Raw genomic sequence first — 101,199 nt, forward strand, 5'->3', positions numbered from 1 at the left:
TGAAACGCCTCAAAGATCCTGGACCGTCGCGCCTTCCACCTTGCCATCGATGATGTCCGCGCCATACTGACTCGCGCTGCGTTTGGCCACGCCGAAATCCGCGATCGTGGCGGGCAGCACGAGGCGAAACACGCGACTCGCTTTCGATCCGCTGATCGCGCCCGGACGACATACGCGCACCGCGACGTCGTAGCCCTCGGCGTGCCGCTTGTGGCCGTCGAATTTGTCGAACGCCCGCGAAAACACCAGCGGATGCACTTCGAAGTCCTTATAAAGGGCGGGGTAAAGTTCGGCCATGATGACTCTCCGACTCGCAATCGTGCGAAAGTGTGTGGTCCCACTATACGCCGCGACATCCGGGCATCGCGCTTTTATTTTTGCGGCGCCGCGCGAGCAATTTTCGCCGGCCCCGCTCTCGCGCGATAAGATGCGGGACAACTGCAATCGCCTGCGCCAATCAAGCGCGTCGTCAGCCGCGCGATGAGTCGAATGGCCGTCGTCCCCGCGACAGGCAGCAAACCTGAGCGCTCGAGCAAAACGAGGGGTCGAGGCCCCCACGAAACCTTGCCCGGCAAGAATGTGAGAATGTCATGAAAATCGCCACCTGGAACGTCAACTCTCTTAAAGTCCGCCAGCAGCACGTGATCGACTGGCTCGAAACCAGCGGCACCGACGTGCTGTGTCTCCAGGAACTGAAGCTGCCAGACGAGAAGTTTCCGCGCGCCGAACTCACGGAGAAAGGCTACCGCAGCTGGTATGCCGGCCAGAAAACCTATAACGGTGTCGGCATTCTGGTGCGCGACGGGCTCGACGTCGACGAAAGCAGTATCGTGCGCAACATCCCGGGCTTCGAAGATCCGCAGCAACGCGTGATCGCGGCCACCATCGATGGCGTGCGCATCATCTCTGCCTACTTCCCGAACGGCCAGGCGCCGGGCACCGACAAGTTCGCGTACAAGCTGCGCTGGCTCGCGGCGCTGCACGACTGGATCGCGAGCGAAATGGCGCTGCATCCGAAGCTCGCGCTGCTCGGCGATTACAACATCGCGCCGGACGATCGCGACGTGCACGATCCGAAAGCATGGGAAGGCCAGAACCTCGTTTCGCCGGAAGAACGCGCCGCGTTCGTGCGGCTGATCGGACTCGGCCTGCTCGATGCGTTCCGCCAATTCGAACAGCCGGAGAAGATCTACTCGTGGTGGGACTACCGGATGATGGCGTTCCGCCGCAATGCGGGGCTGCGCATCGACCACATCTTGCTGTCGAAGCCGCTGGCCGACGTATGCTCGGCGTGCGATATCGACAAGGTGCCGCGCAAATGGGAACAGCCGTCCGATCACGCGCCGGTCTTCGCGCAGCTCGGCTGATCCGCCGATTCGATGCTGCTGCGGGCGCGTAGCTAACGCCTCGCACCACGCGCAACGCGCGCTGCCCTACACCGCCGCGTCGGCCTGCGCAAAACCGCCCAGCACGCTCCACAGAAATTCGAAGACCATCGCGTCATGCTCGGCCTGCTCCAGCTCATCTGAGCCTCCGTGCCCGCCTTCCGTGTTCTCCCGATACCAGACCCTGTCTGCGCCAGGCTCGCCGAGCGCCTGCATGCGCGCGGCCATCTTGCGCGCGTGGCCGGGATGCACGCGATCGTCGGCAGTCGAGGTGGTGAACAGCACGGGCGGATACGCGACACCCGCCGACACGCGGTGATACGGCGAGTAAGCGGCCAGCACGCGCGCTTCGTCGGGCTCGTCCGGGTCGCCGTATTCGTCGATCCATGACGCGCCCGCGTGCAGCAGGTGATAGCGGCTCATATCGAGCAAAGGCACTTCGCACACCACCGCGCCGAACAACTGGGGGCGCTGCACCATGCACGCCGCCACCAGCAAACCGCCGTTGCTGCCGCCCTGAATGCCGAGCTGCGCCGCACTGGTCACGCCGGTGCCGATGAGCGCCTCGGCGACCGCGATGAAGTCGTCGAATGCGCGCTGGCGCTGCTCGCCCTGTGCCGCCGTGTGCCAGCGCGTGCCGAACTCGCCGCCGCCGCGAATATGCGCGACCACGTACACGCCGCCGCGCTCCAGCCAGCCGATGCCCTGCCCGGTCAGATAGCTCGGCAGGAGCGGAATCGCGAAGCCGCCGTAGCCGCTCAAGAGGCAGGGGCGCGGACCATGCGACGGTTCGAACGATTGCGCAGCGCGCGGCCCGATCACCGTATACGGCACCCGCGTGCCATCCGCCGACACCGCATGCCCGCGCGTGACGCAGAAGCGCGTCGCATCGAACTGGGTCGGCCACCGGTCGATCAACTCCCACTCGCTCAGGTCGTCCCTCGCGAGGTCGGCCAGCCAGTACGCCGGCGGTTGCAGATAGTCATCGGTATCGACGAACACTTCGTCGTTGAGCGTCGGCTCGACAGGCGACACGTCGGACTGTGCGTCGGCATGCGCTGGAAAGAGGCGCTGCTGCCAATGCCATGCGTGATCCGCGTCTTGCGACGGTGTCCACAGCAAGGTCTTGTTCTGCACGTCGTCGAGGTACGACACGATCAGGTGATTGCGCGTATGCGTCCACTCGCAGGCCGAGGTCAGCGGCGTCGGCATGAACAGCGGCAGCACGTCGCGCTCGCCGCGCAGGAACGCGTCCTCGCGGATCGCCAGCAACGCGCCGCCCGGATAATGCGCACCGTCGCTATCCCAGTCGAGACGCGGTTCGAGCAGCAGCCAGCCTTGCCAGCCGCCCACCGCGACGTGCGCGGGCACGTCGTACTGACGCCACGCGTCGATCGCGCCATCAGCACCCTCGGCGCCATCGAGGTAATACGTATGCGAGCCGAAAAAATCGACGCTGCTCACCACCGTATGCCGCCGCTCCACCGGATCGTAGTTCGCCTCCACGCCGATATCGCCGAACGCGCCCCTGAACACCACCGGCGCGTCGGTGAGCGCGGTGCCGCGCGTCCAGCGCCGCACGTCGCGCGGATAACCGGAGCGCGTCAGCGTCTTGCGGCCGTTGTCCCAGCCGACGTACAGCGTGTCGCGATCGATCCACGACGCCGTGTGCTTGCCGGCCTTCGCGATCACGAAGCCGTCGTCGACGAAACGCTGCGCGTCGATGTCGAACTCGCGCACCACTTGCGCGTCCGATCCGCCCGGCGACATCGTGATCAGCGCGCGATCGCCGTCCGGATAAAGAATGTCGAGTTCGACGCACACCCATGGTGTACCTTCAGCGGCGCCGAGCGCGTCGAAGTCGAGCAGGTTCTGCCAGACCGGCGCACCGCTGCGCCATTCCGCCCACGTCGTGCGCCGCCAGATGCCCTTCGGATTGCGCTCGTCCTGCCACAGATCGTAAGCCCAGTCTTTCCACCGATCGGGAATCACCGGACGCTCGCGCGGCAGATACGCGTCGGCGAGCCGCTGCCTGAGCGACTCGAACTGCGCGCCGCTGCACCACGCGGCGCGCGTGCGGATGTTCTGCTGTTCGACCCACGCGAGCGCGGCGGGGTCGTCGAGTGCTTCGAGCGACAGGAACGGATCGGGGGAAAGCGGCCAGGAGAAAGGAGCGGGAGAGTTCAGAGGAGCGGGCATCGTCGGCTGTCGAATGAAAACAGCGTTGATTATGCCTTGTGGGAACCGCGGCCCGGATAACGGGCGATATCGGCTAGCGCCGCAACGGCAAGCCGAGGCGACTCGCGCCCCGCCCCGCCGCTGCAACGACACTTTGCTCAGGGCTCGAGATTGAGTTCCTGGATCTTGCGCGTAATCGTATTGCGGCCGATGCCCAGGCGCTCTGCCGCCTCGACCTTGCGTCCGCGCGTGAAGTCGAGCGCCTCGCGAATCACCGCCGCTTCGAAACGGCGAGCGAGTTCGTCCATCACGTCCGCCGAGTTTTCGCGCAACAGCCGCGCGACTTCGGTGCGCAAGCCGCCTTCCCACGCGCTCACCGCGGTCGCGACCGGCGAACCCGCCGCGCCGGACGGATGCGCCGCGGCGCTCGCGCCGTTGACCGGCGCGCTGCCGGCGAAGCCCTCGTCGCCTGCCCCTGCCCCGGCCGCCACGCCGCCGGTGAGATCGCTGACGCCGGCTTGCGCGGGACCGAGGTCAGGCGGCAAGTCCTTGATCTCGATGGTCTGCGCTGGCGCCATCACCGTGAGCCAGTTGGCGAGATTCTCCAACTGTCGCACGTTGCCTGGAAACGGCAGCGACGCGAGATAGGCGAGCGCGTCTTCCGACACGCGCTTCGATTCGACGCCGAGATCGCGCGCGCTCTTCTGCAGGAAGTGCCGCGTGAGGAGCGGAATATCCTCGCTGCGCTCGCGCAACGCGGGCAAGCGCAGGCGGATCACGTTGAGCCGGTGGTACAAGTCCTCGCGGAACAGCCCTTGGCGTACGCGCGACTCGAGATTCTGGTGAGTCGCCGCGATCACGCGCACATTCGCGCGCAGCGGGTTGTGACCGCCGACGCGATAGAACTGCCCGTCCGACAGCACCCGCAACAGACGCGTCTGCAGATCGAACGGCATGTCACCGATTTCGTCGAGAAACAGCGTGCCGTTCTCGGCCTGCTCGAAACGTCCCTGGCGCATCGCCTGCGCGCCGGTGAACGCGCCGCGCTCATGGCCGAACAGTTCGGATTCCAGCAGATCCTTCGGAATCGCGGCGGTGTTCAACGCGATGAACGGACCATTCGCGCGTGGGCTATGTCGGTGCAACGCACGCGCGACCAGTTCCTTCCCGGTGCCTGATTCGCCGGTAATGAGCACGGTGGCCGCGGAATGCGACAGGCGGCCGATCGCGCGAAACATGTCCTGCATCGCCGGCGCCTGGCCGAGCATTTCGGGCGCTTCGGCGACGCGCTCGTCCCACGGCTGTTCGCCGCGCATGCTTTCGTCGACGGCGCGGCGGATCAGTTCGACCGCCTTGTCGACGTCGAACGGTTTGGCGAGATACTCGAATGCCCCGCCCTGGAATGCGGCGACCGCGCTATCCAGATCCGAGAACGCCGTCATGATGATGACGGGCAGGCCCGGCACCTTGTCGCGTACGGTTTGCAGCAATTCGAGGCCTGAGCCGCCCGGCATCCTGATGTCGGACACCAGCACCTGCGGGCTGTCGTGATCGAGCGCGGCCGAGGCCTCACGGACGTTCGCGAAGCTGCGAGTCGCGAAGTTTTCGCGGGCGAGCGCTTTTTCGAGCACCCAGCGAATCGATTGATCGTCGTCTACTATCCAGATCGGCTTCATATGGGTCGGTCAGAAGTCTTGAAATGCGTGTGGGGTTAGCAGTCGAGCGGCAGCAAAATCTGAAACTCGGTGTGGCCCGGCCGGCTGTCCACTTCGATCAGACCGTCGTGTTGTTGCACGAACGTCTGCGCGAGCGTCAGACCGAGACCACTGCCGTCCTCGCGCCCCGACACGAGCGGATAGAAAATGCGGTCACGGATTTCTTCGGGAATGCCCGGGCCGTTGTCGATGATATGCAAGTCCAGTGCCAGCTTACATAAGCGTTTCGAGATCGTGATCTTGCGCGCGATGCGGGTGCGCAATTCGATCCGCGCATCGCCTTGCGAGATACGTTCGCGCAGAGCTTCGGCCGCATTGCGCACGATGTTCAGGAGCGCCTGGATCAGTTGCTCCTTGTCGCCGCGCAGGTCGGGCACGCTCACGTCGTAATCGCGCTCGATGGTGAGGCCGCGCGGAAACTCCGCGAGAATCACCTGGCGCACGCGCTCGCACACTTCGTGAATGTTCACGTCGCCGACGATGTGCGGATGACGGTGCGGTTCGAGCAGGCGATCGACCAGCGTTTGCAGCCGGTCCGACTCCTTGATGATCACCTGCGTGTACTCGCGCAATTCGTCGCGCTGACGCTCGCCGAGTTCGAACTCGAGCAGTTGCGCCGCGCCGCGAATCCCGCCGAGCGGATTCTTGATCTCGTGCGCGAGATTGCGGATCAGTTGCTTGTTGACCGCAGTGAGGTCGTTGATGCGTTCTTCGCGGTCCGTACGCAGATGCCGCTCGTTCTCGAACAGCTCGAGCAGCACGTAGTCCTGCGCGCTCTCCAGAAAGCCGACGATCGCATGCACGTGCAGCGGTTCGTGGCCGGGACGCTCGAGCACGGCGTCCAGATGCGTCGCGTGAAAACGGTGCGCGGCGATCGCGGTGATGGTCGCGACCAGTTCATCCGCATTCGAGAAGATGTCCGGCCACGTCATCTGCGTCAGTTGCCTGCGCGACATTTCCAGCATCGACTCCGCCGACGGGTTCGCGAACGCGACGCGCAGCGTTCGCTTGTCGAGCACCAGCACGACGGTCGGCAACGTCTCGAAGCCCGGCAGCAAACCGGAACTCACGAGTTGCGCATCGTCCGAGAGCGACTGCTCGTGCCCTTTCCTTGCCTTGATCAGATTCTTGAGAACCATCTTGCAGTCTGGCCGGTAGGAGATGGTGAAAAATCAGGTATGCCGCTTTTGTGTTGCTCACTACCCGGGCAACGCAAAAGCGACTCGCGAAAATGATGCGCGGTCTAACGAAAAAGGGACGGCGCCGCCGTCCCTTCGTGACCGATCGCGAGCGTCGGGCAAAGCGCTTCGCCGGGTAAAGGGCGAAGCGCCATGGCCGCTTACAGCGAGTAGTACATTTCGAATTCGATCGGGTGCACCGACTGACGATAGCGTTGCAGCTCGCCCGTCTTCAGTTCGATGTACGCGTCGAGCATCGAGTCCGTGAACACGCCACCGCGCGTCAGGAATTCGCGGTCCGCGTCGAGCGAGTCGAGAGCCTGATCGAGGCCGGCGCACACGGTCGGGATCTTTGCATCCTCTTCCGGCGGCAGGTCGTACAGGTTCTTGTCGGCGGCTTCGCCCGGGTGAATCTTGTTCTGCACGCCGTCCAGACCCGCCATCATCAGCGCGGAGAAGCACAGGTACGGATTCGCCAGCGGATCCGGGAAACGCGTTTCGATACGACGGCCCTTCGGGTTCGACACGTGCGGAATACGGATCGATGCCGAACGGTTGCGTGCCGAGTAGGCCAGCTTGACCGGTGCTTCGAAGTGCGGCACGAGACGCTTGTACGAGTTCGTACCCGGGTTCGTGATTGCGTTCAGCGCGCGAGCATGCTTGATGATGCCGCCGATGTAGAACAGCGCGAATTCCGACAGACCTGCGTAGCCGTTACCTGCGAACAGGTTCTGGCCGTCCTTCCAGATCGACTGGTGAACGTGCATGCCCGAACCGTTGTCGCCGACGACCGGCTTCGGCATGAACGTCGCCGTCTTGCCATACGTGTGCGCGACGTTGTGGATGATGTACTTCATCTGCTGCAGCCAGTCGGCGCGTTGCACCAGCGTCGAGAACTTCGTGCCGATTTCGTTCTGGCCCTGGCCTGCGACTTCGTGGTGATGCACTTCGACCGGAATGCCGATCTGTTCGAGCAACAGGCACATTTCCGAACGGATGTCCTGGAACGTGTCGACCGGGGCGACCGGGAAGTAGCCGCCCTTCGTGCCCGGACGGTGGCCGGTGTTGCCGCCTTCGAATTCCTTCGCCGACGACCACGGTGCTTCTTCCGAACCGATCTTGATGAAGCAGCCCGACTGGTCCGTGTTCCACTGGACCGAATCGAAAATGAAGAATTCCGGTTCCGGACCGAAGAAGGCGGTGTCGCCGAGGCCGGTGCTCTTCAGGTATGCTTCAGCGCGCTTCGCGAGCGAGCGCGGGTCGCGCTCATAGCCCTTGCCGTCAGCCGGTTCGACGACGTCGCAGGTCAGCACGAGGGTCGATTCTTCATAGAACGGGTCGATGAACGCCGTGTTCGCGTCCGGGACCAGCAACATGTCCGATGCTTCGATGCCCTTCCAGCCGGCAATCGACGAACCGTCAAACGCATGGCCGCTTTCGAACTTGTCTTCATCGAATGCCGACACCGGCACCGAAACGTGTTGCTCTTTGCCGCGCGTGTCGGTGAAACGGAAGTCGACAAACTTGACGTCCTCGTCTTTGACGAGTTGAACGACGTCGGCCACGGATTTACTCATAACCTATCTCCTGATTAACGAATTCGGCGGATTCAGCCGCCGCCCAATCTAGCTGACCCGTCCCGGCGCGTCCACCCTCAAACGTCGCGAATGAACAGAAACTGGCCCGGACAAATCGATCGGCACCAATAAAGCAGCTTCTGTGCCATGTATGGGCCAAGGCGGCGCAAAGGCATACCGCGCGCGCGTCGACGGGGAATGGACGCACCGAACGCCATGCAGCCCTCATATTGGCGCGATGGCTGTCGCACCACATTAGTGCACCCAGTACCGTGCGGGCGGCGGTTAATTATATTTTGGTGCATCCATGCAAAAATGCACCACAATTGCGCGCGCAGTTTCTGGAAACCAGCGCGCCCGGTCGCCCGGCAGGCGGCGCGCGCGGCGTGCACGCCGCGCGCTAGAATATTCATTTGGTCCGAAGGAGATTGGCGCTCATGAGCACGCTCGAACAGCTGTACGCCCAGGCGGAGACCCGCCGCACCGAGAACCAACTGCCCTACGCAGGCGCGGTATCGCCCGCCGAGGCGTTCGAACTGCTGCAACTCGATCCGCGCACACGTCTCGTCGACGTGCGCACCCGTGCCGAACTCGATTGGGTCGGCCGCCCGCTCATCGGCGACGGGCAGTACGCGCACGTGGAATGGACGCGCTACCCGGGCGCGGTGCCGAATCAGGAATTCATTGCGCAAGTGAATCAGGTCGCGTCGCACGATACGCCGGTACTGTTTCTGTGCCGCAGCGCCGCGCGCTCGAAGCTCGCCGCGATTGCCGCCACTCAGGCCGGCTTCACGAAAGCGTACGACCTGCTGGAAGGCTTCGAAGGCGACAAGGACGGCCAGGGGCATCGGAAGACGGTCTCGGGCTGGTGCTTTCGTGGATTGCCGTGGATCGGCGCGTAATGATGGAGCGGGTCGGCGGCTAAGCGGGCGGCGCGAGCTTGCGGCTTGACCGGGCTGCACGTCGGCGGCCGCTTCCGTTGCGTGTCAGGACCGCGGCGTTTTCACGTGATAAACCGTCAGGTCGGCGGCCGCGTCATCATGGACACATCGTCGGCGCTTAGTGTGTCAGGCCGATGATGTCAGCAGGCCTCGATCGGCATCGGCCGGCCGGCCGTGCACGCGCCGAGCCGATGCCGCATAACCGCTGCGGTGCGGGAAGCCTCGAACCGCCCCCCGCCCGCCACATGCCGCGCCTCAGCTGCGCGGCTTCGCCGCCGGAATCGACTCGGGCTCGACGATATCGCCGCCCAACAGGTGCACGCCCTCGCGCAGCTTCACGAACGCAGCCGCCACGGCTTCCGGCTCGCCCTTCACGCCCAGGTCGATGTGATGGCGCGCATATACCCCACCGCGTTCCGCATCGCCGACGCTCGGCAGACTGAACACTCGCACGCCCGGAAAATCGCTTTCGATTTTTTCCATTAGCGGCGTAATGCGCGATTCCGGCAGCTCGAACACCAGCAACGACTTTTCCGCATGCGGCATCGCGTGATGCAGATGCGCGTACTGCGTATCCAGCACCCATTCGATCATCGGCCACGCCATCACTGGGAAGCCCGGCACGAAATGATGATGCCTGATCGAGAAGCCGGGAATCTTGTTGTAGCCGTTCGGAATGATCGATGCGCCTTGGGGATACGTGCCCATATTCAGCCGATGCCGGTTTTCCGGTGAGTCCAGGTCGAGCGGCGCCGCCGCGTTCGCCGGATACATGTCGCGGATGCGCTCCTGAATCAGCTTCGCGGCCTCCCGATGCAGTTCCAGCGGCACGCCGAGCGCGGCCGCCGCGCATTGGCGCGTGTGGTCGTCCGGCGTGGCGCCGATGCCACCCGTGGAGAACACGATGTCGCCGGTGGCGAACGTGCGCCGCAGCGTCGCCGTGATGCGCTCGGGGTCGTCGCCGATGTATTCCGCCCAGCCGAGCGACAGACCGCGCGCGCCCAGCAACTCGATGACCTTCGGCAGATGCTTGTCGACGCGCCTGCCCGACAGGATTTCATCGCCGATGATGATGACGCCAAATGCCATTACCGCCTCTTTTTGCTTGATCAATACCAGTCAATAAGGAACGGGCGCCGTCTGACGCACGCCGCCATGCTCTTCCGTGCGCATGCGTTGCAGCGCGCGCAAACAGTAGTAGCCGAACCACAGCGCCGAAAACACGAGGATGAACGCATAGATCCAGATCGTCATCGCGGTGATCACCGGGAACAGCACGATCAGCCAGACCGACGACGCCCACAGCAGCGTCGGCAGTGAACCGAGCAAGCCGCTCGCGATGCCGATCAACAGCAGCGGCAGCCGGAACCGGCGCACCAGCGCGCGCCGCTCGTCGCGCGTTGCGTGCAATGCGAGCGCATCGTAGCTCATCACGCGATAGGTCAGCCAGCCCCACAGCAGCGGTGGAATCAGCGCGAAGAACGGCGGCACGAGCCACAGCGGCAACGTGACGATCAGCAGTACCAGACACACCACGGTGGTCCACAACGCCTGAGCGAGGCTACCGTACCACGTTCCGCCGCGCCGCATTTCCAGAGCCGGAAACTGGCGCGCGGACAGGAACCGGATCACCGCGGGCATCGACAGCGTGGCGATCAGCAGCAACACCGTGACGACGATCAGCGGAATCACCATCGCAATCACGATGAACGGTGCGATCGCCGCATGCAGCGCCGAAAAACCGAGCCAGTCGAACAGACGATAAAGCGTGACCGTAAACGACCAGTTATCGAGCCAGAGCCGGGTGCCGCCGACCAGCGTCTGCCAGGAAAACCAGAGGATCACGCCCCACCCGACCGTCGCGGCGAGAAACGGTTTGAAGGTCAGCCAGAGCATGCGCGGGTGGAGCGCGCTGGCAAGCGCGCGCCCGAACGAGCGCAACAGATCATTCATGCGAGCCTGTGTCGGTGAACGAAACGAAGGAATCAGGCGAAGCGCGCAGCGCACCGGCCGGCAGGCCTTGAGCGCGTGCGCAAACGTGCACAGGATAAACCACGGGAAGCGCCGCCAGGGAAACCGGCGGCGTGCGGCGAAGGCGGCTCAGACGGCGGCTGCGTCGTTGCGTTCGCCCGGGCGACGTTTCGACGTCAGTCTTGCAGCGATGCGCACGAATGCAAGCCAGTGCTGCGCCCAGAAACCATCGCCATAGCGGCGGCCTTCGAGCTGGTCGCTGATGCCGGTCGGCTCCATCTCGCGGCTCCAGGAGACGCTGCGAAACAGCATGTCCCACCACGGAAACAGCACACCGAAGTTGCAGCCGTACTTCAGCCCCGCGTGACCGTAGCCGATGGCGTGGTGACGGCGATGGAACGTCGGGCTAACGAGCAGCCGCTCGCCGAGCCAGCCGAAGTACAGACGGATGTTCGCGTGCTGCACGCTTTGCGCGAGGTTTGTGATCGCGACCAGCACGACGAACTGCGACGGCGGCACGCCGATCACCAGCGCGATCACCGCGAAGAACGACGCCTGCAGCAGATCGTCGAGCAGATGGTTGCGGTCGTCGGACCACAGCGACATCTGCTGCTGGCTGTGATGCACCGCGTGCAGTTCCCACCACACGCCGATCCGGTGTTCCCAGCGGTGATACCAGTAGCCCGCGAAATCGAGCACCAGCAGGTACATCACGAACGTGACGAGGGGCTGCGTGGTGACGCCGGGCCACAGATTGTCGAACTCGATATTCGAAATGTTGTGCAGGCGCAGCCACCCCTGCACGTTGTCGAAGAACGGCTGCAGCGCGAAGAAAAAGAACAGGTTGAGAATGCCGAGCTTGGCGATCCACGTGTACAGCACATCGATGCGCACCGCCTTGCGGCTCTCCCACTGCTCCACCGGACGCAGCGCTTCGAGCGGGCGCAGGATCGCGTACATCGCGAGCACTTCGAGCACGCCCACGATCACCCAGTACAGGCTGTCGTAGGTGTCCTCGTCGTAGTCCATCAGGTCGAAGCGGTATAGCAGCGGCTGCACCACGTCGACATACAGCAGTGTCTGCAGGGCTGAAACGAAGCTGTCGAGCGAAGAAAAAATCAGATGGAACATGATGCTGGCCTGGTTACCTCATCCGTCGTGACTCGCGTTGCGTGCGGCATGGCTATGGCTCTAAGCGCCGTTCGGCGCCGTCACCGGCGCGCGATTGAAGAAATAGATGCCGTGCGGCGAACGGCCCACCGCGATCGTCTGGATCAGCTTGCGCGTGCTCAGGTCGATGATGCCGACATGCTTCGCGAAGCGGAACGTCACCCATAGATAGCGTTTGTCGGCGGAGAGTTCCATGTCGTCCGGTCCCGGCATCAGGCCGGTGATGTCGCCGACGTTGGTGAGCGTGTCCTCGTCGATGATGCTGATCGTGCTCGCCACGCGGTTCGACACCGCGACGTGCTTGCCGTCGTCCAGCGAACGGAAATTGTGCGCGCCCTTGCCCGTCGGGATGGTCTTGACGACCTTCTGGTTGCGCCAGTCGACCACCGCGACGTAATCCGCGCCGGTCATGCCGACCAGCAAATACTTCTCGCCCGGCGTCATCCACAGGCCCGCCGGCACCTTGCCCACCTTCATCTTCCACTTCACGGTTTGCGTAGGCAAGTCGATCGCGGCCAGCTCGCCCGACACCTGCAGCGTGACGAATACCGTCTTGCTGTCCTTCGTGAACGCCATGTGGCTCGGCATGACCGCGAGCGGCAGGCGCGAGGCCAGCGTCATCTGGTTCTTCTGGTCGTAGTGATAGATGTCGAGCCGGTCCAGGCGCAGACCGGTGGTGACGAGCCACTTGCGGTCAGGCGAAAAACCGATCTGGTACGGATCTTCGATGTTCTCGACCCAGCGCTGCACCTGACCCGACTTCGGATCGACGAACATCAGATTGTTCGACACCGAGTTGGCAACGATCAGCGATGAATTGTCCGGCGTGACCATCAGGTGATGCGGCTCCTTGCCCGTCGGCACCGTGCCGATGACCTGGCGGGTGGTCTCGTCGATCAGGCTCAGCGTGGCTTCGCCGGAATTGAGCACGATCACGTTGTTGGCGTGCGCCGCGGGAGAAAAAAAGCCTGCGGCGGCGACCAGCGCCGCGCTTGCGGCGAACGTGGCAGTCAAGCCGGGAAGAAAAAATTTACGCATGAAAACTCACTTCGGAGAACAACGGTCATTGTAGAACGTTTGCCGGCGTCAGCGGTTGACGTAGGTCGATGCGCGGCGTGCTGGAAATAAAGGGCGTGAGGAAGCGCGGCGGCGTTCGGGACAAACGGGCGCAGCGCATCGGGAAGCGGTTTTCGAACGCAGGGATAGTAAATACCCGGCTTGAGATGTTTCGCGACCTATCCAATTCGGCCAGATATTCAAAAAGTCGCAAAGCCGGATAATCAGCTATGAGAAAGAATCAGACCGCTCCTTGTTTTATCCATCGGTAGATAAAAATAATCCCGCCTGATTTACACCGATTATTCGCTTCGTCCATTTAAGAGTTTGCTGATACCCCAATCTCGGCTACGGAACGGATAATTCAACGCTCCTCGCCGCGACGCGCATTACCTTGGCTATCAGCGTGGCGCGGAGTTTCGGGCGTGAACAGGCATAAAAGCACGAGCGCAAAACGAGCCGCTATTTTCCTCGTATTTTTAGCGATTGATCAGGGCGATCAACCCTCATCAATCATCGTCAGTCACGCGCCGCCGTCCACTTCGCACAATAACGTGGAGGTTGTCACACGATGAATAGAAGTATTTTAATGACCTGGTGCACAGCGGCGCCCGCGGCGCCGGCTGTCTGCGGGCCCGCAAACTTCGGAAAAAATCGCGCGGCGGCGCGAAAGAAAGCGATCGTGCACGCTGTACTCAGCGCGGCGGCTTTGGCGAGCGGAGCGTCGGCGGTCGCTGCCGGCACGGATGCGATAGAGTCAGGTTCGGCAGCCGATGCCTCGGGCGACTTAGCCATTGCGGTAGGCAAGCAGGCGAGCGCGCCGGACCCCAGCTCGATTGCGCTAGGCGCGCAAGCCCGCGCGCAGGGCAACGCGGCGATGGCCGCCGGTTCGAATGCCAATGCGCAAGGAGACGGCGCCAATGCAGTCGGCCTGAACGCCAATGCACAAGGCAGCGGTGCCACTTCGGTGGGGGCGGATACGAGAGCGCTCGGCGCCGGCGCGACGGCAGCGGGCCTGAACGCCAGCGCGCTGAACGACCGGGCCACCGCGATTGGCTTGAATGCGGTCGCAATGGGCCTCGATTCCATCTCTTCTGGCTCGGGGGCCATCGCAACAGACGCGGCCGCATCCGCATTCGGCGCACTGTCGACAGCTTCCGGCTCCGCCTCCACCGCAGTGGGCTACGGCGCGCAAACGCAGGGCAGCGCAGCCTTCGCCGGCGGCAGTTTGGCATCGGCGGCAGCTGACGGCAGCGTGGCGCTCGGCAACCGCGCGACCGTCAGCGGCGTCGACGGGGTCGCGCTTGGCAACCACGCCACTGCCAGCGCCGCGAATAGCGTCGCGTTGGGTGCGAACTCCGCCACCAGTTCCGACCTGACACGCCCCGCTTATGCTCCGGTCGGCCTCGGCGCCAGCTTGATCGCGGCCCCCGATCCGGCGGGCGAAGTCTCGCTTGGCTCGACGGGCAACGAACGTCGCCTGACGAACGTCGCGGCGGGCGCGCTGCCGAGCGACGCGGTCAACGTCAGTCAGTTGAGCGCGATCGACGGCAAGGTCGATGCGATTGCGCGAAGCGGTACGCAGCGTTACTTCAAAGCCGAAGGCGGCGTCGACGGCTCCGATGACGCCGTCGCGACGGGCGCCAATGCGCTCGCGGCGGGGCCTGGCGCAAGCAGCCCCGGCGCCGATGCGGCAGCGGTCGGCGCCAGGGCGCGCGCCGGCGGGACGGGCTCGGTGGCGTTCGGCGCGAGTGCCGTGGCAGACGCGGCGCACGCCACGTCGGTCGGGGCAGGCGCGGTTGCCGGCGAGGCAGAAGCTACGGCGATTGGCGCGTCGGCCGTTGCTGGTGCCTCGAACGCGACTGTCATTGGTGCGCACTCGGCCGTCGTCGGCGACGGAGGTGTCGCGCTCGGCTACGGCGCATCTGCCACCGCGGACAACGCCGTCGCGATTGGCCGCGATTCGGTGGCCGAGCGTGCAAACACGGTGTCGATGGGATCAACTGGACAGGAGCGCCAGATTACGAACGTCGCTGCCGGTACCGCCGATACCGATGCCGTTAATGTCACTCAGTTGAAAGCGGTCAGCGACCTAGGCGAGGCAACCGCAACGAAACTCGACGGCGCGCTGATGTACGACCGGAATGCCGACGGCAGCGTCAGCCGGGACAGCGTCACGCTCGGTGGCGATTCAGCGGGCAACGGCACCATCATTCACAATGTCGCCGCTGGCACTGTTGACACGGATGCGGTCAACGTTGCCCAATTGAACACGGTCAGCGATCAGGGCAAGGCCAATGCCGCGAAACTCGACGGCGCAGTGATGTACGACCAGAATGCCGACGGCAGCCTCGACCGGGACAGCGTGACGCTCGGTGGCAGCGCGGCAACCGGCGGCACTGTGATTCACAACGTTGCGGCGGGTGTCGCCAACACTGATGCGGTCAACGTCGCCCAGTTGAACACGGTCAGCGAACAGGGCGATGCCAATGCCGCGAAACTCGACGGCGCACTGATGTACGACCGGAACGCCGACGGCAGCGTCAACCTGGAGAGCGTGACACTCGGCGCCGGCGCGGCAAGCGGCGGCACCGTCATTCACAATGTCGCCCCCGGCACCGCCGACACGGACGCGGTCAACGTCGCCCAGTTGAACACGGTTAGCGATCAGAGCAACGCCAACACCGCGAAACTCGACGGCGCGCTCATGTATGACCAGAACGTCGACGGCAGCCTCAACCGCAACAGCATCACTCTCGCGGGCGACGCGGCAAGCGGTGGCACCGTCATCCACAACGTCGCCGCCGGCACCGCTGACACCGACGCTGTCAATGTCGCTCAATTGAAAACAGTCAGCGATCAGGGCGAGGCGACAGCCACAAAGCTCGACGGCGCGCTCATGTACGACAGGAACGCCGACGGAAGCTACAACCGCAACAGCGTCACACTGGGCAACGACGCATCGGGCGGCGGCACTGTCATCCACAACGTCGCCGACGGCGTGGACGTATCCGACGCGGTCAACCTCGGGCAGTTGAACGCGGTCGTGAACGGGGCGGTCAACAACGCCGTGGTCAACGCGGCGAACCCGTTCATCAGCGCGCAAGGTAGTCGAGATACCGAAGGCGCAGTGACGTCGGGCGTGCATTCGATCGCGGCGGGCGCGAACGCGCGGGCCACAGGCGCAAGTTCGACCGCCATCGGTGCGAGTGCCAATGCCAGCGGCAATAACGCAGCCGCGCTTGGCGCGGCAGCGAATGCGAGCGCGGACAATTCGGTCGCGTTGGGTCACGGCTCGGTCGCGGACCGTGCGAACGCGGTGTCGGTGGGCACGGCGGGTCAGGAACGCCAGATCATCAATGTCGCAGCCGGGGTGCAAGGCACCGACGCGGTCAACGTCAATCAGTTACAGCAGACCGCAGGCGGCGCACTCAGCCAGGCGAACCGCTACACCGATGATCAGATCCGCTCGGCCCGTCGTGACGGCTACGGCGGCACGGCGGCCGCGTTGGCGATAGCAGGCTTACCTCAGGCGGTAATCCCGGGTCGTGGCATGTTCGCGATGGCCGGCGGCACGTACGGCGGCCAGTCGGCGTTGGCCATCGGCATGTCGCAGTTATCGGAAAAGGGAACGTGGGCCTATAAGCTGCAAGCGAGCACGGACTCGCGCGGCGAGTTCGGCGCGTCGATCGGTGCAGGCGTGCACTGGTAGGCCGAGCTCGTGGAGCCGGTCCGCTTCAAGGACCAGCCGCTGTGATGGTTTCAGCATGGTTGCGTGGCCATGGCGAGAGCGGGTCTAAAAGGCCCGCGCCGTTTGTGACGGGACGTCATTCTCACAAGGCATGACCTCACGCATTGCCTGAGCGAGTTGAGGCCACGGCCTCACACAAGCACAACAGCGTTCGCCTCGACGATGAAAGCCGAAGCCGAAGCCGAAGCCGAAGCCGAAGCCGAAGCCGAAGCCGAAGCCGAAGCCGAAGCCGAAGCCGAAGCCGAAGCCGAAGCCGAAGCCGAAGCCGAAGCCGACAGGAGTGTTGTGCGCATCAGCGGCACGCAACGGACGCATATGCAGCGCCCCGCCCCCACGCCTACTCAGCAACCACCGCCCAACACGCCCGCTTCACCGCTGCATCGATTCCCAGACCTTATACAAGCGCTTCACCGAAACCGGCATGGGGGTACGCAACTCCTGAGCGAAAAGCGATATCCGCAACTCTTCCAACAACCAGCGAAACTCCGATAACCGCGGGTCCAGCACACCACCCCGCTGCGCCACCGCGCGCTGATAGTTCTGCAACAGCGGGGCAAACTCGGCGAACTGCCGGGCGTCGCGCGGCGGGTCCGCCTTCAGCTTGTCGATGCGCAACGCCATCCCTTTCAGATAGCGCGGAAAGTGCGCCAACTGGGTGTACGGCGTATCGACCACGAAGCGCTTGCCTATCAGTCCATCCAGCTGGTTCTGCATGTCGGCATGCGCGGCCGCGAACGACTTCGCCTGCACCAGCTTCTTCGTCACACTCGCGTATTCGCCGAGAATCTGTCCGACCAGCCGCGCGATTTCCTGGGCCAGCAGCGTCAGGCGGCTACGACCCTCGTCGCGTCGCGTGTGGAAACTGACCTCGTCGTCCGGCAGCGGGTTCTGAAGACAGGCGCGATCGAGCGCGGTGTCGATCAGTTGATCGCGCAGTTCTTCCTGCGTGCCACGCGGCATGAACTGCATCGCCATTTCACGCAGGCCCGGCAGATTCTTCTCCAGATACTTGATCGGCTCCTTCAACTGCAACGCGAAAAGCCGGCGCAATCCCGCGCGATGAATCCGCGCGGCTTCATCCGGCGAATCGAACACTTCGACATCGCAGTGGGTGCCGCGATCCACCAGCGCCGGGTAGCCGAACAGTGTCTGGCCGCCCCGGCGAATCTCGAGCAATTCGGGGAGCTTGCCGAAATTCCAGGTGGTCAGTTTTTCATACAGCGCCGTGCCGGCCGCGCCATCTTGCGACGTGGTTTGCGGACCCGCCGCGCTCTTGCCGCGCTGCGCCGCGCGAGCCGCCCCGGCTCCTTGTAAAGGCGTCGCCACACCACCGCCCCCTGCATCCGCCAACGCCGCACCTGCCGCGCTCGACGCGATCTTCTGGAAATGCTGCTGCGCCTGCCCGCCGAGTTCGGCGCGCAGTTGCGACAGATTGCGGCCCATCGCAAGCTGCCGCCCGTGCTCATCCACAACCTTGAAGTTCATGAACAGATGCGGCGGCAAGGTTTCGAGCTTGAAGTCCGCCTGCTTCATCGCAACCTGGGTCTGCTCGCGAATATCGGCGATCAGCGACTCCAGCAACGTACCCGCACCGAAACGCGGCCCACTATGCCGGTCGACGAAACCCGCCGCGAATTCCGGCAGCGGCACGCAATGCCGCCGCAACTTCTGCGGCAACGATTTCAGCAGCAGTTGCGTCTTCTCTTTCAACATGCCGGGCACGAGCCACTCGCAGCGCCGCGCGTCGACCTGATTCAGCGCGTACAGCGGCACAGCGAGCGTCACGCCGTCGCGGGGCGTACCCGGCTCGAAGTGATAGGTAAGCGCCATCTCGACGCCCGACATCGTCATCCGCTTCGGGAACAGATCGGTCGTCACGCCGGCGGCCTCGTGCCGCATCAGATCGTCGCGCGACAGATACAGCAGGCGCAGTTTGTCTTCCGGCTGGCCGCTCTTTTTCACTTCGTCGCGATACCAGCGCTCGAATGACGCGCCCGTGTAAATGCCGTCCGGCAACGCCTGATCGTAGAACGCAAAAATCAGTTCGTCGTCGACCAGCACATCCTGGCGCCGCGACTTGTGTTCCAACTGTTCGATATCGGCGAGCAGCTTGCGGTTGTGCGCGAAGAATGCGAGCTTCGTATCGAACTCGCCCTCGACCAGCGCGCCGCGAATGAACAACTCACGCGCGCGCGCCGGGTCCTGTTTGCCGAAGCTCACGCGCCGCCGGTGATAGATCGGCAGACCATACAGCATCGCGCGCTCGAACGCCGACACCTGCGCCGCGCGCTTCTCCCAATGCGGCTCGGAGAGCGACTTCTTCAGCAGATGCGCGCCGATCTTCTCGACCCACTCCGGCTCGATTTTCGCGATACAGCGTGCGTACAGACGGCTCGTCTCGACGAGTTCGGCGGCCATCGCCCACTTGCCTGCTTTCTTCACCAGTGCCGAGCCCGGCCACAAATAAAACTTGATGCCGCGCGCACCGAGGTAATACGGCTCGTCGTCGGCTTTCAGGCCGATATTGCCGAGCAGCCCCGTCAACAGCGCGAGATGGATCTGCTCGAAGGTTGCTTCCGCCTCGTTCAGACGCCAGCCGTGTTCGCGCACCACTGTCAACAGTTGCGAGTGCACGTCGCGCCATTCACGCAGCCGCAGTTGCGAGAGGAAGTTCTTGCGGCATTCCTCGTGCAACTGCTTGTTCGACTTCTTGTGTGCGATCGCTTCTTCGAACCAGTTCCAGATTTTCAGCCACTGCAAAAACTCCGAGCGCTCGTCGGCGAAACGGCGATGCGCCTGGTCGGCCTGCTCCTGCGCTTCGATCGGCCGGTCGCGCGGGTCCTGCACTGACAACGCGCTCGCGATGATCAGCACTTCCTTCAGCGCCTGCTGATCGCGCGCGGCCAGAATCATCCGGCCGACGCGCGGATCGAGCGGCAGTCGCGCGAGTTCGCGACCGAGCGGCGTGAGCTGATTGTCGTCGTCGACGGCGCCGAGTTCGTTGAGCAGCTGATAGCCGTCGGCGATTGCGCGGCCCGGCGGCGGCTCGATAAACGGGAAGGTCTCGATTGCCGTCAGATGCAGCGACTTCATCCGCAGAATCACCGACGCCAGCGACGAGCGCAGAATCTCCGGATCGGTGAAGCGCACACGGCTCTGGAAATCGCTTTCTTCGTAGAGGCGAATGCACACACCATCGGCGACCCGGCCGCAGCGCCCCGCCCGCTGGTTAGCTGCGGACTGCGCAATCGACTCGACCTGCAACTGCTCGACCTTGTTGCGATACGAGTAGCGCTTCACGCGGGCGAGCCCCGTGTCGACCACGTAGCGGATACCCGGCACCGTCAGCGAGGTTTCCGCGACGTTGGTCGCCAGCACGATGCGGCGCGCGTTCGAAGTGCGGAACACGCGCTCCTGCTCGGCCGCGGACAGCCGTGCAAACAGCGGCAGAATTTCCGTATGCGGAGGGTGATGCTTGCGCAGCGCCTCGGCGGCGTCGCGGATCTCGCGCTCGCCGGGCAGGAATACCAGCACGTCGCCGGGGCCTTCGCGGCACAGTTCGTCGACGGCGTCGACGATCGCGTCCATCAGATCGCGGTCGGTTTCGCGCTGCGTCTTCGGCCTGTCGCCGCGCGCGGACGATGAGCCCGACGACGTGCCCTGAGCGGCCTTCACCGCCGGACTGTCCTCGACGACCGGCCGGTAACGCACCTCGACCGGATAGAGCCGCCCGCTCACCTCGATCACCGGCGCGGGCTTCTCTTCACTGCCGAAGTGGCGCGCGAAGCGATCGGCGTCGATGGTCGCCGAAGTCACGATCAACTTCAGATCAGGGCGTCTGGCAAGAATTTCCTTCAGATAGCCGAGCAGAAAATCGATGTTCAGGCTGCGCTCGTGCGCTTCGTCGACGATGAGCGTGTCGTAAGCCTTGAGCAGCGGATCAGTCTGCGTTTCGGCGAGCAGAATGCCGTCGGTCATCAGCTTGACCGACGCGCCCGGCGACAGGTTGTCGGTAAAGCGGACCTTGTAGCCGACCACTTCCCCGAACGGCGTGCCGAGTTCTTCGGCAATACGGCGCCCGGTTGCCGACGCGGCGATCCGGCGCGGCTGCGTGTGGCCGATCAGCCCCGAGCCGCCCGCTCCGAGACCACGCCCCAGCGCGAGGCAGATTTTCGGCAACTGGGTGGTTTTGCCGGAGCCGGTTTCCCCCGACACGATCACCACCTGGTTCTCCGCAATCGCCTTGGCAATCTCGTCGCGGCGGCCGGAGACCGGCAGCGCTTCGGGGAAGGTGATCGGCGGAATCGGATTCGGCTCGACGACGCGCCGCGCGCGCGGCGGGCGTGATTCCCGTGGTTCGTTCGCTGCGCGTGGCTCACGGCTGGCAGCGTTGCGGTCGCTACCACCCGCTTGCGGTGACTTTTGCGCGAGCGCACCGGATTCGCGACGCGGCGCACCGCCTTGTGGCGGCCCGCGGCGCTGCTGGGTCGCGCGGCTGTCGCCGTGCGGCTGCTGATCTGGATCTGCCGCATGAGAGGGCTGTCCGCGCTGCTCGTCGCGGCGCCGCGGTTGATCCGAACCCGGCGCATGTGCCGATGGCGAGCGCTGTTCGCCGCCGCGCCGCGCCTCGTTCGCTCCCGCGGCGCGTGGCGGCTGCCCATGCTGCCCGTCACTACGCCCGGGCCGTTCGCCTTGCGGCGCATTCTCCGCGCGGTCCGCGTGTTCCTGCCGGTGTGCTCGACCATGGCCCGGACTCCGGCCTTCGCCAGCCCGCGCGGCTTGCGACGTACCACTGCGGCCATCATCCTGCGCACGCGCGCCACCCTGGCCACCTGGGCCACTCTCACGCAGCGGATTTTTTTTCTGCGCCGACGGCTGCGCGTCCTGCGCGGCACGACGCGATTCGCGCGCCGCGTGCGGCGTGTTGGGCTCGGTGTCCTGCGCTGGACGGCGCTGCGCGTCGCCGGAGTTCATCGGATCGGCGGCCGGCGCCGGATTCTCGTTCGCCGCAGCGGGACTTTTGGGTACATTCGACATGGGGGCGCATTATAATCCCCGGCATGAATTCCCAAACCGACCTCGTCCCCGCGCCCGCGAGCGTTCCGGCCCCCGCCGGAACAACGGAAGACCTCGCACAGCATGCGCAATTCGTCGACTGGATGCGTTCAGTCGCCCCGTACATCCATGCGTTCCGAAACAAGACGTTTGTCGTCGGTTTCGGCGGCGAGGTGGTGCATCAGGGGCTCCTGAATGCGCTGGTGTCCGACATCGCGCTGCTGCAGGCCATGGGCATCCAGATCGTGCTGGTGCATGGCTCGCGGCCGCAGGTCGAGGAGCAGATGAGCCTGCATGGCGTGGAGTCGGAGTTCTCGCACGGCATGCGCATCACCGACGCGCGCGCTTTGGAGTCCGCGAAAGAAGCGGCCGGCGAAGTGCGTCTGGACATCGAGGCGGCGATCAGCCAGGGCTTGCCGAACACGCCGATGGCGCACGCGCACATCAGCGTGGTGTCGGGCAACTTCGTGACGGCGCGCCCGGTCGGCATTCTGGACGGCGTCGACTTCGCGCACACCGGCGTGGTGCGCAAGATCGACGCGGATTCGATCCGCCATTCGCTCGCGAGCCGCAAGCTGGTGCTGCTCTCGCCGCTCGGCTTCTCGCCCACCGGCGAGGCGTTCAACCTCGCGATGGAAGACGTGGCCTCGGCCGCGGCCATCGCGCTGCGCGCCGACAAGATCGTGTTCCTGACCGAAACGCCGGGCCTGATGGAAGCCGGTGAAGACGGTCCCGAACTGGTCCGCGAACTGTCGCTCGACGACGCGTACAAGCTGCACGAAAGCGGCGAAGTCACCGGCGACGCGGGCTTCTACCTCAAGCATTCGATCCGCGCATGCCGTGGCGGCGTCGCGCGGGCGCACATCATCCCCTACGCGCTCGACGGCAGCCTGCTGCTCGAACTGTTCCTGCACGACGGTGTCGGCACGATGATCTCGTACGAGAACCTCGAAAGCCTGCGCGAAGCCACGCCGGACGACGTCGGCGGCATTCTCTCGCTGATCGAGCCGCTCGAATCGGACGGCACGCTGGTGCGGCGCGGCCGTCACCAGATCGAGCGCGACATCGACCATTTCTCGGTGATCGAGCACGATGGCGTGCTGTTCGGCTGCGCGGCACTGTATCCGTATCCGCAGGAGCGCATCGGCGAAATGGCGTGCCTGACGGTCGCGCCCGAAGCGCAAGGCACCGGCGACGGCGAGCGTCTACTCAAGCGCATCGAGCAGCGCGCGCGGGCCCGCGGCCTCACGCGCATTTTCGTGCTCACCACGCGCACCGAACACTGGTTCCTCAAACGCGGCTTCGTCAAGGTGACGGTCGACGACCTGCCTGAAGACCGCCGCAGACTCTATAACTGGCAGCGCAAGTCGCTCGTGCTGATGAAGCAGCTCTGAGCGGCGCCCCAGCCCCATATATCGATTACAGGAGAAGCACAGCATGACTCGTATGGTTCAATGCGCCAAGCTCGGCAAGGAAGCCGAAGGCCTCGATTTCCCGCCGCTGCCCGGCGAACTCGGCAAGCGGATCTACGAAAGCATTTCGAAGGAAGCCTGGCAAGCGTGGTTGAAGCAGCAGACCATGCTGATCAACGAAAACCGCCTGAACATGGCCGATCCGCGCGCACGCCAATATCTGATGAAGCAGACAGAAAAGTTCTTCTTCGGCGAAGGCGCGGATACCGCGCAGGGTTACGTGCCGCCGTCGGCTTAAGACGCTGTGGTAGCGGCGTCGGCCGCATGCATTGATGAAAAAATCCGCGCCGCGAGCGCGGATTTTTTTCGCCCTTTGTGGCGGCTTGCGGGGCTCCGCTTGCTGCCTTTGGCGACGCTTCGCGAACTTCACGGCTTCATTGCAGCGTGCTGCCACTTCTTTGGGGCAGGATTCGCGCCGTGGTCGCCTGCCGCCGTGACACTTCCGGCCGCCCATTTTTCGCGTGGACGCCAACCGGAAAATGATCCAAACGGTTCATTTCCTGCCGTTTTCAGGGTGTGCTCACGAAACACCCGCATCCGCTGCAATCGCCCGCCCGCCAAGGGATCGAGCGCCCCCGCCAAGCACCCTTCGGCCAGCAGGTTTGCGCGATCGTCCGGCATCGTGCTATCATGTGCATCGTTCCAACTGCAATTCACCTTCATTAACGTTTCGTTTTCATTGTGGCGCGCTGCGCGTTCCATACTGGGTCGAACAGTTTTTATACAAGAAGGCTCGTCGGTCGTTTCTCCGTCTCGGCTCTTTCCATGAGCGGCGAATAAAGCAACCGGCCTTTTTCGTTTCAAGCGTTCCAGCGGCGCGCGGGCCAGCTTCCAGCCACCCGGCGTCCTCATGCACCTGCCCCCCTTCCACGGCCACGCAGGCGCAACAGTCAGCACAATCTAGACGAGTGTTTTTTCGCGACATGTCTCGCGAGGCACGGGCGTTCTGTTTTTCTTTTGCGCCCTCTACTGCGTTGCCGGTCACGGCGGCGCAGCAGTCATCGCCTTGCTCGCGAAACGACACTTCCCAGCAACCGTGGCGGAACGTTCATGCGCATCATGAGTTTCGTCGCAGTCATTGGAGTTTTTACCTTGACGGCTTCCAGCAACGGCTTCTGGCGACATCACAAAGAAGAACAACGCCTCTCTCTCGACGACATCACCGTCGTCGACAAATCCCTCCTCAAGCGAGCCGTCGGCGCGATGGCGCTCGGCAACGCAATGGAATGGTTCGATTTCGGCGTGTACAGCTACATCGCTGTCACGCTCGGCAAAGTGTTCTTCCCGTCAGCAAGTCCGGCTGCGCAGCTGATCGCCACGTTCGGCACGTTCGCCGCCGCGTTCCTCGTGCGGCCGGTCGGCGGCATGGTGTTCGGCCCGCTGGGCGACCGCATCGGCCGTCAGCGCGTGCTGGCGATGACCATGATCATGATGGCGCTCGGCACCTTCGCGATCGGCCTGATCCCGAGCTACGCGACGATCGGCATTTTCGCGCCGGTGCTGCTGTTGGTCGCGCGTCTGGTGCAAGGCTTCTCGACCGGCGGCGAGTACGGCGGCGCCGCGACCTTCATCGCCGAATTCTCGACCGACAAGCGCCGCGGCTTCATGGGCAGTTTCCTCGAGTTCGGCACGCTGATCGGCTACGTGCTCGGCGCGGGCACGGTGGCCGTGCTGAGCGCGACGCTGTCGAACGACGCGCTGCTGTCGTGGGGTTGGCGTGTGCCGTTCCTGATCGCCGGCCCGCTGGGCCTGGTCGGTCTGTACATCCGGATGAAGCTCGAAGAAACGCCCGCGTTCAAGAAGCAGGCCGAAGAACGCGAAGCCGAAGACAAGGCGCTGCCGAAGCAATCGTTGCGGCAACTGCTCGCGCAGCAATGGCAGCCGCTGCTGCTGTGCGTCGGCCTCGTGCTGATCTTCAACGTCACCGACTACATGGCGCTGTCGTATCTGCCGAGCTATCTGTCGGCCACGCTGCACTTCAACGAAACGCACGGCCTGTTCCTCGTGCTGCTCGTGATGATCCTGATGATGCCGATGACGCTCGCCGCCGGCCGTCTGTCCGACACGATCGGCCGCAAGCCGGTGATGCTGTTCGGTTGCGTGGGGCTGTTCGCGCTGTCGGTGCCCGCGCTGCTGCTGATCCGCATGGGCACGGTGCTGCCGGTGTTCGGCGGGCTGATGATTCTCGGCGTGCTGCTGTCGTGCTTTACCGGTGTGATGCCGTCGGCGCTGCCGGCGCTGTTCCCGACGAAGATCCGCTACGGTGCGCTCGCGATCGGCTTCAATATTTCGGTGTCGCTGTTCGGCGGTACGACGCCGCTCGTGACGGCCTGGCTGGTCGACCATACCGGTAATCTGATGATGCCCGCGTACTACCTGATGGGTGCGTCGCTGATCGGCATCGTGTCGGTGCTCGCGCTGCGGGAAACCGCGCGCAAGCCGCTGCTCGGTTCGGGCCCGTGCGTGGCCACGCGTGCCGAAGCGCATGCGGTGCTGCGCGGCGAGCGTGAAGCCGAGGAGATGGACGAACGTTACGCGGCGGCCGCGACGGCGCGTGCGTGAGTGTGGGTGCGCAGGAGCACTGCGTTGAGCGTGTCGCCTTGAACGCGCCACCTTGAGTGCGAGTCTCTCGGAAACGGGCCAGCGAATTTTTGCCGGCCCGTTTTTTTATGTCAGCAGCGAATCGAACGACGCACTCGCGTGCGCGCCCTCAATAGTCAAGATGCCCGCGCAAATCGGCAGCTTGAAACGCCGCGGTCCCGCGCTGCCGGGATTGACGAACAGCACGCCGTCGCGCTCGCTGATCGACGGCTTGTGCGAATGGCCGCTCACCACCACGCCGACGCCTTCGCGGCGCGGATCGGCGCCCAGATCGGCAATATCGTGGACGACGCGGATCGTCACCTGCTGCACGCTCAGCGTCGCATGCGTGGGTAGCGAAGCAGCCCAATCGCCGGTGTCGTTGTTGCCGCGCACCGCCGTGACCGGCGCGATCTGCCTGAGCGCATCGAGCACCGCCTGATTGCAGATATCGCCCGCATGAATGATGGCGTCGCAGCCCGCGAGATGGCGCAGCGCTTCGGGACGCATGAGGTTATGCGTGTCGGAGATGAGCCCGATGCGAGTGGCCGGGGAATGTGAGCTGCGCGAAGTCATGCCGTCAAGTATCGGCCAAACGGCCTCACTCCGTCTGCTGACCGGCGAGCTCGCGCGAGACCGCTGCAGCTTGCGCAGGCCGCCGCGCGCCGAGCATGCGCCGCGTCGCGCCCTGCACGGCAATGGAGGCCAGCGCCGCGCAGGCGAAGCTCCACCACACACCGTATCGCGGCAGCAGGATGGCGGTCACCGCGAAGAACGCCGCGAACGAGCCGCGTCCGATCACCATGCCGCGCGTCAGCAAGGCGACGAAGTCCGCGCCGTGCGCACGTTGCGCGGCCACCGCGAGCACGATGGCGAGCAGCGGAAACACCGACAGCACCCCGCTCCACTTCGCCCCCATCGACGCGGACAAGCTCGTCACCGCGACCGTGAGCAGCGCGCCGGCGAGCATGCGCACGACGAGATCGGCGAGCCCGAGGCGCGCCGCCGGCACCGGGCCCGTCACGCGCGGCAAGCCGCTTTGCGACACCACCACCGCGACGCAGCCCACCGCAAGCGCCCCCACGAGCGAGCCGGGCAACTGCACCAGCAGTAGGGCGACGCCCAGCCATCCCGCCATGCCGGCGGTCAGCGCGAGCGGCCACGCAAAGCGCCGGCAGGTCCACGCATAAGCAAGATTGAACGCTTCCGATGCGGCAATCGCCGCAATCGACGCCGCCGACGCCTGCGCCGCGAACGATGGCCCGCGCTCCAACGCGAGCAGCAGCACGATCGGCCCGGCGACGACCGGCAGCCCCGCGAGCCACCCCGCCACCGACGGCCCCCAAACGCGCCCCGCCACCGTCAGCGCGGCGAGAAAAGCCGGCACCAGCAGGAGCTTGAGTGTCAGCAGCAATTACGCCCCCAGCACATGTTCGATGCGTTGATCCGGGATCAGCCACCATGCCGCAACGAGCGTGTAGAGTGCAGCCGATCCCCACGGCAGGACGAACGCGAGCCCGATGCCGAGCAGGTAAAGCACGACCGACACCTTGCCCTTGAAGTCGCTGCCGACCGCCTTGGAGATGGTCGAGTCCTTGCCGTGTTCGCGGATCAGCACGCGCGTCAGAATGAAATACGCGATCGCCGACATGAACAGCACGACGCCGTACATCGCGGTCGGCCAGGCGGCCAGATGGTTTTCACCGAGCCAATGCGTGACGGCCGGCAGCAGCGACAGCCAGAACAGCAGATGAAGATTGGCCCACAACACTGTGCCGTTGACCTTCTGCACGGCATGGAACATGTGGTGATGATTGTTCCAGTAGATGCCGACGTAGATGAAGCTCAGCACGTACGCGCAGAACACCGGGACCACCGGCCGCAGCGAGGCGAGATCGAAACCCTCCGGCACCTTCAGTTCGAGCACCATGATCGTGATGATGATGGCGATCACGCCATCGCTGAAGGCCTCGACTCGTCCCTTGCCCATCGGTGGATTTCCCTGATGAAGATTGTGGTTGGACGCACCGCTCGCCCGCATCCCGCAGACGACCCGCGCCGCCGCCGATTATCCGCGATGCCGTGATGCTTTGTCGATGCGCGCGCCCGACGAGTGTGAACGCCTGCGGTGCGTGCGCGCGTGTGCTGCCTGCTGCGCCGACAGCCCAAGGGAAACGGCGCGATGCTGTGGCGCGAGTCCGTGCCCAGGCGACCCGCGCCCGCTCAACTCGACGCACCATCCGTTACATCGGGGCAATACACGGCGAGCCACACGCTCGGCTCCGTGTCGCTCGTCCATGCGACCCGGTGCCGGCGATGTGCTTCGATCAGCACGTGATCGCCGCGCTTCATCGGATGCGGCTCGGCGCTGCCTTCGAATTCCAGCGTCGCCGCGCCGCTCAGCAGCACGACCCATTCGGCGCGCGGGCTGTCGTACCAGAAGCCGGGCGGGCTCGCCTGCCCCGTCGACACGATCCGCTCGATCGACACGCCCGCCTGCTCGACGAGCGCGTCGACCTGCTCTTCGGAGTTCGCATCGGCGCCGACCAGCGTTCCGACATCGAACAGATTGCCCGTGAGCAGCGCGCGTTTCATCGTTCGTGCCCGGCCCGTCATGCCATCGGCTTGAGCCCGTCGAGCAGGGTCGGCACCAACTCGCTGATCGTCGGATGGATGTGCATCGCATACTGCAAGGTCGGATACGGCGCCCCCGCCGTCATGATGTCGATGAACGTGTGAATCGCCTCGTCGCCTTCGACGCCGTGAATCGCCGCGCCGAGTATCTGCTTGCTCTGCGCGTCGGCCATCACCTTCATGAAGCCGTCGGTCTCGCCACGTTCACGCGCACGGCCCACGCGTGACATCGGCATGGTGGCGATCAGTGCGTCGCGGCCGCTCTTGCGCACCTCGCCCTCCGACAGCCCGACGCGCGCGAGCGGCGGATCGACGAACACCGCATAGGCCATGATCCGCGTATCGACGCTGCGCGCGCCGCCATCGAGCAGATTGGCCGCCACGATCTGGAAATCGTCATAGGACGTATGCGTGAACGCGCCGCGTCCGTTGACGTCGCCGATCGCCCACACGCCCGGTACGTTGGTGCGCAACTGGCCGTCGACGGGAATCGTGCCGTGTTTGTCCACCGCGATGCCTGCGTCGGCGAGACCGAGATCGTCGGTATTCGGCTCGCGGCCAGTGGCGAACAGCACGTGCGACGCCTCCAGTGCGGGAATGTTCTGCTCGAAGCCGATGCATACTTCATTCGCGCGATGCGGATGCGGCTCGACCCGCGACGGCTGCACGCCAAAGCGGAACTCGACGCCCTCGCGCGCGAGCACCTGGCGCACCGACTCGGCGAAGTCGGCATCCTCGCGGCTCAACACGCGCTCGCCGCGCACGAGCACGGTCACCTGGCTGCCGAAGCGTCGAAAGATCTGCGCGAATTCGAGCGCGATATAACTGCTGCCGACGATCACCAGATGGCTCGGCAATTCGGTCAGCTCAAGCAGGGTGGAGTTGGTGTAGTAGCGAATCCGCTCCAGACCTTCGAGCGGGGGCACGACGGCGCGCGTGCCGGTGTTGATGAATATCTCGTCGGCGCTGATTTCGTTCAGCACCAGGCCGCCCGGCCCGCTGATCGAGAGCGTATGCGCGCCGGTGAAGCGCGCGTGGCCGTTCAATACGGTGACGTTGTCCGTGCCGCGCAGCCATTTCTCGACGCCGTCGCGCGACTGGCCGATGATGCCGTCTTTACGTGCCTTGACCGCGGCGAGATCGACATTGACCGCGCCGCTCACCTGCACGCCAAGTTCAGCCGCATGGCGCGCGACATGCGCCGCACGGGCACTGGCCACATACGATTTGGTCGGCGTGCAGCCGACGTTCACACAGGTCCCGCCAAAGGCCGCTCGTTCGATCACCGCGGTTTGACGGCCGCTTTGAGCAAGCCGTACCGCGAGCGGCGAGCCGCCCTGTCCCGTACCGATCACGACTGCGTCGAAGTGCTGTGGCATGGCGACTCTCCCGAGGCTGGGTGCAGGTTCGTAGCATCTTACCCTCAGTACCTCGCGTCGCGCTGCGGTGTTGCCGATTGCCGCGGCGTTAGCTCGCGGTGGCTGCGTGATTGCCGTGAATCACCGAAACTTTTCTCCCGCTGCGGCTCAGGCGTGGCAATGCACCGCGCAGATCAATTCGCGGGAGCGTTGCAGTGCGGCCTGCGCGCCACGCGCCGCGACCACCCAGCCCACCTGACCGAGATTGAAGTCCTGCGACACCATCACCTGCATGAGGGCAACCATCGGCAGGACCACCGATGGCCGATAAAGCTGATTCCTGATCAAGGCCGGCATGACGACTCCCATCGCCCGGCGCCGCTTCGACGCCGAGCTCGATTTACGTTCCAATGGGAGAATTTTAGGGAGTACGCACGCGCGGATAAATACCGGGAACGCGAAGGCACTTGTTTGGCAATCTAAACAATCGAGCTGCGGCGGCGCGTCCTGAAACCGCTGGCGGCGCTGCCGCCTGCGTCCAGCGTCCAGCGTCCAGCGTCCAGCGTCCAGCGTGCGAAAGTATGCGTGTGCACCTGAGCGCGCGGGGCCGGGCGTTTCGGCTGCACCGGAATTGGCATATGCATATGCCAATTCGTGTCTCTGTGCACTGAAGAACAGCGGCCCTCACCCGAGCGAGCGCCTCACCGCCCGCTCAAGACTCCCCGGCGAGACTCAACTGCGCGTCGCACAGGCGGCGCGCGTACGCACTCGCGCCGACCGGACGGCTGTACAGATACCCCTGCTGCTTGTCGCAATCGATCGCGCGCAGAAAGGCCGCCTGCTCGACGGTCTCCACGCCTTCCGCGGTCACGTTCATGCCGAGCGAATGCGCCATCGCCACCACCGCCTGCGTGATCGCGATCGAATCGCGATGATCGGGCAAGCCCGCGACGAACGAGCGGTCGATCTTCAGGTTGTGCAGCGGGAAGCGCTTCAAATATGACAGCGAGGAATAGCCGGTGCCGAAGTCGTCGACCGACATCCGCACGCCCATCGCGCTCAGCGCGCTCAGGATCGGCAGCACCGTTTCGCTGTCGCTCATCAGCAGCCGTTCGGTGATCTCGAGTTCGAGCGCCGCGGGTTCGAGCCCGGACTCCTCCAGACAGCCCGCGATGCGCTCGAGCAGCCCGTCGTTGAATTGCCGCGGCGACAGATTCACCGCGACGATCAGATCCGGCGCCAGCGTGCGCCGCCACTGCGCGACCTGCGCGCAGGCCCGCGCCAGCACCCAGCCGCCGATCTCGACGATCAACCCCGCGTCTTCGGCGACCGGAATGAATTCGCCCGGCGACACGTTGCCGAGTTCGGTGTTGTACCAGCGCAGCAGCGCTTCCGCGCCGATCGTGCGGCCATCCTGGCTATCGACGATCGGCTGGTACACGAGGCTCAGCTCGTCGGCGGCGAGTGCGCGCCGCAATGACTGCTCGATCGTGAAGCGCCGTTGCAGATGCCGGTTCAGCTCGGCGGTGAAGAACTGGAAGTTGTTGCGGCCGCGCTGCTTCGCGTGATACATCGCCGAGTCGGCGTTGCGCATCAGCGTGGCGACGTCCTGGCCGTCCTCGGGAAACAGGCTGATGCCGATCGACGCCCCCAGGTAGTACTCGTTGCCCGCCACCGCGAACGGCACCGCGATCATGTCGAGGATGCGGCGCGCGAGCCCGATCAGATGCCCGCTGTTCTCATACGCGCTGATCACGATCACGAACTCGTCGCCGCCCACGCGCGCGAGCGTGTCGCGACGTTCAACGCAGGCCGAGAGCCGCTCCGCGACGCTGCACAGCAACGCGTCGCCGGCCTCGTGACCGGCGGTGTCGTTGACCTTCTTGAAGCCGTCCAGATCGACGAATAACACGGCCACGCTCGCCAGTTCGCCGCCGGCCGCCACGCCCGGCTCGAACAGGTCACGCATCCGTTCGGTGAGATAGGCGCGGTTGTACAGACCGGTGAGCGAGTCGCGAGTCGCGAGGAACTTGAGCTGCTGTTGGGCTTCGCGCACGGGGCCGATGTCGGTGAACGAGATCAGCACCGAGCTGGGTTCGCTGTCGCCCGGCCGGATGATCGGCACGACGTTCTCGGTAATCCACACGACGTCGCCGCCGACGAGCTCCACGCCGATCGTGACGCCGAGGATCGGCTTGCCGGTCGCCAGTACCTGCGCGGTCGGACGGTCGGGCTCGCTGACGAGCGTGCCGTCCTCGTGATAGCTGCGCGTCATCACGCTCCGGATGCTGCGGCCGATGATCTGCGAGTTCGTCCGCAGCATGCGCTGCGCGCTCGGATTGCAGGCCAGCACCACACCCGCGCGCGATTGCACGACGATGCCTTCGCTCAGATGATCGACCACTAGCCGGTGATGCTCTTCGCTATGCGCAAGGCGCTGCGCCATCACGTCCTGATGCACCGCGAGGCCGACGCTGCTGCCGATGTCGCGCAGAATCGCCTCCTCTTCGGCGCTCGGCCGCCGCGAGAAGGGGTAATACACCGCGAACGCGCCGAGCACCGTGCCGGCGTCGTTCTCGAACGGCACGGACCAGCAGGCGCGCAAGCCGTGCGGCAGCGCGAGGTGCCGATAGTCCGCCCACAGCGGATCGGTTTCGATGTCTTCGACGATGACGAGACCCCGCTCGTACATCGCGGTACCGCAGGACCCGGCGCGCGGACCGATCGCGACGCCGTCGATCTGCGCGCTGAACTGCGGCGGCAACGACGGCGCGCCGCCGACTCTGGCGTGCACGCCGTCGGGGTCGAGCAGAAGGATCGAACAGGACGCACCTTCGCCAAGCAGCGCTTCCGCGCGGCGGCATACTTCATCGAGTAATTCCGGCAACGGCGTGTTGCGGGTGATCAGCCGCAACACGCTACGCTCCGACGCCAACACCTCTTCGGCCAGATCCGGCCGGTAGTGGGTGCCCTCTGGCGCTGCTCCCATCGTGCCACCTGATGTCGCTTCGCTAGTCATTTATGCGCCCCCCAACCCAACATCGGCAATCTAGTGTACGCGGCACACCGGGGTTTACGCGAAGCCGGTGCGGAATATTCTTCATGCATGGCGGGGCGCACGGGGGATGAGTTGAAGGCAGCGACAGATAGGGACGGCGCAGAGGCACGCGGTTGCGCGATTCCAGGCTGATGAAGTGCATACGCGTATGCCGCTGATTTTGTTGGCGTCAAGGTCGTCGTAGCCGGTGTGGACTTTGGGCGGGGAGGCCGCCCAGGCCGCGCCGACGTATCGAGGCCTGGGCGGCGGGCTTCGGCGCTTCAGCCTCCTCACCCGTTCCCGCCGCCGGACGGACGGCCTCCGCCGCCCTGTGAGGGGCCGCCATGGGGATGAGTGCCGCCGCCGTGCGATTCGCCACCTGAGGGGCGACCACCTGTGCCGCCTTGCTGACCACCCGGCGGCCGGCTACCTGGGTTCCCCGGTTGCTGACCACCCGGTGGCCGACCGCCCGCATGCCCCAGTTGCTGACCGTCCGGTGGCCGACCGCCCGCATGCCCTGGCTGCTGAGCGCCCGGTGGCCGACCGCCTGCATTCCCCGGTTGTTGACCGCCCGGTGGCCGACCGCCTGCATTCCCCGGTTGCTGACCACCCGGTGGCCGACCGCCCGCATGCCCCGGTTGCTGACCGCCCGGTGGCCGGCCGCCCGCATGTCCCGGCGGGCGTCCCGCCCCGGGTCGCGGCGGCGGCGCATGATGCGCCCAGCGCGACTGCTGGTTGTACCAGGGCCGGCCGCGATAATAGTTGCCCCAGTAATCGCCGATCGAAAAACCGAGGATCGGCAGGCCGAGCACGGTGCCATAGTTCATCAGCGGCACGTTGCCACCCTGGTATGGCGAACTGAGCAGCGACGCAAACACCCAGCCGCGCAGATTCGGCGCCGCGACATCGCACCATTGGTAATTGGCGATACAGCCCATCACCGTCACCGGTACGCCGGGCGGCAACTGCGCGACGATCGGGTAATCGCCAGCAGGGCCCGCGCGCACGTTGACGCTGCTCGCCGTGAAGGCTTGCGACTGCGCGTCGGCCACGACGGGCAGCGCCAACAGGCCGGCTGCTACATAAAGACATCGAACCAGGTGCTGTTTCATTCCTTCTCCCGTTCAAAGGCCGCTTTCGACTTGCCGGCCAACGTGTGTGCTTATGAGCGCCCGAGATTCCCCGACGCAACGCAGTTCACATCGCGGCGCTATGCGTCTGCCAATCGCGCATTTGCACAACGCACGCCTGAACGCGTTCGGCCGACGTGCCGCGCGACACATCCGTCCGCTCTGCGTCACGCATGCGAAGCAAGATCTGGTAACGACCTGCCCGAAGTCATGCGTTTTTCGGGCATCTGGGTTCGGGTCGCCTGGCCGATCATCCGTTGCATGAGAAATCCACGCAACGCCAGGAACGCCATGAAAGTTTTCGTCCGCTTCTGATCGCCAGTCTGATGCTCGCGCATCTGCCCGCTCATGCCACCAGCTTCGACTGTCGCAGGGGACACTCGCTCACCGAACGCATGATCTGCAACGATCCCGCGCTCTCGAAGCTCGACGACACGCTGGGGCAACTGTACTGGAAAGCGCGCCGGCGAGTCGTCGACCGTCGCGCGTTTCTCGACGACAGCGACAGTAAGTGGGCATGGCGCGAAGCGAATTGTCGCGACGCGGCGTGTCTGGGGACGTGGTACGCGACGCGTATCGAGGAGTTGCAGCGGCTGATCGACAGCATGCGAATCGGGACGCCGTTTGCGCCGTCGAGCGCGGTGGCTGTTGCAACGGGGCCGGGTGCGCCGGATGCAGCCCGTGTTCAGCGCAAACCGTCGATGACGACGGCTCAGGCAGCGGCGAGAACGCTGCTTCAATGCACGGCGGCGAACCCCGGCCCAGTGGTGAACGAGCAGTGTTCCACCGTGATCAGAGAGACCGGCAATCCGTGGAAATACACGGTGCACGGCAGCGACTGGTTCTGCGGGGTCGCGATGGTGGGCTCATCGCAAATGCAGGCGAGCGCCTCGCAGTAGCGCGGCGTGCTTCATAAACAGACGACAAACCCGCAAGTCAACGAGCACCACGGGCACGCGCATGCATGCGTATGCCCGTGGTGCTCCGTGAAGTCTTCCTCCACGGCTCGTGCCGACAAACACTCCCGGCAGCCGCAAACAGAAAAACCTTAGCTACCGTCCGCTCCAGAACCGCCGCTGCACCTCCATCACCTCGGCTTCGACCTCGGCGACCGGCCCGATCACCTCCACCCGCTTCTGGCAATGATCGAACACATAGCGGCAATCGACGCTCATCGTCGGGTTCTCCGCGTGATCGCCGGTGGCCTCCAGCAGACGCTTCTCGGTCATGCCGAACACGACCCGCCCGATGTTGGCCCAGTACATCGTGCCGGCGCACATGCAGCAAGGCTCGACCGACGTGTACAGCGTGCAGCTCCACAGATACTCCGGCGTGAAGTTCAACGCCGCCACGCGTGCCAGCACCGATTCGGCGTGGTTCACCGTATCGACGTTTCCCTGCTCCATCAGCACGGTTTCCTGGTCCGGCCCGACCAGCACCGCGCCGAACGGATGATGGCCCAGCAGCGTCGCGCGCTCGGCGATCCGGCTCGAATGCCGCAGATGCCGCACGATCTGCTCGTGCGTCGGTGTCAATCCTTGTGGCGGCGTGTTCGCCGCTTGCGCGGCGGCCTCATTCGAAACGCTCAGACTCAACGACGCTCTCCCTCGACAATAGTTAGTCAGCCGAACTAATCGCTTATTTCGGCAACGTACCGTCCACGCCCTGCACGAACCAGTTCAGGCGCAGCAGTTCCGCGTCGCTCAAGGACTTGCCGGCGGCGACCTTCACCGCGCCGGACTGGTCCACGATCGGCCCGGCAAACGGATTGAATTTGCCCGAGATGATGTCGTCGCGCTTCTGGCTCAGCGCCTTTTGCGCAACCGGCGACACAGCGCTGGTGTTGATGTCCGCGAGATCGATCGCGTTCTCTTTCAGCCCCCACCACACCGGCGCGTTGGTCCACGTATTCGACATCACCTGCTCGACCAGATGCGTGTAATACACGCCCCAGTTGCTTACGCACGCGCCGAGTTGCGCATTCGGCCCGAACTTCTTCATGTCGGAATCCCAGCCGAACGCATGTACCTTCTTCTGCTCGGCGGTCTGCATCGTCGCGGTCGAATCGGTGTTCTGGATCAGCACGTCGGCGCCCTGGCCGATCAGCGTTTCGGCGGCCTGCTTTTCGCGGCCCGGATCGAACCAGCTATTGATCCACACCACCTTCACGCGCGCGTTCGGGTTGACCGAGCGCGCGCCCATCGTGAACGCGTTGATGTTGCGAACCACTTCCGGCACCGGCACCGAGCCGACAAAGCCCAACGTGTTCGACCTGGTCGTATAGCCCGCGACGAGACCCGCCAGATACGCGCTCTGGTAAGTGCGCACGTCATAGGTCGCAAAGTTGCCCGCTTTCTTGAAACCCGTCGCGTGTTCGAACACGGTGTCCGGAAAGTCCTTCGCGACTTTCAGCTCGAAATCCTGGAAACCGAAGCTCGACCCCACCACGATCTTGTTGCCCTTCGCTGCGAGATCGCGAAACACGCGCTCCGAGTCCGCCGACTCCGGCACGTTCTCGACTCGCGTCACCTTGATCTTGTCGCCGAACTTCGCCTCGACCTCTTTCACGCCCTGCTCGTGCGCATAGGTCCAGCCGGCGTCGCCCGGATTGCCGAGATAGACGAACGCGATGCCGACCGGCTGCGTGGTCGCCGCAACCGCGGGCCCGGCGCCGAGCGCGAGGACCGCCGCGGCAGTGACCCCCACGCAGGCGCTGCATGCGGTGTGCAGCACGGAACGGACGGCATTGATGCGCAATGAATGGGTCAGCGCTCGCGCCAGCTTTGTTTTCATAGATTCTCCGAAGATGGTTGACCGTGCCTGCCACGGTGCCGGACTGTCCGGGCAAGGCCTCAGCATACGGGGCCATATTCGAAGGCCAATTTCAGCGGAAAAATTTTTATCCGTTATCCCGCCCATAAGGAAACCCGTATTGTGGGGTCCGGCGCAGCGTCGGGCAGACATATTCGATATCTTCGAACGAGTGCATCACGAAAATGGTACGGCACGCCTCCTGGTCAGGCGCAATATCCCTCTCACCAACCCGCAACACTCTTTCGGAGAAACAAAATGACTCGCTTCCAAGGTAGCTCGGTTCTCGTCACCGGCGGCAGCAGCGGCATCGGCTTCGCGGCCGCCCGGGCCTTTGCGGATGAAGGCGCGCGTGTCGTCATCACCGGCCGTGACGCCGACGCGCTCGACACCGCTCGCACCCAGCTCGGCGCCAATGCGCTCGCGGTGCGCAACGACGCCGGCTCGATCGCCTCGGCCCGCGAACTCGCCGCCGCGATCGACGCCGCGGGCATCCGGCTCGACGCCGTGTTCGTGAACGCGGGCACCGCGAAGTTCGCGCCCTTCCACGAGGTCGACGAAGGCTTCTGGGACGCCACTTTCAACACCAACGTCAAAGGCGCGTATTTTCAGATCCAGGCCTTGCTGCCGCTCCTGAACAAGGGCGCGTCGATCGTGATCAATGGATCGATCAATGCGCATATCGGCATGCCGGCATCGTCGGTGTACGCGGCGAGCAAGGCGGCGCTGATCTCGCTCGCGAAGACGCTGTCGGCGGAATTGCTGCCGCAAGGCGTGCGCGTGAACGTCGTAAGCCCTGGCCCCGTGCAAACGCCGCTCTACGGCAAGCTCGGCCTCGACGCCGCTGCGCTCGAAGCCACCGCCGCGCAAATCCTCGCCCAGGTGCCGGTCGGCCGCTTCGGCAAGCCGGAGGAAATCGCCTCGACCGTGCTGCATCTCGCCGCGCCGGAATCGGCGTTCATCGTCGGCACGGAAATCATCGTCGATGGCGGCATGAGCCAGCTTTAAGGACAGCCAGGACAGCGTCACGGCCGCGCTCGCGGTGCCGCGCGGCCAGGCCGTGTCAAGCACGCGGCGCCCGTCATCGCGGCGGTTCACGTCGCCCTCGAGCCGGTTCGTGCGTCGGCGTGCGCTGCGCGACGGCTAACTGAATCCCCTCTGCTCCCGACGGCCGCCCATGCCCCGTCATCCCGCGCCCGCTTCACGTTCCTCACGTGCCTCACGTGCCTCGCTTCACCGCACACATCAGTGAAGTTTCGGCGGCGGCTCATCCGCCTCCTGGACATCCGGCGCCTCGTCCTCGCCGCCGAACAATTGCGCGCACACACCCTCGCCCAGTTCGCTCAAACGCGCCGTGCCGGTGCCCTCCTCGTCGAAGGTGGTGTCCACCAGACCGCCGTCGGCGAGCGCCGTCAACTGGCGCCGCAAGCCGCTCATCGGCACGCCCGCCTGCTTCGACAGCTTCGCGAGCGACCACGCGCCGCCCGGCGTTTCCCGATGCGCCCGCCACAGTTGCGCGAGCACGGCGGCCAGCACCGGATCGATTTCATCGTCGTCCATTCGTGTCTCCTCCTTGTTACGTCATCCGTCTGGCGAGTTCACCCAGCGTCTTCAACGCCGCTTCGGTCTGCGCCGTCCACGGATAGCTGTAGTTGAGCCGGATGAAATGGCGAAAATCGTTGCGCGTCGAAAACATCATCCCGGGTCCGACCGTGATGCTGCGCGCAAGCGCCGCCTGATAGAGCCGCATCGAATCGACCCTGCCGGGCAATTCCACCCACAGCACGTAGCCGCCTTGCGGCGCCGACATGCGCGTGCCGACCGGGAAAAAGCGCTGCACCAGCGCCGTCATGATGCTCGCCTGCTGCCGGTACACCTTGCGCACGTGACGCAGATGACGATCGTAGCCGTCCTGCCGCAAGTAATCCGCGACGGCGACCTGCGGCACCGAAGGCGTGGTCAGCGTATTGAGAAACTTCAGCTTCTCGAGCTGCGCGCGGTAGCGTCCCGGCAGCGCCCAGCCGATCCGGTACGACGCCGTCAAACTCTTCGAGAACGACGCGCAGTGCAGTACCAATCCCTTCGTGTCGTAGGTCTTCAGCGTCGACGGCCGCGCGTCGCCGAAATACAGCTCCTGGTAGACGTCGTTCTCGATCGCGGGAATCTCGTGCGCGGCGAGCAGCTCGACCAGTTGCCGCTTGCGCGCGTCGGGCATCTGGAAGCCGAGCGGATTCTGGAAGTTCGGCATCACCATGCAGGCGGCGATCTTCTGCCGCGCGATCACCTGCGCGAGCGCCTCGATGTCGATGCCGTGCTGCGGATGCGTCGCCACTTCGATGGCGCGCATGCCCAAGCGCTCGATCGCGTGCAGCATCGCGTAGTAAGTCGGCGATTCGACGGCCACGGTGTCGCCCGGTTTGGCGACCGCCTGCAGGCTCAGGTTGATCGCTTCGGTCGCGCCCAGCGTGATGACGATCTCGCCGGGATCGACCGGCATGCCGTTTTCGGCGTAGCGCCGCGCGATCTGCCGGATCAGCTCGGGGTTGCCGGGCGGCAGGTCGTCGATCAGATTCCAGCTCGCCTGACGGCGCGCGATCGCGTTCGCGTACTGGTTGATGCGCCGCCACGGGAACAGCGACGGATCGGGATACGGTGAACCGAACGGCACGGCGTCGTGCGCGCGGATGCTGCGCAGCGTCGACAGCACGAGCCGGCTCACGTCCACCTCCGCGGCCACCGGCGCGGCTTGCGGGGCGCGGTTGCGGCCCGGCTGCGGCGCGGCGGGCGCGAGCGCGCGAGCGGCGGCGTCACGCACGAAATAGCCGGCCTGCGGCCGGCTCTCGACAATGCCCCGGCTTTCCAGCAACGCATACGCATGCAGCACCGTCTTGATGCTCACGCCGTGCTGCTGGCTCGCCTGGCGCACCGACAAAATCCGCTCGCCCGCCGCGAACACGCCGCGGCGCACGGCTTCGGTCATTTCCTCGGCGAGCTTTTCGTACAGTTTCAAGGGCTTGGGTCAAACGCAAACGTGGTGGAAGCGTCAGTCTATGACAGAAATCAGGCAACTGTATCCCTCTGCTTTTCGATTTTCTGTATGCAGCGCACGTTTTGGAACACAGTAGTCTTGCAGGTATCGGCTTAAAAGGCGCCGTCCACACGCGCCAGGCCTTATCCAGGCAAGATCATGAAGAAATCCGAAGCTAGCAGCGAAGCCCGTATCGAACCGTACAAGCACCCCGCCGCCGGCTGGGGCGCACTGAAGTACGTCGCCATCAACCTGATCAAGGAAAAGGTGACGGGCGGCAACTACCGCACGCTGCTCAAACAGAATCAGCCGGACGGCTTCGACTGCCCCGGCTGCGCGTGGCCGGATCGCGAGCACGCGTCCACCTTCGAGTTCTGCGAGAACGGCGTCAAGGCGGTGGCCGCCGAGGCGACCAGCAAGCGCGTGACGCCCGCCTTCTTCGCGCAGCACACGGTCGAAGAACTGATGGCGCAGTCGGACTTCGAACTCGAACAGCACGGCCGCCTGACCGACCCGCTCGTCTACGACGCGCTCTGCGACCGTTACGTGCCGATCGGTTGGGACGAAGCGTTCGATCTGATCGCGCGCCACCTGAAGCAACTCGACGATCCGGACCGCGCCGCGTTCTATACGTCGGGCCGCGCGAGCAACGAGGCCGCGTTTCTGTATCAGCTGTTCGTGCGCATGTATGGCACCAACAACTTCCCCGACTGCTCGAACATGTGCCACGAAGCGACCAGCCGCGGCTTGCCGCATACGGTCGGCATCGGCAAGGGCACGGTCACGCTCGACGACTTCGAACACGCCGACACGCTGCTGATCTTCGGCCAGAATCCGGCCACCAACCATCCGCGCATGCTCGGCGAACTGCGCGAGTGCGCGAAGCGCGGCGCGACCATCGTGTCGATCAATCCGCTGAAGGAGCGCGGCCTCGAGCGCTTCGCGAGCCCGCAGCATCCGGTGGAAATGCTGACCATGGGCAGCACGAAAATCAGCTCCGTGTTCATCCGCCCTAAAGTGGGCGGCGACTTCGCGCTGATCAAGGGCGTCGCCAAGCGCGTGATCGAACTCGACGACGAAGCGCTTGCCTGCGGTCTCGAACGCGTGCTGGATGTCGGCTTCATCGCCGAACACACGGTGGGCTTCGATGCGTTCGCCGATGATCTGCGCGCCGAGCGCTGGGACACCATCGTCGCTGAAGCGGGCGTGCCGTTCGACGACGTGCTGAAGCTCGCCGACATCTACGTGAAGGGACGCGCGGTGATTTCGACGTGGGGCATGGGCCTCACGCAGCACAAGAATTCGGTGCCGACGGTGCAACTGCTGTCGAACCTGATGATGATGCGCGGCAATATCGGCCGGCGCGGCGCGGGGCTGTGCCCGGTTCGCGGCCATTCGAACGTGCAGGGCGACCGCACGGTCGGTATCGAAGAGAAACCGACCCAGGCGTTTCTCGACCGGCTCGGCGAGGTCTACGATTTCGAGCCGCCGCGCGAGCACGGGCTCGACGTGGTCAACACGATCCAGGCGATGCTCGACGGCAAGGTGAAGGTGTTCATCGGTCTCGGCGGCAACTTCTCGATTGCGACGCCGGATACGCCGCGCACGTGGGAAGCCATGCGCTCGTGCGATCTGACCGTGCACATCACGACCAAGCTGAACCGCAGCCACCTCGTGCATGGCCGCGACGCGCTGATCCTGCCGACGCTCGGGCGCACCGAGATCGATCTGCAGAACGGTGTCGCGCAGGGCGTGAGCGTCGAGGATTCGATGAGCATGGTGCACATCTCGTATGGGATGAACAAGCCGGCGTCGGAGAATCTGCTGTCGGAGATCGCGATCGTCGCACGGATGGCGCATGCGACGCTCGGCAGCGGCAAGGTGGACTGGCTCGCGCAGGCGGCGGATTACGCGCTGATTCGCGACGGCATCGCGAAGGTGATCGAGGGCTTCCACGATTACAACGAGCGCCTGAAGAACCCGGGCGGTTTTCACCTGGGCGTGGCGTCGCGCGAGCGGATCTGGAAGACGCCCAGCGGCAAGGCGCAGTTCCTCGTGCATGCGATCGACGTCGCGACGCCGATTCATCAGGCGCGCAAGGAGCATGGCGAGAAGCTGATGACGCTGATGACCACGCGTTCGCACGATCAGTACAACACGACGATTTACGGCCTCGATGACCGCTATCGCGGCGTCTATGGACAACGGCGCGTGCTGTTCGCGAACAAGGACGATCTGGCGATGCTCGGTTTCGTCGCGGGACAGCGGGTGGATATCACGAGCGTGTGGGCCGATGGCATCGAGCGGCATGCCGACGGTTTTCTGCTCGTGGAGTACGACATTCCGCGCGGGTGCCTCGGCGCTTATTACCCGGAGACGAATCCGCTCGTGCCGCTGTCGTCGGTGGCCGATGGCGCGGGCACGCCGACTTCGAAGTCGATTCCCGTGTTGCTGAAGGCCTCGGCGGCGCTCGAGGCAGTGGCGGCCTGAAGGGCCGTCAGCCCTGCTTTTTAGCCAGATCGCGATGCGTCAGGTAAAGACGCAAATCGAATTCGATCTGATGGTAGCCGGGTTGCATGAACTCGCAGAGACGATAGAACGCCTTGTTGTGATCGCTCTCCTTCAGATGAGCGAGTTCGTGCACCACGATCATCTTCAGAAACTCCGGCGCCGCGCCTTTGAATAGCGACGCAATGCGGATTTCCTTCTTCGCCTTCAGCTTGCCGCCCTGCACGCGCGAAATGCTCGTGTGCAGGCCCAACGCGTGGCGGACCACGTCGAGTTTGCTGTCGTAAGTGACCTTGTCGATCTGCTCGGCACTGCGCAGGTGTTCGCGTTTGAGCTCAGCGCAGTAGGCGTACAGCGCGCGGTCGGTTTGCACGTCGTGCGTGTTCGGGTAGCGCGTGCTGAGATAGATGCCCAGTTGCTCGTCGGCGATAAGCTTTCTCACCTTCTCTTGCAAAGGCGCCGGGTAGCCGCTCAGGCATTTCAGGTGGGACATGGTGGTGTGCATGTGTTCGCGCGTCGGTTCATCGGCGGCCGAGGGAGCGTAACACGACCGGCTGCGCCGGGCGCCGCGACGTCGGGATTGGGCTTGAAGAAGCCTCGATCATGCAGATCCCCTTGTCGGCCGCACCGGATGATTTGATCCGGTTCGATCTTGAACCCCATATCGGACTCGATATTCGCTTAACGCGCAAACAGGTCGTCGTCAGCGCAGTTCGACCGTATCGGCGAAACGAACTCCGAGGGCAGCAACCGCCGACGGGCTTTGATGGCAGCTTCGATGGCAGACGTCAACTGCGTGTGGGTGAAGTTCACGACGACGGCGCAGGCGCTGGGAAAAGCGTTGAACGCTAGAGTCGCGGCGACTCGATAGGGTCTTACAGAGCAGGCCTGATTTCGCGGCGCAGGATCAGAAAAGCCAAAATTCCGCCCAATTATCATTGGTGCCGGGGACGGGACTTGAACCCGTAAGCCGTTAAGCGGCGGATTTTAAGTCCGCTATGTTTACCAATTTCATCACCCCGGCAGGGGCTGCAAGCGCGCGTGGACGCGAATTCTACCATTGCCCGGCGGGCGCACCAACCGGCGCCTCGTGCTGCAGACACCCGCTGCCATTCCCCCTCGCCTCACCCGAAACCGGAGTCATCCGGCAGTCACAATCGTTCCCGATAATCCGCTCACGAAAACGTTTACAGCCAGAGCGGAAACCATGATCCCGACGATCAAAGATGTCGCCGCCCACGCGGGCTTCTCCATCGCCACGGTCTCGCGCGCGATCAACGCGCCGCACACCGTGAACCCGATCACGCTCGACAAGGTGCGTCAATCGATCGACGCGCTGAACTTCCGCCCCAGCCCGCTCGGCCGGCAGCTGCGCGGCGAGCGCACCCGGCTGATCGGCGTGATCCTGCCGACGCTCGCCAATCCGGTGTTCGCCGAGTGCCTGCAAGGCATCGACGAGCTCGCGTCGGCGCAAGGCTACCGGCTCATGCTGATGACGACCCAGTACGACGCGGACCGCGAACGCCACGCCATCGAAACGCTGCGCGAACAGCGCGTCGAAGGACTGATTCTGACCGTCACCGACGCCGACACGCATCCGCTGCTCGACGAACTCGACCGCGCCGGCCTGCTCTACGTGCTGATGCACAACGACACGGTGCGGCGGCCGTCGGTATCGGTCGACAACCGCCTCGCCGCCTACGATGGCGTGCGCTCGCTGATCGCACACGGCCATCGCCGCATCCTGATGCTGGCGGGCACGCTGGCCGCGTCGGACCGCGCGCGTCAACGCCATCTCGGCTACGCGCAGGCCATGCAGCAAGCCGGTCTCACGCCCGCGCCGGCGCTCGAAGTCGATTTCAACGCGGAAGAACTGGCGCCGTCCGTGCTCGCGCATCTGACGAGCGGGCAGAGTCGCCCGACCGCCCTCTTCTGCAGCAACGACCTGCTCGCGATGGTCGTGATGCGCGGGCTGCGTCGCGCGCGTCTGCGAATTCCACAGGACATGTCGATTCTCGGTTTCGACGGCCTCGCGATGGGCGAGCTGCTGTCGCCGCCGCTCGCGAGCATCTGCGCGCCGAATCGCGAGATCGGCTGTGCGGCCTGGCGGCGCCTGCTCGCGCGCGTCACCGGCGATGACGACGCATCCGGCAGCCCATCGCCCGCATTGACCTTGCCGCACAGCTTGCGCGAAGGCGCGACCATCGCGGCGATTTCGAATCGCACGGACAGTACGTCACCGCGTGCTTCGGCGGCGACCGCACAGCCATTGGCCTGAGCCGTTGCATAAGCCGCGCCGGGGCCGCGTGAGTGGCGCCGCGAGCCGCAGGCATCGCACCCACGCCTCACCTACGCGGCTTCGCAACAAGCCGGAAGCCCCAACACCCGTTTGATCGACCCAACCTCAAACCACCCGCTCTCGTCCTCTCCAGGAGACCCGCAGTGATCCGCTCACCCTCACGCCTCGCTTCGTCGCTCAACCCGCTGTGGCGCCGTCTCGCGCACCTCATGATCGCCACCGGCGCGGCGCTCGCCGCCGTCGCCCCGCAAGCGGCCCATGCCGACGAAACCGCGATCTGCTACAACTGCCCGCCGGAATGGGCCGACTGGGCGAGCCAGATCAAGGCGATCCAGCAAAAGACCGGCATCCGGGTGCCGTTCGACAACAAGAACTCCGGCCAGTCGATCGCGCAACTGATGGCGGAGCAGAAAAGCCCGGTCGCCGACGTGGTGTACCTCGGCGTATCGTCGGCGTTCCAGGCGAAGGACAAGGGCGTGATCCAGCCGTACAAACCGGCGCACTGGAACGATATCCCCGCCAACCTGAAAGACCCGCAAGGCTACTGGTTCACGATCCACTCGGGCACGCTGGGCTTTTTCGTCAACAAGGACGCGCTCGAAGGCAAGCCGGTGCCGCGCTCGTGGGCTGATCTGCTGAAGCCGGAATACAAAGGCATGATCGGCTACCTCGATCCGTCGAGCGCGTTCGTCGGCTATGCGGGCGCAGTCGCGGTGAACCAGGCGCTCGGCGGCACGCTCGATAACTTCGAGCCGGGCCTCGACTGGTTCCGCAAGCTGAAGGCCAACGCGCCGATCGTGCCGAAGCAGACCGCGTACGCGCGCGTGATGTCCGGTGAAATCCCGATCCTGCTCGACTATGATTTCGACGCCTATCGCGCGAAATACAAAGATCATGCGAACGTCGAGTTTGTGATTCCGAAAGAAGGCACGATCTCGGTGCCTTACGTGATGAGCCTCGTGAAAGGCGCGCCGCACGACGCCAACGGTCGCAAGGTGCTCGACTTCGTGCTTTCGGACGAAGGCCAGAAACTGTGGGCCGACGCCTATCTGCGCCCGGTCCGTGCAAACGCGATGAGCCCGGAAAGCGCCGCGAAATTCCTGCCCGCGAGCGACTACGCCCGCGCCAAAGCGGTCGACTTCGGCAAGATGGCCGAGAAGCAGGCGAGCTTCGGCGAACGTTATCTGCAGGTGATGCATTGAACGACATCACGTTCCCGCTGCGCTGGCGCATCGCGTTGATCGCGCCGGCGCTGGCGGTATTCCTCGCGTTCTGGCTGCTGCCGATGGCCGCGCTTGCGCAGTTGAGCGGCGACGGCCACGCGTTCGCCACCTATCGCGCGATGCTGACGAATCCGCGCTACATGTCGAGCCTCGGCGCGACCGTCGTGCTGTCGGCGGCGGTCACGGCGGCGACGCTGGTGTTATCGGTGATCGCCGGGCTGCTGCTCGCGCGCCGCGAGTTCGCGTTCAAGCGCACGCTGCTCGCGCTTCTGACGTTCCCGCTCGCGTTTCCCGGCGTGGTGGTCGGCTTCATGGTCATCATGCTGGCGGGACGCCAGGGGCTGATCGGCGCGCTGTCGCTGAAACTCACCGGCGAGCGCTGGGTGTTCGCGTATTCGATGAGCGGCCTCTTTCTCGGCTACCTGTACTTCTCGATTCCGCGCGTGATCGTCACGGTGATGGCCTCGGCGACGAGGCTCGACGCCTCGCTCGAAGAAGCGGCGCGCTCGCTCGGCGCATCGCCCTGGCGCATCACGCGCGACATCGTGCTGCCGGCACTGTCGCCGGGACTGGTCGCGGCGGGCGCCGTGTGCTTCGCCACCGCGATGGGCGCGTTCGGCACGGCCTTCACGCTCGCCACCGACATCGACGTGCTGCCGATGACCATCTACACCGAGTTCACCCTCAACGCGAACATGGTGACGGCCGCGGGTCTGTCCATCGTGCTCGGCATCGTCACGTGGGCCGTGCTGGCGTTCGCGCGCAGCGTGAGCGGCGCGGCGGTGGCGGCGAGCGCATGAGTAGCATGTCCCGACCCGGCGCTTCCCAACCTGACGACGACACGCCGATGAATTCCATCACTGCTTCAGCACGATCCGTGACCCAGCCAGGCACTCGCGCACGCTCACGGCTGCGCGCACCCGGCGCGCGGACATGGCTCGCCGCCGGTCAATGGCTCGTCACCCTGCTGCTGTGCGCGTTTCTGATCGTGCCGGTCATCATGTCGATCATGGCCGGGCTCACGGTCAATTACTTCAAAGGCGTCTCCAGCGGACTCACACTGCGCTGGCTCATCGAAGTGTGGACGCAGTATCACGGCTCGGTGTGGCTGTCGCTCGAAGTCGCGGCGGCGACGCTCGTCATCACGTTGCTGACCGGCGTGCCCGCGGGCTACGTGCTCGCGCGCAGCAGGACGCGGCTCTCGCGCATCATCGAAGAATTTCTCGTGCTGCCGATCGCACTGCCCGGTCTCGCGTCCGCGCTCGCGCTGCTGGTCATCTACGGCGGCTTCACGCGGTTGCGCATGAGTGCCGCGTTCATCGTGGTCGGACACGTGGTGTTCACGCTGCCGTTCATGGTGCGAGCGGTCGCCGCGGTGTGCGCAAGCAGCGATCTGCGCACGCTCGAGGAAGGCGCGGCGAGCCTCGGCGCGAGCTTCTTCACACGCTTCGTGACGATCGTGCTGCCGAACGCGCGGCCGGGCATCGTCGCCGGCGCACTGGCGGTGCTGACGCTGTCGATCGGCGAATTCAACCTCACGTGGATGCTGCACACGCCCGAGACGAAGACGCTGCCGGTCGGCCTCGCCGACACCTATGCGTCGTTGCGCATCGAGATCGGCAGCGCGTACACCATTCTGTTCTTCATCATGACGATGCCCCTGCTCGTCGCGATGCAATGGCTCGGCGTCGATGCGACCGGTCAGCGCGGCGCGGCGGCGAAACGCGGCAACGCTTCTGCTGCGAAGCGGGTTGCGAATGACGTCAAGACCGATGTGGCCATAAACGCTGCGTATCCCGCCACGAACACTTCCGCCAGGCCCTCTTCGAATTCCGTCGACACACCATGAACCCTGCCTCCGCGACTGCATCCATTCCGATCACGCTCACGCAATGCGCGAAAACCTTTCGCGGCACGCGCGTGCTCGAACCGCTCGATCTACGGATCGACGCAGGTGAAACACTGGTCTTGCTCGGGCCCTCCGGCTGCGGCAAGACCACGACTCTGCGCATGATCGCCGGACTCGAAACGCCGGACGCCGGTGGACGCATCGCGTTCGGCGACGACGACGTCACCGCGTTGCCGATCGAAAAGCGCCAGGTCGGCATGGTGTTTCAGAGCTATGCGCTGTTTCCCAACCTGAGCGTGCGCGGCAACATCGGCTATGGCCTGAAGATCAGGCGCATGCCGGCCGCGGCCGCGCGGCAGCGCGTCGACGAACTGCTCGGCATGATGCGTCTCACCGCGCACGCCGACAAACCGATCGACCAGCTTTCGGGCGGTCAGCGTCAACGCGTGGCGCTGGCGCGCGCACTTGCGGTGCAGCCGCGCGTGCTGCTGCTCGACGAGCCGCTCACCGCGCTCGACGCGCGCCTGCGCGACACCTTGCGCAGCGAGATGAATACACTGCTGCGCGAGCTGGGCATCACGACCGTCTACGTGACGCACGACCAGGCGGAGGCGATGGAACTGGGCGACCGCATCGTCGTGATGAGCGCGGGGCGCATCGAACAGATCGGCTCGCCGCGTGACATCTACTATCGGCCCGCGAACCGGAGCGTCGCGCAATTCGTCGGCACGATCAACCGGCTAGCGGGCGAAGCGCGCGACGGCATGCTGACGACGCGCGGCGGCGCCGTGCCGCTGCCGTCGATGCCCCCACACACGAGCCTGCACACGCATCAGCCGCACGAGATCTTCTTTCGCCCCGAAGACGCGTGGCTGGCCGACCCGGCAACCGCGCATCTGCGCGGTTGCATCGAAAGCAGCGCGTTTCTCGGCGAGCGCACGCGTCTGACGATCGGCGGCGCCGCACCGGACCCGCTGCTGATCGACGTTGCCGGCCGGGTCGAGCTGGCGCGCGGCACGCCGGTCGGCATCTCGATCTCGCAGGACGCGCTGATTGCGCTATCGTGATAACGCCGCGCCGTGCCCCGGCGCGCAATGACAAGGACTCCCCATGCTGCTGGCTCAAATCAGCGACCTGCATATCAAACGCCCCGGCGCGCTCGCTTACCGCCGGGTCGACACCGCAGCGTACCTCGCGCGCTGCGTCGCCGCGCTCAATGCGCTCGAACCGCGCCCCGACGCCGTCATCATGACCGGCGATCTCGTCGATCAGGGTGATCCGGAACAATACGAACACCTGAAGACCTTGCTCGCGCCGCTGGCCGTTCCCTACTTCCTGCTGGTCGGCAATCACGATGCGCGCATCGCGTTGCGCGCGGCGTTTCCCGAGCGCGCGGAATTGCGCAGCGGCGGCGAGTTCGTGCAATACGCGGTGGACGTCGGGCCGCTGCGCCTGATCGCACTCGATTCGATGGTGCCCGGCCAAAGCGCCGGCACGCTGTGCGACGCACGGCTCGCGTGGCTCGCGGCGCAACTCGATGCGGCCGGAAACAAGCCCACGGTGGTGGCCTTGCATCATCCGCCGTTCGCCTGCGGCATCAGCCATATGGACTCGCTGCGGCTCGACCCGGCCGCCGCCGACAAGCTCGCGGCGTTGATCGCGCGTCATCCGAACGTGGAGCGGGTGATCTGCGGGCACGTGCATCGGCCGATGTTCGTGCGCTTTGGCGGCACGATCGCGTCCGCGGTGCCGGCGCCAGGCCATCAGGTCGGGCTCGATCTGCGCGACGATGGGCCATCGGCGTTCGTGATGGAACCGCCCGCGTATGCGTTGCATCGCTACGATCCGGCCACTGGCATCGTCACGCATCACGCCTATGTGGAGCGCGCCGACGGGCCCTATCCGTTTTACGAACCTGAAGGCGCGTTGATCGACTGAGCGTCGCCGCTCGCGCCGGGACCACCCGACGTGCGGTGTCCCGAGCGCGGCGGCCTGCACGAAGCCGTCCGCGGGCAGCGCGATCTCAGCGCCGATCGCGTGAGCCATGTCATCGCCGAACGGCCGGGTGCCGGTACGCCTCTCGAGAATCGCGAACGGCCACGTTTGCACATGTCGCGGAAAACACGCCGCTTGACGCGACACCAGCAGCGCGCACCACCCGGCAAATCGGCGGCCGGGGCTGCAAACGGCTCTTTCCCGACGCCTTTTCGCACACGTCGCCGCCGTCAGCGCAAACCTCCCCGCTCCGGTATGATCGGCACGCTTAAGGACCGTGCATGGGCCGGTCCGTCGATCCGCCTCTCTCAATGTCCACTTCCGACGCTTCCACTCCCGCTTCCGCCGACCGGTCGTTGCGCGGCCTACTGTTTCTGCTCGCCACCATCGCCGGCGTCTCGGTCGCGAACATCTACTACAACCAGCCGCTGCTCGATAATTTCCGCCAGTCGTTTCCGGGCAGCGCGTCGTGGGTCGGCACGGTGCCGGCCGTCACGCAGCTCGGCTACGCGGCCGGCATGCTGCTGCTCGCCCCGCTCGGCGATCGCTTCGACCGCCGCCGCCTGATCCTGCTGCAGATCGCCGGCATGTGCGCCGCGCTGGTCGTGGCGGCGGCTGCGCCGACGCTCGCGGTGTTGATCGTCGCGAGTCTGGCGATCGGCGTGCTCGCCACCATCGCGCAGCAGGCGGTGCCGTTCGCGGCCGAACTCGCGCCGCCGTCCGAGCGCGGCCACGCGGTCGGCATGGTGATGAGCGGTTTGCTGCTGGGCATCCTGCTGGCGCGGACCGCCTCGGGTGTGATAGCCCAGTATTTCGGCTGGCGCGCGGTGTTCGGCGCATCGGTCGTCGCCTTGCTGGCGCTGGCGGTCGTGATCATCCTGCGCTTGCCGAAGAGCCAGCCGACCTCCACGCTGCCTTACGGCAAGCTGCTGGTGTCGATGTGGCATCTGCTGGTCGAGCATCGCGCGCTGCGTGAAGCGTCGCTGACCGGCGCGGCGCTGTTCGCGGCATTCAGCATTTTCTGGTCGGTGCTTGCATTGCTGCTGGCAGGCGCGCCGTTTCATCTCGGGCCGCAGGCGGCGGGGCTGTTCGGGATCGTCGGCGCGGCGGGGGCCATGGCCGCCCCGCTCGCCGGCAAGTTCGCCGACCGGCGTGGACCGCGCGCGATCATCACCGTGTCGATCGCGCTGGTGGCGCTCGCGTTCGTCGTGTTCGGCGCGTCGGCCAGGAGTATCGCCGGGTTGGTGGTGGGCGTGATCGTGCTCGACATCGGCGTGCAGGCCGCGCAGATTTCCAATCAATCGCGCATTTACGCGCTGAAGCCCGATGCACGCAGCCGCGTGAATACGGTGTACATGGTGGCGTATTTCATCGGCGGAGCGCTCGGCTCGGGCGTCGGCGCGGTGGCCTGGCCGGCCTTTGGGTGGCTCGGCGTCAGCGTGGCGGGGCTCGTGTTTGCGGGTCTGGCGGCATGGAATCATTTGCGGCTGCCGTCGCGCGGTGCATCAGGCTGAGTGGTCGGCGGGCAGGCGGAGGGGACATTGGGTCGCGCTTGACCCGTGTTCCTCTCAGACTGATTGGCGCTTGTCTTGTGCGCGGCCGGCGCTTGCCTCACAGTGCCTGCTTCACAGCACCTGCCTCACAGCACTTGTCTCGCATCTGGTTCACGCTGGTCGCACGCTCAGTGCCGGTTCGCGTTTGCCTCGCGTCGGCGCATCCGATCTAGTGCGCGCCGACTCGTCTGCCACGCAGCACGCTCACCCGCCGCTTCGCGCCGACGCATACTCGTGCAGCGCATCGATGACGCGATCGAACTCGAACGACTTGTCGTAGAAGTGGCGCACGCCGTACTGCTCGCAGCGCTCCCGATACGCGGGCAACGCGTGATTGGTCAATACGGCCGCGAACATCGAGTCGATCAACCCTTCGCGCTGCAAATAGGCGAGCACGGGCGCGCCCGAACCCTCCCGCAACTGCAGGTCAACGATCACTGCATCGAAGGCTTCGTCGCTCAGGAGCGCGATCGCCTGATCGGCGGAATCGGCATACGCGGCCACCTGCAGCGAACCCGAGGCGTCGATCGCTTCCACGAGGCTGCGGCGGATCAGCGGCGAATCCTCGATCAGCAGCACGCGCAGCGGCGCGTGACGGGCTTGCTCGGCAACTGGGTTCGATTCGCTGTTCATCGGGGCATCTCGATCGTCCATTATTCGATCAAGCCGTTCTTGATCGCGTAATAAGTCAGATCGGCATTGTTCGCCAACCGCATCTTCTCCAGCACGCGCGCGCGGTACGTGCTCACCGTCTTCACGGACAGATGCAGTTCCTCCGCGATCCCGGTGGGAATCTGCCCGGCCGCGAGCTTGCAGAAAATCTGGAACTCACGCTCGGACAGTGCTTCATGCGGCCGCCCCGCGGCCGGCTTGTCGAGATTGTCGGCGAGCGTGTCGGCCACCGCCTCCGACAGATAACGATGCCCGCGCGCCACCGCGCGAATCGCCCGCACGATTTCGTCGGGCTCGCAGTCCTTGTTCAGATAACCGTTCGCGCCCGCGCGCAGCAGGTTGATCGCATATTGACTCTCGGGGTAGCCGGACAGGATCAGCACGCCCTGTTCGGGACGCACCTGCCTGATCACGCGCAGCGTGTCGATGCCGTTCTTGTCCGGCATCGCGATGTCGAGCAGGACCACGTCGAACGCCTGCTCGCGCACGAGGCTGATGGTTTCGTCGCCGGTGGCGGCTTCGGCTGCGACGCACATATCCGGTTCGTCGGCGACGAACTGTCTGAAGCCGCCGCGGACGATCGCATGGTCGTCGGCTATCAACACTCGAATCATCGGTTTGGTGTCCCTGCGCTGGAATCGCTCCAAAGCAGACATTGTAATGACCTCCAGAACGCGCTCACGCCGAGGCTTAGCCGGAAGTCGACAGAGCGGACGACGTCTGCGATGCGGCACACCTTCGGCCCCCCCCGCGCGCCGCGCCGTCCGCACGTCTGCGTGAATCTTCGTGGGTTTCCTTATTCCCGGCCCACGAGCAGGTCCGCCATATCGTCGGCATGCTCTTCCTCGACGGCGAGAATCTCTTCGAAGAGACGCCGCGTCGTCACGTCCTTCTCGCCGAGATAGCGGATGATCTCGCGGTACGTGTCGATCGCAATACGTTCGGCGACCAGATTCTCCCTGATCATGTCCGTGAGGTTCTCGCCTTCCTTGTACTCGGAGTGCGCGCGCGTCTTCAAACCGTCCGGCGCGAAATCCGGCTCGCCGCCCAGTTGCACGATGCGCTCGGCGATGCTGTCCGCGTGGCCCTGCTCTTCGGCCGCATGTGCGGCGAATTCCGCCGCCACGGCTTCCGAATTGATGCCCTTGGCCATGAAGTGGTGTCGCTTATAGCGCAGTACACAGACGATTTCGGTGGCCAGCGCGTCGTTGAGCAGCTTCAGCACCGTATTCAGATCCGCGCCATAGGTCTGCGTGACCGCACCATCCGACATGTGCCTGCGCGCATCCTCGCGGATCTTCTTGACGTCCATCACAAAGGTATCGCCAGATTGGTTCGCCATCAAAATTCTCCTTTCTGCGGTATGGGGGGAAACTGCGCATCCCGCACGAATCGCGCCTGATGCGCCGGTAGGGATCATGACTACGCGCTGGTGCGCGCAGGTCTATGTCCGGAATACACCGAGCAGCAACGTGACCACGAACACGACCAGAAAAATATAGAACAGAATCTTCGCAATTTCGGCCGCGCCTGCCGCGATGCCGGTAAAACCGAACACGGCGGCAATGATCGCAATGACGAAAAAGACGACGGCATAGTGAAGCATGGCGACTCTCCTTTTCTGTGGGTATCGACGGATATCGACTGACATCGGTCTGACGCGAACCGCGCTCCCATATCAGGGGCGGTGCGCAACCGGCTCGCCGAGCGGCGCTAATCGACGATTTTCTTCGTCACCACGAAGCCCAGCACGAGGAACACCACGCACAGAATGACGAACACGACGAACAGGAACTTTGCGATCGCCGCCGCGCCGGCCGCCACGCCGGTAAAGCCGAGAAGCCCCGCGATCACCGCGATGACGGCGAAGAACAACGCCCACTTCAACATGATGGCTTCCTCCCGAAATAATGAATGAACGATCAGGTCCATCCTATCGATCGGCGGCACCGCGCGCATTCCGGCGCAGGCCGGTTTTCGTGTGAGAATCCGCTTACATTGGATTACGGCGGCGTTACGCTGAGGATGCGCTGTGCGGGATGAGCCGTTCGCGCCGTGATGGCGCTGATCGCGCTGCAATACGCGAGCGGCGACGAAGGAATCACGTGGCCACGGCAACGCGCCGGTCATGCAAAACGCGGCAGCGGCCCGTGAGCGCGAACCCTGCCACCATCGCTGCCGGACGCCACGGACGTTACACTGGTGGCCCATCCGAGGAGCCGAACGTGCCAGATGTTCAGAACATGTCGAGCGCGCCGCAATTAGCTGAACAAGGCGCAGCAGCGCGCCTCGCCGACTGGATGCGCACCCGCAGCTGGGCGATTGCGATGACGGTCGCGATCGTCATCACGGTGGGCGGGCTCGTGATTCTCGAAACGGCGCGCCAACGCATTACCGCCGAATACGAAACCGCGCTCGAAGCGCGCGATGTCACCGTGCAACTGAGCACGCTCGCGAGTCAGCTATCGCGTCTCTCGGCCGAGCAGAACCATTTTCTTCTGACGAAGGACGAGGTCTCCGCTCACGCTTTCTGTTCGACCGCGGCGCGTATTCGTCAGAGCACGCAGCAACTGGACCGCTTCTACCGCAGCGGCGGCGCAGACAGCGCCGAACTCGCCAGCTTCACGCAGATTCTCGCGCTGATCGAAGCGCGCATCGGTGCGGGCGCCGCCGCGTTGCAGCACGCGGCGCCGCATCCACTCGATCTCGGCGCATGCGGCAACGCAAGCGACGTCAACCCCGCCGACGCCTCGCTGATCGACAGCACCCTCACGCTGCTGCGCGACAACGAGGAGCGCCGCGCGCAGCACGCGCTCGCCGCGAGCCGCGCCGATCAGCGGATCTCGACGCTGTGCGCGGCGGGCCTGTCGGCGCTGAACATCGTGCTGTTCATTCTGCTGTTCCGCAATCTCGGCATTCAGATCGACCGGCAGGCGCGCGTACAGCGTCAGCTGATCACTCAACAGGAGGGGCTCGACCAGCTCGTAGCTGAACGCACGCGTCAGCTCGAAGCGCTCGGCTGGCACTTGCAGGCGGTCAGCGAAAACGAAAAAACCCAGCTCGCGCGCGAACTGCACGACGAACTCGGCGCGATCCTGACGGCGAGCAAGATGGACGTCGCGTGGGCCAACCGCAAGCTGAAGGACAGCGCGCCCGAGATCTCCGAAAAGCTCACGCGCGCGCTCGCCAATCTCGACCAGGGTATCGCGCTCAAGCGGCGCATCATCGAGGATATGCGGCCCACGGTGCTGGCGAATTTCGGGCTCGTCACCGCGCTGCGCACGCTCGGCGACGAAGCCGCGCAGCGCAACAACTGGACGCTCGAACTGCACCTGCCCGCCGACGACATCCAGCTCGACGAACAGACCGAGATCGCGCTCTTTCGCGTCGCGCAGGAATCGCTGACGAATGCCGCGAAGTACGCGCGGGCCTCGAAGGTGTCGATCGCGTTGCAGGTCGGCGACGGCCAGGTGGCGCTGCATATCGCCGACAACGGCGTCGGCATCCAGCCGGCCGATCTGAAGCGCACGCATACGCATGGGCTGCTCGGCATGCGCCAACGAGTCGCCGCGCGTGGCGGACACTTCGAGATCCGGCGCGGCGTGCCGAACGGCACTGACATCGACGTGGCGATGCCGAGCGTCAGCACCGCGACGCCGTCAGTCGATCTGCCGCCGGCGACGCCCTCGCGAACGCCCGTCTAGCGAGGCTGCGCGGCAGCCGCCGAGCACGTTGTAGGAGTGCGCCGACGCAAACACCGGAGCACGCCTACAACAAAATCGCAGCGTAACTGACAGCGCCGCCCCCGCCCTTTTTTTACCATGCAATCAGACCGGATCGACTGGCGTAAGGCCCGGTCGGACGATAGCTAGCGCGTGCCATGCAACCCCGGCACGTCAACCGACGCATTCTCGACAAGGAGAACTTCCATGGCTCGACTGATCGCTTTGTTTCTCATTGCTGGCTCGGTGGCCGCGCTCTCCGGCTGCAACACGATGGCCGGCGCGGGCGAGGACATTTCGAAGGGCGGCAACGCCCTCTCGAACTCGGCGGAAAAGGCCAAGTAAGCCGGCAATGCGCGAGTAGCTGAAGGGCCGGCGCTTTCGCGGCGCCGGGTCATGCAGAGATTCGACAGCCCGTCACGCGGAACCGTGGCGGGCTTTTTTTGTGGGTGTCCTGGCGGCGCTTTAGTTGGGCTCTTGCCTGACTCTCTGGCCCGGGTTCTTGCGTGAGCCCCATGTGTGTTCTTGCGTGAAGCGCGTGTCTCGGTCCCAGGCGGGCTTTCTGAGAACGTGCCTGCCGGCAGCAAATACGCAGTCATCCATATCGACACAAACAAAGCGGCGACCCACTCGCGTGGATCGCCGCTCCGTCCTCCCCAGGACGTGTCGTCTATGGCCTTCGCCCGTCGCGTCGGGTTAGCTCACCCGGTTATTCACCCGTCAGCGTATTCGACAACTCGATGCTCGGCGTGCTGGTGTTGCCGTTCTGCGCGATCAGCAAATGGATCTGCCCCGGCACCAACTGGCTCAGCGCGCCGCCGATCGGCACCGACGTCACCAACCAGTCGGCATTGTTCGACAGCGTGAACGATGGCGACTGGAAGATCGGCGTCTTGCTGCCCGCCGCGGTCGCGATCAGCACGTACTGGCCGCCGGACACGTAGATCGAATCCTGCCCGCTCGCCGGCACCGCGTTCTTGAATGCGACACCCGACATCGTCGGCGAGACGTTGGTGATGTCCGTGGCGCTGGACTGGACCAGATACAGATCGAGGTTGCTCGCGTTCGCCGATGCGTTGAAGCTGCGCACCCGCGCGCTATTGGACAGCAGCCCCTTGTCGAACGGATCGTCGATCAGGCCGATGTCCGGCGCGGCGACACCCGGCAGCGCCAGCACGGTGTATTCGTGGCCCTTCGCGACGTTCGGGAAGTTGCCGCTCGCGAGCGCGGTCGTCGTGCCGGTTGCCGCATAGCCGACATTGGTGGAACCGGTGTTGATATTGGTGAAGTTCGTCACGCCTTTATACGAGACGTTCGTTTGCCCGGATGGTGCGCTGCCGTTCACGAGGAAGTCGACGGCCGGGCCGCTCGGAATCGCGTGAATGAAGTGAATCTGCGGATTGGTCAGGCCGAGTTCCTTGCCGACGTCGTCGGACCCACCGCCGCATGCGCTCAGAACAGATGCAACCGCAACAACGGCCGCCATGGTTCGGATCATTTTCATTGTGTTCACCTATATCGATGTGGGCTCTCGACCCATTGATCTACGGGCGTTCCGCTTCGGACACCGCGCCGCCAGAAACCGCATTCGTCATTTGTTTGAACGGTCCCGGGCGGCTCTCCGAAGCAGCCCCCCTCCTATCCCTGCTGCACATCGCGCCTGTTTCTCCTGACGGCGCGGTCCGTGTCGATGGACGATCGCTTCGAGCAATGCGTGTGCCGGGGACGGCTCGATGGCCGACGGCGACTGATAAATGGCTTACAGAGCAATGGGTTGCGAGGATTAGAATTTTTCCTCGGCGAGCCGGCCCGGTGTGCGGTGTATCGCTGGGACGCATCCAATACTTACACGCTCCCTTGCCATGTCTTACCAGCACTTACTCGCCGAACTCGACCTCGGCTTCACCCGCTTGCGCAATCGCGTGGTGATGGATTCGATGCACACCGGCATGAAGGACCGTTTCTGGAACTGCCCGAAGCTGGCCGCATATTTTCGCGAACGCGCGAAAGGCGGGGTGGGCCTGATCGTCATCGGGGGCATCTCGCCGAATCGCGCGGGCCGGCTGCTGCCGTTCGGCGGCACGCTGAATTCCGTGTTCGATCTGCGCAATCATCGGTTGCTGACCGGGGCCGTGCATGCCGAGGGCGGCAAGCTCGCGCTGCAGATGCTGCATGCGGGCCGCTATGGCTATCAGCCCTTCGTGGTGTCCGCTTCCGCGATCAAGTCGCCGATCTCGAAGTTCAGGCCGCGCGCGCTCACCCTCGCCGGCATGGCCAGGACCGTGCGCGACTATGCGCGTTGCGCGCGGCTCGCCCAGCGCGCCGGCTATGACGGCGTCGAGATCATGGGCAGCGAAGGCTATCTGCTCAACCAGTTCCTGTGCCCGCGCACCAATCGACGCACCGACGGGTACGGCGGCAGCATCGAGAACCGCATGCGGCTTGCGCGCGAGATCGTCGAGCAGGTGCGTGCGGTGTGCGGCGAGCGCTTCCGCGCGTTCGATCGCAGTGGTCGGCGCCGGTCCGGCGGGTTTCTCGGCGGCGACGGTGCGGCCTCGCGCGGGCATCGCGTGACGCTGTTCGATGCGGGCGCGACGCTCGGCGGCCAGTTCAATCTGGCGATGCGCGTGCCGGGAAAGGAAGAGTTCAGCGAGACGACCGCTATTTTCAGAGCCAGTTGCAGCGGCATCGGGTGGACGTGCGGCTCGGCACGCGCGTCGGTGCCGCGCTGCTCGCCGCGGGCGCTTACGACGACGTGATCATCGCCGCCGGCATCATGCCGCGCAAGCCGACGATTGCCGGTATCGACGGACCCAACGTGCTGTCCTATTTGAAGTGCTGCGCGGGGCAGGAATCGCTGCGCGATCTGTTGCCGCCGACGGGTGCTGCGGCGGGTAGTCCGCGCTATCACGTGATCGGCGGCGTGAAGGTGGCGAGCGAACTGGATGCGAAACGCGCAATCCGCGAAGGGGCTGAGGGGGCGGCGGCGCTTTGAAGCGGGATGGGCTTGTCTTTTTGGCCGCTCCACACGCGCCGCTACGAACCGCACCCCAAAGCGAACTTCAAGCCAGCCCCTTCTTCCTGTAATCGAACCAGAAAGACAAGCCCACGCTGGCCAGAATCACAACGGTCGCGAGCACCGTCGAGCGCGTGACCGGCTCGCCCAGCAGCAACGCGCCGAGGGCGACCGCCACCACCGGATTCACGTACATGCAGCTACTCGCAATGATCGGGCTCGTGTGGCGTATCAGAAAACCATACGCGACGTACGCGGCCATCGTCCCGATCAGCATCAGGTAGATGAACGCCAGCAACGGCAGGACATGCATTTGGAGCATGCGTTCACCGGAGACCCAGGCGACCAGTGTCGACATCGCGCCGCCCAGCCCGATCTGCAGCGCGGTCGACAGAAACAGATCCGACGGCAACTTCAGACGCCCGGCGAGATGCGCGCCGCCAGCCCAGAAGAGCGCACCGCACAGAATCGCCAGACTGCCGCCCGCCGAACCCGGCGTGCTGTCGCCGTGACTCAGAATGGCGATGCCGACCAGCCCCAGGCCGACCGCGAACCACTCGCCGCGGCCGATCTTGCGACCCGCGACGGCAGCGATCACCGTCGCGAAGAGCGGCACGGTCGCGACCATCACGGCCGCCGTGCCGGTGCCGACGGTGCGCATGCCGTAAGCGAGCATGCCGCTCGACAATCCCACCAGCATCGTGCCGACGAGTCCGGCATTGCGCACCTCGGCGACGCTCGGCCAGACCGGCTTGCGGCGCACCGCGAAGACGAACAGGCCTATGCCCGCAAACAGGTTGCGCAGCCCGGAGAGCAGCAGCGGCGGAAACGAACCGAGGGCGACGTGCACGGCGAGATAGGTCGAGCCCCACACGAGATAGACGACGGCAAGCGCGAGCGCGATCTGGCCGCTGCGCGACTGCGGCAAGCGGATCGGCAAACCGCGCGAAATGAAACTGGAGCGTTGCAACGACATGCGTTCAACCCGCCCATGCCGCTCGAGGTATTGCGCCCCCGCTGAAAACCCGCTGACGGGATGGCGGACACCGCATCGAAAATGCGGTCTGACGGGCGAGGCTGGCGGACATGTCGGTGGAACGGAAGGGCGATAGATGACCACAGGGCCACAACGCCGCGGCTGACGAAAGAAATCGGGCCGGGCAACACGCGCCAAGGCTGCGGCGCGCATCGCATTATGCAGTAAGCGCCCACCGCGCCGAGCGAAAGAATCGTAACTTTTTGGTGTCCTTGCAACACAAAAACCGGGGACGTATCGCCGGCGTTTTTTTCAGCGTGCGCGGCAGTGGAACATGACTCCCGCCATCATCCAAAATGCGCGCGCGCGAATTCGTGAAGGCAGGGCGACGCTCGGCCGCGTGCTAACATGAATCTTTCTCTGGCGTTGCTTTCCACTTCAGGCGACACCTTCACCCCCTTCTGTCGACACCTGCCGGCTACTTCGATGCGCTTCCCGACTTCCCGTGCCCTCATCCGCTTGCGCCCCCGCCGCGCAACCGGTGACGCGCGCGCGGACTTCGCGCCGTGTCCGGCCGGCGAGCCGTCCCGAACGCTCCCGCTCTCCGCCGCCCGGCTCCCGATCTAACGCTGCTTGCTCCACTGTTCAGGCCGCGTCGTCCCCAAGGGGACTTTCTTCGGGCGCCGGGCTGAACGCTTCCGCACGCCGTTCTCTTTTATGCAGATCGAATTGGAGTACCCGTCATGAAAAAGACGAAACCTTGCTATCTGACCGAACTCGATGTCGCCCGCCTCGAGAAGCACGCATCCGCGCCCGGCGCGAGCCCGAAACTGCAGGACATGCTCGACGACGTCCTCGAGCGCGCCGTGATCGTCGATTCGCGCGAAATTCCGGCCAACGTGGTGACGATGAATTCGCAAGCCACCCTGATCGACGAAGCCAGCGGCGAACAGATGACCTGGACCGTCGTCTATCCGCCCAACGCGGACTTTGCGCACGGGCGCCTGAACGTGTTCTCGCCTGCCGGCCTCGCGCTGCTCGGCGCGAAGCGCGGCGAGCGCATCCGCTTCACGCCGCCGAGCGGCACGGAGAAAGTGCTGAAGCTCGACAAGATCCTGTATCAGCCCGAAGCCGCCGACAATTTCTCGCTCTGATCTCGCTGTAACTCAAGCACGCCGCAGCTCGCCCGCCTGCCCGTCACAATCAGCACAGGACACGGTGGGCCGCGCCGCGATGCGCGGTTCGGTTCAACCGGACGGGTTGCCAAGTCGCGGGTGGCCGGTGTATCGTGTGCGCTGCTAACGCGGGGGTCCTGCGTCGCATGGAGCTTGGAGGTCCGTGCCGCGCGGGTGAGAAATACCCTTTGAACCTGATCTGGATAATGCCAGCGCAGGGAAGCGTACGGATTTCGCGCTCCAGTTCCATCGCCTCGCCTCTCGCGCGATTTCCGACTACTTCCATCTCGTCTCCTGCTTAGCTGCCCACATTGCTTTGCATGGAGATACGATGAACGCCAATCCAAAATTCCTGTCCGCCGAAGCTCACGTCGATGAAGCCGCTGTCGCGCCGCTGCCGAATTCCCGCAAGGTCTACGTGAGCGGTTCGCGTCCGGACATCCGCGTGCCGATGCGAGAAATCTCGCAGGCCGATACGCCCGACAGCTTCGGCGGCGAAAAGAATCCGCCCGTCTATGTCTACGATACGTCGGGCCTCTACTCCGACCCGGACGCGAAGATCGACATCCGCGCGGGCCTGCCGGCGCTGCGTCAGGCGTGGATCGAAGAGCGCGGCGACACCGAAGCGCTGACGGGTCTGTCCAGCGACTTCAGCCGCGAGCGCGCCGCCGACACCGCCACCGCCGACCTGCGTTTCAAAGGCCTGCATCGCACGCCGCGCCGCGCGATCGCCGGCAAGAACGTGTCGCAGATGCACTACGCAAAGAAGGGCATCATCACGCCGGAGATGGAATACATCGCGATTCGCGAGAACCAGCGCCGCGCCGAGTATCTGGAGAGCCTGAAGACGAGCGGCCCGAACGGCGAGAAACTCGCCGCGATGATGGGCCGTCAGCATCCGGGCCAGGCGTTCGGCGCGAGCGCGTTCGGTGCGAACGGCCTCACGGCGATCACGCCGGAATTCGTGCGCGAGGAAGTGGCGCGCGGTCGCGCGATCATCCCCAACAACATCAACCACCCGGAAAGCGAGCCGATGATCATCGGCCGCAACTTCCTCGTGAAGGTGAATGCCAACATCGGCAACTCGGCGGTGACGTCGTCGATCGGCGAGGAAGTCGACAAGATGACGTGGGCGATCCGCTGGGGCGGCGACACGGTGATGGATCTGTCGACCGGCAAGCACATTCACGAAACGCGCGAGTGGATCATCCGCAATAGCCCGGTGCCGATCGGCACGGTGCCGATCTATCAGGCGCTCGAAAAGGTCAACGGCAAGGCGGAGGACCTGACGTGGGAAATCTTCCGCGACACGCTCATCGAACAGGCCGAGCAAGGCGTCGACTACTTCACCATTCACGCGGGCGTGCGCCTGCAGTATGTGCCGTTGACGGCCAAGCGCATGACCGGCATCGTCTCGCGTGGCGGCTCGATCATGGCGAAGTGGTGTCTCGCGCATCACAAGGAAAGCTTCCTGTACGAGCACTTCGAAGACATCTGCGAAATCATGAAGGCGTATGACGTGGCCTTCTCGCTCGGCGACGGCCTGCGTCCCGGCTCGATCTACGATGCGAACGACGAAGCGCAGCTCGGCGAGTTGAAGACCTTGGGCGAACTCACGCAGATCGCGTGGAAGCACGACGTGCAGACGATGATCGAAGGCCCCGGCCACGTGCCGATGCAGTTGATCAAGGAGAACATGGACCTGCAACTGGAATGGTGCGACGAAGCGCCGTTCTACACGCTCGGGCCCCTCACCACCGACATCGCGCCGGGCTACGACCACATCACGTCGGGCATCGGCGCGGCGATGATCGGCTGGTTCGGCACGGCGATGCTTTGCTACGTCACGCCGAAGGAACACCTGGGCCTTCCGAACAAGGACGACGTGAAGACCGGCATCATCACGTACAAGCTCGCCGCGCACGCCGCCGATCTGGCGAAGGGTCATCCGGGCGCGCAGGTGCGTGACAACGCACTGAGCAAGGCGCGTTTCGAATTCCGTTGGGAAGACCAGTTCAATCTCGGCCTCGACCCGGACAAGGCGCGCGAATTCCACGACGAAACGCTGCCGAAGGATTCGGCCAAGGTCGCGCATTTCTGCTCGATGTGCGGCCCGCACTTCTGCTCGATGAAGATCACCCAGGACGTGCGCGAATTCGCGGCGCAACAAGGCGTCACCGACGACGAAGCGCTGAAGAAAGGCATGGAAGTGAAGTCGATCGAGTTCATGAAGAAAGGCGCCGAGATCTATCAGCGGCAGTAAGGTTCGATATGCAGATCGGGCAGCGCTTTAGCGCCGCCCGATTCCGCCACGAACCTGCACCGCAGCATCACAGCCCGCCACTGGCGGGCTTTTTCGCTTGTGCGAGGGTATGCGGGGCCGGGCACGCCGCATGCTAGATGAAGGGAAACATTTGATTACGAAACCGTCAATCCGCTGACAAGCTCACACATCCGGATACGCGACGCGCGGCTAACATCGAATGCATGAACCGGGGCTTTTGTTCCTCTTACGTTTCGGCGGTTACGACCAACAAACCCAATTAAACAACCGGGAGTCAGCATCATGAGAAAGATTCGGCAAATCGGCGCGCTCGCAACCATCGTTGCTCTCATTGGGGGACTTTCGGCGTGTGAAGGCATGAGCCGGCAAGGGCGTGATACGGCAATCGGCGCGGGTCTGGGCGGCGCCGCCGGCGCGGCGATCGGCGGCAATGCACTGTCCACGGTCGGCGGTGCGGCGGCCGGCGGCATCATCGGTAATCAGGTCGGCAAGTAAGCGACATGCAGGCGCATACTGCATGGTAAGTCACGCGGTATTTCGAAAGCGAACACGACGCTTGGCGTAAGCGTCAAACAATGCGGTGCAACGCCGTGAAATGCGCCGTTACGGTTTTGCAATCGTGTTCGCGCCGCGGGAGCGTAAGCTCATCTCGTTACGCCGACGATGACGGTGTACGGAACAACGAGGAGCGCGTCATGAGGTCCCGCGTCATCAACAGTTTTCGCGCGAGGGGCTCACGGCTGCCGCGCGCTTTTTTGCGGCTATCCCGTAGAGGCGTTGCTGCCTGCGGCGTCGTCTGCGTCGTGACGTTGTCGGGCTGCTATTACCCATACGGTTACTATCCGTCCGGCTACTACCCTGCTTACTATTCAACTTATTCAACGGCGCCCACGACGGCCGTGCAGCAGGGCGTCCCGGAGGGCCAAACCGGCTCGACCGATGCGCAGCAACAGCAACAACAGAACGCGCCGCCCACTTATGCAGTAGCGGCGCCGCCCGTCTATGTGGCGCCAGCTTATCCGGCCTACTACCCGCCTCCGGTCTATCCCGCTTACCCGGCGTATTACGGCTATCCAGGCTACTACGGACCATCGGTGTCGATCGGCATCGGCGGGTATTGGGGTGGAGGCTGGGGACATCATCATTGGCACCACTGAACGCGTGTCGCATGCAGGCTTCGGTGCACGCCGCTCACTGCAATACGGGCGCACTCGCGATGGCGCGATCACGCGCCCGCTTCGCTTCATGCCCTGTGCTCCACATCGTGCAGACGACCCGCCTGAGCCACTTCTTGTCGTGCGCCCGTAGTTTCCCTTCTTGACGTGCCCGCGCGGGGTTCTATGCTTGGGAAGCGCCTGCAGTACGCGTTTAATAAGGAATGCGGTTCGACTCTTACGTTCCGCTGACACTCGTCCGTCCTGCCACAAAGACGCGCCTCTGATTCGTGATCCCCCGCGTCGCGCCGAACAACACCAAGGAGACGTGATGTTTCACCAACTACTCACCCCGGTCGCCAATGCGCTATTGCCTTCGTTCCTTGTCGCCGCGTTGCCGATCATCGTCGTCCTGCTGCTGCTCGGCTGGGCGCGCAGGCCAGCCTGGCAGGCGTCGCTCGCGGGGCTGATCGTCGGTCTGATCGTCGCGATTACAGTGTGGCGGTTGCCGGTCGGGCTCGCGTTCAACTCGGTGTTCGCGGGCGTGGTGTTCGCCTGCTGGCCGGTCATGTGGATCGTGGTTACGGCGATCTTGCTGTACAACGTCGCGCAACGCTCGGGCCGCTTCGCGGCCTTTCGCATGTGGATGATCGACAACCTGCCGAATGACCGGCGGGTCGTGCTGGTCGTGGTCGGCTTTTCATTCGGCGCGTTGCTCGAAGGGATTTCCGGCTTCGGCACTCCCGTCGCCATTACCAGTTCGCTGCTGATCCTGCTCGGCTTTCCCACCCTCGAAGCGCTCACCTTTACGCTGATCTTCAACACGGCGCCGGTCGCGTTCGGCGCGCTCGGCGTACCGATCACCGTGCTCGGCGCGGTGACGCATCTGCCGTCCGATCTGCTCGCGAAGATGGTCGGCCGCCAGTTGCCGTTCTTCGCACTGCTGCTGCCCTTCTATGTGATCGCGGTGTATGCGGGCTTTCGCAACATGCTGCGCGTGTGGCCGGTGCTGCTGGTGTCGGGCGCGAGCTTCGCGCTGACGCAGTTCATCGCGTCGAACTACGTGAACTACAGCCTGACCGACGTGTTGTCGTCGATGGTGTCGCTGATTCTGACGATCGCATTCCTGCGCATCTGGAAGCCTGCTGCCGATCCCAAATTCGCGATCAGCGTCGACCGGATCGGCGAGGTGCGCGGCAAGATCAGCGGCGGCCAGGGCTGGTATCCGTGGATCATCGTGTCAGTCGTGGTGATCGTGTGGACCATCGCGAGAGTCTTCACGATCGGCGACGTCAAGATACCGTGGCCGGGGCTCGACAAGGCCGTGTTCATCACGCTGTACAACACGCCGTATGGCGCGGTGTGGGACTTCCAGCCGCTCGCCACCGGCACGGCGATTCTGGTCGCGGCGCTCATCACGACGTTCGTGGTCGGCCTGAGCGCGCGCGAATTCGGCAAGGCGGTCGCCGACACGTGGGTGCAGACGCGCATCGCCATTCTGACGGTGGCGACCATCGTCGGGCTCGCCTATCTGATGAACTACTCGGGGCTCACCTATACGCTCGGTCTCGGCGTCGCGTCGGTGGGTCCGTTCTTTCCGCTGGTGTCGGCCTTCCTCGGCTGGATCGCGGTGTTCCTGTCGGGCAGCGATACGTCGGGCAATGCGCTGTTCGGCAATCTCCAGGTGGTGGCGGCCAACCAGTTGAATCTGAGTCCGGTGCTGATGGCGGCGACCAATTCATCGGGCGGCGTGATGGGCAAGATGATCTCGCCGCAAAACATCTCGACCGGCGTGGCAACCACCGAGCTCAAAGGCAAGGAAGGTGTGGTGTTCGCGAAGACCTTCAAGCATTCGATTCTATTGACGGTGCTGCTCGGTTTGCTGGTGTGGGCGCAGCAGAATGTCTTGCAGTGGATGATTCCGCATTGATCGTTGATCTGGTTTGATTTGCATGTGCTCTGCTTGTCGACGTGGCGGGAAGCAGAGCACGGGTTTTTGTGCGCGTCGCCAGAGGGGGCTGCATTGTCCAGGCGCTTGTTGGCTGGGCTTGAGTCGTTGGCGTGGTTCGTTGGTCTGCTTAGTTGCCTTCGGGCATTGCACGCGCGCAGCGCGTCCTACGATCAAGAAGCGCCTGCTTCCCCCTGCATGCGCACGAAGCCCCGCCCTGCGCCTGGTGCCGCGGAAGAGCCCGCACAGACAAGGCGTTTCGACAAACAGACTTTGGCTGAAGCGCGGGGCCCGACCGACAACGGCTGCCATGCCGCACTGCCGCAAAATGATTCACGCTTTGCGATAAACGCCCCACCCTTGGCAGGCGCCCAGTCCCCGCAGCCGCCGTATCGCAATTTCTCTCACAACAGCGTGAGAAATGCTCGTTTTGCTCACGGCCCGACAACGCTTACGATCGTGGGCACCGGACGCCTCGATCTCCCGAATCTTGCCGTTTCATCTCAACCTGAAACGTTTCGCGTGATCGCGCTGGTACGATGCGCAGGCGTCCCGACTCAACCGCGCGCGGCGCCATCCCGATGAAACCTCAAAACTTGCTGCAACTGCTGATCCTCGCTGCCCTGTGGGGCGCGTCGTTTCTGTTTATCCGCGTCGGCGTCACCGACTTCGGCGTGGCTCCGTTGATGGCGCTGCGCGTCGGCATCGGCGCGGCCTTTCTGCTGATCGTGCTGCTCGCGCGACGGCCGCTGCAACAATCGGCGGCGATCCTGCGCACGCGCGCCTTTCCACTGCTGGTGGTCGGCATCCTGAATTCGGCGGCGCCGTTCTGCCTGTTCGCCTACGCCGAATTGACGCTGTCGGCGGGCGTCACCTCGGTGATCAACGCGACCACACCGCTGTGGGGCGCGCTGGTCGGCTTTGTCTGGCTGCGCGACCGGCTGAGCGCGCTGCGTACGCTCGGTCTCGTGATCGGCTTTCTCGGCGTATTGATGCTGGTATGGGATCAGATCGCCACGCCGAACGGTGCGGCCGCCACGCCGCTGACCACTGCGCTCGCGGCCGGCGCGGCGCTCGGCGCGACCCTGCTGTATGGCATCGCGGCGAACTACACCAAGCGCCACCTGACCGGCGTCGATGCGCTAACCGTCGCCGCCGGCACGATGACCGGCGCGACCATCGTCTTGCTGCCGCTCGCCGTGATGTTTTGGCCGGCCGCGCCGATCTCGCTGCACGCGTGGGGCGCGGTGATCGCGCTCGGCGTCGCGTGCACCGGCGTCGCGTACATGCTGTTCTTCCACCTGATCGCGGTGGCCGGGCCGGCGCGTGCCATCACCGTCACGTTCGTGATTCCGATCTTCGGCATTCTGTGGGGCGCGCTGTTTCTCGGCGAAGGCGTGTCGCCCGGCATGATGGAAGGCTGCGCCGTGATTCTGGTCGGGACCGCGCTCGCCACCGGCGTAATCAAGCGTTTGCCGTGGATCGGCACGCGCCGGGCCGATACCTGAAAACCGTTTCGCGCGACGCCGCCAGTCTCGAAGCGGCCCCCCAGATGAGCGCCAAATGAGCAGGCTTGCTGCCCACGCCTGCCGAGCTCAGGTTGATCACGCTCACAGGAGAGGAGCTAAAGACGTACGCATCGCCGGGAGGCGACCGTCGGCATCCAGTCGCAGCGCCTACGCGCTCGACGAACAACCGGACGCCAGTGCCTGCGCATAGCCCCGTGCCCGAAAAAAAACCGCCCGGGACATCCGTGCCGGGCGGTTTCTCAAACATCAGTTTCGTCTGTTATCTGCTCAGGCTTTGCCCGCTCAGTGCAGCTGCTCAACCATCAGACTCATGATCTGCTTGGCCTGCGAGCTTTCGTCGATCGCACCCTTGTCGTCGACCACGGCCACACGCGTCTGGTCCGGCGTCACCGCGCGCACGTTCACGCGATACTGCTTGGCCACCTTCTCCTTCTTGCCGTGGAACACCTGGCTCCAGAAGCCCTGTTCCGCCGAGGACATATCCTTCGGATCGACGTAACGGACGAAGTACAGGCCGCGGCTCAGATCGCGGTCGTCGACGGTGAAGTTGCTGCGGTCGAGCGCGAGGCCCACGCGCAGCCACGCACGGTCATACGGTTCGCCGAGCGTGAGTTCGGTCGACGAGAGCTGCGCCGAAGCATTCGCCGAACCCGCATCCGGCATCGGCTGTTGCGCCGACAGCGCGACGTTCTGCGCCGCCGTGGCCGCCGCGGCCGACTTCGCACCTGCGCCCGCCGCGTTCGGCGCCGCTTGGGTGCCGGCGGGCGACAGTTCAGCGGTTTGCCCACCACCGGACTTCGAGCGCGAATCGGCCAGCGCAAGCGCCGCCATCAGGCGCTTCAGATATTCCTGTTCGAGAGCCGGATCGTTCGGCTTCGGCTGCCACTGGCTCGAATCGTTGTTCGTGCCGGTGAGCGCCTCGCGCATGCCCTTCTGGCTGATGAACACGTAGGTTCCGCCGTTCGGTGCCGCTTCGAGACGCGTGCGGTACTTGTTGCGCTCCGAGGTCACATAGCTGTTGCCCATTGCCTTGGACAGCGTGTTGCGGATCAGGCCGTCGCTGATTTGCGCGTGCGACTCGTTCCAGTCGGTTTCCATCACGCCCTTGTCGCGCTGGTCGACCACCAGCAGGAAGCCCTGTTCCTGCCAGAAGCGGCGGATCTGCTCCCACGCCTGAGCGGGCGCCTTGTTGTCGATCACGAGCCAGCTTTCCGTGCCGTCGCGCTGGATATGCATGCCGCTGACCTGCGGCACGACCGCCACGTTATTGCTCGCCGACGGCGCTTGCGCCTGAACCTGCTTGAGCGCGGACAACGAGGTTTCGCCGCCTTGCGGGGGCAACGAACGCTGATCGGCCGTCTCGTCGATCATGTTCGGCGGGACGGCAAGTGACACCTGCTTTGATTTGGAGTCGCTCTTGTAGTCGATTTTGGTCGGCGACGAAGTGCCGCAGCCGGCGACCAGCCCGCCTGCCATCAGCATTACTGCAAACCGCTTGGTAAGACGAAGATCAGTCATGTTCGGGGAATCCTTCCGCTACGCCACGGCAAGTTTCCGTGGATCAACCCAACATTTTACCGGTCCCGGCGAGCCGTGTGCAAAAACTGGGGTTTGCCCGCCCAATTGAACGGCATGTGGCGTGCGCAGAACGCGTCGCAGAGCCCCCCTGCACAGAGTCCACGCGCTTATCTTCGGCGCACCTTCGCCAAGAAAAAAACGCGTTGCGCTCACGGCGGACAATCGCTTGCGCGCCGCACATTTAACATTTGCCAACATTTCCTACTGCCGCGTAGGTTCACCTCAATAACCTTGTCAGATCTTTGTTTCAAAAGCCTTTTCCTCTGCCGGCCCGTCACGCATTTTGACCCGGCATCGAGCGGCGACGACATGCGCCGTGATGGTCAGCAAACCCCGGATGTTACCGTTACCTCCGCATCTCAATAAAACCGGAACAAGCCGGCTCGCGAGGCAGACGCCATGTCAAAGTCCCGTTTCTCTCCCTCTCTGGCCGCTTTCGCGCTTGCGCTAGGCGCGCTGTGTACGAGCGCCGGTGCGCAGGCCGAATTGGGCGGCACGATGCCGGGTCAGCCGAACCCGACCGCGACCGCGCCGCGCACGCTGCTGAACGGTGCGCTGCGCGTGCGCACGCTGACCGATGCCGGCAACACCACCATTAACGAGTACGCGACGAGCGCCGGTCAGATCATCGGCTACGCGTGGGAAGGCCCGACCATGCCGGATCTGCGCACGCTGCTCGGCAAGTACGCCGACTCGTACCTTGCGGGGGCTGCCACGCCAGCGGCGGGCGCCAATCTGCACAATTCGCGAATCGCGCGGCCGGACGTGATCGTCGAATCCGGGGGGCCGATGCGCGGCTATGTGGGACGCGCGTGGCTGCCCGCGGCGCTACCGCCCGGCGTGACCGCGGACGACCTGCAGTAAGCGCACGCCCAATAGAACAACCCTTCGACGATCGACACCCCACCATGAAACCCTCCGTCCGACTTTGCGCCCTCTTCCTCGCCTGTGCGGCCTTGACAGGTTGCGGCGGTGGAGGCGGCGGCTCGCCACAGAGTTCGTCGCAGGCGGGCGCCGCCAGCAGTCCAGGCGCCGCCAGCACACCGGCAAGCGGCGGCTCGCCTGGCGCGGGCAACACCAGCGCGAACCTGAATGTGCCGCAGTCGAACACGCCGAACGTCCAGCCGATCGCGGTCAATGTCGCGCCCGGACTGACACGCAACATGCTGACGACCAGCGTCACCCTCTGCCAGGCTGGCACCGACAATTGCGCGACGGTCGACGATATTCAGGTCGACACCGGCTCGAATGGCTTGCGGATTCTCGCCTCCGCGCTGCCGGCGAGCCTGGCGCTTGCGGCCGTGCCGTCGGGTAGCGGCGTCACCGGCGAATGCGCGGTGTTCGGCAGCGGCTACGCATGGGGCGCGGTGCGTAGCGCGGACGTCCGCATGGCCGGCCAGGTAGCCGCGTCGATCCCGGTCCATCTGATCGCTGACACGGCGCTGCCCAGCGTGCCCGCCGATTGCGCCAGCTCCGGCCCGGCGATGCTGACGGTTGCCGGCCTGCGCGGCAACGGCATTCTCGGCATCGGCCTGTTCACGGCCGACTGCGGCAGCGGCTGCGCAAACGCTGCACTGCCTCGCTGGTACTACCGTTGCGACGCCAACGGCGCCTGCGTGGCGAGCGCGCAGGCGCTCGCGCAACAGGTCGCCAATCCCGTGAGCCACTTTGCGCTCGACAACAACGGCGTAGTGATCGACCTGCCCGCGATCCCCGACAGGGGTGCGCTCAGCGTGTCCGGCTCGCTGATCTTCGGCATCGGCACCCAGGCGAACAACATGCTCGGCGGCGCCAGCATCGTCAAGGCAAATGCGATGAACGGCTACCTGGTTACCAACGCCGCCGGCCAAACCTACGCGCAAAGCTATATCGACAGCGGCTCGAACGGACTCTTCTTTCGCAACACCCAGTTCCCACAGTGCGGCTTCTGGTACTGCCCAAGCTCGATGCAAACGGTCAGCGCTGCGATTGTCGGGGTTGACGGCGCCTCGAGCGCGGTGTCGTTCCCGGTGGGCAATTCGACCGCGTTGTTCGCCTCGCCGAACAACGCGTTCAACAGTCTTGCCGGCACTACCGCCCGTGGCTTCGGCTGGGGCTTGCCGTTCTTCTACGGCCGGCGCGTTTATACGGCGATCGCCTCGCGCAATACGTCGGCCGGCCAAGGTCCTTACTACGCGTTCTGAATGATGCTCGATCACGGCACGCTGCCAGTATAGGTCCGAGTCCGCGCGGAAATTTCCCAAATTGGTCGAGGGAGAGAATTTGATATGGGGCGGCGGCGATAATTCGGGAACCGGCTAGCTTTTCGCTTCAAGATACGCTTCGCGATAGTTAGTCATGCCTATCTTCGAACACCATCCGATGGAAGAACCTACCTTTTCGCTCGACAACTTCGAACAACTCGTCTACACGCGGCAGTACGTCCAGGCGTCGGTTCAACTCATCGCCGCGCTGGCGCTCCTGCAACAGAAGCATGGCAAGCTCGACGAGCGCTTTCTCGCGTCGGGCATGCTCGACCTGCCGCCGGCCGAGCAGCATCGGCGCTTCTGCACGCGCCTCGCGAGCGCGGCCTCCACGCTGTTCGCCGACCCGCAATTCGACTTGCCGCCTGCGTGCTTCAGGCTGTTTCTCACGCTGCACGAATGGACCGGGCTGGTGTTCTCCACCACGGCGTTCGGCAACGCGGACCACGTCGTGCGTTATCTGAATCCGCGTGGCCCGGAGAATGCGCAGTTCCTGGCCGGCGACCGATTCGTCGAAAAGCTCTGCGCGCTCTATTCGACCGAGTCGGAACTGGAGCTCGACTTCGCCGCGCTGTGGGCCTACGACAAAACGCTCGCCGCCAGTCTCGCGCTCGTCCTGCTGGCGCCGACGTTCAAGGGCTCGGCGAACGCGCACCTGAAACGCGAGGCGCTGATCGAATGGCTGCCTGGCAAACTGCGGCAGATCGACGACCTCGACGACCTGCCGACAGCGTTGCTGCACAACGCCTACATGTTCTGCAGTTACGCTGATACGCCGCGCCGCCATGAAATCAAGCGCGACATCAACGCGCTCGTGCGACACAAGCTCGTGCAATTGGGGCTGACCGATCTGCCCGCGCCACAGCCGGCGCACGCGAGACGCGCACGCGCCCCGTCGCGCGGCAAGAAACCGCTGATGATCGTCGTGCTGGAGTGGTTCAGCGGCGCCCATTCAATTTATCGCACCCACTCGCGCACGCTCGAAGCCGCGCGCGAACATTTCGAACTGGTGGGTTTTGGCTTCGGCTACGCGGTCGACGACCTAGGGCGGGCCGTGTTCGACCGCTTCATCGAACTGGACAAGCCGGAATACATCGGCGAATGCCTCGCGACGATCCGCGCGTTCGCCGCCGCCGAACAGCCTGAGGTGCTGTATATGCCGAGCGTCGGCATGTTCGTGCTGACCGTGTTCCTGTCGAACCTGCGCGTCGCGCCGCTGCAGATCGCCGGTCTCGGCCACCCCGCCACCACGCATTCCGACAAGATCGACCGCGTCAGCGTCGAGGAAGACTATATCGGCAACCCCGCCTGCTTCAGCGAGCGGCTGATGAAACTACCGAAAGACGGACAGCCGTATCGGCCGTCGGTGGCGCTACCTGAGATCGTCGCGCACCTTCCGTCCCCGCGCGAGCGGCTTGAGATCGTCATCACGGCAAGCGCGATGAAGCTCAATCCCGGCTTTCTCGACACGTGCCGCGAGATTGCCGCGCGTGCGCAGACACCCGTCGAATTTCACTTCATGAGCGGCGTGCTGCCTGGACTACCCCTCGACCGGATGCGCGCCGTGATCGGCCAGGCGTTGCCGGGTGCGCGCGTACACGGCTTTCACGACTACGCGGGCTATCTGGCGCGCGTCAATCGGGCGGACCTGTTTCTCAGTCCGTTTCCGTTCGGCAATACCAACGGCATCGTCGATGCGTTGACGCTGGGGCTGCCCGGCGTCTGCAAGCGCGGAGCGGAAGTGTTCGAACGGATCGATAGCGCGTTGTTCGAGCGCGTGGCCATGCCGTCGTGGACCGTGGCGGACAGCGTCAACGAGTACGTCGTCGCCGCCGTGCGGATGATCGATGCGCACGCCGAGCGCACGGCGTTGCGGCAGAGGTTGATCGACACGCGGGCGGTGCAGCGGTGTTTCGAGGGACGACCTCAGGCGTTCGGTGAATGCGTGTTGAGGCTCGTGCGGGATAAGACAAAACAACGGCTGGAGGCGATCGCAGAGCAATAAGCCGTATGGCGGAACTGGCAACGGACTCGAAGCGCGCATCCGGCCAGGCCGCAAACAGGCAGCCCCCGCGCATCAACCCGCGGCGTCGCTAGCCGCTTGAGCGGGCGGCGCTGCGAGCTTGGCCGGCGCGAGCCAGCGGAACGCGTCGAGATCCTCGCCGTGAAATGTGCACTCGGCGGCGGCCGGCAGTCTCACGGTCTTCGGTTCAGCCGACTTCTTCGAGGACGCTTCCACACCAGAAGCTGCCGTCGCGCCCACAGCCGCGGCGTTTGCCTTCGCAGCCCCGCGCGCGGCGGACGCGGCCCGCGCGGCCGAAGCCTGCGTGGCGGCCGCTACTTCCGAAGCCGTCATCACATGCTCGATCGTTCCTTCGACCACCACGCGCGAGCCGCGGATGGCGGCGGCCCGATGCGCGACCTTCAGCGAATCAGACGAGGTGGCGGCCAGCTTGCTTCGCATCAACTGCTCGCATGCACCCGAGTTCCTGGAGACGGACGTGCAGGCCGCCAGCAGCGCGGCTGCGGTCGTGACGCAGGCGATAGAGAGAATCCGAATCTTCATTGATGTTCCGTTTTTGAAGCCGTCGGGAATTGTAGCTTACGGACCCGTCCGTCGGCGTCGGAACCGCATGCCGGTTGTCTTCCGCGACAGACTGGTTCATCGCGCCTCCCAGCAACGCACCTGACAGAGCGACGGCCTGGCTGCGGTGGCTCGCCGGCGCCGTGTCGGCCAGATGCTCCGTCAGTTCGACGGCGCAGGCGGCTGCGCAGGCGGCTGCGGCTGCACATAGGCACGCACGCCAGCGAGCGGCGAGCCATACCCACCCGAACTGGTGTGATTCGGCAACCCGTTGACCAGTTGCGCCCGCGGATCGGTCGGATTCAGATTCAGTTCGCCAGCCTGCTGGTTGCCATGCGTCGGATATTCGCTGCCGAGCGCCGCATTCGGCATCAAACGCGTGCTGTTCTGCGGCGCGTTCATATCGTTCTGCGCGCTCAGACCCTGGACCCTCGCGTGCACAGCGAACCCGCATGCGCTCGCGCAGAGCAGAACACGCGCGGCTCTCGATGCCCTCGATATTCGTTTCATGCTTGCCTCCGGCAAAGTGAAATGAAGGGAATCATGTCCGCGCTGTCGAAAAATCAAGGTGCGGCGGACGCTGACCCCATCATTTATACGCGCTAACCGGCCCTCCGGATTCGGCCGTCGCCGCAATCCGTTGCGCTCGACGCCGCCGCAAATCCGGCCACGCCCTATCCTTATTCCGATTATCGATTTCTTTCCGCGCCGATCGAGCCCGATAATGACGGTCATGAACGCTCAACCCCACTTCCTTATGCGCCTGTTCCGCGGCCCGCTCGCGGCATTCGGCCTGGCGTTGCTGCTGGCGGCCTGCGCCAGTCCGTCGGCGTCGAATACGTCGACAGCGGCAGCAACGCCAGCCTCTGCCGCCACCTCCGCCCCTGCCGCCTCGCTCGACGCCGCCGTCTCCAACCCGCAACGCAGCGCCCAGGCCCGCGCGCGCGACATCTACCGCCATCCGAAGGAAACGCTGCAGTTCTTCGAACTCGCGCCCTCGCAAAGCGTGCTCGAAATCGCGCCAGGCGGCGGCTGGTACACCGACATCCTTGCGCCTTATCTGCACGACCACGGCAAGCTGTACGAGGCGCAGTACGACGGCCCGCAAGGGTCGCCGTCGGCGGAAGCACAGGCTGGCCGCGCGGCGTTCGCGCGCAAGCTGTCAGCCGCGCCCGCCGTCTATGGCAACGTCGTGGTCGGCACGCTGCACGCCGGCGAGTTCAGCGGCTTTCCCGCCGACGCCAGCGTCGACCGCGTGCTCACCTTCCGCAACATCCACAACTGGATCAAGGACGGCGAGATCGACGCGAACCTGCGTGCGTTCTATGCGGCGCTCAAGCCGGGCGGCATCCTCGGCGTCGAGGAACACCGCGCGGCGCCGGGCACCTCGCTGCAACAGACCATCGACAGCGGCTACGTCACGGAAGACTACGTGATCGCCCACGCGCGGGCCGCCGGCTTCGAACTGGCCGGCCGCAGCGAAGTGAACAGCAATCCGCGCGACACGAAAAACTACCCGCACGGGGTATGGTCGCTGCCGCCGAGCTACGAGGGCGGCGACGCCGACCGGGCCCGCTACGCGGCGATCGGCGAGTCCGACCGCATGACCTTGCGTTTCGTAAAACCCCGCCATTGAACGCCGCGGCGCGAACACGGCGCGAGTGAGGCGCTTGACTCGGTCCCGATAATATGTTCCTATTGCGCACTATGTACCGCGCCCAGACCACCCTATCGCTACTACTAGCCCGCTCTACCGGGCTAGGTCTGCTGCTGCGCGCTTCCATCTGATACACCGAAGCACCGCTTGATTCCCCAGTAACTGACCCAGCCCCGGTTTTCGACCGGCGGCCCTGTATCGTTTTCGTCGTCCGGTCGACTCCCAGCCTTCTGGTCTCACCCACGGATGACGACAATGTTGAAAAACCCTGCTACCAAATACCGTTCGTTCAAGCCCATCAATTTGACGGACCGCCAGTGGCCGTCGCGTACCATCACGCGCGCGCCGATCTGGATGAGCACCGACCTGCGCGACGGCAATCAGGCGCTGTTCGAGCCGATGAACGCAGAACGCAAGATGCGCATGTTCAAGACGCTGGTGCAGATCGGCTTCAAGGAAATCGAAGTCGCGTTTCCGTCGGCGTCGCAAACCGATTTCAACTTCGTGCGTGAGCTGATCGAAGGCGGCCACATCCCCGACGACGTCACGATCGAAGTGTTGACGCAGGCCCGCGACGATCTGATCGAGCGCACGTTCGAATCGTTGCGTGGTGCACCGCGCGCGATCGTCCACCTGTACAACGCGACCGCGCCGGAATTCCGCAAGATCGTCTTCGGTCTGGAAAAGAGCGGCGTGAAGGAACTCGCGCAAAAAGCCGCGCGCACGATGAAGCGTCTCGCCGACGCGTCGCCGGAAACGCACTTCACACTGCAATACAGCCCGGAAGTATTCAGCGGCACCGAGCTCGAATTCGCGAAGGAAGTGTGCGACGCGGTGTTCGACATCTGGGAACCGACGCCCGGGCACAAGGCGATCGTCAACCTGCCGGCCACCGTCGAAATGGCCACGCCGAACGTCTACGCGGACCAGATCGAATGGATGCACCGCAATCTCGCGCGCCGCGATTCGCTGATCGTCTCGGTTCACCCGCATAACGACCGCGGCACGGCGGTCGCCGCGGCGGAACTTGCGGTGATGGCGGGCGCCGATCGCATCGAGGGGTGTCTGTTCGGCAACGGCGAGCGCACCGGCAACGTCGATCTCGTCACGCTCGCGTTGAATCTGTACACGCAGGGCGTCGACCCGGAGCTCGACTTCTCCAACATCAACGAAGTCGCACGCACCGCCGAGGAATGCACACAGTTGCCGGTGCATCCGCGTCACCCGTATGTCGGTGATCTGGTGTTCACCGCCTTCTCCGGCTCGCATCAGGACGCGATCAAGAAGGGCCTCGCCGTGCAGAAGCCGGACGCGATCTGGGAAGTGCCGTATATGCCGATCGATCCGAACGATCTCGGCCGCACCTACGACTCCGTGATTCGCGTGAACAGTCAGTCGGGCAAAGGCGGCATCGCCTATCTGCTCGAACAGAGCTACGGCGTCGTGTTGCCGCGGCGCCTGCAGGTCGATTTCAGCTCGGCCGTGCAGCACTTTACCGACGAGAGCGGTCAGGAAGTCACGCCCGCGCAAATCTGGGAATTGTTCCAGCAGGAATACGTGCGGACTGCCGACCCGGTGCGCTATATCGGACACAGCCTCACCGAGCGTAACGGCCGCGAACATATCAAGCTCACGGTCGACATCGACGGCACGCCGCGTGTGCTGCGCGGCGAAGGCAATGGTCCGCTCGACGCGTTGATGCACGCGATCGGCGCACCGGTGCGAATCCAGCACTACGAAGAACGCGCGCTGACCCAGGGCGCCGATGCGCGCGCGGTCGCGATCGCAGAAATGGCCGGCGCCGATGTGGCTGGCAGCGCCTTCGGTGTGGGCATCGATGCGAACCTGGTGACGGCTTCGATTCGCGCGGTGATCAGCGGCGTGAATCGCGCTTACACGCGCGCCAATGCGCAAGCGCAAACGCGCTTCTTCGACGCGGCGTCGATCGACGCCGCGGAGGACGTGGCGGTTTGAGGCTTCGGTCCGCGTTCACTGCCTAGCAGGGTCGAGGGGGCGTCCGTTGCGACGCCCCTTCTTTTTTGCGCGCCCTATTCTTCAAACGCGCACGCTGTATTTACTGAAACACGTCCCTGCCGAAGTACTTGTGCGAAAGCTTCGCGTACGTGCCGTCTTTCCTGATGTCCGCAAGCGACTTGTTGATCGCCGCACGCAACTTCGGGCTGCCCTTGCGGATCAGCACCGCCGATTTGTCGCTGCTGTTCGGCGACGTATCGACCGCGACCATCTTCACCTTCACGTTCGGCGAGCGCCTCGCGAAGTCAAGGAACGTCAGTGAATCGTTGACCGTTGCATCGACCCGGCCGGCGGTCAGCAGCTCGATCGATTCGTCGAAGCCCTGCACCGGGATCACCTGCGCGCCGTGCGCCGCCGCGATCTTGCCGAGGTTGCTGGTCAGCGTGTTGGCGGACTTCCTGCCCTTCAGGTCATCGAAACTTTTGATGGATGTGTTGTCCGACGCGACGATCAGCACCGCGTGCGACGTGATGTACGGATCGGAGTAATCGTATTTGACTTTGCGCGCGTCGGTGACGGCCACTTCATTGATCACCGCGTCGTAGCGGTTCACGTCGAGTCCGGCGATCAGCCCGTCCCAACGGCTTTCGATGAATTGCGGCTTGACGCCCAGCCGCCGTGCGATCTCCTCGCCAAGCTCCACATCGAAGCCGCTCAGGTTGCCCGCCTCGTCGTGATACGTGAACGGCGCATAGGTGCCTTCCGTGCCGATCCGGAACACGCCCGTGGAACGGATTTGCGCGAGTTCGTCGGCGGCGAAGACCGGGCTCGCCACCGCCACCGCCTGCCACAGGGCGATCAGCACAATGGAACGAATCGGCTTCATCGGGAGGCTCCATCAGGTTTGCTACAGCACTGGCTGAGTCTTACGTTCCGTTGTCTCCGCCGGCGCTCGCGGCCGGCAGATTCGGCGGACTGTAGCAAACCATCTGTTTTTTTCAAAGCCCCTCGCGCGATGAGCGCCTAGCGCTCGACCGGATGCGGCTCCTTGCGCTTATTGGCGACGCGCACCGCATCGAAATACGCTGAATTCGGCGGCCGCTTCAGATAGCGCCCCGCGCCGCGCACCGCGCGCAACTCGCCGTCGGTCCACGCGAGCGCTCCGCGCGTGAGCGTATGCATCGCGACGCCTTGTACCGTCATCCCTTCGAACACGTTGAAGTCGACTTTCTGATGGTGCGTGTTCACCGAAATCGTCTTGCTCGCGTCCGGGTCCCACACCACGAGGTCCGCGTCCGCGCCAACGCGCACCGCGCCTTTGCGTGGATACAGATTAAAAATCTGTGCGGCGTTGGTCGACGTGATGCGCACGAATTCGTTCGGCGTGAGACGCCCCGAATTCACGCCGTGATGCCAGAGCACCGCCATACGATCCTCCACGCCGCCACAGCCGTTCGGGATCTTCGTGAAGTCCTCGCGGCCCATCGCCTTCTGCGACGCGCAAAACACGCAGTGATCGGTCGCGGTGGTGTGCAACTGACCCGCCTGCAAGCCACGCCACAATGCTTCGCGATGCTCGGCGGAGCGGAACGGCGGGCTCATCACGTGCGCGGCCGCGCGGGTCCAGTCAGGATCGCGATACACCGCTTCGTCGATCACGAGATGGCCCGGCAATACTTCGCCGAACACGCGCAAGCCCTCGCTGCGCGCGCGCGCAATCGCATCGACCGCGTCTTTCGCGGACACATGCACGATGTACACGGGCACGCCCAGCACCTGCGCGATACGGATCGCGCGATTGGCTGCTTCGCCCTCCACTTCCGGCGGTCGCGACAACGGATGCGCTTCCGGCCCCGTGAAGCCTTTGGCCAGCAACTGGCGTTGCAGCTGGAACACCAGTTCGCCGTTTTCCGCGTGCACCGTGGGCAGCGCGCCGAGTTCGAGCGAACGCGAGAAGCTGTTCACGAGCACTTCGTCGTCGGCCATGATCGCGTTCTTGTAGGCCATGAAGTGCTTGAAGCTCGACACACCATGTTCATGCACGAGCGTCCCCATGTCGCGATAGACCGACTCGTCCCACCACGTGACCGCCACGTGAAAGCCGTAGTCCGCCGACGCCTTCGCGGCCCAGCCGCGCCACTCGTTGAACGCCTGCATCAGCGGTTGCTTCGGGCTGGGAATCACGAAGTCGATGATGCTGGTCGTGCCGCCTGATAAACCCGCCGCCGTGCCGGTATAGAAATCGTCGCTCGCGGTAGTGCCCATGAACGGCAATTCCATGTGCGTGTGCGGATCGATGCCGCCGGGCATCACATACTGCCCGCCCGCATCGACGATCGTGGCGCCCGCCGGCGCCTCCAGGTCCGCGCCGATCTGCAGGATCGTGCCGCCGTCCTGCGGGTCCGCACACAACACGTCCGCACGATACGTGTTCTCCGCGTCGATAATCGTGCCGCCGCGAATCAGGGTCGTCATTTTGCCGCCTCCTTATGGACTGCCGGTTTCGATGTTGCGTACTTCAGCCGCGTATTTCATCTGCACTCATGCTCGCGCCACTCGCGCACTCGGTCCCTTGCTCAATTTCATCCACGCGCTGTATACGATCGACGCCAACGCGAGTCCCACGAACCAGGCGTACGTATAGAGCGTATTGAAGATCGCCGGCACGTTCGGAAACGACGCCGGAAACGCAGTGTGCAAAAAGCCCGGCAGATTCGGCAGGACGCCGACGATCAGCGCGACCACCGCGCCGATGTTCCAGCCGCCCGTGTAGCTGTACTCACCCTGCTCGTCGAACAGTTCGCGGGTGTCGAGCCGCGTGCCGCGAATCAGGAAGTAGTCGACCATCAGAATGCCGGCCACCGGACCGAGTAATGCCGAATAACCGACCAGCCACGTGAAGATATAGCCCTGCGTCGTGGCGAGAATCTTCCACGGCATCATCACGATCGCGATGGTTGCCGTGATCATGCCGCCCACGCGATACGAAATGCCCTTTGGCCAAAGGCTCGAAAAATCGTAGGCCGGGCCGACCAGATTTGCCGCGAGATTGCACGACATCGTGTCGAGCGTGAGGATGATCAGCGCGACGCCGACGCCGATGCCGGTCATGCGGCTCGTCAGATCGATAGGATCCCAGATCGCCTTGCCGTAGATCACCACGGTCGCCGAGGTCACCACCACCGAAATCACCGAGAGCAACGCCATTGGCACCGGCAGGCCGATCGACTGGCCGATGATCTGGTCGCGCTGCGTCTTCGCGAAGCGCGTGAAGTCGGGAATGTTCAGGGCGAGCGTCGCCCAGAAGCCGACCATGGCCGTGAGACTCGGCCAGAAGGTCATCCAGAACATGCCCTCCTTCTTGCCGCCCGGCACGAATTGCGACGGCGCCGACAGCATCGAACCGAGACCGGCCGCCTTCGTGGTCGCCCACCACACGAGCGCGATGCACATCACGATCTTGATCGGCGCGGACCAGCTTTCCAGCCGGCGGATCGCTTCCGTGCCGTGCACGATGAAGTAGATTTGCAGGGCCCAGAACACGAGGAAACACGCGAGCTGCGCGAGCGAGATGTCGAGGAACGGCAGCGCCTCGCCGTGCAGCGCGTTGCCGGTTAGAATGTTCAGCAGTACATAGATCGCGCTGCCGCCGAGCCACGTCTGAATCCCATACCAGCCGCACGCGACGATTGCTCGCAGCAACGCCGGCAGTTTTGCGCCGCTCGTGCCAAACGACGAGCGCACCAGCACCGCATACGGAATGCCGTGCTTCGCGCCCGCATGGCCGATCAGCAGCATCGGCACCAGCACGATCAGATTGCCGAGCAGCACGGTGACAACCGCTTGCCATGGCGACATGCCCTGCTCCGTCAAACCGGCGGCGAGCATGTACGACGCGATGTTCATCACCATGCCGACCCACAGCGCGGCGAAGTGATACCACCGCCAGGTGCGCTGCGCGGGACCGGTCGGCGCAAGGTCGTCGTTGTAGAGGACGCTGCTTTGCGCGCCGGCCGCGAACTGCGGATCGACGCAATGCGCTGTCTGCTTCATCGAAAGATCTCCACTTGATCGTTGAGGCCCGCGCGGCTTCTGCTGGCGCGTCGGGCCCTTGGGGAACGACAGGTTCAGTACGAGCGCTACGTTACGTTGCGTGGCAAACGGTGCCGCATGCGTCAGGCGGCTTTCGCCGGCTGCGCGTGAGCGTGCACCTGTGTTGCGGTTTCAGCGGCTTCAGCGGTTTCTGCTGGCGCGCGTTCGGCCAAGTCCACGCGTGCGGGATTGTTCGGATGCGAGGTCCAGTTCGCATATTCGCCGCTATCCACGCGTTCCATCGAGATGCACTGTTCGACCGGGCATACATGCATGCACAGATTGCAGCCGACACATTCGGAGTCCATCACTTCAAAATGCCGGACGCCATCTTTTTCTTTCATGATCGCCTGATGCGCCGTGTCTTCGCAGGCGATGTGGCACAGCCCGCATTGAATGCACTTGTCCTGATCGATGCGCGCCTTGATCTCGTAGTTGAGGTTCAGGTACTTCCAGTCGGTGACGTTGGGCACGGCACGGCCGCGAATGTCGTCGAGCGTCGCGTAGCCTTTTTCGTCCATCCAGTTCGAGAGGCCGTCGGCGAGATCGGCAACGATGCGAAAACCATAGTGCATCGCGGCCGTGCAAACCTGCACGCTGCCCGCGCCGAGCACGATGAACTCGGCCGCGTCGCGCCACGTCGAAATGCCGCCGATGCCGGAAATCGGCAGATTCGGCGTCTGCTCATCGCGCGCGATTTCCGCGACCATGTTCAGCGCGATCGGCTTCACCGCCGGCCCGCAGTAGCCGCCATGCGTGCCTTTGCCGTCGACCATCGGCAGCGGCGACATCGCGTCGAGATCGACCGCGACAATCGAGTTGATCGTGTTGATCAGCGACACGCCGTCCGCGCCGCCTTTGTATGCCGCACGCGAGCCGAGCCGGATGTCGCTGATGTTCGGCGTGAGCTTGACGAGGCACGGCAGCTTCGTGCCCTCCTTGACCCAACGCGTGACCATCTCGACGTACTCGGGCACCTGGCCCACCGCCGCGCCCATGCCGCGCTCGCTCATTCCATGCGGACAGCCGAAATTCAATTCGACCGCATCGGCACCGGTGTCTTCGACAAGCGGCAAGATCCATTTCCAGTCGCGCTCATTGCACGGCACCATCAGCGACACGATCATCGCGCGCTCGGGCCAGTCGCGCTTGACCTGCGCGATTTCGCGCAGATTGACGTCGAGCGGACGGTCGGTGATCAGTTCGATATTGTTCAGGCCTGCCATGCGCTGGCCGTTCCATTGCACCGCGCCGTAGCGCGAGCTGACGTTCACCACATGCGGATCGAGGCCGAGCGTCTTCCACACCACGCCGCCCCAGCCCGCTTCGAACGCGCGGTTCACGTTGTAGGCCTTGTCGGTGGGCGGCGCGGAGGCGAGCCAGAAAGGATTCGGCGAAGTGATGCCGGCAATCGTACAGCGCAGATCGGCCATGTTCGGCTCCTTGGGGACTGCTGTTTTTTGTCTGGATGCTGATGCGGGTTCGAGCGGTTTTTTTGAGCCTAGGCGGCCTTGACGGCGGTGCGCGCGAAGTGCGCGTCGATCGCCGCAGCGGCCACCTTGCCGTCCTGCACCGCTTGCACGGTCAGATCGATGCCGCCGGTGGCCGCGCAATCGCCGCCGGCCCATACGCCGGGCAGCGAGGTTTGCCCGTTCGCATCGACTTCGATACGGCTGCCGTCGAGTGTCAGCAGCTCGCGCGCGATGCCGACCGTCACCAGCGTTTGCCCGATCGCCTTGAGCACCATGTCGGCGTCGACCACGAAGCGCTCCTCGCCACCATCGCTCGACGTGCGTTCGAATTCGACACCCGTGACCACGCCGCTGTCGCCAAGCAAACGCATCGGCGTCGCATGCGTGACGAGCGTGACGCCGCAGGTCTGCGCGAAATCACGCTCGGCCCAGGTCGCGCTCATCGATTCGACGCCGCGCCGGTATGCCATCGTCACCGAGGTCGCGCCGAGCTTGCGGCTTTGCACCGCCGCGTCCACCGCCGTATTGCCGCCGCCGATCACGACGACGCGGCGGCCCACCGGCACCGTACCCAGATCGCTCGCGCTGCGAACCTGTTCGATGAAGTCCACCGCGTTCATCACGCCGCTCAGGTCCTCGCCGTCCAGCGCGAGTGCACGCACGCCGGTGAGACCGATCGCGAGAAACACGGCGTCGTGCTGCTGGCGCAATGTATCGAGCTGAATATCGCGCCCGAGTACGACGCCGTGCTCGATCCCGATACCGCCGACCGAACACAGCCACGCCACTTCACGCTGCGCAAAATCGTCGACGGTTTTATATGCGGCGATGCCATACTCGTTGAGGCCACCGGCCTTTTCATGCGCGTCGTAAATCGTCACGCGATGACCTGCGAGCGCGAGACGATGCGCGCACGCAAGCCCCGCCGGCCCCGCGCCGACCACGGCGACGTGCCGGCCGGTTTCGGCGGCGCGTTTGAAGAGCGGCTCGCCGCGCGCCATCGCGTGATCGGTGGCATGCCGTTGCAACGCGCCGATCGCCACCGGCTTCGCGTCCTGGTGGTTGCGCACGCATGCGCCCTCACACAGGATTTCGGTCGGACACACACGCGCACACATACCGCCCAGCGGATTGGCCGACAGGATGTCCACCGCCGCGCCCTTCAGATTGCCGTTACTGATCTTGCGGATGAAGCTGGGAATGTCGATCTGCGTCGGGCACGCATTCACGCAAGGCGCGTCGTAGCAGTAGTGGCAGCGGCTCGCCGCCGCGGCCGCTGCGCTTGCGTCGAGCAAAGGCGCGATATCGGCGAATTCGCACGAGAGCTGCTCGGACGACAGGCGCTGCGCCGCCACGTCGCCGGTTTGCTTGATGGCCATACACGTTCCTTCTTCGATGTGAGGACGTAGCCGTACCTGCCGGCTGCGCCGAAGCGCAGCCGGGACGGCGTGTTTTATGGGCACTGCGTTACGACTCGACGCGGTTTGACGCGCGTTAAAAGCGACCGCCAAAACGTTATGAAACCGGCTCGCATGCGCGCTCGAGCATCGCGTGCAGCAGCACGTTGGCGCCTGCTTCGATCCATTCGAAGGTGGCGTCTTCGATCTCGTTGTGACTGATCCCGTCGACGCACGGCACGAACACCATCGAGGTCGGCGCGACTTGCGACAGATAACACGCGTCGTGCCCCGCACCGGACACCATGTTCCGATGCGCGTAACCGAAGCGCTCCGCCGCCGCGCGCACCGACTTCACGCACGCTTCGTCGAACGCGACCGGCGCGTAGTAAAAAATCTGCTCGAGTTCGGTTTCGAGGCCGATGCCGCTCGCGATCTCGGCGACACCCTGGCGCAACGCGGCGTCCATCTTCGCGAGCACCGCGTCGTCGGGATGACGGAAATCGACAGTGAAGAACACGCGGCCTGGAATCACGTTGCGCGAGTTCGGATGGACCTGCAGCATACCGACCGTCGCGCAGCCGAACGGCGCATTGTCGAGTCCGATGCGATTGACCAGATCGACCACGCGCGCGGCGCCGAGCAGCGCGTCGCGGCGGCGCGGCATCGGCGTGGGCCCCGCATGCGCTTCCTGACCGGTCAGCGTGATCTCGTACCAGCGCTGACCTTGCGCATCGGTCACGACGCCAATGGTTTTCTGTTCGGCTTCGAGAATCGGCCCCTGTTCGATGTGCAATTCGAACGCCGCATGCAAGGGCCGGCCGCCGCACGGCACGTCGCCCGCGTAGCCGATGCGACTGAGTTCCTCGCCGATGGTTTTGCCGTCCACGTCCTTGCGCGACAGGCCGTAGTCCAGCGTAAACACGCCGGCGAACACACCCGAGGCGACCATCGCCGGTGCGAAACGCGAGCCCTCCTCGTTGGTCCAGATCACGACTTCGACCGGATGCTCGGTCTCGATGCCGTGATCGTTCAGACTCCGAATCACTTCGAGACCGCCCAGCACGCCGTAGATGCCGTCAAAGCGCCCACCTGTCGGCTGCGAGTCCGCGTGCGAGCCGGTCATCACCGGCAACGCGTCGGGATTGCGCCCGGCGCGGCGCATGAACACATTGCCCATCTGATCGACACTGACCGTGCAGCCGGCTTCCTTCGCCCAACTGACGATCAGATCGCGTCCTTCCTTGTCGAGATCGGTGAGCGCAAGGCGGCACACGCCGCCTTTGGGCGTCGCACCGATCTTCGCCATCGTCATGAGACTTGCCCACAGCCGCTTGCCGTCGATCCTGATCGACGTCGACGGCTCGGCGTGCTGCTTCAGCGCTTCGGATACCGCGTTCATTCGTCTCGCTCCTTTCGGTGAACCGACATGAAACTGGTGCATCGGCGGCGGGCTTTGGGGCGTGTCCGCACGGTCGCGGTGCACGTTCGACGCGCTCGTTCGCCTCTCAAACAGAGGGCAAACCCTGGGGCACCGCCCGCTCTCTCAATCCTGTCCAGTTGGACAGGTTGTAGACGATTAGCCCCGCCAAATCAATGCCTTTCGTTCGTCAGACAACGCAGAAGATACAGAGCGAGAAGCGTGCCATTGCATTGCAGCACAACGGACGGCGCGCGACGAATCCACGTGTGGACCCCGCATCGAACGACTAGAATGAAGCGCGACGCGGCACCGATGCCGCCGAAGGCGAACATGAGAGACGACGACGTGGCAGCCGCTATGACGGAAAACGACCAAACACGCGCGCCTTTGCGGCGGCGCAAGGCGCACATTCGCGAGTCGAATGAAGCGCATCTGCTAGCGTGCGCCGAGGCCGTTTTCGCCGAACGGGGACTCGATGGCGCGAGCACCGCGATGATCGCGGAGCGTGCCGGCTTACCAAAAGCCAACGTGCACTACTACTTCCCGACCAAGCTCGCACTCTACCGCCGCGTGCTGGAAGATCTGTTCGAAGACTGGCACAAGGCCGCCGACACGTTCGAGTGCAGCGACGACCCAGTCGAAGCGATCGGCGGTTACGTGCGCGCGAAAATGGCATTGTCGCGCCGCCGGCCGCTCGGTTCGAAGGTGTGGGCGAGCGAGATCATCCACGGCGCGGAGCATATGGAGGACATCCTCACGGAACGCGTGAAGCCATGGCTCGAGAGCCGCGTGAAAGTGATCGACGACTGGATCGCGCGCGGCCTGCTCGCGCCGGTGAATGCGCAAACGCTGATGTACATGATCTGGGCCACCACCCAGCACTACGCCGACTTCGACGCGCAGGTTCGCGCGCTCAAGGGCAAGCGTGCATTGACGCAAAAAGCGTTCGATGCAACCACCGAGGAAGTCGTGCGACTGGTGATACGCGCGTGCGGTGCGGTGTCGCCTTCGCGGCGTGAGGACGGGGCCGATCCTTCGCGATGAGGCACGAACACGAAGACCCCGCATACGCTCATGATGCATGGACGTATACGAGGCCTTCGTTGATTCACGGCATCGGTGGCTGCGGCGTCAGTGTCAGCGTCAGTAAGTCTCCAGATGCAGCCGACCTTCGCGTTTCAGCTTCGCCCACAGCGCGTCCCAATCCAGTTGATGCTGCTCGCCGATCTCCTTCAACGCCTGCAGCACACCGTCTTCCATGCCCTTCAGTCCGCACACGTAGATGTGCGTGTTGTCGTCCCTGAGCAGGTTCGCGACGTCGACCGCGCGTTCACGCATCGCGTCCTGGACGTAGCGCTTCGCTTGCCCCGGCGTACGCGAAAAAGCCAGATTCGTATCGATGAAATCCTTCGGCAGATTCGTCAGCGGTCCGAAGTACGGCAGTTCTTCCTTGGTGCGCGCGCCGAAGAACAGCATCAGCCTGCCCGTCGCGCCTTTCAGACGGCGCCGCCGGCGATACTCGGTCATCGCGCGCATCGGCGCGGAGCCGGTGCCTGTGCAGATCATCAGCAGATTCGAGTTCGGATGGTTCGGCATCAGAAAGGTGCCACCGAACGGGCCGATCACGTTGACCACATCGCCCTTCTTCAGATCGCACAGATAGTTCGAACACACGCCGTCGATCGCGTCGCCGTGTTGCTGCGAGACCCGTTTGACCGTCAGCGATACGTTGTTGTAGCCGGGCCGTTCGCCATCGCGCGGGCTCGCCACGGAATACTGGCGCGCGTGATGCGTGCGGCCATCGGCGCTCGCGCCCGGCGGCAGAATGCCGATCGACTGCCCTTCCAGAACCGGAAACGGCATCGAACCGAAATCCAGCACGATGTGATGAATGTCGCTCCCGGTCGTGCTGTCGGTGAGCCGGTAGTTGCCGACCACCGTCGCGTTAGTCGGCGCCTTGTGCGTATAGAGATTCACGTACGGCTTCGCGGCCGACCACGGCGGCACGACCGAGCCGCGCGCGGTGTCCACTTCGATGCCGCTTGCGTCCGCGGACGTATCGCCCGACGCATTCGCGCCCGACGGTCCGTCCGCGGCGGGCACCGCCATCGTGTTCTGTTCCGGCAGCACGTCCCACGTGAGTTGCTCTTCGACCGGATAGGCGTCGGCCCTCAGCACCGTGCGCCAGTTGTCGATCGCACCGGTCGGACACGGCGGCACGCACGCCATGCAGCCATTGCAGATATCCGCCCTGACCACATAGTTGTTGTCGTCGTGGGTGATCGCATCGATCGGGCAAGTCTCTTCGCAGGTATTGCAGCGAATACAGATTTCCGGATCGATCAGATGTTGCCTGAGCACTTCGATCGATACTGGGCCGTTCATGACTTCCTCCACCAGGGTGTGCTGCGCGTGCGCTCGCTTCAGTTAAAGCGCACGTATTCGAAATCGATCGGCTGACGGTTCACGCCCATCGCGGGCGGTGCAATCCAGTTCGCGAACTTGCCCGCGTCCGTGACGCGGCCCATCAGCGACGCGACGAACGCGCGGTCCTCCGGCGAGGCCAGCCACTTCGCTTCGTTCGCGGCCCATTCGGTTTCGCTGATCACGCGACCATCGGGCGATACACGCGTGCCTGCAAACGTGCCGATCTGCCGGTTGAACGCTTTATGCGGCACCGTCATGCGGAAATCGATACCGGCCTTTTCCAGCACCTTGTTCCAGCGCCCCACGCCCGCCACCGAATCCTTGATGTAGTCGTCGCGCAGCACTTCGTTCATCGCGTTGAGCATCGGCACTTCGCGCTCGACCAGCTTGCCGTCCTGCACGTCGAGCAGCTTGTAGCTTTGACCGTTCAACTGGTGATCGTCGTCGCGCTTGTTCTCTTCATAGCGTCCCTTCAGGCCCGAGCTAAAGAACGTCGCCGCATTCGACGAATGATCGGCGCCGAACAGGTCGATCGTTACCGAGTAGTGGAAGTTCAGATAGCGCTGGATGGTCGGCAGATCGATCACGCCGGCCACGCGAATCTTCGCGACGTCGTCGGTACCGAGTTCGTTCATCACCTGTGCGGTGCGCTGGATCACGCGCGACACGCCCGATTCGCCGACGAACATGTGATGCGCTTCCTCGGTCAGCATGAACTTCGTGGTGCGTGCGAGCGGGTCGAAACCCGACTCCGCGAGCGCCGACAACTGGAATTTGCCGTCACGGTCGGTGAAGTAGGTGAACATGTAGAACGCGAGCCAGTCCGGCGTTTTCTCGTTGAATGCGCCGAGAATGCGCGGATTGTCGTCGTCGCCCGAGCGGCGGCCGAGCAATGCTTCGGCTTCCTCACGTCCGTCGCGGCCGAAATAGCGGTGCAGCAGATACACCATCGCCCACAGATGGCGGCCTTCTTCCACGTTGACCTGGAACAGGTTGCGCAGATCGTACATGGACGGCGCCGTGAGCCCCAGATGTCGCTGCTGCTCGACCGACGCCGGCTCCGTATCCCCCTGGGTCACGATAATGCGACGCAGATTCGCGCGATGCTCGCCGGGCACATCCTGCCAGGCGGCCTCGCCCTTGTGTTCGCCGAAGTGGATCGTGCGATCCTGCTCGCCCGGCGTGAGGAAAATACCCCAGCGGTAGTCCGGCATCTTCACGTGATCGAAGTGCGCCCAGCCGCCCGCATCCACACTCACCGCCGTGCGCAGGTAGACGTCGTAGCCGTGCGAGCCTTCCGGTCCCATATCGCCCCACCATGACAGAAAATTCGGCTGCCATTGTTCGAGTGCGCGTTGCAACGCGCGGTCGTCGGCGAGATTGACGTTGTTCGGAATCTTTTCGCTGTAGTTGATCGTTGACATGGTCGGTTCCCTGTGCGGAAGCTGCAGTGCTGACGGTGAGAGGCGCGTATCGGGGCAGGTGGCGTTGCGTCGGTGCGCGGTGCCGGGTTCAGGTGGGCATCACACGCGCGCGACGTCGAATTGCGCCTTGCTGCCCTTGCCGTACACCTTGAGCGCACCCTTCTCGCCCACTGCGTTCGGCCGGTTGAAAATCCAGTTCTGCCAGGCAGTGAGACGGCCAAAGATGCGCGTCTCCATCGTTTCCGGCCCGTTGAAGCGCAGATTCGCTTCGAGGCCGGTCAACGCATCCGGCGACATCGCCGCGCGTTCTTCGAGCGCGATACGGATTTCGTCGGCCCAGTCGATATCGTCCGGCGAGGCGGTCACGAGGCCGAGGCGCTCGGCTTCGACGGGCTTGATTGCATCACCGATGCGCGAGCGCACCGCATCGAGCGGCTCAGCCTCTTCGTAGAAGCGGCGCGCAAGCCGCGACTGATGCGTGACAAGCGGATAAAGACCGAAGTTGACTTCCGTGAGCGTGATGCCCGGCTCCTCGTCTTCATTGCCCGGCAACGCGGCCATGTAAGTGCGGTCGGCGGCGAACGCGAGCTCCGCGAACGTGCCGGCAAAACAGGAGCCCGGTTCGATCAGCGTGAACAGGGAACGCGACGAAACGTCGATGCGCGCGAGCGTGCGGCGCAGCAGGCCGATCGTCTCGCGCACGAACCAGTGGTCCTTGTGCTGCATCAGCGTGGCGTCGGCGGCGAGCAGGTTGCGCGCATCGCCTTCGGTCTTGAAGATCCAGGTGCCGACTTCGAGTTCGTTGGTGCGCATCGACAGGATCGCGTCGTCGAGTTCGCGGGCGAATTGCAGCGGCCACCAGTTTGCGCCGGCTGCGACGATCGCGCCGATGCTGGTCGGCGGCTCGGTTTGCGGGGCCCTGGCTGTGAACGTCGCGATGCGCTTCGCGCGATCGATCGTGACGTCGAGCGTGGTGTAGGTCAGGCCGCCGTCGCGCTCGGTGCGGTCGATACGCGTGAGTATCACGCCTTGCGCATCGTCCGGGCGGTCGCTTTGCGCGGCGAGTTCGAGCGCGCGCGCCTGGATCGCCTGATCGAACTGATTCGGCTTCACGACTTCATCGACGAGACGCCATGCTTTGGCGCGTTCGCCGCGCACGCCTTCGACCACCGTGCAGAAGATGTCGGCACGATCGTGACGCACGCGCCGCTTGTCGGTGACACGCGTCAGGCCGCCGGTGCCCGGCAGCACGCCGAGCAGCGGCACTTCGGGCAACGACACCGACGACGAGCGGTCGTCAACCAGATAGATCTCGTCGCAAGCGAGCGCGAGTTCGTAGCCGCCGCCGGCGCAGGCGCCATTCACCGCGGCAAGAAACTTCAGACCCGAATACCGCGACGAATCTTCGAGGCCGTTGCGCGTTTCGTTGGTGAACTTGCAGAAGTTGACCTTCCACGCATGTGTGGACAGGCCCAGCATGAAGATGTTGGCGCCCGAGCAGAACACGCGGTCCTTGAGGCTCGTCAGCACCACGGTCCTGACTTCGGGATGCTCGAAGCGGATGCGCTGTATCGCGTCGTGCAGTTCGATGTCGACGCCCAGATCGTACGAATTCAGCTTCAGCTTGTAGCCCTCGCGGATGCCGCCGTCTTCCGCGATATCGATGCCGAGCGTTGCGACCGGGCCGTTGAAGCTCAGCTTCCAGTGCTTGTACTGCGACGGATCGGTGCGGTAGTCGACCGGCGCAATGGCGGTGTCTGCGGTGTACATGGGGCGTCTCCTGACTGGACGATGCAAAATTTGTTTTTTGAACAATAGTGCACTGCCAAACCCATGTAAAGCACTTTAGTGCATGTTCGCTAGTAAACCCTGGCGGTCCACTGCAGCTCAGCCCACCCGGGCCTCATCCGGCGATTCCGCGGCGAGCCGCGCGGCAAGACGGTCACGCAACTGCAGATAGGCGTCGGCGAGGGTTTTCTCGCTGGTGTCGAAAGCCATGTCGGCGCGGCCGTACAGTTCGCCGCGTCCGGCCAGGATGCGCTTCAGATCGTCCATCGCCTCCTTGTTGCCCGACATCGGCCGCAAATCGCCTTGCGCGACGACCCGGCGCATATGCTCTTCCGGCGTCGCTTGCAGCCATACCGTGAAGCAGCGCGACAGCAGCGCGTTGAAGGTACCCGCCTCCGACACCAGCCCGCCCGGCGACGCGATCACCGCGCGCTCATGCTCCTGGATCACGGCCTCGAGTGCGCGATGCTCATAGCGGCGATAAGCGCTCGCTCCGTACAACGAATGAATCTCCGACGGCGGGCAGCCGGCCATCTGCTCGATCACGCGCGTCAACTCGACGAACGGCACTTTGCGCTCCTGCGCCAGCATCCGCCCGAGCGTCGACTTGCCGGCGCCGCGCAGACCGATCAGCGCGATCCGGTCCTTGCGATGCGGGTCGCGCGGGGCCTGCGCGAACATCTCGGCGAGCGCGACACGTGCGCGTTGCAACGCCGCCTGATCGCGGCCATGCAGCAGTTCGCGGATCAACAGCCACTCGGCGGAGGCGGTGGTTTCGTCGCCGATCACTTCGGCGAGCGGACAGTTCAAGGTGGCCGCAAGCTGCCGCAATACCAGCACCGATGCATTACCGACGCCCGATTCGAGATTCGCCAGATGCCGCTCCGACAAGCCGGTTTCGGTCGCGAGCGTCTTGCGGGTCATGCCGCGGCGCGCGCGCAGCAGCCGCACGCGCTCGCCCATTGCCGTGAGAAACGGATCGCGCTCCTCGCGCTCGGCGCTACGCTCGATTCGCTCGCGGTGGCTCGCGTCGTCGGCGGCCTCATCCGGCGATGCGTTAGAGTACTTTTGATTCATGTTTTACCACCTCATGATCGCGATATATGTACTATAGTGCTTGACACGCACTGGGTGAACGGTTAATTTTCGCCAAATAACGAGGCAATAACAAACGCTGTCGCACGTTCGCGGCACCGTCATGGAGACGGGGCGGCAATACGCCTGCATTCAGGTGCCTCAGGCGCCGCCGATCTGCAAACGCGTTATCTGGAGGTCGTATGTCCCCACATGAATTCCAGCGCCTGATTGCGGGCGTCACCGGGCGACTCGCCGGCCGGCCTCTCGACGGCCGACTCGCCGCGTGGTTGAACGACGCCTACCCGGTCGACGGCGCGACGTACCGCGATCTCGCGAACGCGTGCCGCACCGGTGTCGCCGAAGGCTGGTTGTGCAACCGCGAAGGCGGCGGCATTCGCTACGGCCGCATCTTCAAGCCCTTGCCCGAGACCCACGGCTTTTCCGTCGACGTGGTCGAAATGCGGGACATCGCCGGTCCGCATCACGTTCATCCGCATGGCGAGATCGATCTGATCATGCCACTCACCGAAGGCGCGACCTTCGACGGCCACCCGGCCGGCTGGTGCGTATACGGCCCCGGCTCCGCGCATCGGCCGACCGTCGCGAATGGTGAGGCGCTGGTGCTGTATCTGTTGCCGCAAGGCGCGATCGAATTCACTGCCGCGTGAGAACGTCATGACCGAACGCGCGGCGTCGCGCTCTTCATCAACGCATTCAACTTTCCGTCCTGCGGCTTGCGGGAGAAAGCCGCGCCAGCGCTGCTGTCGGGCGTGCCGGTGATCGTCAAGCCCGCCACGGCCACCGCGTGGCTCACCCAGCGCATGGTCGCCGATGTGATCGACGCGGCGCAGGACGTATTGCAGGCATTACGCGGATCAAGAGCACACAACGGCCAGACCGCCCCCACAGATGGAGGAGACATATGGAAGCCCTGCTGGAAACAGCCGCCAGTCATTCCCCCGCGACGGTCGCCCCGCCGCCCGCGCTATTCAACTTCGCCGCGTACCTGTTTCAGTTGAACGAAGCACGCGCCGGCAAGATCGCCTACATCGACGACACGGGCCGCACCACCTACGGCGAACTCGAAGAACGCGCACGGCGTTTCGCGAGCGCGTTGCGCACGCTCGGCGTGCATCCGGAGGAGCGCGTGCTGCTCGTGATGCTCGACACCGTCGCGCTGCCGATCGCGTTTCTCGGCGCGCTGTATGCGGGCGTCGTGCCGGTCGTCGCGAACACGCTGCTCACCGCCGCCGACTATGTGTACATGCTCACGCACAGCCACGCGCGTGCCGTGATCGCATCGGGTGCATTGCTGCCGGGCGTCACGCAGGCGTTGGATCAGTTAAATAGCGCCGAACAGGACAGTTGCCCGTTGATCGTTTCGCAGCCGCTCGACGGCGAGCCTCTGGATGCGCCCCGGCTCGATGAGCTGATCGACGCCGCCGCGCCCGCCGTCAAGTGCTGCGCGAGCGGTGGCGACGATATCGCGTTCTGGCTGTATTCGTCGGGCTCGACCGGCAAACCGAAGGGCACGGTCCACACGCACGCGAATCTGTATTGGACCGCCGAGCTGTACGCGAAGGCGGTGCTCGGGATCGTCGAGAGCGACGTGGTATTTTCCGCGGCCAAGCTGTTCTTCGCGTACGGCCTCGGCAACGCGCTGACCTTTCCGCTCTCGGTCGGCGCGACCGCCGTGCTGATGGCCGAGCGCCCTACCGCCGACGCGATTTTCGCGCGCCTCGTGCGGCATCGCCCGACAGTTTTCTACGGCGTGCCGACGCTGTACGCGAGCATGCTCGTGTCGCCCAACCTGCCCGCGCGCGCCGACGTCGCGATGCGCGTGTGCACCTCGGCGGGCGAAGCATTGCCGCGTGAGATCGGCGAGCGATTCACCGCGCACTTCGGCGCAGAGATTCTCGACGGCATCGGCTCGACCGAAATGCTGCATATCTTCCTGTCGAATCGCGCGGGCGCGGTCGAATACGGCACGACCGGCCGCCCGGTGCCGGGCTACGAAGTGGAACTGCGCGACGAAGCCGGCCGGCCGGTGCCCGATGGCGAAGTGGGCGATCTGTATATCAAGGGGCCGAGTGCCGCGCTGATGTACTGGAGCAATCGCGAGAAAACGCGCGCGACGTTTCTCGGCGAATGGATTCGCAGCGGCGACAAATACAGCCGGCTGCCGAACGGCTGCTATGTCTATGCGGGCCGCAGCGACGACATGCTGAAGGTCAGCGGGCAGTATGTCTCGCCGGTCGAAGTGGAGATGGTGCTCGTTCAGCACGACGCGGTGCTCGAAGCGGCGGTGGTCGGTATCGATCACGGTGGGCTCGTGAAGACTCGAGCGTTCGTCGTGTTGAAGCGCGAGTTTGCACCGTCTGAGATACTCGGGGATCAGTTGAAGGCCTTCGTCAAGGAACGGCTTGCTCCGCATAAGTATCCGCGCGATATCGTATTCGTCGATGATCTGCCGAAAACCGCTACCGGCAAGATTCAACGCTTCAAACTGCGCGAACTGTCATAAGGTGATCCATGGAGAAACCCGCTCTCGCCACCGTTGCCGCCGCGTCTGCTGTCACTACGGCGGGAGACTTCGTCGAACTGCCCGCTACCGTATCGCATGGGCCGCTGCGCATCGAATATCGTTGGGTCAACGAAACGTCGCTCGATGCGCCGATCGCCGTGTTCCTGCACGAAGGACTCGGCTCGGTCGCCATGTGGCGTGACTGGCCGCAAGTATTGTGCGAGCGGCTCGGCATGCGGGGGCTGGTCTACTCGCGTCCGGGTTATGGGCTATCGACGCCGCGTGCGCATGACATGAAATGGCCCGTCGACTTCATGACCGCTCAGGCGCGCGACATCCTTCCAGCTTTGCTCGACGCGCTGAATGTCGAGATGCAGGAGCGCAAACGGATGTGGGTGATCGGCCATAGCGACGGCGGCTCGATCGCGCTGCTGTACGCGGCGCTGTACCCCGAGGCACTGGCTGGCGCGGTAGTGATCGCACCGCATGTGTTCGTCGAAGATATTTCGGTGGAAAGCATCGCGCAGACCAAGCGGCTCTATGAAACCACCAATCTGCGAGACAAGCTCGCCCGCTATCACGCTGACGTCGATTCCGCGTTCTATGGCTGGAACGATATCTGGTTGAACCCCGCGTTCAGGCAATGGACCATTGCGACGGAACTCGCGTCGATTCGCCAGCCGCTGCTCGCGGTGCAAGCGCATGACGACAACTACGGCACGATGGCGCAGATCGATACGATTGCCGCACGCGTGCCGCATGCGCGGCTCGTCAAGCTCGATGCTGGCGGACATTCTCCGCATCGGGATGCACCGGAAAAGTTGAATGAAGCGATCGAGGCGTTTGTTTTGGGAAGCGTTGGCCGATAGGGAAAGAGAGAGCCTCAGTTCACTGCGTCGCAGCCGACATACAAGCGCGAATACGCCGCCATGAGCGACATCCCAACTCCGCACGTTCTCTTCATAAAAATTACACAGGTAAGCGATTATGCTGCGGCATCGCTGACCTCGGCACACGGATGCCCTGGCGCCCCTTCCCCGTGCCGGAGACATTCTCATGTCCGTCGAGTCGAAGCCCGCTCCTGCTTTGCTGCGCAAACGTTTGACGAGCGCATTGATCATCACGTCGCTAAGCGCGCTGCTCGGCGGCTGCGGCAACGACGACGACGCAGCCCGCACGAACACGCTGGGCGCGACCAACAGCACCGCCGACGACAGCAACAGCAGCCCGTCCGCATTCGCGGCGCTGCCCGGCAATTCGTCGTCAGCCACGCCCGCACCGCCCTCGCTCACGATTCAAACCCCGGCACTGCCCGCATCCGACGCTGGCGCAACGCTATCCGCCGTCGCGCCGGCACCGCTCGCGACGCCTGTCATTCACACTGTGGATTGAGTTTCGCGCCGCACACGACGCGCGGCTCAGCCTCACGCGCGCTGTGTGCATCGTTCGTCAACCGAAGATCGAAAGCCAAAACCATGACTTCAAAAAATCGCCGTGATTTTCTACGCTCCGCCGCGCAAGCTGCCGGTTCCGTCACCGCATTGGGCATGCTGCCCCTGGGCATTCGCAATGCGCTCGCCATTCCTGCGAACAACCGCACCGGGTCGATCCACGACGTCGAACATATCGTCGTGCTGATGCAGGAAAACCGCTCGTTCGACCATTACTTCGGCACGCTCAAGGGCGTGCGCGGTTTCGGCGACACCCGCGCGATCAACCTGCCCAATGGCAAACCGGTCTGGTATCAGCCGCTCGCGACGGATGCCGCCAATGCAGGTTACGTGCTGCCGTTCCACCCCACTGCGCCGAACCTGGGTCTGCAATTCCTGCAGGATCTCGCGCACGACTGGGGCAGCACGCACGCCGCATGGAACGGCGGCCGCAACGACCAATGGGTGCCCGCCAAAAGCGCGACGACGATGGCCTACCTGACCCGCGACGACATCCCGTTTCACTATCAGCTCGCCGACGCGTTCACGATCTGCGACGCGTACCACTGTTCGCTGATGGGACCGACGGACCCGAACCGCTACTACATGTGGAGCGGCTGGGTCGGCAACGACGGCAGCGGCGGCGGCCCGGTGATCGACAACTCCGAGCTCGGCTACGGCTGGTCCACCTATCCGGAAGTGCTGCAGAATGCGGGCATCTCGTGGAAGATCTATCAGGATGTCGGTAACGGTCTCGACGCGAACGGCTCGTGGGGCTGGACGCAGAACCCGTACATCGGCAATTACGGCGACAACTCGCTGCTCTACTTCAACCAGTACCGTAACGCGCAGCCCGGCAATCCGCTCTACGATAACGCCCGCACCGGCACCAACGCGGCGAAAGGCGACGGCTACTTCGACATTCTCAAGCGCGACGTGCAGAGCAACGCGCTGCCGCAAGTCTCGTGGATCGTCGCGCCCGAAGCGTATTCCGAGCATCCGAACTGGCCGACGAACTACGGGGCGTGGTACATCGATCAGGTGCTGCAGATTCTCACCTCGAATCCGGAGGTGTGGAGCAAGACGGTGCTGCTGATCAATTACGACGAAAACGACGGCTTCTTCGATCACATTGCGCCGCCGTTCGCGGCGTCGTCGGACGCCAGCGGTCTGTCCACCGTCGACACTGCTTACGAAATCTACCCGGGCGATTCCAAAACGCCCGCGGCGCCGTACGGACTCGGGCCGCGCGTGCCAATGCTGGTGGTGTCACCGTGGTCGAAAGGCGGCTATGTCTGCTCGGAACTGTTCGACCATACGTCGGTGATCCGCTTCATCGAAAAGCGTTTCGGCCAGCACCACAACCTCGGCGAATCGAATATCACGCCATGGCGCCGCGCAGTATGCGGCGATCTGATGTCGGCATTCAACTTCGAAAGCCCGAACGCCCTGCCGCCCTCGCTGCCGAGCACGAGCGCCTATGTGCCGGCCGATCAGGAGCGCCACCCGGATTACGTGCCGCAACCGCCGGCCGTTCAGACGGTGCCGAAGCAGGAGCCCGGCGTGCGCCCCGCCCGCGCGTTGCCGTACGAGCTGTTCGTGCGCGTGCAGAGCGAAGGTTCGAGCGGCAAGCTGGCGATGCGCTTCGTCAACACGGGACGCACGGGCGCGGTGTTCCTCGTGTATGCCGCGCAGAGCGCCGATGCACCGCGCAGCTATACGGTCGAATCAGGCAAGCGACTGGAGGATCAGTTGCCGCTGAACGCGGACGGCAGCTACGATTTCACGGTACACGGTCCGAACGGTTTTCTGCGCCGCTTCGCGGGCAAGCCCGCATCGCACAACGGTTGGCACGGCTCGGACATCGCGCGGCCTGAAGTCGCCGAGGGCTACGACGTGTCGAACGGCAATCTGCAACTGCGGCTCGCGAACGTGGGCAGCGCGCGTTGCCAGTTCACGATCGTCAACGCGTACGATGTGAACCACGTGATCAAACATTCGGTGCGCGGCGGCGATACCGATCAGCTCTACCTCGATCTGCGCAACGCGCATGGCTGGTACGACCTGACCATCACGGTCGATACGGACACGGCGTTCGTGCGCCGCTTCGCGGGGCACGTCGAGACAGGCAAGAGCAGCATGAGCGATCCAGCGTTGGGGCACTGAGCACCTGTCGAACGCGTCGACAGCAACGGCCGCTGCCGGGGGACACGCAGCGGCCGTTTTTTCATGCGGCGCCTGTTTTCAGCGTATTCGTCACGTTACGATACGCGCGTTGCGCGCACCGCTCACGACTCGAAATCGAGCCCGCCGATCAACGCCACGGGTTCGCCCTGCGTATGCGACAGAAAATCCAGTTCGCGCGCGTGAGTCCAGGCGCTTAGCTTGCGAGGCAGCGCGGCGAGATAGCTGACGAAGCGCGCCTCTCCTCGCGCGTCCATCAGTCGTTCGATTTCGTCGCTGTCCCAGGTCAGATAGAGATTCAACGGATGCGCGTAATGGCCGAGCTCCGCGAGCGGCGCGGCATGAATCCGCACGCGGGTGGGACGCCCCGGCCCGCCATACGGCAGCACTTCGGTATGCACAGTGGTCGCAAAGCAGGCGGCAATGGCCTCGGCGATGCGAGGCGCGAACTGTTCGTCGAAACGGGCGGCACTCTCCGGACGCATCTATGTCTCCGATCTTATGCACACGTATTGAGCAGAGCATCGTAGCATGCGAGCGGATCCGCGCCCGTAGTCTGCGACAGCGCGATGAATTTGTTGGGCGAAGACGTGGCCGAACAGCTTGAGTATGTGCCGACAAGCTTCCGGGTCGTCTGTCATGCGCGCCCGAAGTTTGCGTGCGCGTGTTGCGACCACGTCTCGCAGGCGTCTGCACCCGGCCGTCCCGTTGAACGCGGACTCGTCGGTCATGTACGCGAAGGCGTCGAGCTTGATCGCTCGCTGCTCGCGAAATGGGCTGTTCACACTGCTGCGGCCGCTTGTTGAAGTGCTGCGCCGTCAAGTGATGGCGGCGATGAAATTGCACGCTGACGACACGCCGGTTCCGACACGCGTGCACCGGGTAACGGCAGGCGAATGCCGGATTCTTGTGGGCGTACGTGCGCGATGATCGCCCCTCTGCCGATATGACACCGCCAGCGGTATGGTTTGCCTATACGTCGGATCGGCAGGCATGCATCCGCATGCATCACCTTGGCTTATTCAGCGGTACGCTGGACGCCGACGCGTGCGCTCACTAACAGGCCATCTGCGAAACCGGGCGTGTCACGGAGGCTACCTTTTGGGCAAATTCGTGACGGCAGTTCTATGAATTGCACGTAGCGCGCGAATGCTTTGGACACTGAGGTGCTCGAGCGCATCGGCGCGCTATGCAGGATTGAGGACGCGATCGGGGCAAACCTGCCATGCGCATCGTCCTGAACACGCGCGGCCGCTATTCGATCGATTCTATGCGTGGGTCGCATCTACACTGGAAACGCTCTCGCGCAAAACCGACGCGAGCCGAACCATTCTTTGTGGACTGAACCGGTGGGAAGTGCCCATGCGCTGTTGCGATAACGGTCGGCTCGAAATCGACAACTGCGAGTCGAACGCGCGATTGCAATCTATAGCTCGTTGGTACCGCAAGGATTAACGGCATCCATCCAGACGCGTATCCGCGCTTCGTGTTTGCACGTATCGCAGGTCACCCGATTAACCGCGCTGACAAACTCGAGTTATGGGTCATCGCCGATCGGCTGCGCGTCACAGTTTGACGATCCCAATCGCAGTCAAGACATTGCTAGATATGCGTTTACGGGACTGGAGCAGTCCCGCGATTACAGCGGTTTCTGCCGCAGGGGAGGTAGTGACCGGCACACGACAACGTGTGAGGCGTCGCCGCTTGTATTGTGCTGCCAGGTCGAATGGGTGCCGATCGGATGTGCGGTGATGAGAGTCGCTGAAGGACTGAGATGCGTATCGCAGTACAGGTCAGCGATATGAGGCCCTCGCGCTTCGCGATGGAGCCCGCTTGTTCGTTCAAGTCAGATTAAGGCCCGTAAACGCAGAAACCCCACCTTTTTCGGGGTGGGGTTTCTGTTGCTGCTGGGGAGCCTGACGATTACCTACTTTCACACGGGCAATCCGCACTATCATCGGCGTGGAGTCGTTTCACGGTCCTGTTCGGGATGGG

The 101,199-nt window shown here is 64.3% G+C and carries 82 protein-coding genes, 1 tRNA gene, 3 pseudogenes and 1 riboswitch; of the genes and pseudogenes, 39 read left to right on the plus strand and 47 right to left on the minus strand.

Going from position 1 to position 101,199, the window contains the following annotated elements:
• Positions 1-9 precede the first annotated feature (9 nt).
• Positions 10-297 (minus strand): hypothetical protein, encoded by a 288-nt coding sequence (locus tag HV770_RS15785; protein ID WP_121317276.1) that lies wholly within the window; start codon positions 295-297, stop codon positions 10-12.
• 293 nt (positions 298-590) lie between these two features.
• Between HV770_RS15785 and xth the strand changes: the two genes are divergently transcribed.
• A complete protein-coding gene (gene xth / locus HV770_RS15790; RefSeq protein WP_175160971.1) occupies positions 591-1,367 on the plus strand; it encodes an exodeoxyribonuclease III in 777 nt (258 codons plus the stop codon).
• Between the two features lie 66 nt (positions 1,368-1,433).
• On the opposite strand, the gene HV770_RS15795 is transcribed toward xth, so the two are convergent.
• From HV770_RS15795 to glnA, 4 genes are all read right to left on the minus strand, one after another.
• Positions 1,434-3,584, minus strand: coding sequence for a prolyl oligopeptidase family serine peptidase (locus HV770_RS15795; protein WP_175160973.1), 2,151 nt, complete (start codon positions 3,582-3,584; stop codon positions 1,434-1,436).
• 137 nt (positions 3,585-3,721) lie between these two features.
• Positions 3,722-5,239: a nitrogen regulation protein NR(I) gene (gene ntrC, locus HV770_RS15800; protein ID WP_175160975.1), complete on the minus strand. Its 1,518-nt coding sequence runs from the start codon at positions 5,237-5,239 to the stop codon at positions 3,722-3,724.
• A 35-nt stretch (positions 5,240-5,274) separates the two neighbouring features.
• On the minus strand, positions 5,275-6,417 hold the full coding sequence (gene glnL / locus HV770_RS15805) for a nitrogen regulation protein NR(II) (RefSeq protein ID WP_175160977.1): 1,143 nt from the start codon (positions 6,415-6,417) through the stop codon (positions 5,275-5,277).
• 200 nt (positions 6,418-6,617) lie between these two features.
• Complete coding sequence (glnA, locus tag HV770_RS15810; protein ID WP_149668145.1) at positions 6,618-8,033, minus strand: type I glutamate--ammonia ligase; 1,416 nt, start codon at positions 8,031-8,033, stop codon at positions 6,618-6,620.
• Positions 8,034-8,470: 437 nt separating this feature from the next.
• On the opposite strand from glnA, the gene HV770_RS15815 reads away from it, so the two are divergent.
• Positions 8,471-8,935, plus strand: coding sequence for a rhodanese-like domain-containing protein (locus tag HV770_RS15815; protein ID WP_175160979.1), 465 nt, complete (start codon positions 8,471-8,473; stop codon positions 8,933-8,935).
• A gap of 294 nt (positions 8,936-9,229) precedes the next feature.
• Here HV770_RS15815 and HV770_RS15820 read toward each other — a convergent pair whose 3' ends face one another.
• The 4 genes from HV770_RS15820 to HV770_RS15835 all read right to left on the minus strand — a co-directional run bounded on the left by HV770_RS15820 (position 9,230) and on the right by HV770_RS15835 (position 13,153).
• A complete protein-coding gene (locus HV770_RS15820) occupies positions 9,230-10,063 on the minus strand; it encodes a competence/damage-inducible protein A (RefSeq protein ID WP_175160981.1) in 834 nt (277 codons plus the stop codon).
• Positions 10,064-10,093: 30 nt separating this feature from the next.
• Positions 10,094-10,927 carry an EI24 domain-containing protein gene (locus HV770_RS15825; RefSeq protein ID WP_175160983.1) on the minus strand — a complete coding sequence of 278 codons (834 nt, stop codon included), beginning with the start codon at positions 10,925-10,927 and terminating at the stop codon, positions 10,094-10,096.
• 147 nt (positions 10,928-11,074) lie between these two features.
• Entirely contained in the window at positions 11,075-12,076 is a 1,002-nt protein-coding gene (locus tag HV770_RS15830) for a sterol desaturase family protein (protein ID WP_175160985.1), read from the minus strand.
• A 60-nt stretch (positions 12,077-12,136) separates the two neighbouring features.
• Complete coding sequence (locus tag HV770_RS15835; RefSeq protein ID WP_175160987.1) at positions 12,137-13,153, minus strand: YVTN family beta-propeller repeat protein; 1,017 nt, start codon at positions 13,151-13,153, stop codon at positions 12,137-12,139.
• Positions 13,154-13,742: 589 nt separating this feature from the next.
• Here HV770_RS15835 and HV770_RS15840 point away from each other — a divergent pair.
• The gene (locus tag HV770_RS15840; RefSeq protein WP_425497430.1) at positions 13,743-16,883 is read left to right on the plus strand and encodes a YadA-like family protein; all 3,141 of its coding nucleotides are present in this window, start codon (positions 13,743-13,745) and stop codon (positions 16,881-16,883) included.
• Between the two features lie 84 nt (positions 16,884-16,967).
• Here HV770_RS15840 and HV770_RS15845 read toward each other — a convergent pair whose 3' ends face one another.
• Together HV770_RS15845 and hrpA are read right to left on the minus strand one after the other, a co-directional pair.
• Complete coding sequence (locus HV770_RS15845) at positions 16,968-17,237, minus strand: hypothetical protein (protein ID WP_175160991.1); 270 nt, start codon at positions 17,235-17,237, stop codon at positions 16,968-16,970.
• Between the two features lie 54 nt (positions 17,238-17,291).
• Positions 17,292-21,959: an ATP-dependent RNA helicase HrpA gene (gene hrpA / locus HV770_RS15850; RefSeq protein WP_175160993.1), complete on the minus strand. Its 4,668-nt coding sequence runs from the start codon at positions 21,957-21,959 to the stop codon at positions 17,292-17,294.
• 23 nt (positions 21,960-21,982) lie between these two features.
• Here hrpA and argA point away from each other — a divergent pair, with 23 nt between their 5' ends.
• Both argA and HV770_RS15860 read left to right on the plus strand, forming a co-directional pair.
• Positions 21,983-23,371 (plus strand): amino-acid N-acetyltransferase, encoded by a 1,389-nt coding sequence (gene argA / locus HV770_RS15855; protein ID WP_121317250.1) that lies wholly within the window; start codon positions 21,983-21,985, stop codon positions 23,369-23,371.
• A 43-nt stretch (positions 23,372-23,414) separates the two neighbouring features.
• Positions 23,415-23,687 (plus strand): oxidative damage protection protein, encoded by a 273-nt coding sequence (locus HV770_RS15860; protein WP_007181244.1) that lies wholly within the window; start codon positions 23,415-23,417, stop codon positions 23,685-23,687.
• A gap of 128 nt (positions 23,688-23,815) precedes the next feature.
• On the opposite strand, the gene HV770_RS15865 is transcribed toward HV770_RS15860, so the two are convergent.
• Positions 23,816-24,301 carry a hypothetical protein gene (locus HV770_RS15865; RefSeq protein ID WP_175160995.1) on the minus strand — a complete coding sequence of 162 codons (486 nt, stop codon included), beginning with the start codon at positions 24,299-24,301 and terminating at the stop codon, positions 23,816-23,818.
• Between the two features lie 207 nt (positions 24,302-24,508).
• Between HV770_RS15865 and proP the strand changes: the two genes are divergently transcribed.
• Complete coding sequence (proP, locus tag HV770_RS15870; protein ID WP_238812373.1) at positions 24,509-26,011, plus strand: glycine betaine/L-proline transporter ProP; 1,503 nt, start codon at positions 24,509-24,511, stop codon at positions 26,009-26,011.
• A gap of 105 nt (positions 26,012-26,116) precedes the next feature.
• Here the strand turns inward: proP and HV770_RS15875 are convergent, their stop codons facing one another.
• The 8 genes from HV770_RS15875 to HV770_RS15910 form a co-directional block, all read right to left on the minus strand.
• Positions 26,117-26,605 carry a metallophosphoesterase family protein gene (locus HV770_RS15875; RefSeq protein ID WP_175160997.1) on the minus strand — a complete coding sequence of 163 codons (489 nt, stop codon included), beginning with the start codon at positions 26,603-26,605 and terminating at the stop codon, positions 26,117-26,119.
• Positions 26,606-26,630: 25 nt separating this feature from the next.
• On the minus strand, positions 26,631-27,440 hold the full coding sequence (locus HV770_RS15880) for a hypothetical protein (protein WP_175161124.1): 810 nt from the start codon (positions 27,438-27,440) through the stop codon (positions 26,631-26,633).
• Positions 27,441-27,443: 3 nt separating this feature from the next.
• Positions 27,444-28,019: a TMEM175 family protein gene (locus tag HV770_RS15885; protein WP_175160999.1), complete on the minus strand. Its 576-nt coding sequence runs from the start codon at positions 28,017-28,019 to the stop codon at positions 27,444-27,446.
• A gap of 233 nt (positions 28,020-28,252) precedes the next feature.
• Positions 28,253-28,624 carry a cupin domain-containing protein gene (locus HV770_RS15890; RefSeq protein WP_175161001.1) on the minus strand — a complete coding sequence of 124 codons (372 nt, stop codon included), beginning with the start codon at positions 28,622-28,624 and terminating at the stop codon, positions 28,253-28,255.
• Positions 28,625-28,641: 17 nt separating this feature from the next.
• Positions 28,642-30,042, minus strand: coding sequence for an FAD-containing oxidoreductase (locus tag HV770_RS15895; protein ID WP_175161003.1), 1,401 nt, complete (start codon positions 30,040-30,042; stop codon positions 28,642-28,644).
• A 147-nt stretch (positions 30,043-30,189) separates the two neighbouring features.
• Positions 30,190-30,378, minus strand: a complete 189-nt coding sequence (locus HV770_RS15900; protein ID WP_115105230.1) for a hypothetical protein — start codon at positions 30,376-30,378, stop codon at positions 30,190-30,192.
• A 355-nt stretch (positions 30,379-30,733) separates the two neighbouring features.
• Positions 30,734-33,040, minus strand: a complete 2,307-nt coding sequence (locus HV770_RS15905; protein ID WP_175161004.1) for a putative bifunctional diguanylate cyclase/phosphodiesterase — start codon at positions 33,038-33,040, stop codon at positions 30,734-30,736.
• A 308-nt stretch (positions 33,041-33,348) separates the two neighbouring features.
• Entirely contained in the window at positions 33,349-34,170 is an 822-nt protein-coding gene (locus HV770_RS15910) for an SH3 domain-containing protein (protein ID WP_175161006.1), read from the minus strand.
• A 344-nt stretch (positions 34,171-34,514) separates the two neighbouring features.
• Between HV770_RS15910 and HV770_RS15915 the strand changes: the two genes are divergently transcribed.
• Positions 34,515-35,087, plus strand: a complete 573-nt coding sequence (locus tag HV770_RS15915; RefSeq protein ID WP_175161126.1) for a lysozyme inhibitor LprI family protein — start codon at positions 34,515-34,517, stop codon at positions 35,085-35,087.
• Between the two features lie 153 nt (positions 35,088-35,240).
• Here HV770_RS15915 and HV770_RS15920 read toward each other — a convergent pair whose 3' ends face one another.
• Together HV770_RS15920 and HV770_RS15925 are read right to left on the minus strand one after the other, a co-directional pair.
• Positions 35,241-35,783: a nucleoside deaminase gene (locus HV770_RS15920; protein WP_175161008.1), complete on the minus strand. Its 543-nt coding sequence runs from the start codon at positions 35,781-35,783 to the stop codon at positions 35,241-35,243.
• Positions 35,784-35,826: 43 nt separating this feature from the next.
• Entirely contained in the window at positions 35,827-36,981 is a 1,155-nt protein-coding gene (locus HV770_RS15925) for a BMP family ABC transporter substrate-binding protein (RefSeq protein ID WP_175161010.1), read from the minus strand.
• Positions 36,982-37,257: 276 nt separating this feature from the next.
• Between HV770_RS15925 and HV770_RS15930 the strand changes: the two genes are divergently transcribed.
• Entirely contained in the window at positions 37,258-38,007 is a 750-nt protein-coding gene (locus HV770_RS15930; RefSeq protein WP_175161012.1) for an SDR family oxidoreductase, read from the plus strand.
• A gap of 237 nt (positions 38,008-38,244) precedes the next feature.
• Here HV770_RS15930 and HV770_RS15935 read toward each other — a convergent pair whose 3' ends face one another.
• Complete coding sequence (locus HV770_RS15935) at positions 38,245-38,559, minus strand: helix-turn-helix transcriptional regulator (protein WP_175161014.1); 315 nt, start codon at positions 38,557-38,559, stop codon at positions 38,245-38,247.
• 16 nt (positions 38,560-38,575) lie between these two features.
• Positions 38,576-40,009, minus strand: coding sequence for an aminotransferase-like domain-containing protein (locus HV770_RS15940; RefSeq protein WP_175161016.1), 1,434 nt, complete (start codon positions 40,007-40,009; stop codon positions 38,576-38,578).
• 177 nt (positions 40,010-40,186) lie between these two features.
• Here HV770_RS15940 and HV770_RS15945 point away from each other — a divergent pair, with 177 nt between their 5' ends.
• A complete protein-coding gene (locus HV770_RS15945; protein ID WP_175161017.1) occupies positions 40,187-42,517 on the plus strand; it encodes an FdhF/YdeP family oxidoreductase in 2,331 nt (776 codons plus the stop codon).
• A gap of 7 nt (positions 42,518-42,524) precedes the next feature.
• Here HV770_RS15945 and HV770_RS15950 read toward each other — a convergent pair whose 3' ends face one another.
• Positions 42,525-43,028, minus strand: a complete 504-nt coding sequence (locus HV770_RS15950; protein WP_175161019.1) for a M48 metallopeptidase family protein — start codon at positions 43,026-43,028, stop codon at positions 42,525-42,527.
• A 110-nt stretch (positions 43,029-43,138) separates the two neighbouring features.
• Between HV770_RS15950 and HV770_RS15955 the strand changes: the two genes are divergently transcribed.
• Entirely contained in the window at positions 43,139-43,387 is a 249-nt protein-coding gene (locus HV770_RS15955; protein WP_175161021.1) for a hypothetical protein, read from the plus strand.
• A gap of 87 nt (positions 43,388-43,474) precedes the next feature.
• Here the strand turns inward: HV770_RS15955 and HV770_RS15960 are convergent.
• Positions 43,475-43,559, minus strand: a tRNA-Leu gene (locus tag HV770_RS15960).
• A gap of 183 nt (positions 43,560-43,742) precedes the next feature.
• Here HV770_RS15960 and HV770_RS15965 point away from each other — a divergent pair.
• The 7 genes from HV770_RS15965 to HV770_RS15995 all read left to right on the plus strand — a co-directional run bounded on the left by HV770_RS15965 (position 43,743) and on the right by HV770_RS15995 (position 51,415).
• Positions 43,743-44,813, plus strand: coding sequence for a LacI family DNA-binding transcriptional regulator (locus HV770_RS15965; protein ID WP_175161023.1), 1,071 nt, complete (start codon positions 43,743-43,745; stop codon positions 44,811-44,813).
• 230 nt (positions 44,814-45,043) lie between these two features.
• Positions 45,044-46,036, plus strand: a complete 993-nt coding sequence (locus HV770_RS15970; protein ID WP_425497431.1) for an ABC transporter substrate-binding protein — start codon at positions 45,044-45,046, stop codon at positions 46,034-46,036.
• Positions 46,033-46,857 carry an ABC transporter permease gene (locus tag HV770_RS15975; RefSeq protein WP_175161027.1) on the plus strand — a complete coding sequence of 275 codons (825 nt, stop codon included), beginning with the start codon at positions 46,033-46,035 and terminating at the stop codon, positions 46,855-46,857. The genes HV770_RS15970 and HV770_RS15975 overlap by 4 nt, the downstream gene beginning before the upstream one ends.
• Before the next feature lie 47 nt (positions 46,858-46,904).
• Positions 46,905-47,906: an ABC transporter permease gene (locus HV770_RS15980; protein WP_246290933.1), complete on the plus strand. Its 1,002-nt coding sequence runs from the start codon at positions 46,905-46,907 to the stop codon at positions 47,904-47,906.
• Positions 47,903-48,973: an ABC transporter ATP-binding protein gene (locus HV770_RS15985; protein WP_175161029.1), complete on the plus strand. Its 1,071-nt coding sequence runs from the start codon at positions 47,903-47,905 to the stop codon at positions 48,971-48,973. The genes HV770_RS15980 and HV770_RS15985 overlap by 4 nt, the downstream gene beginning before the upstream one ends.
• Positions 48,974-49,016: 43 nt before the next feature.
• Positions 49,017-49,844 carry a phosphodiesterase gene (locus HV770_RS15990; protein ID WP_175161031.1) on the plus strand — a complete coding sequence of 276 codons (828 nt, stop codon included), beginning with the start codon at positions 49,017-49,019 and terminating at the stop codon, positions 49,842-49,844.
• 368 nt (positions 49,845-50,212) lie between these two features.
• A complete protein-coding gene (locus tag HV770_RS15995) occupies positions 50,213-51,415 on the plus strand; it encodes an MFS transporter (RefSeq protein WP_175161033.1) in 1,203 nt (400 codons plus the stop codon).
• A 243-nt stretch (positions 51,416-51,658) separates the two neighbouring features.
• Here the strand turns inward: HV770_RS15995 and HV770_RS16000 are convergent, their stop codons facing one another.
• The 5 genes from HV770_RS16000 to HV770_RS16020 all read right to left on the minus strand — a co-directional run bounded on the left by HV770_RS16000 (position 51,659) and on the right by HV770_RS16020 (position 54,016).
• Positions 51,659-52,087, minus strand: coding sequence for a response regulator (locus HV770_RS16000; protein ID WP_175161034.1), 429 nt, complete (start codon positions 52,085-52,087; stop codon positions 51,659-51,661).
• Positions 52,088-52,107: 20 nt separating this feature from the next.
• On the minus strand, positions 52,108-52,740 hold the full coding sequence (locus tag HV770_RS16005; protein ID WP_175161036.1) for a response regulator: 633 nt from the start codon (positions 52,738-52,740) through the stop codon (positions 52,108-52,110).
• A gap of 182 nt (positions 52,741-52,922) precedes the next feature.
• On the minus strand, positions 52,923-53,468 hold the full coding sequence (locus HV770_RS16010; RefSeq protein WP_175161038.1) for a ferritin-like domain-containing protein: 546 nt from the start codon (positions 53,466-53,468) through the stop codon (positions 52,923-52,925).
• 102 nt (positions 53,469-53,570) lie between these two features.
• The gene (locus HV770_RS16015; protein WP_075643714.1) at positions 53,571-53,732 is read right to left on the minus strand and encodes a DUF1328 domain-containing protein; all 162 of its coding nucleotides are present in this window, start codon (positions 53,730-53,732) and stop codon (positions 53,571-53,573) included.
• Between the two features lie 107 nt (positions 53,733-53,839).
• On the minus strand, positions 53,840-54,016 hold the full coding sequence (locus HV770_RS16020; RefSeq protein WP_012433645.1) for a DUF1328 domain-containing protein: 177 nt from the start codon (positions 54,014-54,016) through the stop codon (positions 53,840-53,842).
• A gap of 353 nt (positions 54,017-54,369) precedes the next feature.
• On the opposite strand from HV770_RS16020, the gene HV770_RS16025 reads away from it, so the two are divergent.
• Both HV770_RS16025 and HV770_RS16030 read left to right on the plus strand, forming a co-directional pair.
• Positions 54,370-55,830 (plus strand): sensor histidine kinase, encoded by a 1,461-nt coding sequence (locus HV770_RS16025; RefSeq protein WP_246290939.1) that lies wholly within the window; start codon positions 54,370-54,372, stop codon positions 55,828-55,830.
• Between the two features lie 225 nt (positions 55,831-56,055).
• Positions 56,056-56,193 (plus strand): entericidin A/B family lipoprotein, encoded by a 138-nt coding sequence (locus HV770_RS16030; RefSeq protein WP_175161042.1) that lies wholly within the window; start codon positions 56,056-56,058, stop codon positions 56,191-56,193.
• A 364-nt stretch (positions 56,194-56,557) separates the two neighbouring features.
• Here HV770_RS16030 and HV770_RS16035 read toward each other — a convergent pair whose 3' ends face one another.
• Complete coding sequence (locus HV770_RS16035; RefSeq protein WP_175161044.1) at positions 56,558-57,352, minus strand: DUF4397 domain-containing protein; 795 nt, start codon at positions 57,350-57,352, stop codon at positions 56,558-56,560.
• A 358-nt stretch (positions 57,353-57,710) separates the two neighbouring features.
• Here HV770_RS16035 and HV770_RS16040 point away from each other — a divergent pair.
• Positions 57,711-58,588, plus strand: a pseudogene (locus tag HV770_RS16040) (oxidoreductase); the annotation flags it as partial.
• A 322-nt stretch (positions 58,589-58,910) separates the two neighbouring features.
• On the opposite strand, the gene HV770_RS16045 reads toward HV770_RS16040, so the two are convergent.
• The gene (locus HV770_RS16045; protein ID WP_175161046.1) at positions 58,911-59,840 is read right to left on the minus strand and encodes an EamA family transporter; all 930 of its coding nucleotides are present in this window, start codon (positions 59,838-59,840) and stop codon (positions 58,911-58,913) included.
• A 743-nt stretch (positions 59,841-60,583) separates the two neighbouring features.
• On the opposite strand from HV770_RS16045, the gene HV770_RS16050 reads away from it, so the two are divergent.
• The 6 genes from HV770_RS16050 (at position 60,584) to HV770_RS16075 (ending at position 67,909) form a co-directional block, all read left to right on the plus strand.
• Positions 60,584-60,994: a GreA/GreB family elongation factor gene (locus HV770_RS16050; RefSeq protein ID WP_175161047.1), complete on the plus strand. Its 411-nt coding sequence runs from the start codon at positions 60,584-60,586 to the stop codon at positions 60,992-60,994.
• A 141-nt stretch (positions 60,995-61,135) separates the two neighbouring features.
• Positions 61,136-61,254: riboswitch (TPP riboswitch) on the plus strand.
• Positions 61,255-61,346: 92 nt separating this feature from the next.
• Complete coding sequence (gene thiC / locus HV770_RS16055; protein WP_175161049.1) at positions 61,347-63,278, plus strand: phosphomethylpyrimidine synthase ThiC; 1,932 nt, start codon at positions 61,347-61,349, stop codon at positions 63,276-63,278.
• A gap of 303 nt (positions 63,279-63,581) precedes the next feature.
• Positions 63,582-63,794: a glycine zipper 2TM domain-containing protein gene (locus HV770_RS16060; protein WP_175161051.1), complete on the plus strand. Its 213-nt coding sequence runs from the start codon at positions 63,582-63,584 to the stop codon at positions 63,792-63,794.
• Between the two features lie 200 nt (positions 63,795-63,994).
• Positions 63,995-64,456 carry a hypothetical protein gene (locus HV770_RS16065; RefSeq protein WP_175161053.1) on the plus strand — a complete coding sequence of 154 codons (462 nt, stop codon included), beginning with the start codon at positions 63,995-63,997 and terminating at the stop codon, positions 64,454-64,456.
• A gap of 328 nt (positions 64,457-64,784) precedes the next feature.
• The gene (locus HV770_RS16070; RefSeq protein WP_175161055.1) at positions 64,785-66,383 is read left to right on the plus strand and encodes an L-lactate permease; all 1,599 of its coding nucleotides are present in this window, start codon (positions 64,785-64,787) and stop codon (positions 66,381-66,383) included.
• Between the two features lie 599 nt (positions 66,384-66,982).
• Positions 66,983-67,909 (plus strand): DMT family transporter, encoded by a 927-nt coding sequence (locus HV770_RS16075; RefSeq protein ID WP_246290934.1) that lies wholly within the window; start codon positions 66,983-66,985, stop codon positions 67,907-67,909.
• A gap of 303 nt (positions 67,910-68,212) precedes the next feature.
• Here the strand turns inward: HV770_RS16075 and bamC are convergent, their stop codons facing one another.
• Positions 68,213-69,448, minus strand: coding sequence for an outer membrane protein assembly factor BamC (bamC, locus tag HV770_RS16080; protein WP_175161059.1), 1,236 nt, complete (start codon positions 69,446-69,448; stop codon positions 68,213-68,215).
• Positions 69,449-69,907: 459 nt separating this feature from the next.
• On the opposite strand from bamC, the gene HV770_RS16085 reads away from it, so the two are divergent.
• The 3 genes from HV770_RS16085 to HV770_RS16095 all read left to right on the plus strand — a co-directional run bounded on the left by HV770_RS16085 (position 69,908) and on the right by HV770_RS16095 (position 73,756).
• Complete coding sequence (locus tag HV770_RS16085; RefSeq protein ID WP_175161061.1) at positions 69,908-70,372, plus strand: DUF2844 domain-containing protein; 465 nt, start codon at positions 69,908-69,910, stop codon at positions 70,370-70,372.
• A 44-nt stretch (positions 70,373-70,416) separates the two neighbouring features.
• Positions 70,417-71,691 carry a DUF3443 domain-containing protein gene (locus HV770_RS16090; protein WP_175161063.1) on the plus strand — a complete coding sequence of 425 codons (1,275 nt, stop codon included), beginning with the start codon at positions 70,417-70,419 and terminating at the stop codon, positions 71,689-71,691.
• A gap of 178 nt (positions 71,692-71,869) precedes the next feature.
• On the plus strand, positions 71,870-73,756 hold the full coding sequence (locus HV770_RS16095; protein ID WP_175161128.1) for a glycosyl transferase family 1: 1,887 nt from the start codon (positions 71,870-71,872) through the stop codon (positions 73,754-73,756).
• A gap of 72 nt (positions 73,757-73,828) precedes the next feature.
• On the opposite strand, the gene HV770_RS16100 is transcribed toward HV770_RS16095, so the two are convergent.
• Both HV770_RS16100 and HV770_RS16105 read right to left on the minus strand, forming a co-directional pair.
• Complete coding sequence (locus HV770_RS16100; protein WP_175161065.1) at positions 73,829-74,317, minus strand: hypothetical protein; 489 nt, start codon at positions 74,315-74,317, stop codon at positions 73,829-73,831.
• Between the two features lie 180 nt (positions 74,318-74,497).
• The gene (locus HV770_RS16105) at positions 74,498-74,845 is read right to left on the minus strand and encodes a hypothetical protein (protein WP_175161067.1); all 348 of its coding nucleotides are present in this window, start codon (positions 74,843-74,845) and stop codon (positions 74,498-74,500) included.
• Positions 74,846-75,059: 214 nt separating this feature from the next.
• Between HV770_RS16105 and HV770_RS16110 the strand changes: the two genes are divergently transcribed.
• Together HV770_RS16110 and leuA are read left to right on the plus strand one after the other, a co-directional pair.
• Complete coding sequence (locus HV770_RS16110) at positions 75,060-75,971, plus strand: class I SAM-dependent methyltransferase (protein WP_175161069.1); 912 nt, start codon at positions 75,060-75,062, stop codon at positions 75,969-75,971.
• A 276-nt stretch (positions 75,972-76,247) separates the two neighbouring features.
• On the plus strand, positions 76,248-77,966 hold the full coding sequence (gene leuA / locus HV770_RS16115) for a 2-isopropylmalate synthase (RefSeq protein WP_175161070.1): 1,719 nt from the start codon (positions 76,248-76,250) through the stop codon (positions 77,964-77,966).
• 100 nt (positions 77,967-78,066) lie between these two features.
• Here the strand turns inward: leuA and HV770_RS16120 are convergent, their stop codons facing one another.
• The 6 genes from HV770_RS16120 to HV770_RS16145 all read right to left on the minus strand — a co-directional run bounded on the left by HV770_RS16120 (position 78,067) and on the right by HV770_RS16145 (position 86,329).
• Positions 78,067-78,852 (minus strand): amino acid ABC transporter substrate-binding protein, encoded by a 786-nt coding sequence (locus tag HV770_RS16120; RefSeq protein ID WP_175161072.1) that lies wholly within the window; start codon positions 78,850-78,852, stop codon positions 78,067-78,069.
• A gap of 137 nt (positions 78,853-78,989) precedes the next feature.
• Entirely contained in the window at positions 78,990-80,441 is a 1,452-nt protein-coding gene (gene hydA / locus HV770_RS16125; protein WP_175161074.1) for a dihydropyrimidinase, read from the minus strand.
• A 66-nt stretch (positions 80,442-80,507) separates the two neighbouring features.
• A complete protein-coding gene (locus tag HV770_RS16130; RefSeq protein ID WP_175161076.1) occupies positions 80,508-82,019 on the minus strand; it encodes an NCS1 family nucleobase:cation symporter-1 in 1,512 nt (503 codons plus the stop codon).
• A 122-nt stretch (positions 82,020-82,141) separates the two neighbouring features.
• On the minus strand, positions 82,142-83,491 hold the full coding sequence (gene preA / locus HV770_RS16135) for an NAD-dependent dihydropyrimidine dehydrogenase subunit PreA (RefSeq protein WP_175161079.1): 1,350 nt from the start codon (positions 83,489-83,491) through the stop codon (positions 82,142-82,144).
• A 68-nt stretch (positions 83,492-83,559) separates the two neighbouring features.
• The gene (locus HV770_RS16140; protein ID WP_175161081.1) at positions 83,560-84,909 is read right to left on the minus strand and encodes an NAD(P)-dependent oxidoreductase; all 1,350 of its coding nucleotides are present in this window, start codon (positions 84,907-84,909) and stop codon (positions 83,560-83,562) included.
• Between the two features lie 136 nt (positions 84,910-85,045).
• Positions 85,046-86,329, minus strand: a complete 1,284-nt coding sequence (locus tag HV770_RS16145; RefSeq protein ID WP_175161083.1) for a Zn-dependent hydrolase — start codon at positions 86,327-86,329, stop codon at positions 85,046-85,048.
• 312 nt (positions 86,330-86,641) lie between these two features.
• On the opposite strand from HV770_RS16145, the gene HV770_RS16150 reads away from it, so the two are divergent.
• Positions 86,642-87,394, plus strand: a complete 753-nt coding sequence (locus HV770_RS16150) for a TetR/AcrR family transcriptional regulator (protein WP_175161085.1) — start codon at positions 86,642-86,644, stop codon at positions 87,392-87,394.
• A gap of 99 nt (positions 87,395-87,493) precedes the next feature.
• On the opposite strand, the gene boxA is transcribed toward HV770_RS16150, so the two are convergent.
• The 4 genes from boxA to HV770_RS16170 form a co-directional block, all read right to left on the minus strand.
• Positions 87,494-88,735 (minus strand): benzoyl-CoA 2,3-epoxidase subunit BoxA, encoded by a 1,242-nt coding sequence (boxA, locus tag HV770_RS16155; protein ID WP_175161087.1) that lies wholly within the window; start codon positions 88,733-88,735, stop codon positions 87,494-87,496.
• 38 nt (positions 88,736-88,773) lie between these two features.
• Positions 88,774-90,201, minus strand: a complete 1,428-nt coding sequence (gene boxB, locus HV770_RS16160) for a benzoyl-CoA 2,3-epoxidase subunit BoxB (RefSeq protein ID WP_175161089.1) — start codon at positions 90,199-90,201, stop codon at positions 88,774-88,776.
• Positions 90,202-90,300: 99 nt separating this feature from the next.
• Positions 90,301-91,971 (minus strand): 2,3-epoxybenzoyl-CoA dihydrolase, encoded by a 1,671-nt coding sequence (boxC, locus tag HV770_RS16165; protein ID WP_175161090.1) that lies wholly within the window; start codon positions 91,969-91,971, stop codon positions 90,301-90,303.
• 117 nt (positions 91,972-92,088) lie between these two features.
• On the minus strand, positions 92,089-93,066 hold the full coding sequence (locus HV770_RS16170; protein WP_175161092.1) for a helix-turn-helix transcriptional regulator: 978 nt from the start codon (positions 93,064-93,066) through the stop codon (positions 92,089-92,091).
• Between the two features lie 200 nt (positions 93,067-93,266).
• Between HV770_RS16170 and HV770_RS16175 the strand changes: the two genes are divergently transcribed.
• The 6 genes and pseudogenes from HV770_RS16175 (at position 93,267) to HV770_RS16200 (ending at position 99,186) form a co-directional block, all read left to right on the plus strand.
• Positions 93,267-93,734: a DUF4863 family protein gene (locus HV770_RS16175; protein WP_175161094.1), complete on the plus strand. Its 468-nt coding sequence runs from the start codon at positions 93,267-93,269 to the stop codon at positions 93,732-93,734.
• A 15-nt stretch (positions 93,735-93,749) separates the two neighbouring features.
• Positions 93,750-93,911, plus strand: a pseudogene (locus HV770_RS16180) (aldehyde dehydrogenase family protein); the annotation flags it as partial.
• Positions 93,912-93,988: 77 nt separating this feature from the next.
• On the plus strand, positions 93,989-95,590 hold the full coding sequence (locus HV770_RS16185) for a benzoate-CoA ligase family protein (RefSeq protein WP_175161096.1): 1,602 nt from the start codon (positions 93,989-93,991) through the stop codon (positions 95,588-95,590).
• 8 nt (positions 95,591-95,598) lie between these two features.
• Positions 95,599-96,459, plus strand: coding sequence for an alpha/beta fold hydrolase (locus HV770_RS16190; RefSeq protein WP_175161099.1), 861 nt, complete (start codon positions 95,599-95,601; stop codon positions 96,457-96,459).
• 187 nt (positions 96,460-96,646) lie between these two features.
• Positions 96,647-96,982, plus strand: a complete 336-nt coding sequence (locus HV770_RS16195; protein ID WP_175161101.1) for a hypothetical protein — start codon at positions 96,647-96,649, stop codon at positions 96,980-96,982.
• Between the two features lie 83 nt (positions 96,983-97,065).
• On the plus strand, positions 97,066-99,186 hold the full coding sequence (locus HV770_RS16200; protein WP_175161103.1) for a phosphocholine-specific phospholipase C: 2,121 nt from the start codon (positions 97,066-97,068) through the stop codon (positions 99,184-99,186).
• A gap of 122 nt (positions 99,187-99,308) precedes the next feature.
• On the opposite strand, the gene HV770_RS16205 is transcribed toward HV770_RS16200, so the two are convergent.
• Positions 99,309-99,689: a DUF5594 family protein gene (locus HV770_RS16205; protein WP_175161105.1), complete on the minus strand. Its 381-nt coding sequence runs from the start codon at positions 99,687-99,689 to the stop codon at positions 99,309-99,311.
• Between the two features lie 72 nt (positions 99,690-99,761).
• Between HV770_RS16205 and HV770_RS38670 the strand changes: the two are divergent.
• A pseudogene (locus HV770_RS38670) lies at positions 99,762-100,780 on the plus strand (IS66 family transposase); the annotation flags it as partial.
• Between the last annotated feature and the right edge of the window lie 419 nt (positions 100,781-101,199).

Source organism: Paraburkholderia fynbosensis, from assembly GCF_902859935.1.
In the GTDB taxonomy this organism is placed as follows: Bacteria; Pseudomonadota; Gammaproteobacteria; order Burkholderiales; family Burkholderiaceae; genus Paraburkholderia; species Paraburkholderia fynbosensis.

Excerpts from the sequence above, each read along its gene's own strand:
- HV770_RS16050 (WP_175161047.1), top strand. The coding sequence starts at position 60,584 with ATGAAAAAGACGAAACCTTGCTATCTGACCGAACTCGATGTCGCCCGC.
- HV770_RS16140 (WP_175161081.1), bottom strand. The coding sequence starts at position 84,909 with ATGGCCATCAAGCAAACCGGCGACGTGGCGGCGCAGCGCCTGTCGTCC.
- hydA (WP_175161074.1), bottom strand. The coding sequence starts at position 80,441 with ATGACGACCCTGATTCGCGGCGGCACGATTATCGACGCGGAGAACACG.
- thiC (WP_175161049.1), top strand. The coding sequence starts at position 61,347 with ATGAACGCCAATCCAAAATTCCTGTCCGCCGAAGCTCACGTCGATGAA.
- HV770_RS16170 (WP_175161092.1), bottom strand. The coding sequence starts at position 93,066 with ATGAATCAAAAGTACTCTAACGCATCGCCGGATGAGGCCGCCGACGAC.
- HV770_RS16175 (WP_175161094.1), top strand. The coding sequence starts at position 93,267 with ATGTCCCCACATGAATTCCAGCGCCTGATTGCGGGCGTCACCGGGCGA.
- HV770_RS16195 (WP_175161101.1), top strand. The coding sequence starts at position 96,647 with ATGTCCGTCGAGTCGAAGCCCGCTCCTGCTTTGCTGCGCAAACGTTTG.
- boxA (WP_175161087.1), bottom strand. The coding sequence starts at position 88,735 with ATGAACGGCCCAGTATCGATCGAAGTGCTCAGGCAACATCTGATCGAT.
- proP (WP_238812373.1), top strand. The coding sequence starts at position 24,509 with ATGAGTTTCGTCGCAGTCATTGGAGTTTTTACCTTGACGGCTTCCAGC.
- HV770_RS15990 (WP_175161031.1), top strand. The coding sequence starts at position 49,017 with ATGCTGCTGGCTCAAATCAGCGACCTGCATATCAAACGCCCCGGCGCG.
- HV770_RS16010 (WP_175161038.1), bottom strand. The coding sequence starts at position 53,468 with ATGGCGAACCAATCTGGCGATACCTTTGTGATGGACGTCAAGAAGATC.
- HV770_RS15845 (WP_175160991.1), bottom strand. The coding sequence starts at position 17,237 with ATGCGTCCGTTGCGTGCCGCTGATGCGCACAACACTCCTGTCGGCTTC.
- HV770_RS16150 (WP_175161085.1), top strand. The coding sequence starts at position 86,642 with ATGAAGCGCGACGCGGCACCGATGCCGCCGAAGGCGAACATGAGAGAC.
- HV770_RS15945 (WP_175161017.1), top strand. The coding sequence starts at position 40,187 with ATGAAGAAATCCGAAGCTAGCAGCGAAGCCCGTATCGAACCGTACAAG.
- HV770_RS15970 (WP_425497431.1), top strand. The coding sequence starts at position 45,044 with ATGATCGCCACCGGCGCGGCGCTCGCCGCCGTCGCCCCGCAAGCGGCC.
- HV770_RS15985 (WP_175161029.1), top strand. The coding sequence starts at position 47,903 with ATGAACCCTGCCTCCGCGACTGCATCCATTCCGATCACGCTCACGCAA.
- HV770_RS16000 (WP_175161034.1), bottom strand. The coding sequence starts at position 52,087 with ATGAACAGCGAATCGAACCCAGTTGCCGAGCAAGCCCGTCACGCGCCG.
- HV770_RS16205 (WP_175161105.1), bottom strand. The coding sequence starts at position 99,689 with ATGCGTCCGGAGAGTGCCGCCCGTTTCGACGAACAGTTCGCGCCTCGC.
- HV770_RS15785 (WP_121317276.1), bottom strand. The coding sequence starts at position 297 with ATGGCCGAACTTTACCCCGCCCTTTATAAGGACTTCGAAGTGCATCCG.
- HV770_RS15815 (WP_175160979.1), top strand. The coding sequence starts at position 8,471 with ATGAGCACGCTCGAACAGCTGTACGCCCAGGCGGAGACCCGCCGCACC.
- HV770_RS15995 (WP_175161033.1), top strand. The coding sequence starts at position 50,213 with ATGTCCACTTCCGACGCTTCCACTCCCGCTTCCGCCGACCGGTCGTTG.
- boxB (WP_175161089.1), bottom strand. The coding sequence starts at position 90,201 with ATGTCAACGATCAACTACAGCGAAAAGATTCCGAACAACGTCAATCTC.
- HV770_RS16130 (WP_175161076.1), bottom strand. The coding sequence starts at position 82,019 with ATGAAGCAGACAGCGCATTGCGTCGATCCGCAGTTCGCGGCCGGCGCG.
- argA (WP_121317250.1), top strand. The coding sequence starts at position 21,983 with ATGAATTCCCAAACCGACCTCGTCCCCGCGCCCGCGAGCGTTCCGGCC.
- HV770_RS16060 (WP_175161051.1), top strand. The coding sequence starts at position 63,582 with ATGAGAAAGATTCGGCAAATCGGCGCGCTCGCAACCATCGTTGCTCTC.
- HV770_RS15895 (WP_175161003.1), bottom strand. The coding sequence starts at position 30,042 with ATGCCACAGCACTTCGACGCAGTCGTGATCGGTACGGGACAGGGCGGC.
- HV770_RS16070 (WP_175161055.1), top strand. The coding sequence starts at position 64,785 with ATGTTTCACCAACTACTCACCCCGGTCGCCAATGCGCTATTGCCTTCG.
- HV770_RS16200 (WP_175161103.1), top strand. The coding sequence starts at position 97,066 with ATGACTTCAAAAAATCGCCGTGATTTTCTACGCTCCGCCGCGCAAGCT.
- HV770_RS15875 (WP_175160997.1), bottom strand. The coding sequence starts at position 26,605 with ATGACTTCGCGCAGCTCACATTCCCCGGCCACTCGCATCGGGCTCATC.
- HV770_RS15935 (WP_175161014.1), bottom strand. The coding sequence starts at position 38,559 with ATGGACGACGATGAAATCGATCCGGTGCTGGCCGCCGTGCTCGCGCAA.
- HV770_RS16035 (WP_175161044.1), bottom strand. The coding sequence starts at position 57,352 with ATGAAAATGATCCGAACCATGGCGGCCGTTGTTGCGGTTGCATCTGTT.
- HV770_RS16185 (WP_175161096.1), top strand. The coding sequence starts at position 93,989 with ATGGAAGCCCTGCTGGAAACAGCCGCCAGTCATTCCCCCGCGACGGTC.
- HV770_RS16120 (WP_175161072.1), bottom strand. The coding sequence starts at position 78,852 with ATGAAGCCGATTCGTTCCATTGTGCTGATCGCCCTGTGGCAGGCGGTG.
- HV770_RS15910 (WP_175161006.1), bottom strand. The coding sequence starts at position 34,170 with ATGAAACAGCACCTGGTTCGATGTCTTTATGTAGCAGCCGGCCTGTTG.
- xth (WP_175160971.1), top strand. The coding sequence starts at position 591 with ATGAAAATCGCCACCTGGAACGTCAACTCTCTTAAAGTCCGCCAGCAG.
- HV770_RS15950 (WP_175161019.1), bottom strand. The coding sequence starts at position 43,028 with ATGTCCCACCTGAAATGCCTGAGCGGCTACCCGGCGCCTTTGCAAGAG.
- HV770_RS16190 (WP_175161099.1), top strand. The coding sequence starts at position 95,599 with ATGGAGAAACCCGCTCTCGCCACCGTTGCCGCCGCGTCTGCTGTCACT.
- HV770_RS15955 (WP_175161021.1), top strand. The coding sequence starts at position 43,139 with ATGCAGATCCCCTTGTCGGCCGCACCGGATGATTTGATCCGGTTCGAT.
- HV770_RS15885 (WP_175160999.1), bottom strand. The coding sequence starts at position 28,019 with ATGGGCAAGGGACGAGTCGAGGCCTTCAGCGATGGCGTGATCGCCATC.
- HV770_RS16085 (WP_175161061.1), top strand. The coding sequence starts at position 69,908 with ATGTCAAAGTCCCGTTTCTCTCCCTCTCTGGCCGCTTTCGCGCTTGCG.
- bamC (WP_175161059.1), bottom strand. The coding sequence starts at position 69,448 with ATGACTGATCTTCGTCTTACCAAGCGGTTTGCAGTAATGCTGATGGCA.
- HV770_RS16095 (WP_175161128.1), top strand. The coding sequence starts at position 71,870 with ATGGAAGAACCTACCTTTTCGCTCGACAACTTCGAACAACTCGTCTAC.
- HV770_RS16065 (WP_175161053.1), top strand. The coding sequence starts at position 63,995 with ATGAGGTCCCGCGTCATCAACAGTTTTCGCGCGAGGGGCTCACGGCTG.
- glnL (WP_175160977.1), bottom strand. The coding sequence starts at position 6,417 with ATGGTTCTCAAGAATCTGATCAAGGCAAGGAAAGGGCACGAGCAGTCG.
- HV770_RS15925 (WP_175161010.1), bottom strand. The coding sequence starts at position 36,981 with ATGAAAACAAAGCTGGCGCGAGCGCTGACCCATTCATTGCGCATCAAT.
- HV770_RS16075 (WP_246290934.1), top strand. The coding sequence starts at position 66,983 with ATGAAACCTCAAAACTTGCTGCAACTGCTGATCCTCGCTGCCCTGTGG.
- HV770_RS16025 (WP_246290939.1), top strand. The coding sequence starts at position 54,370 with ATGTCGAGCGCGCCGCAATTAGCTGAACAAGGCGCAGCAGCGCGCCTC.
- HV770_RS15930 (WP_175161012.1), top strand. The coding sequence starts at position 37,258 with ATGACTCGCTTCCAAGGTAGCTCGGTTCTCGTCACCGGCGGCAGCAGC.
- HV770_RS15905 (WP_175161004.1), bottom strand. The coding sequence starts at position 33,040 with ATGACTAGCGAAGCGACATCAGGTGGCACGATGGGAGCAGCGCCAGAG.
- ntrC (WP_175160975.1), bottom strand. The coding sequence starts at position 5,239 with ATGAAGCCGATCTGGATAGTAGACGACGATCAATCGATTCGCTGGGTG.
- HV770_RS16145 (WP_175161083.1), bottom strand. The coding sequence starts at position 86,329 with ATGAACGCGGTATCCGAAGCGCTGAAGCAGCACGCCGAGCCGTCGACG.
- HV770_RS15795 (WP_175160973.1), bottom strand. The coding sequence starts at position 3,584 with ATGCCCGCTCCTCTGAACTCTCCCGCTCCTTTCTCCTGGCCGCTTTCC.
- HV770_RS15840 (WP_425497430.1), top strand. The coding sequence starts at position 13,743 with ATGAATAGAAGTATTTTAATGACCTGGTGCACAGCGGCGCCCGCGGCG.
- HV770_RS15820 (WP_175160981.1), bottom strand. The coding sequence starts at position 10,063 with ATGGCATTTGGCGTCATCATCATCGGCGATGAAATCCTGTCGGGCAGG.
- HV770_RS15830 (WP_175160985.1), bottom strand. The coding sequence starts at position 12,076 with ATGTTCCATCTGATTTTTTCTTCGCTCGACAGCTTCGTTTCAGCCCTG.
- HV770_RS16045 (WP_175161046.1), bottom strand. The coding sequence starts at position 59,840 with ATGTCGTTGCAACGCTCCAGTTTCATTTCGCGCGGTTTGCCGATCCGC.
- HV770_RS16030 (WP_175161042.1), top strand. The coding sequence starts at position 56,056 with ATGGCTCGACTGATCGCTTTGTTTCTCATTGCTGGCTCGGTGGCCGCG.
- HV770_RS15900 (WP_115105230.1), bottom strand. The coding sequence starts at position 30,378 with ATGCCGGCCTTGATCAGGAATCAGCTTTATCGGCCATCGGTGGTCCTG.
- HV770_RS15965 (WP_175161023.1), top strand. The coding sequence starts at position 43,743 with ATGATCCCGACGATCAAAGATGTCGCCGCCCACGCGGGCTTCTCCATC.
- HV770_RS16110 (WP_175161069.1), top strand. The coding sequence starts at position 75,060 with ATGACGGTCATGAACGCTCAACCCCACTTCCTTATGCGCCTGTTCCGC.
- HV770_RS15860 (WP_007181244.1), top strand. The coding sequence starts at position 23,415 with ATGACTCGTATGGTTCAATGCGCCAAGCTCGGCAAGGAAGCCGAAGGC.
- HV770_RS16020 (WP_012433645.1), bottom strand. The coding sequence starts at position 54,016 with ATGTTGAAGTGGGCGTTGTTCTTCGCCGTCATCGCGGTGATCGCGGGG.
- HV770_RS15890 (WP_175161001.1), bottom strand. The coding sequence starts at position 28,624 with ATGAAACGCGCGCTGCTCACGGGCAATCTGTTCGATGTCGGAACGCTG.
- HV770_RS16015 (WP_075643714.1), bottom strand. The coding sequence starts at position 53,732 with ATGCTTCACTATGCCGTCGTCTTTTTCGTCATTGCGATCATTGCCGCC.
- HV770_RS15825 (WP_175160983.1), bottom strand. The coding sequence starts at position 10,927 with ATGAATGATCTGTTGCGCTCGTTCGGGCGCGCGCTTGCCAGCGCGCTC.
- hrpA (WP_175160993.1), bottom strand. The coding sequence starts at position 21,959 with ATGTCGAATGTACCCAAAAGTCCCGCTGCGGCGAACGAGAATCCGGCG.
- preA (WP_175161079.1), bottom strand. The coding sequence starts at position 83,491 with ATGGCCGATCTGCGCTGTACGATTGCCGGCATCACTTCGCCGAATCCT.
- glnA (WP_149668145.1), bottom strand. The coding sequence starts at position 8,033 with ATGAGTAAATCCGTGGCCGACGTCGTTCAACTCGTCAAAGACGAGGAC.
- HV770_RS16105 (WP_175161067.1), bottom strand. The coding sequence starts at position 74,845 with ATGAAACGAATATCGAGGGCATCGAGAGCCGCGCGTGTTCTGCTCTGC.
- HV770_RS16005 (WP_175161036.1), bottom strand. The coding sequence starts at position 52,740 with ATGATTCGAGTGTTGATAGCCGACGACCATGCGATCGTCCGCGGCGGC.
- HV770_RS15835 (WP_175160987.1), bottom strand. The coding sequence starts at position 13,153 with ATGCGTAAATTTTTTCTTCCCGGCTTGACTGCCACGTTCGCCGCAAGC.
- HV770_RS15980 (WP_246290933.1), top strand. The coding sequence starts at position 46,905 with ATGAATTCCATCACTGCTTCAGCACGATCCGTGACCCAGCCAGGCACT.
- HV770_RS15865 (WP_175160995.1), bottom strand. The coding sequence starts at position 24,301 with ATGAGGACGCCGGGTGGCTGGAAGCTGGCCCGCGCGCCGCTGGAACGC.
- HV770_RS15915 (WP_175161126.1), top strand. The coding sequence starts at position 34,515 with ATGCTCGCGCATCTGCCCGCTCATGCCACCAGCTTCGACTGTCGCAGG.
- HV770_RS16090 (WP_175161063.1), top strand. The coding sequence starts at position 70,417 with ATGAAACCCTCCGTCCGACTTTGCGCCCTCTTCCTCGCCTGTGCGGCC.
- HV770_RS16100 (WP_175161065.1), bottom strand. The coding sequence starts at position 74,317 with ATGAAGATTCGGATTCTCTCTATCGCCTGCGTCACGACCGCAGCCGCG.
- boxC (WP_175161090.1), bottom strand. The coding sequence starts at position 91,971 with ATGTACACCGCAGACACCGCCATTGCGCCGGTCGACTACCGCACCGAT.
- leuA (WP_175161070.1), top strand. The coding sequence starts at position 76,248 with ATGTTGAAAAACCCTGCTACCAAATACCGTTCGTTCAAGCCCATCAAT.